Origin of the sequence: Microbacterium flavescens (assembly GCF_018588945.1) — a bacterium.
GTDB classification, from domain to species: domain Bacteria; phylum Actinomycetota; class Actinomycetes; order Actinomycetales; family Microbacteriaceae; genus Microbacterium; species Microbacterium flavescens.
In genome coordinates, this window is sequence record NZ_JAFIWA010000002.1 from 456,595 (window position 1) to 571,937 (window position 115,343).

Annotated in this window: 101 protein-coding genes and 1 tRNA gene (1 of these 102 running past the window's edge); 53 read left to right on the forward strand and 49 right to left on the reverse strand. The window is 71.3% G+C overall.

The window, feature by feature from the left end; genetic code table 11:
- Window positions 1-89 precede the first annotated feature (89 nt).
- The 4 genes from hemC to hemE form a co-directional block, all read right to left on the reverse strand.
- Window positions 90-1,007 carry a hydroxymethylbilane synthase gene (gene hemC / locus JX005_RS05830; protein WP_214466469.1) on the reverse strand — a complete coding sequence of 306 codons (918 nt, stop codon included), beginning with the start codon at window positions 1,005-1,007 and terminating at the stop codon, window positions 90-92.
- Window positions 1,004-1,693 carry a hydrogen peroxide-dependent heme synthase gene (gene hemQ / locus JX005_RS05835; RefSeq protein WP_214466470.1) on the reverse strand — a complete coding sequence of 230 codons (690 nt, stop codon included), beginning with the start codon at window positions 1,691-1,693 and terminating at the stop codon, window positions 1,004-1,006. The genes hemC and hemQ overlap by 4 nt, the downstream gene beginning before the upstream one ends.
- Before the next feature lie 217 nt (window positions 1,694-1,910).
- Entirely contained in the window at window positions 1,911-3,113 is a 1,203-nt protein-coding gene (locus tag JX005_RS05840; RefSeq protein WP_214466471.1) for a protoporphyrinogen/coproporphyrinogen oxidase, read from the reverse strand.
- Window positions 3,106-4,164, reverse strand: a complete 1,059-nt coding sequence (hemE, locus tag JX005_RS05845; protein WP_214466472.1) for a uroporphyrinogen decarboxylase — start codon at window positions 4,162-4,164, stop codon at window positions 3,106-3,108. The genes JX005_RS05840 and hemE overlap by 8 nt, the downstream gene beginning before the upstream one ends.
- An 81-nt stretch (window positions 4,165-4,245) precedes the next feature.
- On the opposite strand from hemE, the gene JX005_RS05850 reads away from it, so the two are divergent.
- Both JX005_RS05850 and JX005_RS05855 read left to right on the forward strand, forming a co-directional pair.
- Complete coding sequence (locus JX005_RS05850; RefSeq protein ID WP_214466473.1) at window positions 4,246-5,505, forward strand: glutamyl-tRNA reductase; 1,260 nt, start codon at window positions 4,246-4,248, stop codon at window positions 5,503-5,505.
- Between the two features lie 66 nt (window positions 5,506-5,571).
- On the forward strand, window positions 5,572-6,405 hold the full coding sequence (locus JX005_RS05855) for a MerR family transcriptional regulator (protein ID WP_307858507.1): 834 nt from the start codon (window positions 5,572-5,574) through the stop codon (window positions 6,403-6,405).
- Between the two features lie 323 nt (window positions 6,406-6,728).
- Here JX005_RS05855 and JX005_RS05860 read toward each other — a convergent pair whose 3' ends face one another.
- Together JX005_RS05860 and JX005_RS05865 are read right to left on the reverse strand one after the other, a co-directional pair.
- Window positions 6,729-7,490, reverse strand: a complete 762-nt coding sequence (locus tag JX005_RS05860) for a ZIP family metal transporter (protein WP_214466475.1) — start codon at window positions 7,488-7,490, stop codon at window positions 6,729-6,731.
- Window positions 7,491-7,615: 125 nt separating this feature from the next.
- Complete coding sequence (locus JX005_RS05865) at window positions 7,616-8,692, reverse strand: Glu/Leu/Phe/Val dehydrogenase family protein (protein ID WP_214466476.1); 1,077 nt, start codon at window positions 8,690-8,692, stop codon at window positions 7,616-7,618.
- A 212-nt stretch (window positions 8,693-8,904) separates the two neighbouring features.
- Here JX005_RS05865 and JX005_RS05870 point away from each other — a divergent pair, with 212 nt between their 5' ends.
- Window positions 8,905-9,387: a YbaK/EbsC family protein gene (locus JX005_RS05870; protein WP_214466477.1), complete on the forward strand. Its 483-nt coding sequence runs from the start codon at window positions 8,905-8,907 to the stop codon at window positions 9,385-9,387.
- A gap of 6 nt (window positions 9,388-9,393) precedes the next feature.
- On the opposite strand, the gene JX005_RS05875 is transcribed toward JX005_RS05870, so the two are convergent.
- From JX005_RS05875 to JX005_RS05890, 4 genes are read right to left on the reverse strand one after another with little or no spacing between them, the layout of a single operon-like run.
- The gene (locus JX005_RS05875; RefSeq protein ID WP_214466478.1) at window positions 9,394-11,313 is read right to left on the reverse strand and encodes a glycogen debranching N-terminal domain-containing protein; all 1,920 of its coding nucleotides are present in this window, start codon (window positions 11,311-11,313) and stop codon (window positions 9,394-9,396) included.
- Window positions 11,310-12,221 (reverse strand): carbohydrate ABC transporter permease, encoded by a 912-nt coding sequence (locus tag JX005_RS05880; protein WP_214466479.1) that lies wholly within the window; start codon window positions 12,219-12,221, stop codon window positions 11,310-11,312. Before JX005_RS05880 ends, JX005_RS05875 begins: the two co-directional genes overlap by 4 nt.
- Window positions 12,218-13,396 (reverse strand): carbohydrate ABC transporter permease, encoded by a 1,179-nt coding sequence (locus JX005_RS05885; protein WP_214466480.1) that lies wholly within the window; start codon window positions 13,394-13,396, stop codon window positions 12,218-12,220. Before JX005_RS05885 ends, JX005_RS05880 begins: the two co-directional genes overlap by 4 nt.
- Before the next feature lie 4 nt (window positions 13,397-13,400).
- Entirely contained in the window at window positions 13,401-14,675 is a 1,275-nt protein-coding gene (locus tag JX005_RS05890) for a sugar ABC transporter substrate-binding protein (protein ID WP_214466481.1), read from the reverse strand.
- A gap of 203 nt (window positions 14,676-14,878) precedes the next feature.
- On the opposite strand from JX005_RS05890, the gene JX005_RS05895 reads away from it, so the two are divergent.
- Window positions 14,879-15,889, forward strand: coding sequence for a LacI family DNA-binding transcriptional regulator (locus tag JX005_RS05895; protein WP_214466482.1), 1,011 nt, complete (start codon window positions 14,879-14,881; stop codon window positions 15,887-15,889).
- Window positions 15,890-15,898: 9 nt separating this feature from the next.
- On the opposite strand, the gene JX005_RS05900 is transcribed toward JX005_RS05895, so the two are convergent.
- Window positions 15,899-17,017: a baeRF11 domain-containing protein gene (locus JX005_RS05900; RefSeq protein ID WP_214466483.1), complete on the reverse strand. Its 1,119-nt coding sequence runs from the start codon at window positions 17,015-17,017 to the stop codon at window positions 15,899-15,901.
- A gap of 93 nt (window positions 17,018-17,110) precedes the next feature.
- Window positions 17,111-17,920 carry an IclR family transcriptional regulator gene (locus JX005_RS05905; RefSeq protein ID WP_246533564.1) on the reverse strand — a complete coding sequence of 270 codons (810 nt, stop codon included), beginning with the start codon at window positions 17,918-17,920 and terminating at the stop codon, window positions 17,111-17,113.
- A gap of 61 nt (window positions 17,921-17,981) precedes the next feature.
- On the opposite strand from JX005_RS05905, the gene hutH reads away from it, so the two are divergent.
- On the forward strand, window positions 17,982-19,544 hold the full coding sequence (gene hutH / locus JX005_RS05910; RefSeq protein ID WP_214466485.1) for a histidine ammonia-lyase: 1,563 nt from the start codon (window positions 17,982-17,984) through the stop codon (window positions 19,542-19,544).
- Window positions 19,545-19,568: 24 nt separating this feature from the next.
- Here the strand turns inward: hutH and JX005_RS05915 are convergent, their stop codons facing one another.
- On the reverse strand, window positions 19,569-20,210 hold the full coding sequence (locus JX005_RS05915) for an HD domain-containing protein (RefSeq protein WP_214466486.1): 642 nt from the start codon (window positions 20,208-20,210) through the stop codon (window positions 19,569-19,571).
- A gap of 119 nt (window positions 20,211-20,329) precedes the next feature.
- On the opposite strand from JX005_RS05915, the gene hutU reads away from it, so the two are divergent.
- Both hutU and hutI read left to right on the forward strand, forming a co-directional pair.
- Complete coding sequence (gene hutU, locus JX005_RS05920; protein WP_214466487.1) at window positions 20,330-22,018, forward strand: urocanate hydratase; 1,689 nt, start codon at window positions 20,330-20,332, stop codon at window positions 22,016-22,018.
- A gap of 98 nt (window positions 22,019-22,116) precedes the next feature.
- Window positions 22,117-23,502 carry an imidazolonepropionase gene (gene hutI / locus JX005_RS05925; protein WP_214466488.1) on the forward strand — a complete coding sequence of 462 codons (1,386 nt, stop codon included), beginning with the start codon at window positions 22,117-22,119 and terminating at the stop codon, window positions 23,500-23,502.
- A 10-nt stretch (window positions 23,503-23,512) separates the two neighbouring features.
- On the opposite strand, the gene JX005_RS05930 is transcribed toward hutI, so the two are convergent.
- From JX005_RS05930 to JX005_RS05945, 4 genes are read right to left on the reverse strand one after another with little or no spacing between them, the layout of a single operon-like run.
- Window positions 23,513-23,983: a SixA phosphatase family protein gene (locus JX005_RS05930; protein WP_214466489.1), complete on the reverse strand. Its 471-nt coding sequence runs from the start codon at window positions 23,981-23,983 to the stop codon at window positions 23,513-23,515.
- The gene (locus JX005_RS05935; RefSeq protein WP_214466490.1) at window positions 23,980-24,867 is read right to left on the reverse strand and encodes an agmatinase family protein; all 888 of its coding nucleotides are present in this window, start codon (window positions 24,865-24,867) and stop codon (window positions 23,980-23,982) included. Before JX005_RS05935 ends, JX005_RS05930 begins: the two co-directional genes overlap by 4 nt.
- A 27-nt stretch (window positions 24,868-24,894) precedes the next feature.
- Complete coding sequence (locus JX005_RS05940; RefSeq protein ID WP_214466491.1) at window positions 24,895-25,245, reverse strand: gamma-glutamylcyclotransferase family protein; 351 nt, start codon at window positions 25,243-25,245, stop codon at window positions 24,895-24,897.
- Between the two features lie 44 nt (window positions 25,246-25,289).
- The gene (locus tag JX005_RS05945; RefSeq protein WP_214466492.1) at window positions 25,290-26,561 is read right to left on the reverse strand and encodes a DUF445 domain-containing protein; all 1,272 of its coding nucleotides are present in this window, start codon (window positions 26,559-26,561) and stop codon (window positions 25,290-25,292) included.
- Window positions 26,562-26,692: 131 nt separating this feature from the next.
- On the opposite strand from JX005_RS05945, the gene JX005_RS16370 reads away from it, so the two are divergent.
- A complete protein-coding gene (locus JX005_RS16370) occupies window positions 26,693-27,640 on the forward strand; it encodes a helix-turn-helix transcriptional regulator (protein WP_214466493.1) in 948 nt (315 codons plus the stop codon).
- A 28-nt stretch (window positions 27,641-27,668) separates the two neighbouring features.
- Here the strand turns inward: JX005_RS16370 and JX005_RS05955 are convergent, their stop codons facing one another.
- Window positions 27,669-28,841: an acyl-CoA dehydrogenase family protein gene (locus JX005_RS05955; protein WP_214466494.1), complete on the reverse strand. Its 1,173-nt coding sequence runs from the start codon at window positions 28,839-28,841 to the stop codon at window positions 27,669-27,671.
- A gap of 75 nt (window positions 28,842-28,916) precedes the next feature.
- Between JX005_RS05955 and JX005_RS05960 the strand changes: the two genes are divergently transcribed.
- On the forward strand, window positions 28,917-29,915 hold the full coding sequence (locus JX005_RS05960; RefSeq protein ID WP_214466495.1) for a TIGR00341 family protein: 999 nt from the start codon (window positions 28,917-28,919) through the stop codon (window positions 29,913-29,915).
- Window positions 29,916-29,939: 24 nt separating this feature from the next.
- On the opposite strand, the gene JX005_RS05965 is transcribed toward JX005_RS05960, so the two are convergent.
- The gene (locus tag JX005_RS05965; RefSeq protein WP_214466496.1) at window positions 29,940-30,701 is read right to left on the reverse strand and encodes an alpha/beta fold hydrolase; all 762 of its coding nucleotides are present in this window, start codon (window positions 30,699-30,701) and stop codon (window positions 29,940-29,942) included.
- A 55-nt stretch (window positions 30,702-30,756) separates the two neighbouring features.
- On the opposite strand from JX005_RS05965, the gene JX005_RS05970 reads away from it, so the two are divergent.
- Window positions 30,757-31,161: a pilus assembly protein CpaE gene (locus JX005_RS05970; RefSeq protein ID WP_214466497.1), complete on the forward strand. Its 405-nt coding sequence runs from the start codon at window positions 30,757-30,759 to the stop codon at window positions 31,159-31,161.
- A 29-nt stretch (window positions 31,162-31,190) separates the two neighbouring features.
- Here JX005_RS05970 and JX005_RS05975 read toward each other — a convergent pair whose 3' ends face one another.
- Window positions 31,191-32,396, reverse strand: a complete 1,206-nt coding sequence (locus JX005_RS05975; protein WP_214466498.1) for an MFS transporter — start codon at window positions 32,394-32,396, stop codon at window positions 31,191-31,193.
- Between the two features lie 352 nt (window positions 32,397-32,748).
- Here JX005_RS05975 and nrdH point away from each other — a divergent pair, with 352 nt between their 5' ends.
- From nrdH to nrdF, 5 genes are read left to right on the forward strand one after another with little or no spacing between them, the layout of a single operon-like run.
- Window positions 32,749-32,982 carry a glutaredoxin-like protein NrdH gene (gene nrdH / locus JX005_RS05980; protein WP_019181042.1) on the forward strand — a complete coding sequence of 78 codons (234 nt, stop codon included), beginning with the start codon at window positions 32,749-32,751 and terminating at the stop codon, window positions 32,980-32,982.
- A 4-nt stretch (window positions 32,983-32,986) separates the two neighbouring features.
- Window positions 32,987-33,451, forward strand: coding sequence for a class Ib ribonucleoside-diphosphate reductase assembly flavoprotein NrdI (gene nrdI, locus JX005_RS05985; protein WP_214466499.1), 465 nt, complete (start codon window positions 32,987-32,989; stop codon window positions 33,449-33,451).
- Window positions 33,433-35,589: a class 1b ribonucleoside-diphosphate reductase subunit alpha gene (nrdE, locus tag JX005_RS05990; protein WP_214466500.1), complete on the forward strand. Its 2,157-nt coding sequence runs from the start codon at window positions 33,433-33,435 to the stop codon at window positions 35,587-35,589. The genes nrdI and nrdE overlap by 19 nt, the downstream gene beginning before the upstream one ends.
- A gap of 50 nt (window positions 35,590-35,639) precedes the next feature.
- Window positions 35,640-36,449 carry an NUMOD3 domain-containing DNA-binding protein gene (locus JX005_RS05995; protein ID WP_307858508.1) on the forward strand — a complete coding sequence of 270 codons (810 nt, stop codon included), beginning with the start codon at window positions 35,640-35,642 and terminating at the stop codon, window positions 36,447-36,449.
- Complete coding sequence (gene nrdF, locus JX005_RS06000) at window positions 36,442-37,416, forward strand: class 1b ribonucleoside-diphosphate reductase subunit beta (RefSeq protein ID WP_214466501.1); 975 nt, start codon at window positions 36,442-36,444, stop codon at window positions 37,414-37,416. Before JX005_RS05995 ends, nrdF begins: the two co-directional genes overlap by 8 nt.
- A 1-nt stretch (window position 37,417) precedes the next feature.
- Here nrdF and JX005_RS06005 read toward each other — a convergent pair whose 3' ends face one another.
- Together JX005_RS06005 and JX005_RS06010 are read right to left on the reverse strand one after the other, a co-directional pair.
- Window positions 37,418-37,588 carry a hypothetical protein gene (locus JX005_RS06005; RefSeq protein WP_214466502.1) on the reverse strand — a complete coding sequence of 57 codons (171 nt, stop codon included), beginning with the start codon at window positions 37,586-37,588 and terminating at the stop codon, window positions 37,418-37,420.
- Between the two features lie 300 nt (window positions 37,589-37,888).
- Window positions 37,889-38,434 (reverse strand): potassium channel family protein, encoded by a 546-nt coding sequence (locus tag JX005_RS06010; protein WP_307858509.1) that lies wholly within the window; start codon window positions 38,432-38,434, stop codon window positions 37,889-37,891.
- A gap of 468 nt (window positions 38,435-38,902) precedes the next feature.
- Between JX005_RS06010 and JX005_RS06015 the strand changes: the two genes are divergently transcribed.
- Complete coding sequence (locus tag JX005_RS06015; protein WP_214466503.1) at window positions 38,903-39,598, forward strand: hypothetical protein; 696 nt, start codon at window positions 38,903-38,905, stop codon at window positions 39,596-39,598.
- Between the two features lie 22 nt (window positions 39,599-39,620).
- On the opposite strand, the gene JX005_RS06020 is transcribed toward JX005_RS06015, so the two are convergent.
- Window positions 39,621-40,730: a class I SAM-dependent methyltransferase gene (locus tag JX005_RS06020; protein WP_214466504.1), complete on the reverse strand. Its 1,110-nt coding sequence runs from the start codon at window positions 40,728-40,730 to the stop codon at window positions 39,621-39,623.
- A gap of 87 nt (window positions 40,731-40,817) precedes the next feature.
- Between JX005_RS06020 and JX005_RS06025 the strand changes: the two genes are divergently transcribed.
- Window positions 40,818-41,282 (forward strand): DUF3817 domain-containing protein, encoded by a 465-nt coding sequence (locus tag JX005_RS06025; RefSeq protein WP_214466505.1) that lies wholly within the window; start codon window positions 40,818-40,820, stop codon window positions 41,280-41,282.
- Between the two features lie 37 nt (window positions 41,283-41,319).
- Here JX005_RS06025 and JX005_RS06030 read toward each other — a convergent pair whose 3' ends face one another.
- From JX005_RS06030 to JX005_RS06050, 5 genes are all read right to left on the reverse strand, one after another.
- Window positions 41,320-44,226 (reverse strand): aminotransferase, encoded by a 2,907-nt coding sequence (locus JX005_RS06030; RefSeq protein WP_214466506.1) that lies wholly within the window; start codon window positions 44,224-44,226, stop codon window positions 41,320-41,322.
- A 60-nt stretch (window positions 44,227-44,286) separates the two neighbouring features.
- Entirely contained in the window at window positions 44,287-44,658 is a 372-nt protein-coding gene (locus JX005_RS06035) for a VOC family protein (protein ID WP_214466507.1), read from the reverse strand.
- 102 nt (window positions 44,659-44,760) lie between these two features.
- Window positions 44,761-47,073, reverse strand: coding sequence for an ATP-binding protein (locus tag JX005_RS06040; RefSeq protein WP_214466508.1), 2,313 nt, complete (start codon window positions 47,071-47,073; stop codon window positions 44,761-44,763).
- 98 nt (window positions 47,074-47,171) lie between these two features.
- Entirely contained in the window at window positions 47,172-47,381 is a 210-nt protein-coding gene (locus tag JX005_RS06045; protein ID WP_214466509.1) for a hypothetical protein, read from the reverse strand.
- A 27-nt stretch (window positions 47,382-47,408) separates the two neighbouring features.
- Window positions 47,409-48,245, reverse strand: coding sequence for a class I SAM-dependent methyltransferase (locus JX005_RS06050; RefSeq protein WP_214466510.1), 837 nt, complete (start codon window positions 48,243-48,245; stop codon window positions 47,409-47,411).
- A gap of 210 nt (window positions 48,246-48,455) precedes the next feature.
- On the opposite strand from JX005_RS06050, the gene JX005_RS06055 reads away from it, so the two are divergent.
- From JX005_RS06055 to JX005_RS06065, 3 genes are all read left to right on the forward strand, one after another.
- On the forward strand, window positions 48,456-51,020 hold the full coding sequence (locus tag JX005_RS06055) for an ATP-dependent Clp protease ATP-binding subunit (protein WP_214466511.1): 2,565 nt from the start codon (window positions 48,456-48,458) through the stop codon (window positions 51,018-51,020).
- 105 nt (window positions 51,021-51,125) lie between these two features.
- Window positions 51,126-52,001 carry an LLM class flavin-dependent oxidoreductase gene (locus JX005_RS06060; protein ID WP_214466512.1) on the forward strand — a complete coding sequence of 292 codons (876 nt, stop codon included), beginning with the start codon at window positions 51,126-51,128 and terminating at the stop codon, window positions 51,999-52,001.
- Entirely contained in the window at window positions 51,998-52,792 is a 795-nt protein-coding gene (locus tag JX005_RS06065) for an LLM class flavin-dependent oxidoreductase (protein WP_214466513.1), read from the forward strand. Before JX005_RS06060 ends, JX005_RS06065 begins: the two co-directional genes overlap by 4 nt.
- Window positions 52,793-52,823: 31 nt before the next feature.
- Here the strand turns inward: JX005_RS06065 and JX005_RS06070 are convergent, their stop codons facing one another.
- Window positions 52,824-54,083, reverse strand: a complete 1,260-nt coding sequence (locus JX005_RS06070) for an endonuclease/exonuclease/phosphatase family protein (protein ID WP_214466514.1) — start codon at window positions 54,081-54,083, stop codon at window positions 52,824-52,826.
- Window positions 54,084-54,248: 165 nt separating this feature from the next.
- On the opposite strand from JX005_RS06070, the gene JX005_RS06075 reads away from it, so the two are divergent.
- From JX005_RS06075 to JX005_RS06115, 9 genes are all read left to right on the forward strand, one after another.
- Window positions 54,249-54,695 carry a DoxX family protein gene (locus JX005_RS06075; protein WP_214466515.1) on the forward strand — a complete coding sequence of 149 codons (447 nt, stop codon included), beginning with the start codon at window positions 54,249-54,251 and terminating at the stop codon, window positions 54,693-54,695.
- Window positions 54,692-55,714, forward strand: a complete 1,023-nt coding sequence (locus JX005_RS06080) for an epimerase (protein WP_214466516.1) — start codon at window positions 54,692-54,694, stop codon at window positions 55,712-55,714. Before JX005_RS06075 ends, JX005_RS06080 begins: the two co-directional genes overlap by 4 nt.
- 26 nt (window positions 55,715-55,740) lie before the next feature.
- Window positions 55,741-58,422 carry an FtsX-like permease family protein gene (locus JX005_RS06085; RefSeq protein ID WP_214466517.1) on the forward strand — a complete coding sequence of 894 codons (2,682 nt, stop codon included), beginning with the start codon at window positions 55,741-55,743 and terminating at the stop codon, window positions 58,420-58,422.
- Window positions 58,419-61,142 carry an FtsX-like permease family protein gene (locus tag JX005_RS06090; protein WP_214466518.1) on the forward strand — a complete coding sequence of 908 codons (2,724 nt, stop codon included), beginning with the start codon at window positions 58,419-58,421 and terminating at the stop codon, window positions 61,140-61,142. The genes JX005_RS06085 and JX005_RS06090 overlap by 4 nt, the downstream gene beginning before the upstream one ends.
- Window positions 61,142-62,098: an ABC transporter ATP-binding protein gene (locus JX005_RS06095; protein WP_214466519.1), complete on the forward strand. Its 957-nt coding sequence runs from the start codon at window positions 61,142-61,144 to the stop codon at window positions 62,096-62,098. The genes JX005_RS06090 and JX005_RS06095 overlap by 1 nt, the downstream gene beginning before the upstream one ends.
- Window positions 62,095-62,796 (forward strand): ABC transporter ATP-binding protein, encoded by a 702-nt coding sequence (locus tag JX005_RS06100; RefSeq protein ID WP_214466520.1) that lies wholly within the window; start codon window positions 62,095-62,097, stop codon window positions 62,794-62,796. Before JX005_RS06095 ends, JX005_RS06100 begins: the two co-directional genes overlap by 4 nt.
- Window positions 62,797-62,868: 72 nt before the next feature.
- On the forward strand, window positions 62,869-64,395 hold the full coding sequence (locus tag JX005_RS06105) for an ATP-dependent DNA ligase (protein ID WP_214466521.1): 1,527 nt from the start codon (window positions 62,869-62,871) through the stop codon (window positions 64,393-64,395).
- A gap of 135 nt (window positions 64,396-64,530) precedes the next feature.
- Entirely contained in the window at window positions 64,531-66,825 is a 2,295-nt protein-coding gene (locus tag JX005_RS06110) for an HYR domain-containing protein (protein ID WP_214466522.1), read from the forward strand.
- Window positions 66,826-66,904: 79 nt separating this feature from the next.
- The gene (locus tag JX005_RS06115) at window positions 66,905-67,606 is read left to right on the forward strand and encodes an NAD-dependent deacylase (RefSeq protein ID WP_214466523.1); all 702 of its coding nucleotides are present in this window, start codon (window positions 66,905-66,907) and stop codon (window positions 67,604-67,606) included.
- 82 nt (window positions 67,607-67,688) lie between these two features.
- Here JX005_RS06115 and JX005_RS06120 read toward each other — a convergent pair whose 3' ends face one another.
- From JX005_RS06120 to JX005_RS06160, 9 genes are all read right to left on the reverse strand, one after another.
- Window positions 67,689-68,960, reverse strand: coding sequence for a sugar ABC transporter permease (locus tag JX005_RS06120; protein WP_214466524.1), 1,272 nt, complete (start codon window positions 68,958-68,960; stop codon window positions 67,689-67,691).
- A complete protein-coding gene (locus JX005_RS06125; RefSeq protein WP_214466525.1) occupies window positions 68,957-69,766 on the reverse strand; it encodes an ATP-binding cassette domain-containing protein in 810 nt (269 codons plus the stop codon). Before JX005_RS06125 ends, JX005_RS06120 begins: the two co-directional genes overlap by 4 nt.
- A gap of 86 nt (window positions 69,767-69,852) precedes the next feature.
- Window positions 69,853-70,938 carry a sugar ABC transporter substrate-binding protein gene (locus JX005_RS06130; RefSeq protein WP_246533565.1) on the reverse strand — a complete coding sequence of 362 codons (1,086 nt, stop codon included), beginning with the start codon at window positions 70,936-70,938 and terminating at the stop codon, window positions 69,853-69,855.
- A 283-nt stretch (window positions 70,939-71,221) separates the two neighbouring features.
- Window positions 71,222-72,466: a sugar ABC transporter permease gene (locus JX005_RS06135; RefSeq protein ID WP_214466526.1), complete on the reverse strand. Its 1,245-nt coding sequence runs from the start codon at window positions 72,464-72,466 to the stop codon at window positions 71,222-71,224.
- Window positions 72,463-73,380, reverse strand: a complete 918-nt coding sequence (locus JX005_RS06140; RefSeq protein ID WP_372447321.1) for an ATP-binding cassette domain-containing protein — start codon at window positions 73,378-73,380, stop codon at window positions 72,463-72,465. Before JX005_RS06140 ends, JX005_RS06135 begins: the two co-directional genes overlap by 4 nt.
- A 38-nt stretch (window positions 73,381-73,418) precedes the next feature.
- Window positions 73,419-74,516 (reverse strand): sugar ABC transporter substrate-binding protein, encoded by a 1,098-nt coding sequence (locus JX005_RS06145; protein ID WP_214466527.1) that lies wholly within the window; start codon window positions 74,514-74,516, stop codon window positions 73,419-73,421.
- A gap of 9 nt (window positions 74,517-74,525) precedes the next feature.
- Window positions 74,526-75,713: an ROK family transcriptional regulator gene (locus JX005_RS06150; RefSeq protein ID WP_214466528.1), complete on the reverse strand. Its 1,188-nt coding sequence runs from the start codon at window positions 75,711-75,713 to the stop codon at window positions 74,526-74,528.
- 69 nt (window positions 75,714-75,782) lie between these two features.
- Window positions 75,783-76,658: an NYN domain-containing protein gene (locus JX005_RS06155; protein ID WP_214466529.1), complete on the reverse strand. Its 876-nt coding sequence runs from the start codon at window positions 76,656-76,658 to the stop codon at window positions 75,783-75,785.
- Window positions 76,659-76,660: 2 nt separating this feature from the next.
- Entirely contained in the window at window positions 76,661-77,665 is a 1,005-nt protein-coding gene (locus JX005_RS06160; protein WP_214466530.1) for a Gfo/Idh/MocA family protein, read from the reverse strand.
- 83 nt (window positions 77,666-77,748) lie between these two features.
- On the opposite strand from JX005_RS06160, the gene JX005_RS06165 reads away from it, so the two are divergent.
- Complete coding sequence (locus JX005_RS06165; RefSeq protein ID WP_214466531.1) at window positions 77,749-79,077, forward strand: M20/M25/M40 family metallo-hydrolase; 1,329 nt, start codon at window positions 77,749-77,751, stop codon at window positions 79,075-79,077.
- Here JX005_RS06165 and JX005_RS06170 read toward each other — a convergent pair.
- Window positions 79,050-80,417 carry an O-acetylhomoserine aminocarboxypropyltransferase/cysteine synthase family protein gene (locus tag JX005_RS06170; RefSeq protein WP_246533567.1) on the reverse strand — a complete coding sequence of 456 codons (1,368 nt, stop codon included), beginning with the start codon at window positions 80,415-80,417 and terminating at the stop codon, window positions 79,050-79,052. The genes JX005_RS06165 and JX005_RS06170 overlap by 28 nt on opposite strands.
- 75 nt (window positions 80,418-80,492) lie before the next feature.
- On the opposite strand from JX005_RS06170, the gene JX005_RS06175 reads away from it, so the two are divergent.
- Window positions 80,493-81,335 carry a sulfurtransferase gene (locus tag JX005_RS06175; RefSeq protein ID WP_214466533.1) on the forward strand — a complete coding sequence of 281 codons (843 nt, stop codon included), beginning with the start codon at window positions 80,493-80,495 and terminating at the stop codon, window positions 81,333-81,335.
- A 29-nt stretch (window positions 81,336-81,364) separates the two neighbouring features.
- Here JX005_RS06175 and JX005_RS06180 read toward each other — a convergent pair whose 3' ends face one another.
- Window positions 81,365-82,306, reverse strand: a complete 942-nt coding sequence (locus JX005_RS06180) for a quinone oxidoreductase family protein (protein WP_214466534.1) — start codon at window positions 82,304-82,306, stop codon at window positions 81,365-81,367.
- Window positions 82,307-82,335: 29 nt separating this feature from the next.
- Window positions 82,336-86,262 (reverse strand): ATP-dependent RNA helicase HrpA, encoded by a 3,927-nt coding sequence (gene hrpA, locus JX005_RS06185; protein WP_214466535.1) that lies wholly within the window; start codon window positions 86,260-86,262, stop codon window positions 82,336-82,338.
- A 104-nt stretch (window positions 86,263-86,366) separates the two neighbouring features.
- Here hrpA and JX005_RS06190 point away from each other — a divergent pair, with 104 nt between their 5' ends.
- Genes JX005_RS06190 through JX005_RS06220 form a run of 7 tightly spaced genes read left to right on the forward strand, consistent with a single transcriptional unit; the run spans window position 86,367 to window position 92,533 of the window.
- Entirely contained in the window at window positions 86,367-87,179 is an 813-nt protein-coding gene (locus tag JX005_RS06190; RefSeq protein WP_214466536.1) for a CPBP family intramembrane glutamic endopeptidase, read from the forward strand.
- Window positions 87,176-87,820, forward strand: coding sequence for a hypothetical protein (locus JX005_RS06195; protein WP_214466537.1), 645 nt, complete (start codon window positions 87,176-87,178; stop codon window positions 87,818-87,820). The genes JX005_RS06190 and JX005_RS06195 overlap by 4 nt, the downstream gene beginning before the upstream one ends.
- The gene (locus tag JX005_RS06200) at window positions 87,817-88,113 is read left to right on the forward strand and encodes a transcriptional regulator (protein WP_214466538.1); all 297 of its coding nucleotides are present in this window, start codon (window positions 87,817-87,819) and stop codon (window positions 88,111-88,113) included. The genes JX005_RS06195 and JX005_RS06200 overlap by 4 nt, the downstream gene beginning before the upstream one ends.
- Entirely contained in the window at window positions 88,110-89,006 is an 897-nt protein-coding gene (locus JX005_RS06205) for an ABC transporter ATP-binding protein (protein WP_214466539.1), read from the forward strand. Before JX005_RS06200 ends, JX005_RS06205 begins: the two co-directional genes overlap by 4 nt.
- Window positions 89,003-89,779, forward strand: coding sequence for an ABC transporter permease (locus tag JX005_RS06210; RefSeq protein ID WP_214466540.1), 777 nt, complete (start codon window positions 89,003-89,005; stop codon window positions 89,777-89,779). The genes JX005_RS06205 and JX005_RS06210 overlap by 4 nt, the downstream gene beginning before the upstream one ends.
- A 53-nt stretch (window positions 89,780-89,832) precedes the next feature.
- The gene (locus JX005_RS06215) at window positions 89,833-90,672 is read left to right on the forward strand and encodes an aldo/keto reductase (RefSeq protein WP_214466541.1); all 840 of its coding nucleotides are present in this window, start codon (window positions 89,833-89,835) and stop codon (window positions 90,670-90,672) included.
- A gap of 10 nt (window positions 90,673-90,682) precedes the next feature.
- Window positions 90,683-92,533, forward strand: a complete 1,851-nt coding sequence (locus tag JX005_RS06220; protein ID WP_214466542.1) for a thioredoxin domain-containing protein — start codon at window positions 90,683-90,685, stop codon at window positions 92,531-92,533.
- A 37-nt stretch (window positions 92,534-92,570) separates the two neighbouring features.
- On the opposite strand, the gene JX005_RS06225 is transcribed toward JX005_RS06220, so the two are convergent.
- Complete coding sequence (locus JX005_RS06225; RefSeq protein WP_307858510.1) at window positions 92,571-94,235, reverse strand: dolichyl-phosphate-mannose--protein mannosyltransferase; 1,665 nt, start codon at window positions 94,233-94,235, stop codon at window positions 92,571-92,573.
- 83 nt (window positions 94,236-94,318) lie between these two features.
- Here JX005_RS06225 and JX005_RS06230 point away from each other — a divergent pair, with 83 nt between their 5' ends.
- From JX005_RS06230 to JX005_RS06250, 5 genes are all read left to right on the forward strand, one after another.
- Window positions 94,319-94,834: a MarR family winged helix-turn-helix transcriptional regulator gene (locus tag JX005_RS06230; RefSeq protein ID WP_307858511.1), complete on the forward strand. Its 516-nt coding sequence runs from the start codon at window positions 94,319-94,321 to the stop codon at window positions 94,832-94,834.
- Between the two features lie 10 nt (window positions 94,835-94,844).
- Complete coding sequence (rsmI, locus tag JX005_RS06235) at window positions 94,845-95,663, forward strand: 16S rRNA (cytidine(1402)-2'-O)-methyltransferase (protein WP_214466544.1); 819 nt, start codon at window positions 94,845-94,847, stop codon at window positions 95,661-95,663.
- Window positions 95,664-95,883: 220 nt separating this feature from the next.
- Window positions 95,884-97,458, forward strand: coding sequence for a methionine--tRNA ligase (gene metG / locus JX005_RS06240; protein ID WP_214466545.1), 1,575 nt, complete (start codon window positions 95,884-95,886; stop codon window positions 97,456-97,458).
- A gap of 36 nt (window positions 97,459-97,494) precedes the next feature.
- A complete protein-coding gene (locus JX005_RS06245; protein ID WP_214466546.1) occupies window positions 97,495-98,373 on the forward strand; it encodes a TatD family hydrolase in 879 nt (292 codons plus the stop codon).
- A gap of 3 nt (window positions 98,374-98,376) precedes the next feature.
- Window positions 98,377-98,895 carry an NUDIX hydrolase gene (locus JX005_RS06250; RefSeq protein WP_214466547.1) on the forward strand — a complete coding sequence of 173 codons (519 nt, stop codon included), beginning with the start codon at window positions 98,377-98,379 and terminating at the stop codon, window positions 98,893-98,895.
- Window positions 98,896-98,929: 34 nt separating this feature from the next.
- On the opposite strand, the gene JX005_RS06255 is transcribed toward JX005_RS06250, so the two are convergent.
- Entirely contained in the window at window positions 98,930-99,100 is a 171-nt protein-coding gene (locus JX005_RS06255) for a hypothetical protein (RefSeq protein ID WP_214466548.1), read from the reverse strand.
- Between the two features lie 202 nt (window positions 99,101-99,302).
- On the opposite strand from JX005_RS06255, the gene JX005_RS06260 reads away from it, so the two are divergent.
- Window positions 99,303-100,592 (forward strand): RNA polymerase sigma factor, encoded by a 1,290-nt coding sequence (locus tag JX005_RS06260; protein WP_214466549.1) that lies wholly within the window; start codon window positions 99,303-99,305, stop codon window positions 100,590-100,592.
- A complete protein-coding gene (locus JX005_RS06265; RefSeq protein WP_214466550.1) occupies window positions 100,589-100,951 on the forward strand; it encodes a YciI family protein in 363 nt (120 codons plus the stop codon). Before JX005_RS06260 ends, JX005_RS06265 begins: the two co-directional genes overlap by 4 nt.
- Before the next feature lie 6 nt (window positions 100,952-100,957).
- On the opposite strand, the gene JX005_RS06270 is transcribed toward JX005_RS06265, so the two are convergent.
- The 4 genes from JX005_RS06270 to JX005_RS06285 form a co-directional block, all read right to left on the reverse strand.
- Window positions 100,958-101,518, reverse strand: a complete 561-nt coding sequence (locus JX005_RS06270; protein ID WP_214466551.1) for a GNAT family N-acetyltransferase — start codon at window positions 101,516-101,518, stop codon at window positions 100,958-100,960.
- Between the two features lie 93 nt (window positions 101,519-101,611).
- Entirely contained in the window at window positions 101,612-102,130 is a 519-nt protein-coding gene (locus JX005_RS06275) for an HNH endonuclease signature motif containing protein (protein WP_214466552.1), read from the reverse strand.
- A gap of 20 nt (window positions 102,131-102,150) precedes the next feature.
- Complete coding sequence (locus JX005_RS06280; protein ID WP_214466553.1) at window positions 102,151-103,455, reverse strand: MFS transporter; 1,305 nt, start codon at window positions 103,453-103,455, stop codon at window positions 102,151-102,153.
- Between the two features lie 103 nt (window positions 103,456-103,558).
- Complete coding sequence (locus JX005_RS06285; RefSeq protein WP_214466554.1) at window positions 103,559-104,995, reverse strand: sugar porter family MFS transporter; 1,437 nt, start codon at window positions 104,993-104,995, stop codon at window positions 103,559-103,561.
- Window positions 104,996-105,159: 164 nt separating this feature from the next.
- Between JX005_RS06285 and rsmA the strand changes: the two genes are divergently transcribed.
- Complete coding sequence (rsmA, locus tag JX005_RS06290) at window positions 105,160-106,008, forward strand: 16S rRNA (adenine(1518)-N(6)/adenine(1519)-N(6))-dimethyltransferase RsmA (protein ID WP_214466555.1); 849 nt, start codon at window positions 105,160-105,162, stop codon at window positions 106,006-106,008.
- 99 nt (window positions 106,009-106,107) lie between these two features.
- A complete protein-coding gene (locus tag JX005_RS06295) occupies window positions 106,108-107,025 on the forward strand; it encodes a phosphodiesterase (protein ID WP_214466556.1) in 918 nt (305 codons plus the stop codon).
- On the opposite strand, the gene JX005_RS06300 is transcribed toward JX005_RS06295, so the two are convergent.
- A complete protein-coding gene (locus JX005_RS06300) occupies window positions 106,973-108,559 on the reverse strand; it encodes a stealth family protein (protein WP_214466557.1) in 1,587 nt (528 codons plus the stop codon). The two genes, JX005_RS06295 and JX005_RS06300, sit on opposite strands and share 53 nt — an antisense overlap.
- Window positions 108,560-108,739: 180 nt before the next feature.
- On the opposite strand from JX005_RS06300, the gene JX005_RS06305 reads away from it, so the two are divergent.
- The 4 genes from JX005_RS06305 to JX005_RS06320 all read left to right on the forward strand — a co-directional run bounded on the left by JX005_RS06305 (window position 108,740) and on the right by JX005_RS06320 (window position 114,028).
- Window positions 108,740-109,807: an aldo/keto reductase gene (locus JX005_RS06305; RefSeq protein ID WP_214466558.1), complete on the forward strand. Its 1,068-nt coding sequence runs from the start codon at window positions 108,740-108,742 to the stop codon at window positions 109,805-109,807.
- Window positions 109,804-110,730, forward strand: coding sequence for a 4-(cytidine 5'-diphospho)-2-C-methyl-D-erythritol kinase (locus JX005_RS06310; protein ID WP_214466559.1), 927 nt, complete (start codon window positions 109,804-109,806; stop codon window positions 110,728-110,730). The genes JX005_RS06305 and JX005_RS06310 overlap by 4 nt, the downstream gene beginning before the upstream one ends.
- Window positions 110,731-110,770: 40 nt before the next feature.
- On the forward strand, window positions 110,771-112,132 hold the full coding sequence (locus JX005_RS06315) for a GNAT family N-acetyltransferase (protein ID WP_214466560.1): 1,362 nt from the start codon (window positions 110,771-110,773) through the stop codon (window positions 112,130-112,132).
- A gap of 69 nt (window positions 112,133-112,201) precedes the next feature.
- The gene (locus JX005_RS06320; RefSeq protein ID WP_214466561.1) at window positions 112,202-114,028 is read left to right on the forward strand and encodes an ABC-F family ATP-binding cassette domain-containing protein; all 1,827 of its coding nucleotides are present in this window, start codon (window positions 112,202-112,204) and stop codon (window positions 114,026-114,028) included.
- Between the two features lie 9 nt (window positions 114,029-114,037).
- Here JX005_RS06320 and JX005_RS06325 read toward each other — a convergent pair whose 3' ends face one another.
- The gene (locus tag JX005_RS06325; protein ID WP_214466562.1) at window positions 114,038-114,535 is read right to left on the reverse strand and encodes a MarR family winged helix-turn-helix transcriptional regulator; all 498 of its coding nucleotides are present in this window, start codon (window positions 114,533-114,535) and stop codon (window positions 114,038-114,040) included.
- Between the two features lie 116 nt (window positions 114,536-114,651).
- Between JX005_RS06325 and JX005_RS06330 the strand changes: the two genes are divergently transcribed.
- Both JX005_RS06330 and glmU read left to right on the forward strand, forming a co-directional pair.
- Window positions 114,652-114,723: transfer RNA gene (locus JX005_RS06330), tRNA-Gln, on the forward strand.
- Between the two features lies 1 nt (window position 114,724).
- Window positions 114,725-115,343: the start of a bifunctional UDP-N-acetylglucosamine diphosphorylase/glucosamine-1-phosphate N-acetyltransferase GlmU gene (gene glmU, locus JX005_RS06335; protein WP_214466563.1), read on the forward strand. The gene runs 854 nt beyond the window's last position; 619 of the gene's 1,473 nt are visible here — the first part of the coding sequence; it begins with the start codon at window positions 114,725-114,727; its stop codon lies beyond the right edge, outside the window.

The window sequence follows — 115,343 nt, forward strand, 5'->3', positions numbered from 1 at the left end:
CCTTCGCCGGCACCCTCGCTCGGCTGGTCGATGACAGCGCCGTTCAGGCCATGGTCATCGACGAGGCGCCCCCTCGGAAAAAGCACTGTTCACGGGCGTTCTCCCGTCAGGCCGGCGGCTCCGGCGTCGATCAGTTCACGGGCGACGGATGCCGCGACCTCGCGCGACGGATCGCCGTCGTCCTCGGGCCACGACGTCGCGTGGGACGAGGTCAGCGTGGTGGCGCCATCGATGCTGTAGACGCTCGCCGACAGCAGGAGCAGGCCGGCGTCGACGACGGCGCGGGCGCCGACGGGCGCCGAGCAGCCGGCCTCGAGCAGGGCGAGCACCTCGCGCTCGGCCTCGACCGCGGCGCGGGTCTCGCGGTGGTCGAGCGCTGCGACGAGGTGCTCCTCGCCGCGGCGGACCTCGACGGCGAGTGCGCCCTGGCCGGGCGCGGTGGGCCAGCGGTCGGCGTCGAGGAACTCGGTGACGACGTCGGTGCGGCCGATGCGGTTGAGGCCCGCGGCGGCCAGGATGACGGCATCCAATTCGCCGCTCGTGACCTTGCCGAGGCGCGTCTCGACGTTGCCGCGGATGTCGACCACTTCGATGTCGGGGCGCTTCGAGCGCAGCTGGGCCATGCGTCGCGGCGACCCGGTGCCGACGCGCGCGCCAGCGGGGAGATGCTCGAGGGTGAGGCCGTCGCGTGCGCACAGGGCGTCCCGCGGGTCTTCGCGGGCGGGGATCGCGGCGACGACGATGCGGTCGTGCGGCGCGGTGGGGAGGTCCTTGAGGGAGTGCACGATGACGTCGCACTCGTCGGCGAGCAGCGCGTCGCGCAGGGCGCCGGTGAAGAGCCCGGTGCCGCCGGCTCGCGAGAGCGGCTCGTTCGAGCGGTCGCCGTGCGTGGTGATGCGGACGATCTCCGTCTTCACGCCGGTCGCGTCGGCGAGGTCGTCGGCGACCATGCCGGTCTGCGTCAACGCGAGCGTGCTGGCCCGCGTGCCGATGCGCAGCGTGGTCACGCCAGCACCTCGGCGATCTCGTCGAGGCCGATGCGACGCCCGGTGAAGAACGGCACCTCCTCGCGCACGTGGCGGCGAGCCTCGGTCTGGCGGAGGTGCCGCATAAGGTCGACGAGATCGACGAGCTCGGGAGCCTCGAGCGCGAGGATCCACTCGTAGTCGCCCAGCGCGAACGACGCGACAGTGTTGGCCAGCACCTGGCGGTACTCGGCGCCCTTGCGACCGTGGTCGGCGAGCATCTGGCGGCGCTCGTCCTCGGGGAGGATGTACCAGTCGTACGACCGGACGAACGGATAGACGGTGAGCCAGGCCTCCGGATCCTTGCCACGCATGAACGCCGGCAGGTGGCTCGCGGTGAACTCCGCGTCGCGGTGCACGCCCATCGCGTTCCACACCGGCACGAGCGACGCGATCGGCTCGGCGCGGCGCAGCGTGCGCAGCGCGGCCTGGATCGTCTCGGGAGCCACGTTCGTGGCGTGCAGCCACACCATCAGGTCGGCGTCGGCACGCAGGCCCGAGACGTCGTAGAACCCGCGGACGGTGACTCCGGATGCCTCGACCTCGGCCACGGCGGGAGCCAGATCGCCGGCGGGGGCGGGGCGCTGCGGGTCGCGGCGGAACACGGCCCACAGGGTGTAGCCGAGCGTCTCGCTCTCGGACGGGGGGACAGCCGAGGAATCGCTCATGACCTCTATTCTTCCACCCGCTCGGTTGGACGCCGGTCGTTGAGCGTCTCGTCTCGCGGGGGTGGGGTTTCCGGGCCGTTGAGCGACCGAGACGAAACGCTTCTCGCGGGGTGGGCGTTTCGTCTCGCTTCGCTCGCTCAACGACCCGGGGTTGGGGCCCGGGGGTCGGGTCTCGGGTCGTTGAGCGAGGGAGCGGAGCGACCGAGGCGAAACGCGTTCAGCGGGCGAGCAGCTCGGCGGCGGTGCGCTCGGCGTGCGCGACGATGCCGGCGATGCCCGAACCCGCCACCGTCTCGCCGACGACGACGAGATCAGACCCCTCGGCTGCGGCGGGCCGGACCCACGTCACGACCGCCGCGTCGACGACGACCGGCAATTCGACGCCGAGGAGCACCTCGGCATCCCGCGTAGCCGTCTCGACCGGGTCGGCCGGTGTCGCGTCGTACGACAGGCGCAGCACATGGCGTCCGCCGGCGGCCTCGCGCAGCCACTCCCACTTCGCCGTCGCGTGCGTGAGCGCGCGGGCGCCGACGGGGGCTCCGGCGGCCACGAGCAGTCCGCTGCCGCGGGGCGCGGCATCCAATTCCCGCTGTTCGACCACCAGCGTGACAAGGTCGATCCGGCGGCCGACGCCGGCCGGCGCCGCGAGGCCGGGCGCCGCGATGACCACGGTCCCGTCGAGCGTCGCCGGGTCGTCGATCCGCGTTCCGAGGCGCACCTCTCCGCCGCTGCGCTCGACGTCCCCGGTGAGGGCCGGCACGATGCGGTTGACGCCCCCGCGAATGCCAGCGACGGCCGATCCCGGGGGAGCGGCCGCCCGCAGCCGCGCGACGGCGGCTCCGAGCGAACCCGCCGACGCGAGCGCGTCGGGCAGCCCCGGATGTGCGCGCGCGACCGGAAGCTCGTCCGGATGGATCGAGTGCACCCCGTGCACGACCGGCGCGACGATCCGGTCGAGGAGACCATCGCCGTAGCGCTCCCGCACGAGCGCGCCGAGCGAACTCGGCACTGCATCAAGAAGCGGAGCCGCGTCAAGCGAAGCGGCCTCCCGCGCAGCGGCGAATCCGACCACCCGCACCACGTCGTCCGCGAGCGGATCGGCCGGGATCCCGAGCAGCGCCGTCGCGGGCAGGGGCACCGCCGGTCCCGCCGCGGGCTGCAGCCAGGCCGGACCCGGCCGCGGTTCGACGATGTCGTCGGCGAGGCCGAGCTCGGTCAGCAGGTCGGCGACGACCCCTCCGCGCACGGCGAAGCTCTCGGCTCCGGCATCCAATCCGATTCCCGCCACTTCATGGCGCGCGACCGTGCCGCCCAGGCGATCGGATGCCTCGAACACGACCACGTCCGCACCGGCGAGCGCGAGCCGCCGGGCCACGACGAGCCCCGCGACGCCGCCGCCGACGACGGAGAAGTCAGCCATGCGCGTGGACGAACTCCACGACGCGGGTCAGCACCGTCGGGTCGGTCTCGGGCGGCACGCCGTGCCCGAGGTTCACGACGTGCGCGCGGGCGCTGCGACCGCGCTCGAGCACGTCGGCGATGTGCGCCTCGAGCACCGGCCACGGTGCCGCGAGCAGCGCCGGGTCGATGTTGCCCTGCAGGGGAACGCCGGGTCCGAGACGACGGGATGCCTCGTCCAGCGGGATCCGCCAGTCGACGCCCATCACGTCGACGCCGATGCCGTGCATCGCGGCGAGGAGTTCGCCGGTGCCCACGCCGAAGTGCACGAGCGGCACGCCGAGAGCCTTCGCACGCTCGAGCGCGCGCGCCGAGTGCGGCGCGACGTGCGTGGTGTAGTCGGCGAGGCTGAGCGATCCCGCCCACGAGTCGAACAGCTGCCCGGCCGACGCGCCGGCTTCGATCTCGGCTTCGAGGAACGCGCCGGTGATGTCGGCGCACCACGTGAGCAGCGCGGCCCACGTCTCGGGGTCGGAGTGCATGAGCGCGCGGGTGCGCAGCTGCTCCTTCGACGGGCCGCCCTCGACGAGGTACGAGGCGAGCGTGTACGGAGCACCCGCGAATCCGATGAGCGGCGTCGCGCCCAGCTCCGCGACGGTGAGCCGGACGGCCTCGCGGATCGGCTCGAGGGCCGCCGGATCGAGAGGGGGCAGCGACGCGACATCCGCGGCCGTCCTCACCGGCTGCTCGAGCACCGGCCCGCGACCGGGGACGATGCGCACGTCGACGCCGGCGAGCTTCACCGGGATGACGATGTCACTGAAGAAGATGCCGGCGTCCACGCCGTGACGGCGGACGGGCTGCAACGTGATCTCGCTCGCGAGCTCGGGATTGAGGCACGCGTCGAGCATGTCGGTGCCGACGCGCAGCTCGCGATACTCGGGAAGTGAGCGGCCCGCCTGCCGCATGAACCAGACCGGAGTCGTCTCGGGGCGGTCGCCGCGGTAGGCGCGGATGAGGGGCGGGACAGCATAGCTGTCGGCAAGTGTGGGGTGAGACGGTTCCAGCGGCACGCAGTCAACCTTAGGCTCCCGCTTCGCTGATCATGAGGCCGCGCTTCGCTTCGCATCAGCTGCGTGCCTTAACATGGTCGGGTGCTCCTCTGTCTGACCGCGAACCATCGGAACGCGAGTCTCGACGTCTTGGAGCGGCTGTCGCAGGGCGCTCCTGCGGCCACCCGGACCCTCGTGGACGACGAGCTCTTCGTCGCCGGGGCGGTCGTCCTCGCCACCTGCAACCGGTTCGAGGCCTACCTCGACATCGACGAGCCGCTCACCGGCGGCGAGGCCGTCGCGGCCGAATCGGTCGTCGAGGCGATGGCCGAGGCATCCGACATTCCCGTCGAAACCCTGCGCACCTCGGTGACCGTCCATTCCGGAGCGGATGCCGCAGCCCACCTCTTCGCGGTGACCAGCGGCCTCGAGTCCATGGTCGTCGGCGAGGACGAGATCTCGGGCCAGGTGCGCCGCGCACTCGACGCCGCGCGCCTCGAGGGCACGACGAGCGGAGAGCTCGAGCGCCTCTTCCAGAAGGCCACGCACACCAGCCGCGGCATCCGCAACAGCACCGGGCTGCGCGGCACCCACCGCTCGCTCGTGCGGTTCGCGCTCGAGCTCGCGTCCAGCCGCATCGCCGACTGGGCCGCGTCGCGCGTGGTGGTCGTCGGCACGGGCCGCTACGCCTCGCGCACCGTCGAGGCCGTGCGCGCCCGCGGTGCCGCCGACATCCAGGTCTTCTCGCCGTCGGGTCGCGCCGCCGCCTTCGCACTGAAGCACGGGCTGCAGCCGGTGGATGATTTCGCGGAGGCCGCAGCCGCCGCCGATGTCGTCATCACGTGCACCGCCGACGCGGTCGTGCACGCCGACGCCTTCGCGCCGGGGCACCGCGTGCTCGTGATCGACCTCGGGCTGCCGCGCAACGTCGATCCTGCGGTCGGCGACGTCGACGGGGTCGAGCTGCTCGACCTCGAGACCATCCGCCTGCACGCTCCGCTCGAGGAGTTCAGCGCCCACGCCGATGCGCGCATCATCGTCGGCGACGCGGCGGCCGAGTTCACGGCCGATCGCGCCGCGGCTCCCGCGATCACGGCGCTGCGCAGCGACGTGCTCGCGATCGTCGACGCCGAGATCGCCCGGGCGCGTGCCCGGGGCACCGGCGCCGAGACCGAGGCCGCGCTGCGTCACCTCGCGGGTGTGCTGCTGCACCGCCCGTCGGTGCGCATCCGCGAACTCGCCGTCGAGGGCCGCATCGACGAGGTCAACGCGGCCCTTCAGACGCTGCACGGGCTGTCGCTTGGGGCCGAGGCGGCTGGAGTGGCTGACGACATCGAAGACGGCTGGACCGCTTCGGCCTGAGCCGCGGTGCCGTTCGACCGGACTGCCGGACTTCCGCTTGACTCTCACGCTGTGTCAGGGTCGAACGTGGTCTCCACCATGTACACCATCGGAGAGTTCGCCGCCCTCGGGCGCGTGAGCGTGCGGATGCTGCGGCACTACGACGAGATCGGACTCCTGCAGCCCGCTCGCGTCGACCCGCGCACGGGATACCGCAGCTACGCCGACGCGCAGCTGGGGCCGCTCCTGCGGCTCGTCGAGCTGCGGGACCTCGGCTGCGGGCTGGACGAGATCCGCGTCGTGTTGTCGGCAGGCGACCAGTCCGCCGCGCTGCACGACGTGCTCGTCCGGCGTCGTCAGGCGCTCGAGGCGGCGATCGACGCCGACCGCGCGCGGCTCGATCGCATCGACGAACGTCTCCGCCGCCTGGAAGGAACCCACATCATGTCCGCTGTCGAATACCGCCCGCTCGAGCCCGTCACCGTCTACGCCGTCGAAGGGCGCGCGCCCGGGATGGGGCCCGAGAACGTCTCGCCCGTCATCGATCCGCTGCTCGGCCGGCTCATCGGCGCGATCGAGGCCGCCGGCCGTGAGCCGCAGGAGCCCGGGGTGTTCTGGTACGAGGCCGTGCCCGACTCCGAAGACCTCGCCGTGCATGTGTCGTTCACGGCGGATGCCGCGCCCCAGGCGGGGGAGGGCTACGACGTCGTCGAGCTGCCGGCCGTCGAGACCGCGGCGGTGTTGACGCACCGGGGTGACATGCCCTCGATCGGACGCTCGTGGATGACGCTGATGGAGCAGGTCGTCGACGACGGCTACCGCATCGTCGGCCCGACCCGCGAGGTCTATGTGCACGCGCCCGACGATCGCCCGCAGTCGGAGTGGGTGACGGAGCTGGTGGCGCCGGTCGAGCGGGTCTGAAGCTCTTCGCGGCGGGGGCGCGTTTCGTCTCGGTCGCTGCGCTCCCTCGCTCAACGACCCGGACCTGGCCCCGGGTCGTTGAGCGAGCGAAGCGAGACGAAACGTGGTCGGGCCCCCGCTGCGCTCCCTCGCTCAACGACCCGGATACGGCGCCTGCCCCGGGTCGTTGAGCGAGCGAAGCGAGACGAAACGTCCTTCGCGGGGGAGACGCGTTTCGTCTCGGTCGCTTCGCTCCCTCGCTCAACGACCCGGGTGCGGCGCCTGCCCCGGGTCGTTGAGCGAGCGAAGCGAGACGAAACGCGGTCGAGGGGCGCCGCCCCGCCTCAGCCCGCCAGCTCGTGGAGCAAGAACGCCGCCAGGAACCCGACCGTGGCGTACAGGCCGGTGAGCGCGCGCTGCTCGGCGAACGCCTCCGGGATCATCGTGTTGCACACCATCGCGAGCAGCCCGCCGGCGGCGATCGTCGTGATCACGGCGATGAGCCCCGGCGAAGCCGCCTGGAATGCGACGTATCCCAGCACCGACGCCACCACCGTCACCGCCGCGATCCCGCCCCACAGGAACGCGATCTTCCGCCCGCTCGAACCGCTGCTCTTCAGCGCCGCGGTCGAACCCAGGCCCTCCGGGAAGTTGCTGATCGCGATCGCCGCGACGATCGGAATGCTGATGCCGCCCTGCAGCACCGACAGGCCCATCACGATCGACTCCGGGATGCCGTCGATCAGCGCCCCGATCGCGATCGCCGCACCCGTTCCACCGGCGAGCTTCGCGCCCTGACGTCGCGCGACGATGTTCGCCGGCGTCGACGGGCGCTCCTCCTTCGGCCTCGACACCGCCCAGTCCGCGACGATGTAGATGATCGACCCCGCGAGAAACCCGAGCGTCGTCGGCACGAGCCCGCCGTCCTCGGCGGCCTCCTCCACGAGCTCGAACGCCAGCGTCGAGATCAGCACGCCCGCGCCGAGCGCCATGATGCCCGCCACGACCCGCTGCGGAATGTCGACGAACCACGCGAGGGCGGCACCGACGAGCAAGGTTCCGCCGCCGATGAGGCCGCTGATCGCGGCGAGCCACACGCCAGCCATGGCGACAACCTAGCGCCGCCTCCCCGCACGCGACGGCACATACACGGATGCTCGACCCGCGCACATGGCGCAGGTCGAGGCATCCGCTCCACGACTATGCCGGGGCGACCCCGCACGTCGTCCGCTCAGACGGCGAGGGCGTGACCGCGGTCGCCGGCGGCGAGACGCTCGGCCGCGAGACCCTCCGCTGCCTCGAGCGGCGTGACCCCGCGCGACTCGGCCTCGTCGAAGATGCGGCGCACGGTGTCGCCGATCTGCGCGACCCGCTCCATGACCTCGGCGCGGGTTCCGACCTTCTTCGCCTCGAGGTCGAGGTAGATGACTCCACCCGCGTTCACGACGAAGTCGGGCGCGTACAGGATGCCGCGTGCCGCGAGCCGATCGGCGCCGGAGTGCGCCGCGAGGGGGTTGTTCGCCGGACCGCACACGGCCTTCGCGTCGAGCGCGTCGATGACGTCATCGGTGAGGAGACCGCCGATGCCGGCCGGCACGAACACGTCCGCCGCAACCAGGTGCTCCTCGCCCGGGACGCTCCAGTGCGCCCCCAGTTCACGCGCCAGATCCCGCTTGGCCGGGTTCACGTCGGTCACGGTGAGCGCCGCACCCTCGGCGGCGAGGCGCACGGCGAGGCGGCTGCCGACCTGACCGAGTCCCGAGATCGTGATGCGACGACCCGCGAGGTCGCTCGATCCGGTCACACGCTCGAGGGTCGCCCGCAGCGACTCGTACACGCCCAGGCTCGTCGGGCCCGCGGGCTCACCCGAGCCGCCGACGGCGTCGGGCAGACCGACGACGTGCTCGGTGCGCTCGCTGACGACGAGCATGTCCTCGGTCGTCGAGCCCACGTCCTCCGCCGTGCGGTACAGACCGTGCAGCGACTCGACCGCGTCACCGAGGTCGAGGAAGGCCGCGCGACGACGCTCCTCGTCGAGGACCGTCCCCTCGGGAAGCGCGATGACCGACTTGCCGCCGCCGGCGTCCAGCCCGGCCGCCGCATTCTTGAGCGTCATGGCCGCCGACAGCCGCAGGGCGTCGCCGAGTGCGTCGCTCCAGTGCGGGTACGTCCACAGGCGCGCACCGCCGAGGGCGGAGCCGAGCACGGACGAGTGAAGCGCGACGGTGATGAACAGGCCGCTGCGTCGTCCGGTGATCACCTCCACGCGCTCGTGCGTGAAGTCGGGCAGGGGCAGGGTGTGCGTCATCGCGTTCTTCCTTCGGCGGGCCTTGTGGGCAGTGCGCTGCGGACGCCGCGGCTTTGCGGCATCCACCTCTATTGGACCACCACCTCGCGAAGTGTTCAACCGTCACCCGCGCCGCGGCGCAGATTGCGCCGTCTGAACGACCGACGGAGACGAACCTGCGTCACACTGCACAGCTGCAGCGAGCTCCGCCCGACGCCTCATAGGCTGGGCGGATGACTGCGCCGAACGAGCTGCCCGCCCGCAGCCGCCTCGTCCATGACTCGCTCCGCGCCGCCGGCATCACCGGCGAGATCGTCGTGCTCCCGGATGCCGCGCACACCGCCCCGCTCGCTGCCGCGGCCCTCGGCATCGAGGTCGGCGCGATCGCGAACAGCCTCGTGTTCTGGTCCGACGGCGAACCGCTCCTCGTCATGACGAGCGGAGCCCACAGGGTGGACACCGCCGCCCTGGCCGAACGTCTCGGACGTGAGCGCATCCAGCGCGCGACGCCCGAGCAGGTCCGGGATGCGACCGGCCAGGCGATCGGGGGAGTGGCGCCCACGGGGCATCCCGCGCCTCTCCTCACGATCATCGACGAAGACCTCGCCGCCTTCGACGAGATCTGGGCCGCGGGCGGCACGCCCCACACCGTCTTCCCGCTGACGTTCGACGAGCTCGTCCGCCTCACCGGCGGAACGGTGGCCGAGGTCGACTGACTGGCGTCAGTCCGCCAGGATCTCCAGGCACACGACCGCCGCCGCCGCCGACCACGCCTGCGGACGGCACGCCGCCGGATACGGCGTCGGAACCGACGTCTCGGTCGCCGGATCGCCCGCGTGCAGCTCGGGCACGCGGTAGCCGAAGCCCTCCGCCGCCGCGAGCAGACCCTCGGCGACCACCCGTGCGGCGTCGTCGAGCCCTGCGCGGTGAAGCCCCCGCGCGACGATCGCGGTGTCGTGCACCCACACGCTGCCACCGTGGTACGACAGCGGCCAGTAGCCGCGCGCCCCGGTCGACATGGTCCGGATGCCGAAGCCCGACGACATCGAGCCGCCCAGCAGCAGCTCGGCCACGGCCCGCTCCTCGTCGGCATCGAGGATGCCGGTGCCGAGCAGATGCCCGATGTTGCTCGTCAGCGTGTCCACCGGCTGCTTGTGCCGGTCGAGCGCGATGGCGGGGTAGCGACCCTCAGGCGTCTGCACCCAGTACGACTCCCGGAACCTCGTCCGCAGCTGCGACGCCCACTCGCGCAGCGCCGCCGGGGCGAGCGCTCCCTCGTCGGCGCCCCCGAACGTCTCGAGCAGCTCGGCCCCCGCGAGCGCGGCCTCGTACGCATAGCCCTGCACCTCGCACAGCGCGATCGGGCCTTCGGCGAGGCGCCCGTCACGCCACTGGATCGAATCGCCCGAGTCCTTCCAGCCCTGATTCGCCAGGCCCCGCCCGCTGCGATCGATGTAATCGAGGAACCCGTCGCCGTCGCTGTCGCCGAGCTCGATGATCCAGCGCAGCGCAGCCCGCAGCGCCGGCACGAGCGCGCGCACCTCGGTCTCGGGCATCCCGGCCCGCCACGCGTCGGCGAGCAGGCATACCCACAGCGGCGTCGAATCGACGCTGCCGTAGTACCGCGGCGGCAGCACGACCCCTTCGTTCGGCAGCTCGAGCGCCGACGCACGCAGCTCGTGCAGGATCTTGCCCGGTTCCTGCGCTGTCTCCGGATCGTCGCGCTCGCCCTGCAGCCCCGCAAGAACGCGGAGAGTGGATGCCGCGACCCCCGCGTCGAGCGGAAGCGCAAGCCGCGCCGCCCAGATCGAATCCCGTCCGAAGAGCGTGAAGAACCACGGCGCGCCCGCTGCGAAGAACTCATCGTCGCCGTCGCCCGCCAGCGTGAGCCGGAGTGCGTCGAGGTCGCCGAGGGCGACGTCGAGCCACCGGTCCAGCCGCGGATGCGCGGTCGCGCCGGGTCGTGCCGCGGCACCCGGCCACGGATCCGCGGCTCCGTGCACGACCAGCGTCGGGTCGCGCAGCTCGATCGTGAAGGAGACGACCGTGGCGCCGCCCGCCTCGACGTGGATGGGCCACTCGGCGGTGACGGCGCCGTCGCCGGCCGTGACCTCGGCTCCTTCGGCGACGAGCGTGAAGCCCTGGTCTGCCGCCCGGGCCGTTGCCGAGGCATCCGCTGTCGTGATCTCCGCCGGCTGCCGCGCCGCCGTCCCGGCCTTCACGTCGTGGAGCGAGGCGAAGTCGGGCTCGACGACGAGCGTGAGCACGGTGTCGATGGGCTCCGTGAGGCGCGAGAGCACCGTCCACGTCTCGGTCGCGGCGCCGTCGACGACCTCGCGCTCGCGCAGCAGCCGCACTTTCGGGTCGGGCGTCGCGTCGTCGAGTCCGCGCAGCAGGCCGCCGAAGACGACCCGCGACGGCCCGTGCGACGCCGTCGAGATCCACTCGACGTCGGAGTCGCTGCACGCGAGCCCGAGCGTGCGGACATGCCGCACATCGCCGTGGTAGACGCCGTCGATCTGGTGCGTGCCGAGCTCGCCGTCGCGACCCGACCACACCTGGGTGGGGGCGCGCAGCACGATGAGGGCGTCATTCAGCAGGGGCTGCAGGGGTTGCGAGGGTGCGTCGTCGCCGAGTGTCATCCCTTGACCGCTCCTTCCGAGGCGTTCATGATGTGCCGCTGGAAGATGAAGAACATCACGGCGACGGGGATCGTCATGATGGCGGCGGCGGCGAGCTTGATCGGATACTGCGACCCTTGGCTCAGCTGCCCCGAGGCGAGCGACGCCACACCTTTCGTCAGCGTCGTCAGCTCGGGCGACTGCGTCGAGACGATGAAGTGGCTCAGCTCGTTCCACGACCCCTGGAAGGACAGGATCACGATCGTGATGAGCGCCGGACGCGCCATCGGCAGCACGACCGACCAGAAGATGCGGAACGTCCCGGCCCCGTCGATCCGCGCCTGCTCCTCGACCGAGACCGGTATCGACTCGAAGAAGTTCTTCATGATGAACACGCCGGCCGCGTCGACCAGTAGAGGCACGATCATGCCCGCGTACGAGTCGTACATGCCCAGCTGATTGATCACGAGGAACTTCGGGATGAGGAGGACGACCGCCGGCACCGCCATGACCGCGACGACCGCGGCGAAGACGATCCCGCGCCCGCGGAAGTCGAGGCGGGCGAGCGCGTAGCCGGCGAGCGACACGAAGAACACGCGCCCGAGGGTCACGCACACCGTCACGATCGCCGAGTTCGCGAACCAGACCGGGTAGTCGCTGCGGCCGAAGAGCCGCTCGTACGCCGCGAATGTGATCGTCTCCGGAATCAGCGAGATCGGGTCGGCGGCGGCGTCGGCCTCGGTCTTGAACGACGTCGCCACCTGCACCAGGAACGGATAGATGTAGATGAGCGCGAGGATGATCAGCAGGACGTACAGCAGGATCTGCCAGACGATCCGGCGCGACAGGAGCCGCTGGCGCGTGGGCTTGTCGAAGGCCGGGCGCTCCTCGTTGAGCACCAGCGACTCGGACAGGGTCGTGCCGGTCATCGCTCGCCCTCCTCTCGTGTGTCTGCTGGATCGGGGACGGCGGGAACGCGAGCGGATGCCGCGACCGCAGGCGATGTCGTCGACGGACGGGTCGGCACCTGGTACTGGCGGGCGCGGCGCTTCGACACCGGCCGCTCGCGCAGCACCCAGCGCTGGAACGCGGTGAACGCGACGATGATGGCGAACAGGATGAACGCGATCGCGGCGCCGCGACCCCAGTCCTGGTCGAGGAATGCCGACGTGTATGACAGGTACGCGGGCGTCACCGTCGTCTTGGCGGGTGCGCCCTGCGTTCCCGTGTAGATCTGGTCGTAGACCTGCCAGCAGCCGATCAGCCCGAGCGTGATCACGGTGAACAGCGTCGGCCGCAACTGGGGGAGGGTGACGCGCCAGAACCGCTGCCAGCCGTTGGCGCCGTCCATCATCGCCGCCTCCTGGATCTCGCCGCCGATGTTCTGGAGCGCCGCGATGAACAGCAGCATGAACGTGCCGCTGGTCGTGAACACCGCCATGAAGATGAGCGCCGTCATCGCCACCGACGGCCCCGCGAGCCACTGCCACCACGACAGGCCGAGGAAGTGATTGCCGGTGAGCCAGGCCGGGCCATCGGTCACGCCGACGGCGGCCAGTCCGTTGTGCACGATCCCGGTCGGATCGAAGAACCAGTTCGGCCCGCTGATGCCGATCCAGGACAGCATTTCGTTGACCACGCCGGAGGCGGAGAAGAGGAACAGCCACAGCACGGTGATCGCCACGGTGCTGGTCACCGACGGGAAGTAGAACGCGGTGCGGAAGAGCCCGCGCCCGCGGAGGATCGCCCGGTTGACGAGCAGTGCGAGGAACAGCGACAGCGCGGTCTGAAGCGGCACGACCAGGAGCACGTACCAGGCGTTGTTGCGCAGTGCGATGCCGAAGTCGCGCGTGGCCAGACCGCCGTCGACCGTGATCGCGGCGTAGTTCTCGAGGCCGACGAAGTTGACCCGTCCGGAGAAGGGGCTGCCGCGCCCACCCCAGTCGGAGACGCTGACCCACAGTGCCATGAGGACGGGGATCAGGAGGAAGACGCCGAGGATGACGAGGACGGGCCCCGTGAACACCCAGCCGGCCAGCGTCTCGCCGCGCCGGAGGCCCCTGCGGCCTCCGGCGCGACGAGGCGCCACTGCGGTGGTGGTCATCGCCTCAGCCGACGATGGCTTCGAGGTTGGACTGCACCGTGTCGAGGATCTGCTGCGGGTCTCCGGCCTCGAGTCCTTCGAGCTGCGCGTTGAAGTCGGTGATCACCGCGGCCGAGCCGTCGGCCGTCGGTACCCCGACGGCGTAGTCGGCGCCCGCGAGGAAGGCGACGAGCTCCGGGTTGTCAGTCGACCACTGGTCAGCAGCGGACTGGATGGACGGCATCGGTCCGAACGCGTCCGAGAAGGCCAACTGCGACTCCGTGCTGGTCAGGTACTCGACGAGCTCGAGCGCGGCCTGCTGGTTCGGGCTGTCGGCGGCCATGCCCCAGCAGTTGGTGAACTGCATGGTGCCCTGACCCGCGGGGCCCGCCGGGAGCTCGGCGACGACATAGTCGACGTCGGGGTAGTCGTTCGTCATGGCGCCTGTGATCCAGTTGCCCTCGATCACCATCGCCGCCTTCTGCTGACCGAACGCCTCGCCGCCCCAGCCTGCGTCGACGTCGAACGAGTACGCGAACGTGCCGTCGGCGAGGTGGTCCTTGACGTAGGTGAGGGCCTCGACGTTCTCGGGGCTGTCGGCGACGGCCTCGGTGCCGTCGTCGTTGACGAGTCCGCCGCCGGCCTGCGCCATGAAGGTGCCGAGGCGCTGGTACTCCGCACCGAAGGCGAGGCCGACGACGCCGTCCTTCGTGAGCGTCTGCGCGACCGTGTCGAGCTCCTCCCACGTGGTCGGGATGTCGTCGTCGGTCAGTCCCGCGGCATCCCACATCGTCTTGTTGATGACGAGACCGAGCGTCGAGAAGTCCTTCGGGGCGCAGTAGAACTGGTCGTCCACGGTGAAGTTCTCGACGAGCGACGGGTAGAAGTCGTCGGCGTTCTCGAGCATGTCGCCGTAGGCGACGAGGGATCCGTTGCCGGCGTACCCCGCGATCGCCTCCGTCGCGAGGTAGAAGAGGTCGGGCGGCGAGCCGGCCGCGAAGCCCTGGGACAGCTGCTGGGGCAGGTCGTTGGCGACCTGGACGCTCGCCTCGACGCCGGACTCCTCCGACCACGCCGCGACGGCCGACTCGACAGCCTCGGTCTCGGCGTCGCCCGACGATCCGATGAGGACGGTCAGCGCGTCGTCGGATGACGTCAGCTCGGTCGCTCCGCCGTCGCCGTCGCCCGTGCCGCCGCCTCCGTCGTCGTCGAATCCGGATCCGCACGCGGTGAGCGCGAGGGCGCCCGTAATCAGGAGCGCGCCGGTGCCGAGCAGCGCGCGCGTGGTGTGCCGTGTCATTTCTCTTCTCCTTCGATGAGCTGTGACGGGTCACTCTCGACCCAGGGCGATCGCGATCGCGGGAAGCGATTTGAACGATCAAAGTTTCGTGCTGGAACACACGCTAGGAAGGGTGCGGTGCTGCTGTCAAGGGGCTCGACGCGCGCCTAAGATGGCGATTCGAACCATCGATCCGAACCATCGATCCGGCAAAGAGGTCTGCGATGCCCAAGGCACCCACCGTCGAGGACGTCGCCCTCGCGGCGGGTGTCTCGCGCCAGACCGTGTCGAACGTGATCAACACTCCGGGCATCGTCAAGGAGGCGACGCGCGAACGCGTGCAGCGCGCGATCGACGACCTCGGCTACCGGCCGCACATGGCCGCGCGACGATTGCGGACCCGCCGCAGCTCGACCATCGGCATCCATCTCGATCCGTATGCGGGCGGGATCTCGGGCGTCGTCCTCGACCGATTCGTCCATGCGCTCACCGAGCGGGCGGGCGACCGGGGCATGAGGATCCAGCTCTACGCCGCACGGAGTCCGGATGAGGAGATTGCACGCATGGGCGAGCTCACCGACGGCGGGGAAGTCGACGCCGTCGTCATCACGGGGACGTTCCACGGCGACCCCCGCACCCGCTGGCTCGCCGAGCGGAACGTCCCGTTCGTCGCCTTCGGGCGTCCGTGGGGAGCGGACGACGTCGAGTCTCCCGCGCACCTCTGGGTGGACGTCGACGGCGCCGCGGGGACGCGCGCCGCCACGCAGCACGTGCTGGAGATCGCGGGGCCGCGCGTCGCCTTCCTCGGCTGGCCGGCCGGATCGGGCACGGGCGACGACCGCGAGCGCGGCTGGCGCGAGGCGATGGCCGAAGCCGGCGCGACGGGGGAGCGGATCGCGTGCGAGGAGAGCGTCGGGCTGGCGCGCGCGGCGACCGCGGTCCTGCTGGCGAACGGCGGGGCCGTCGACGGGATCGTGTGCGTCAGCGACTCCCTCGCCATCGGCGCTCACCTCGCCGCGGCCGCCGCCGGGCGCCCCGATCTGCCCGTGGTCGGGTTCGACAACACCCCGGCCGCCGAGGCGATCGGTCTCAGCAGCGTCGAGCAGCTGCCCGAGCAGGTCGCTTCGGGCGTGCTCCAGCTGCTCATGGGCCCGTCGGGCAGCGTCGTCGAGCCGCGCCTCCTCGCCGCAGGCGAGGCGCACGTGCTCGTCGAGCCGCGACTCGTGGTGCGCTGAGGGTCTGCGCTACGACGTCGAGGGCACCGGGAACCGCAGCGTCGCCGCGACCGGAGAGCCGTCCATCAGATCCTTGGTGCGGACGGCGCGCACCGTCCCGCCGCTGTGCAGCACGCGTGACGCGATCTCGTCGACCAGCGACGGCGCCTCGCCCGGCTCGCCCCTCTCGATGCGACCGAACTCGTCGATGGTGCCGGCGGCATCGGCGTCCAGGTCGAACCGCAGTTCGTCGATCGCAGCCGCGGCCGCCGCTGCAGCCACCTCCACAAGGCGACTGGTGGCGAGGCCCTGCGCGCGGAGGGTTCCGAAGCGCTCCTTCCACTCCGACGTCTCGCGTTCGCGGCGCTCATCCAGCACCGTGCGGGCAAGGCGCTCGATCTTTTGATCGTCCAGCGACTCGGGGTGCGGCGCGATGCCGTCGTCGTGCAGGGCCGGGTGCGTGTTGACCGCGCGATACGCGGCCTCCAGCTCGGTGGTGGCCGAGAGGACCAGCGGCACGTCGTCCGGGACGATGCGGCTGACCTCCTCCTCCACCGCGCGGGAGTAGCGCTCGCGCTCGACGCGGTCGCCGTTCGCGCCCTGCGCACGCTGGCGGTCGAGGCGCCCGTCGTTCTCGGCGTGGGTCAGCATGAGGGCGTGATCCTCCGGCAGGGAGAGCGGATGCTCCACCACTCGCTCGCCCGCGGCGACCTCGGTCAGGCGCACCAGCCCCTCCGACAACTGGAGCACGAAGGCGCGCTCAGACCAGGAGACGGCCTGCAGCAGCGGTGCGATCTCGAACCGGTCGCCGACGACGACGAGATCCTTCGCATGATCGGCGAGCCGGAAAGCGTCGAGGCGTCCGGGAGCGGCGAACACCACGAGCGAGCGCGATTGGTGCTCCCAGAAGTCGTCGTCCGTGAGAAGCGAGCCGAGCGCATCGACCACCTCCTGCCCGGTGCCGTGCGGCAGCTCGAGCGTCGAGAGGCGTCGCTCGGCGTCGTCGATCGCATCGCGCAGCGCGATCTTCACGCGTTCATGGTCTGGGGGGAGTGGCGATGAGGCGACCGCGAGCGTCACGCTCGGCATCGCCCGCGCATCGATGAGTTCGAGAATCCGGTCATCGTCGGGAAGGTCTGCAGTGAGCATGTCGGCGACGTTAGGAGACCTTCAGGGGGTGGTTCCAGGGGGTTGCGGTCGTCTGGAGATCGGGTTAGTCCAGGATGCCGGTGGGGCGGGCGATCAGCCGGTCCGGCCGATCCGCCGTTCGAGCTCGGTCGCCGCGTCCGAGATCAGCGCGCCGAGAGTTTCCGCGTCGCGCCCGGCCTCGAGCGGCCAGGTGAGTGCGATCGCCGCGGCCGGCCAGCCCGCGTGGTCGCGCACGGCGACCCCCACCGACCGCAGGCCGAGCGTGACCTCGCCGTCCTCGATGGCGTACCCGCGCTCGCGCACCTCGCGCAGGACGTCGCGCAGCTCGCCCGGGCGAGCGGGACCCCGACCGGTGCGGTCGGCGAAGGCCGAGGCATCCGGATAGAGAGCGCGCACCTGCTCGCGCGGAAATGCGGCGAGCATGGCTCGGCCGGTCGCGGTCAGGTGCGCCGGCAGCCGCACGCCGACGTCGGTCACGAGCGCCGGACGCCGTGGGGCGCGCTCCTCGACGATGTACAGCACGTCACGGCCCGTCATCACCGCGAGGTGCGCGCTCTCGCCCGCCCGATCCGCGAGCGCCGCCACGAGCGGACGCCCGAGCCGGGTGAGGGGCTGCTGACGCGAGTAGCCGCCCGCGAGTTCGAACGCCGCCGTCCCGAGGCCCCAGCGGCGCTCGGCGGGCAGGTGGATCACGAACCCGTGCGCCTCGAGCGACGCGAGGAGGTGGTACACGCTCGAGCGCGGGATGCCCAGGGTCTTCGCCACCGTGCTCGCAGCGACCGGGCCGCGCTGCCGCGCGAGGAACGACAGGATCCGCAGCGTCTGGTCGGCAGCGGGCACCTGCGGGCGCGGCGGGCTCGCGTTGGGCGAGCTGATCGGGCGGGACGGTTCCGTGTCTGGCATGACAGACACAGGATGACACCCTGCCCTGTCGCGCGCCACCCCACCGGTGTGGAATCGACGCATGAGCACCGTCACCGACCTCCGCCCGAGCGTCGTCACCGTCGGCGACGCACCCCTGCGCCCGGAAGACGTCGTCGCCGTCGCGCGCCACGGCGCCGCCGTCGAGATCTCTCCCGAGGCGCTCACCCGCGTCGCCGCGACCCGCGCGCTCGTCGAAGGTCTCGCCGACGACCCCGACCCGCACTACGGCATATCGACCGGCTTCGGCGCCCTCGCGACGACCTTCATCGCCCCCGAGCGCCGGCTGCAGCTGCAAGCGAGCCTGATCCGCTCGCACGCGGCGGGGACCGGCCCCGAGGTCGAGCGCGAGGTCGTGCGCGCGCTGCAGCTGCTCCGCCTCCAGACCCTCGCGACCGGCCATACCGGCGTCCGCCCGGTCGTCGTCGAGACCTACGCCGGCATGCTGAACGCCGGCATCACCCCGATCGTCCGCGAGTACGGCTCGCTCGGCTGCTCGGGCGACCTCGCACCTCTCTCGCACGTCGCGCTCGCCGCCATGGGCGAGGGGCCCGTGCGCAACGCCGGCGGAGCCGAGGTCGACGCCGCAGAAGCGCTGGCCGAGGCATCCCTCACCCCTCTCGTCCTGCGCGAGAAGGAGGGACTCGCCCTCATCAACGGAACCGACGGCATGCTCGGGATGCTGCTGCTCGCGCTCCATGATCTGTCCGTGCTGCTCGACACGGCCGATGTCGCCGCCGCCATGTCGGTGGAGTCGCAGCTCGGCACCGATGCCGTGTTCGCCGCCGACCTGCAGGCGCTGCGGCCGCAGGTGGGACAGACCGTCTCGGCGGCGAACCTCCGAACGGTGCTCGCCGGGTCGCCCATCGTCGCCTCGCACAAGGACCCGGCCGTGTGCACCCGGGTGCAGGACGCGTACTCGCTGCGGTGCTCCCCGCAGGTCCACGGCGCCGCGCGCGACACCGTCGAACATGCCCGCACGATCGCCGCGCGCGAGCTGGCGGCTGCGGTCGACAACCCCGTGATCACCGATGACGGGCGCGTCGAGTCCAACGGGAACTTCCACGGCGCTCCCGTGGCGTACGTGCTCGACTTCCTCGCGATCGCCGTGGCCGACGTCGCCTCGATCTCGGAGCGCCGCACCGACCGCGCACTCGACCCCGCCCGCAGCAACGGGCTGCCTCCGTTCCTGGCCGACGAGGTCGGCGTGGACTCCGGCCTCATGATCGCGCAGTACGCAGCGGCCGGTATCGTCTCGGAGCTCAAGCGCCTCGCCGTGCCGGCCTCGGTCGACTCGATCCCCTCGTCGGCGATGCAGGAGGACCACGTCTCGATGGGCTGGGCCGCCGCGCGCAAGCTCCGCCGCGCGATCGACGGCCTCGGGCGCGTCCTCGCGATCGAGGTGCTGACCGCAGCGCGCGCCCTCGACCTGCGCGCCCCGCTCGAGCCCGGCGCGGCGACCGGTGCCGTGCGCGACCTGGTCCGCGGGGCCGGTGTCGGCGGCCCCGGTCCTGACCGCTTCCTGTCGCCCGACATGGAGGCCGTGACCGGGCTCGTCGCCTCCGGCGCCGTCGCCGCTGCCGCGCTGCCTTCCGCACCGGCCTGACCCGCTTCGCCTGCTCGACCCGACTCAGCCTCCGCCCGGGAGGCGGCCGGCGACCCGGAGCCACGGGATCGACGCGTCCGGACGCGCGGCTGAACCGCGTGCGTCGCCGTCGCAGCGGACGACGACGGCCCAGTCCTCGAGCGACGTCCCGGCAGAGCGCAGGCGGTCTCGCAGCCGCCGGACCGCCTTGTCGGACGGCACCCCGGGCACCGACACGTGCGCCATATGGGTGGCGATGATGGCGGATGCAGCGCGCACGAGCGGATCCGGCAGCCCGAGGCGCCGTCCGAGCGCGACCGCGATCTCGGCGCCGCGCTCCGCGTGCCCGTACGAGGTGATCCGGCCGTTCCGCGGCCGGGTGGTCGCGGGCTTGCCGATGTCGTGCCACAGTGCCGCGAGCACGAGCAGCTCGCGCGCGTCGGCCGAGGCATCCGCTCGATCGGCATGCTGCGCGGCCAGGTCGGCCGCCCACAGCGAATGGACGAGCACGTCGCCCTCGGGGTGCCACGACGGGTCCTGAGGAGTGCGGGCCAGGGCCGCGTGCTCGGGGATCTCGTCGATCAGCTGCTCGTCGCGGAGCCGCTGCGACGGCACGCCCGGACCGCGGAGCACGTCGCGCAGCCGCTCACCGCGCTCGCGGTCGGTGCGCGGTGCTTCGCGGGTCATCCGTCCATTGCACCAGGTGGCGGCGCCGGCGACAACGGCCGTCCGCTTGTCTGGTCCGCCAGACACCGCGCCCGACGGGAGCATTGTCGGAGCGTCGTGCGCGGTGTGGAATCGAGAGCATGACCGACACCCTCCCGTCCCCGGCCGGATCGCGCACCGTCCGCGCCGCGCGCGGAAGCGAGCGCACCGCGAAGAGCTGGGGCGCCGAAGCCGCCAAGCGCATGCTCATGAACAACCTCGACCCCGAGGTGGCCGAGCACCCCGAAGACCTCGTCGTCTACGGCGGCACCGGCAAGGCTGCGCGCAGCTGGGAGGCGTTCGACGCGATCGTGCGCACGCTCGACGAGCTCGAGCCCGACGAGACGCTGCTCGTGCAGTCCGGCAAGCCGGTGGGGGTCTTCCGCACCCACGAGTGGGCGCCGCGCGTGCTCATCGCCAACTCGAACCTTGTCGGCGACTGGGCGACGTGGCCCGAGTTCCGCAAGCTCGAGGAGCTGGGCCTCACGATGTACGGCCAGATGACGGCCGGCTCGTGGATCTACATCGGCACGCAGGGCATCCTCCAGGGCACCTACGAGACGTTCGCGGCGGTGGCTCGGACGCTCGGCCGTGACGACCTCGCCGGCACCTTCACCCTCACGGGCGGCGCCGGCGGCATGGGCGGCGCGCAGCCCCTCGCCGTCACGCTCAACGGCGGTGCGGTGCTCGTCGTCGACGTCGACGAATCCCGGCTCGCCCGCCGCGTCGAGCACGGCTACCTCGACGAGTACACGACCGACCTCGACGCCGCCCTCGCGCGCGTCGTCGCCTCCAAGGATGCGGGCGAGGCGCTGAGCGTCGGCGTCGTCGGGAACGCGGCCGAGGTGTTCGGCGACGTCCTGCTGCGCCACCGCGCCGGCGACCTCACGGTCGACATCGTCACCGACCAGACGAGCGCCCACGACCCGCTCGCCTACCTGCCGGTGGGCATCGCGTTCGAAGACTGGAAGGCCGAGGCATCCCGCGATCCCGAAGGGTTCACCGCCCGCGCGCGCGGCAGCATGGCGAAGCATGTGGCCGCGATGGTGGGATTCCAGGATGCCGGAGCCGAGGTGTTCGACTACGGCAACTCGATCCGCGCCGAGGCGCAGCTGGGCGGGTTCGACCGGGCGTTCGAGTTCCCCGGGTTCGTGCCCGCGTACATCCGCCCGCAGTTCGCCGAGGGCCGCGGGCCGTTCCGGTGGGTCGCGCTCTCGGGCGATCCCGCGGACATCCGCAAGACCGACGAAGCGGTGAAGGCGCTCTTCCCCGACAACGCCGGGCTGGTGCGCTGGCTCGAGAAGGCCGGCGACGCCGTGCACTTCGAGGGCCTGCCCGCCCGCATCTGCTGGCTCGGGTACCAGGAGCGCCACCTTGCCGGACTGAAGTTCAACGAGATGGTGGCATCGGGTGAGCTGAAGGCGCCCATCGTCATCGGCCGCGACCACCTCGATGCCGGCTCCGTCGCCTCGCCGTACCGCGAGACCGAGGCGATGGCCGACGGCTCCGACGCGATCGCCGACTGGCCGCTGCTCAACGCCCTGCTGAACACCGCGTCGGGCGCTGCCTGGGTGTCGATCCACCACGGCGGAGGCGTCGGCATCGGCCGCAGCATCCATGCCGGTCAGGTGACCGTCGCCGACGGCACGGCGCTCGCCGCGGAGAAGCTCGCGCGCGTGCTCACCAACGACCCCGGCACCGGCGTCATGCGGCACGTCGACGCGGGCTACGACCGCGCCAAGGAGGTCGCGCGCGAGCGGGGCCTCCAGGTGCCGATGCTGGACGCCTGACCGTTTCGCCACCTGGGTTCAGTGTCCACAGACGCCGGGTCGCTGGCATCGCCGGACCCGCACCCGTGGACACTGAACGACAGAGAGGGAGGGATGCTGTGACCGCGACGCTCATCACGAACATCGGGGAGCTGACCACCAACGTCGAGCGCGGCGGCGACCCCACCGGGGTGCTGCGCGACGCCGCCGTGCTCATCGAGGGCTCCCGCATCGTGTGGGTGGGCGCGTCCGCGGACGCCGAGACCCATCTTCTGCGACGAGACGCCGCGCCGCAGACGCCGTCTCGTGAGGGATCCGATGTCTCGCGCAGCGGCAGCGACGTGCACCGCGTCGACGCCGGCGTGAACCCCAGCACCCCCGGCGGGAACCCCACCCCCGGCGAGACCGCATCCGTGCACCGAGACAGCGGCTACCGGCCGCACTCTCGGGGCACCGATGCGGTCTCGCGGGAGAAGGGCGGCGCGGGAACGGACGTCATCGACGCGGGCGGGAGGGCCGTGGTGCCGGGGTTCGTCGACAGCCACACGCATCTCGTGTTCGGCGGCGACCGGGCGGACGAGTTCGAGGCGCGCATGACCGGGACGCCCTATGCCGCCGGCGGCATACGGCGCACCGTTGCGGCGACGCGAGCGGCGAGCGACGAGGAGCTGCGGGCGCGGCTCGCGGGCTTCGTCGCCGAACTCCACGGCCAGGGCACGACGACGTTCGAGGTCAAGACGGGCTACGGGCTGTCCGTGCACGACGAGGCGCGGCTCGCACGGCTCGCCGCCGAGGTGACGCCCGAGGTCACGTTCCTCGGGGCGCATGTCGTGCCGGCCGAGTACTCGGAGCGGCGCGACGAGTACGTCGACCTGGTGGTGGGCGACATGCTGCGCGCGTGCGCGCCGCACAGCCGGTGGGTCGACGTCTTCTGCGAGCGCGGGGCCTTCACCGCCGACGAGAGCCGGCGCATCCTCGCCGCCGGAGTCGCGCACGGCCTGCTGCCGCGCGTGCACGGCAACCAGCTCGGGCCGGGCGACGGCGTGCGTCTCGCGGTGGCGGCGGGCGCGGCATCCGTCGATCACTGCACCTACCTCGACGACGACGACGTCGCGGCCCTCGCCGGGTCGGACACCGTCGCGACCCTCCTGCCGGGCGTCGAGTTCTCGACACGGCAGCCGTACCCGGACGCACGGAGGCTCATCGACGCCGGTGTCACCGTCGCCCTCGCGAGCGACTGCAATCCGGGGTCGAGCTTCACCTCGTCGATGCCGCTCATGATCGCCCTCGCCGTGCGCGAGATGGGGATGACGCCGTCCGAGGCCGTGTGGGCCGCGACCGCCGGGGGAGCACGCGCGCTGCGCCGCGACGACGTCGGCGTCATCGCGCCGGGCCGCCGCGCTGACCTGGTGCTGCTCGACGCCCCGACGCGCGTGCACCTGGCCTACCGCCCGGGCGTCCCGCTCATCGACCGCGTGTTCAAGGACGGCGTCGCGCTGGTCTGATCCACGGCCCTCAGCGGGGCGTGTCGATCGTCCACTCGTCGGGATCGATCGAGGTCGCCACGTCCCAGTCGTCGGTCGACCACGTGAAGGTCGCGACCGCGCACGTGGGCATGTGCGCGATGCCGCCGCCCGACAGGCGCTCGGCGAGGGTGGTCATGCCCGGGTCATGAGCGACGACCATGACCCACGATGCCCGCGACTCGACGGCGGCTCGCAGGATCCGAGACGCCGGCGCGCCGTACAGCTCCTCCTGCTGCTCCACCGCGACCTTGGTGCGCTCGCTGAAGAACCGGGCCGTCGTGCGCGCCCGCAGGGCGGTGCTCGACAGGATGACCGCCGGCCGCCAGCCCCCCGCGGCGAAGCGCTCGGCCATGCGCGGCGCGTCGCGCAGCCCGCGCTCGTTCAGCGGCCGGTCGTGGTCGTCGATCGATGCGTCGCCCCAGTCGGACTTGGCGTGGCGCACCAGTGCGAGCCGGATCATGCCGCGACCGCCTTTCCGGCGAGGAGCTCGAGCACGCACAGCGCCGCGAGGCGCACCGTGCGACCGTCAGGGGCGTCGGCCGTGGCGTCGACCTCCACGATGTCGGCGCTGCGAAGGCGAGGATCGGATGCCGCGGCCCGCACGAGCGCGCGCAACTCCCAGGCCGCGAGACCACCGGGCACCGAGGCCGGGCACCCCGGCGCGACCGAACGGTCGCACACGTCGACGTCGATGTCGAGATGCACCGTGCCGCCATCGGCGCCGGCGATCTCGAGCGCCTCTGCCATGACCCCCGGACCCCGCCGGCGCAGCTCGTCGAGCGTGACGACGGTGATGCCGAGGTCGATCGCGCGCTGCGCGTACGCCGTCGAGTTGGCGAAGTCGGCGATGCCGAGCTGCACGATGCGCCGCGGGTCGAGTCCTGCCTCGACGAGCCGGCGCACGGGCGAGCCGTTCGAGACGCCGTCGCGGAGGTCGTAGTGCGCGTCGATCGTGATCAGCCCGGTCGCTCCGGCGCCCTGGGCGACGGCGTACGTCGCGGAGTTGTCGCCACCGAGCGCGATCACGAGCCCGGTGTCGGCGATCAGCTCGCGGACGGCGGCGCGGACGGATGCCTCGCCCTCCGGTCCGTCGGGCGACGCGATGTCGCCCGCGTCGGCGATCCGCAGCGTCTCCGACAGGTCGACCGGCGGCGGCCCGATCAGCGTCGGGCTGTACCGGCGCAGCGCCTCGCGCACCGCGGCGGGCGTGGCGTGGGCGCCGGTCGGCGAGAGCGACGTACGCCACGCGGGAACGCCGAGGATGGCGGCATCCCACCCCTGCGCTTGATCGGGAGAAGGCCAGCCGCCGGCACGCGGCCACAGCGGATCGTGCGAGAGCGTCACGGGATCGACGCTACTCCGAACCGCGCCTCACGCCGAGACGTACACCCAGGCGCGTCGCCCGCTGGCGAGCACGACCGAGACCCGGCGGTACAGCACGACCTCGTACTCGTCGGCGGCCTCGAGTTCCTCGGGCGTGAGACGCACGGTCGTGCCGACGACCTTGTCGAGCGGGCTGCCGGTCTCGCGCACGATCGGATGCGCCGACTGCTGTGAGAGGTCGACCACCCGCTGATCCTCGATCTCGACGTAGTCCACCGTGTACCCGGGGAGGACGTCGTCCTCGGTGTCGAGGAGGCGCCCGAACGTGTCGAGCTGCACCTCCGGATGCTGGAGGGTCCCGTAGCTGAAGAGGAGCTCGGACGGCTGGGTGCTGGCCACGGCACCAGGCTAGCCCGCCCCCGCGCGTCAGGAGACCGGGCCGCTCACCCGAGCAGGGCGTGCGCGATCGAAAAGATCAGCAGCCCCGCGAGGGCGCCGACGATCGTGCCGTTGAGGCGGATGTACTGCAGGTCGCGGCCGACCATGAGCTCGATCTTCTCCGTGGTCTCGGCGGGATCCCAGTGCTCGACGGTGTCGGTGATGATCGAGGCGATGTCGTGGCGGTATCGGTCGACGAGGAACACGGCGGCGTCGGTGACCCACCCGTCCACGCGGCGCTGGAGCGCGGCATCCGTCGTCAGCCTCACGCCGATCTCGGCGAGCGCCGACGCCGCCCGGACGCGCAGACCGCTCTGCGGGTCGGCGAGCGACGTGAGGAGCCCTGCTTTGGCGGTGTTCCACGCCTCCGCCGCGAGTTCGCGCACGCGCGGGCTGTCGAACACGGTCGACTTCGCGTCTTCGAGCCGGCCGATCGTGCCCGGATCGTGCTGGAGGTTGTCGGCGAGCCGGTCGAGATAGCCGTCGATCGCGCGACGGGCGGGATGCTGCGGATCCGCGCGGATGGCGCCGACCAGCTTGACCGCCTCGTTGTACACCGTGTCGTCGACGAGCCGGTGGGCGACCCCCGGCAGCCACGAGGGGAGACGGCGCGACACGAGTCCGGTGAAGGCGGCTTTGTTGGCTTCGAGCCAGGCCGCCACCGTCTCGAACGCGAGGTCGACGGCGCCGTGGTGGGCGCCCGACTCGACGATGCGGCCGAGCCACCCGCCGAGCGGGGGTCCCCACTCGGGGGCGATGAGGTGCTCGCGTGCGAGGTCTTCGATCACGCTCTGGACGTCGTCGTCGCTGAGCGCCTGCAGCACGCTGGACGCGATGATGGATGCCTCGGCCGCCACGCGCTCGGCATGCTTCGGCTCGGCCAGCCATTCGCCCAGGCGCGCGGCGATCGCCGTCGCCTCGAGCTTCGTGCGCACGACGTCGCCGCGCAGGAACTCGGTCTCGACGAACTCACCGAGATTCTGGCCGATCTCGTCCTTGCGGTTCGGGATGATCGCGGTGTGCGGGATCGGGATGCCGAGCGGATGCCGGAACAGCGCCGTCACGGCGAACCAGTCGGCGAGCGCCCCGACCATGCCGCCTTCGGCGAACGCGCGCACGTACGCGAGCGCGGGGATCTGCTGCTGGAACGCGAAGGCGAACGCGAAGAGCACCGCCATGAACACGAGCGCACCGAGGGCGACGCCCTTCATGAGCCGCAGCCCCCGACGGCGCTCCTGGTCCGCCGGACTGAGCAGGGCCGTCGGCGTCGGAGACATGCGCTCATCCTCGCACGGGGCCTGGACGCGGGCGGGGGCTTGACGCGGCGGGCGCGGCTCGCCCGCCGCTCGCTTACTATCTACGTCTGAAGGGGTACGGCGGCCGGGGGGTCGCCGCGGGGAGGTGTGTGGTGGTCGAAGTGCTGACCCTGCGCTCCACCGGTTTCGACGCGGTGGACCAGACCTGGCGCGAGTTCGTGCCGTCCGCGCGGCTGCGCGATCCGGCTCCCGACGGCACGGCCGACCTGACGTGGCACTCTGCTGCGGTCGACGGGCTCTCGGTGGTCGCGTATCAGCTGTCGGGCAGCGTGCAGTCGTCGATCGAGCCGCACGGCCAGCTGCTGGCCTGCCGCGTCGCCACCGACACCGGATGGGTGGGCGCTCCGCGGCGAGAGCTCAACTCACGGCTGCCCTGGGCGTCATCGGGCGCGGCCGCCGAAGCAGGATGGGTGGGCTGTGCGACGGTGCGCGCCCTCATCTTCGACCTGGAGAGCGCGCAGGAGACGGCGCGGCGGATGTCGGGTGACGACGGTCTCGTCCTCGAGGTGCTCGACCCCGCCCCGCGCACCGCAGCGGCCGGTGCGCACTGGGAGCGAGCGCACTCCTATGTCCTGTCCGCGCTGGTCGCCGCATCGCGGTCGGACGCGCCGGAACCTCTGCTCGAGGCGGAGCTGAGCCGTCACGCGCTTCACTCGACGCTCACCGCCTTCTCCACCACTTTCGCCGACGCGCTGGAGCGCGCCGGTCAGACCGGGCCGGCGCCGCGGTCGATCCGCCGCGCGATCTCGTTCATGGAGTCCCACGTCTCCGACCCCATCACGGTCGACGATGTGGCCGTCGCGGCGGGCATGTCGTCGCGCGGGCTGCAGGCGGCGTTCCGCCGAAGCCTCGACATGACGCCGACGGAGTACCTGCGCGGCCTCCGCCTGGCCGGCGCGCACGCGCAGCTGCAGGCGGGCGGGCGCCACACGGTCGCCGAGGTGGCGCGCACGTGGGGGTTCGCGCACCCCTCGAGATTCGCCGCGTTCTACCGCGAGCGCTACGGCCGCAGTCCGAGCGACACCGCCCGGCGGGGCTGACGCACCGCCGCCGCGCCCGTGCCGCGTCTCAGTCCTCGAGCGGACCGAGCCACGCCGTCGCGACGGTCGAGTGCGCCGACTCGGGATCGCTCGGGTGGAACAGCCCCGCCAGCACGTCGCGATACAGCCGGCCGAGCTCGTTCGACGCGAAGTACGAGGACCCGCCGGCCACCAGGACCGCCTCGTCGACGATGCTCTTCGCCGCGGTGACGGCACGGTGCTTCACGCCGGCGAGCAGCGAGAACCAGCGCTGCCCGTGATCCGCGAGGGAGTCCACATCCCGCGCGAGCGTCTCGAGCTGCGGCGGCAGCGCGTCGTAGGCGAGGGCCATCGAGGCGATCCGCCAGCGGATGTCGGGGTCCTGGCTGTAGGGCTTGCCGGTGCGCTTCGACGTGCGCTTCGCCGCGGCCGCCACCGCGAGGTCGAGCGCCCGCCGCGCGATCCCGGTGTACACCGACGCGAGCAGCAGCTCGAAGACGCTGAAGATGCCGAAGACCAGCGGGTCGGGGTTGGGGCCGGGATCGATCCGGCGCGCCACGCGCTCCGCCGGGGCGACGGCCCCGTGGAGCTCCGTGGTGCGGGACTGCGTGCCCCGCATGCCGAGGGTGTCCCAGTCGTCGCGCGTCACCACCCGCCCGGCTGCTTCCTCCGACCGGGGGACGAACGCGTAGACCATCTTCGGCCCGTCGGCAGACGACGTGTCGAGGCCGTGGAGACCCAGCTGCGTCCACACCGGGGCGAGCGAGGTGAAGATCTTCGTGCCGGTGAACGCGTAGCCGCCGTCGTCGTGGGGCGAGGCATCCGTCCCACTCCCGAACAGCACCAGGTCGTTGCCCGCCTCGCTGATGCCGAATGCGAAGACCTCGCCCGCCACGGCCCCCTCCTGCACGAACCGCAGCGCGTCGATGCCGCGATCGGACAGCACCTTGGCGACCCCCGTCCACACCAGGTGCATGTTCACGGCGAGGGCGGTGGCCGGAGCGGCGCCCGCGAGCCGCTGCTGCAGAGCGGATGCCTCGGCCAACCCGAGACCGCCGCCGCCGAGCTCTGCCGGCACGAGGATCGCGAGGTATCCGGCATCCCGGAGCTCCTCGAGGTCGGCCTCGGGGAACGTGTTCTCACGATCGTGGCGCGCGGCGCGCTCGCGGATGCGCTCGAGCAGGTCGTCGGGCAGGTGGGTGGCCGGGTCGAAGTCGCTCACGGAATCATTCTCCTCGGGTCATGCGGCTCGCGGACCGTGCGTGCCACGATGATCGCAGAACAGCGAGGAGTCGACATGTCGCGATTCAGCCAGACCCTCATCCCGCCCGCTCAACGGCAGTCGGCCGAGGACCTCACCGACGCCCTCGATCTCAGCCATGGCGACGCCGGCGCCAAGCGCAGCGGCTTCCTCATCATGCTGACACTGGCGGGGCTCATCGCGATCGCCGGCGTCCTGACCGACTCGACGGCCACGGTGATCGGCGCGATGATCATCGCACCGCTCGGCACGCCGATCCTCGGCATCGGGCTCGGGATCGTGACCGGACACCTCAGCCTCGTCATCCGCTCCATCCTGTGGGTGCTCGTGGGGCTCGTCATCGTCGTGGCGCTCGGTCTCGTCTTCGCGCTGTTCGTCGCGACGCCGGAGAGCCTCGCCTCGAACTCCCAGGTGGAGGGGCGCACGTCGCCGAGTCTCATGGATCTCGTCGCTGCGCTCGCCACCGGATTCGCCGGCGGCTTCGCGATGTGCCGCAAGGACCTCAGCGCGGTGCTTCCGGGCGTGGCGATCGCGATCTCGCTCGTGCCCCCGCTCGGCGTGGTCGGCGTGTGCGCGGGTCAGGGACTGTGGGGAGACGCGCTCGGCGCGCTCGTGCTGTTCCTCTCGAACGTGCTCGCGCTGGTGATCGCCGGGACGATCGTGTTCACGCTGGGCGGCTATGCGCGCGACCCCGGATCGTCGACCACCGCCAACCGGCGCCGGGCGTACATCGTCGTCACGGTGCTCACCGTCGTCATCACGGTCCCCCTCGCGGTGAACTCGATCGTCGCGGTGGCGCTCACCCGCTGGACCGCCGCGATCCAGGCCATTACGACCGACTGGCTCGCGGACGAGCCCGGAGCGCGCGTGTACGACGTGACGTGGAGCGGGGCGAACGCCACGGTGGACGTGACGACCGACGACGGCGAGGTGCCCTCGATCAGCGACCTGCAGAGCTCACTCTCGACCGCGATCCCGGGCTGGGTGGGCGTCGTGGTGGACGTCGGGCAGGGGAACGAGTTCGTCGTGCAGTGAACCCGTCGGCCGGGCTTCCGGCCGTCAGTCCGCGAGCGCCTCGAGGAGCTGGGCGATCGTGGCCTCGGGCTTGTCGCGGTGCGGCGAGTGCCCTGCGCCGGCGACCACCGACATCGTGAAGCGCGGGTTCGCTGCGACGACCGACTCGGCCGGCTTCCCGCGGAAGATGCTGTAGACGTGCGGGTCGGACGCGATGACGTGTGTCGGCACGGCGACGGCGGTCGCGGCATCCGTCACGTCCCATACCGTGTTCTGCGCGCTCGTCTGCTCCACCGCCCACCTGCTCGCCTGCTGCGCGGAGAGCGCCTTCAGCTCGATGTCCTGCTCGTGCCAGTGCGGGTGGCCCTCGCGCACCGCGCGCGGCGACGGATCGGCGAACGACTCCTCCTGACTCGCGCGCACGATCTCGCGATCGCGATCGGTCAGCGCGATCGCGGGATCGATCAGCACCAGCCGGTGCGTCCAGGAGGAATCGGATGCCGCGGCCACGGTCGCCGCCGCACCGCCGAGCGAGTGACCGACCACGAGATCCCAGGCGCCGCCGTCCGCTGGGCGGGTCTCGGCGAGGTCGGCGGCGTACGCGACGATCGTGTAGTCGAGCGTGCGCGGCGCGGTGCCGTGGCCGCGCAGGTCGACGGCGTCGGCGCGCCAGCCGGCGTCGGCGAGGGCGACGCCGTACCGCCACATCAGCGGTCCGTTCGAGCCGAGGCCGTGGACCAGCAGGGCACGGCGCTCTGCACCGGGCGCACCCCACGACAGTCGGGGCAGGACGACGGGAGAGGGCATGCCCTACAGCCTAGGAGCGGCCCGGGGGGCGCCGCGCCGCGGGAGGATGGTGGACATGATCTCGACGGAACTCGCAGAGGCCCTCCGCGACGCCGGATTGGAGTGGCACCCGCGGTCGGGTGACCGCTTCCAGCTGCACGAGCCGGAGTTCGAGGCCGACGTCTTCACCGTCAGCGAGATGACGATCGAGCCGCGCGAGTATCCGACCGGGCGCATCCTCGCCTTCAACGGCACGACGGAGTGGGCGCTGGACTCGGTCGCGCTGGAAGACGCCCTGTGGCTGCCGCACGAGAGCCAGCTGCGCGAGATGCTCGGCGGGGCGTTCCGGGCGCTGCGGCGGCTGCCCGACACGTACGAGGTCGAGACCGTGCTCGCGGGGGAGCGGCGCGTGTTCGAGTTCCCCGAGCCCGCCGACGCCTACGCGCTCGCGCTGCTGGAGCTGCTGCGCCGGATCTCCTGAGGAGGCGTCGTGCGGGGTTCCGGCCCTGGTCAGGTGATGGTGGGCACCGGCTCGGTGTCGGGGATGGGGCTGGCGTCGCGATTGCGGAGGTCGGGGAAGCCCTTCACGAACACGACGGCGACGAGGAACCCGACCGCGCAGAACGCCGTCGCGGCGATGTAGGCGCCGGTCGGGCCGATGTCGTCGATGAGGAATCCGGCGATGGCGGAGCCCGCGGCAGCCCCGATCAGCTGACCGGTGCCGACCCATCCGAACGCCTCGGCGGTGTCGCTGAACTTGACGCTCGCCGAGGTCATCGCGAACAGCACCGCCAGCGCGGGCGCGACGCCGATGCCCGCGAGGACGAGCGTTCCGCCGAGCCAGAACACGTTGAGCGAGACGATGGTCAGGGCGAGGCCGACGGTGACGATCGCGAGGCGGCGCGCCATGGCCCACGGGCCGATCGGGATATGGCCGAGCGCGAGGCCGCCCACGAGGCTGCCCACCGAGAACAGCGCGAGCACGATGCCGGCCTCGAGCCCGCCGTGATCGAACGTCGCCACGACGCCCGCCTCGACGGCGGCCAGGCCGCCGACGAGCAGGAAGCCGACGACGGTCGCCAGCAGCACCGGAGTCTTCGTGAGGACCTTGCCGATGCTGCGGCGGCTGCGGGGGATGCGCACGCGGCCGACCTCGGGGGAGAGGATGAACCACGCTCCGCCCCCGACGAGGATGACGACGATCAGCAGCAGCGCCGGAACGGTGCCGATCTGCGTCGCGACGAGCGTGATGACCACGGGCGCGACGATCCAGATGATCTCCTGAAGCGACGCGTCGAGCGAGAACAGCGGCGTCAGCTGCCGCGCCGTGACCATCTTGGGGTAGATCGTGCGCACCGCCGACTGCACGGGGGGAGTCGACAGGCCAGCGATGAGCCCGAGCACCATGTAGAGGGGCAGCGGGAGTTCGATGAGCGCGATGACGGCGATCGATGTCGCGCTGACGAGGAGGGTCGTGGTCAGCACGCGGCGCATCCCCCAGCGACCCATCCAGCGGCTCGTGATGGGGCCGGCGATGGCCTGACCGACCGAGATCGCCGCGAGCACGAGGCCTGCCGCGCCGTACGAGCCGGTGATGTACTCGATGTGCAGCAGGATCGCCAGGCTCGTCATGCCGTTGGGGAAGCGCGCGGTGAGCTGGGCCGCCATGATGCGCCCGACTCCGGGGGTGCGAAGAAGATCCCGGTAGCCCGCCACGGACCAACGTTAGCGCGGCGTCCGCGACACGCCGCGACACGCCGAAGCGTCTCTCCACAGGCGAATCCGATGTCGGAGGGCCGATTTAGCCTCTGCCCTGTGGAGAGCCGCGGCCGGGGCATCCGAAACGCCCGTGATCCAGGCGTTTTCCAGGTTCGGAATCAGGGGTCGTCCTGTGGATGAAACGGTGGACAACCTGTGTTGTATATGGGGAGAGCGGTGGAAAATCACACGGATGTAACTACTAGCCCTTGTGGTGCTATCGAATGTCGGTACCCATATGTAGTATTGGTCTCCCGGCGGGGGGCCTGCCGGAGACATGAGCGGATTTGAGGGGAAAGACACGATCAATATGGCGATCACCGTCTACACGAAGCCCGCGTGCGTGCAGTGCACCGCGACCTATCGAGCACTGGACTCGAAGGGTATCGAATACGAGATCCACGACCTCTCGGAGGACCCTTCGGCCCTCGAGCAGGTCAAGGCGCTGGGGTACCTCCAGGCGCCCGTCGTCATCACCGATGAAGACCACTGGTCGGGGTTCCGGCCGGACAAGATCGACGAGCTCGCCTCGCGGCTCGCCTGACGCCATGGCAACCGCGGTCGCACAGCGAGACGCGGTTGCCGGGCGGGCGACCGCGACACCGCTCCTCGTCTACTTCTCCAGCGTTTCGGGCAACACCGCGCGCTTCATCGAGAAGCTCGGCGCGAGGGCGGTGCGGATTCCGCTGCATCACACGGATCCCGCCCTCGTAGTCGACGAACCCTACATCCTCGTCACCCCCACTTACGGCGGAGGCCAGGGCAGGGGTGAGGAGAAGGGCGCCGTTCCCAAACAGGTGATCCGGTTTCTCAACGACGAGCGCAATCGGCGCCTGATCCGCGGAGTGATCTCCACGGGCAACACCAACTTCGGCGAGCACTTCTGCATCGCCGGCGACATCATCAGCCGCAAGTGTCATGTGCCGCACTTGTACCGGCTAGAGGTTTTCGGCACGCCTGAAGACGTGGAACGCGTGAGCGAGGGATTGGAACGATGGCAGACGCTGCAGTGACTGAGAAGGACTTGAAGACAGAGGTGCGCTTCGAGGGCATGGACTACCACGCCCTCAACGCGATGCTGAACCTCTACGACGCCGACGGCAAGATCCAGTTCGAGGCCGACAAGCGCGCGGCGCGGGAGTACTTCCTGCAGCACGTGAACCAGAACACGGTGTTCTTCCACTCGCTGAAGGAGCGCCTCGACTACCTCGTCGAGAAGGAGTACTACGAGCCGGAGGTGCTCGCGAAGTACCCGTTCGAGTTCGTCCAGCAGCTCAACGACTTCGCCTACGGCAAGAAGTTCCGCTTCGAGACCTTCCTCGGGGCCTTCAAGTACTACACGAGCTACACGCTCAAGACCTTCGACGGCAAGCGGTACCTCGAGCGCTTCGAGGACCGCGTGGTCATGACGGCGCTGGCGCTCGCCGACGGCGACCAGGACCTCGCGACCTCCCTCGTCGACGAGATCATCAGCGGCCGGTTCCAACCGGCGACGCCGACGTTCCTCAACGCCGGCAAGGCGCAGCGCGGCGAGCTCGTGTCGTGCTTCCTGCTCCGCATCGAGGACAACATGGAGTCGATCGCGCGCGGCATCAACTCCGCCCTGCAGCTCTCCAAGCGCGGCGGCGGCGTCGCGCTCCTCCTGTCGAACGTGCGCGAGTCGGGTGCGCCGATCAAGCAGATCGAGAACCAGTCGTCGGGCATCATCCCCGTGATGAAGCTCCTCGAAGACAGCTTCAGCTACGCCAACCAGCTCGGTGCGCGTCAGGGCGCCGGTGCGGTGTACCTCAGCGCGCACCACCCCGACATCATGCGCTTCCTCGACACCAAGCGCGAGAACGCAGACGAGAAGATCCGCATCAAGACGCTGTCGCTCGGCGTCGTGGTGCCCGACATCACGTTCGAGCTCGCCAAGAACGACGAAGACATGTACCTCTTCTCGCCGTACGACGTCGAGCGCGTCTACGGCGTGCCGTTCGGCGACATCTCGGTGACCGAGAAGTACCGCGAGATGGTCGACGACCCGCGCATCAAGAAGACGAAGATCAACGCGCGCGAGTTCTTCCAGACGCTGGCCGAGATCCAGTTCGAGTCGGGCTACCCGTACATCATGTTCGAGGACACGGTGAACAAGGCCAACCCGATCAAGGGCCGGATCAACATGTCCAACCTGTGCTCGGAGATCCTGCAGGTCAACACGCCGACCACGTACAACGAGGACCTCTCGTACGCGCAGATCGGCAAGGACATCTCGTGCAACCTGGGCTCGCTGAACATCGCGCTCGCGATGGACGGCGGAAACCTGGCGAAGACGGTGGAGACGAGCATCCGTGCGCTCACCGCCGTCAGCCAGCAGAGCCACATCGCCTCGGTGCGCTCGATCGAGGACGGCAACGACCGCTCGCACGCGATCGGCCTCGGCCAGATGAACCTGCACGGCTACCTCGCTCGTGAGCACGTGTTCTACGGCTCGGAAGAGGGCGTCGACTTCACCAACATCTACTTCTACTCGGTGCTGTTCCACGCGCTGCGCGCGTCGAACAAGATCGCGATCGAGCGGGGCGAGACCTTCGACGGGTTCGAGGACTCGACCTACGCGTCGGGCACGTTCTTCGACAAGTACATCGACCAGGAGTGGGCCCCCGCGACCGACAAGGTCAAGGAGATGTTCGCCGGCCACCACATCCCGACGCAGGATGACTGGCGCGAGCTCAAGGCGTCGATCCAGCAGTACGGCATCTACAACCAGAACCTGCAGGCGGTGCCCCCGACCGGCTCGATCTCGTACATCAACAACTCCACGTCGTCGATCCACCCGATCGCGGCGAAGGTCGAGATCCGCAAGGAAGGCAAGCTCGGCCGCGTCTACTACCCGGCGGCGTTCATGACGAACGACAACCTGGAGTACTACCAGGACGCGTACGAGATCGGCTACGAGAAGGTCATCGACACCTACGCGGCCGCGACCCAGCACGTCGACCAGGGCCTGTCGCTCACGCTGTTCTTCAAGGACACCGCGACCACCCGCGACATCAACAAGGCCCAGATCTACGCCTGGCGCAAGGGCATCAAGACGATCTACTACATCCGCCTGCGGCAGATGGCGCTGGAGGGCACGTCGATGGACATGTGCGTCTCCTGCACGCTGTGATCAGCGGTCGATAAGCGAACACGAAGCGACGAGAGCCCGGAATCACACCAGTGCCTGACACGTCCCGAGGATGGTCGCCGTTCGTAGGCGTGGTCTACGGCGTGCGCGAGATGGGGTCGACCGAGTACCGATACGTCGGACTGACGACCAAGACCGTTTCCCGGCGCAAGTCCGAGCACTTCGCCGCCGCCCACCGAGGGCGGAAGTCGCCTTTCGGGGATTGGCTGCGCGCGCACCCCGACCGCGAGGCGGCGTACTTCCACTCACTGGAGCTCGTGTTGAGCGAGGAGCTCTCGGATCTCGGCGCGGCGGAGTCGCGTTGGATTGCGAAGCTCCGCGAGGAGGGGAATCGACTGCTCAATCTCAATGAGGGCGGTCTGGGAAACCACGGGTACACCTGGACGGAAGAGCAGAGGGCGGCGGCGTCGATTCGGCACACCGGACGTAGACGGCTGAACGTCCCTACCGGGCCCGATCATCCCTCGTGGGGCACCAGGCGGTCGGATGAGACGCGTGCTCGGATGTCTGAGCAGCGCAAGGGCATGAACTCCGGAAGAGCGAACCCGAACTTCGGGAGGTTCGGGGCCGAGCATCCCTCATTCGGGCGGAGGCTTTCGCCGGAGATTCGACAGCGGCTGTCGGAGCAGAAGCGCGGTGAGCGGAATCCGAATTTCGGGAAGGTCATGAGCGAAGAGGGTCGCAACAAGCGCTCGGACGCTCTGAAGGGCCGCCCGATGCCGTCGAGCGTCCGCAGCGCCCACACCAGACACCACACGAACAAGGGTGTGTTCAAGGACACCTGCAAGCACTGCCTGGACGATCAGCGTTCCCAGGCGAACGAAGGAAACGGGAATGACTGAGAAGCTCAAGCTCCTGAACGAGGTTCAGGCGATCAACTGGAACCGCATCGACGACGACAAGGACCTCGAGGTGTGGAACCGCCTCGTGAACAACTTCTGGCTGCCCGAGAAGGTGCCGCTGTCGAACGACATCCAGTCGTGGAACACGCTCACCCCCGACGAGCAGACCCTGACGATGCGCGTGTTCACGGGCCTGACGCTGCTCGACACGATCCAGGGCACCGTGGGCGCGGTGTCGCTCATCCCCGATGCGCTCACCCCGCACGAGGAGGCCGTGTACACGAACATCGCGTTCATGGAGTCGGTGCACGCGAAGTCCTACTCGTCGATCTTCTCGACGCTGTGCTCGACGAAGGAGATCGACGAGGCGTTCCGCTGGTCGGTCGAGAACCCGAACCTTCAGAAGAAGGCTCAGATCGTCATGGAGTACTACCGCGGCGACGAGCCCCTCAAGCGCAAGGTCGCCTCCACCCTGCTCGAGAGCTTCCTCTTCTACTCGGGGTTCTACCTTCCGATGCACTGGTCGAGCCGCGCCAAGCTCACGAACACGGCCGACCTGATCCGCCTGATCATCCGGGACGAGGCCGTGCACGGGTACTACATCGGCTACAAGTTCCAGAAGGGACTCGAGAAGGTCGACGAGGCCACCCGCAACGACATCAAGGACTACACCTTCTCGCTGATGTACGAGCTCTACGACAACGAGGTGCAGTACACGCAGGACCTCTACGACGGCGTCGGGCTGACCGAGGACGTCAAGAAGTTCCTGCACTACAACGCCAACAAGGCCCTCATGAACCTCGGCTACGAGGCCATGTTCCCGGCGTCGGTCACCGACGTGAACCCGGCCATCCTGTCGGCGCTCTCGCCCAACGCCGACGAGAACCACGACTTCTTCTCGGGGTCGGGCTCGTCGTACGTCATCGGCAAGGCCGAGGCGACGGAGGACGAGGACTGGGACTTCTGAGCTAGAGCCGGCGAACGTAGATCGTCACGCCGTCGACGTCTTCGACGTCGAGTTCGAACTCTTCCCCTCGGTACCAGCAGTGTGACGGGGTCGCGCCGTCCGTGTCGCGGTCGCGCTGCTCGGTGCCGAGGGTGGTTCTCCGCCCCGATCGGTCGAGTTCATCGAACTGCACGGTGAAACTCTCAGACCGGCGTACTCCCATGGGAGCGAGCGTACGCGCTGCCAGACCGCACGCAATGGACTGTCGAGTGTCTTCTGCTCCCGACGGCCGGTGGGCGTTATTGTCGGGATTGCGGATGTCCCCAGCATCCGCTGGACGACTGGGTATCCCCATACCCGCGTCCTACATCGCGGGGGCTCGTGGCCTTGGGGGCACGATCCGAATCTCGCGATGGCCGGGCTTCGGGCGTCCCCAGCGCCCGGAGCCCGGTTGTGTTTCTGGGCGGTCGGCGCATGCGCCCTTCTGGAACCCTCAGCGGTCGCGATCGCGGCCGAGTGCCTGTGCGAGCATGCCGCGCATGTCCTCTAGCTGTGTCTCGAGGGCGCGGATGTGGTCCACCGCCGCAGACTCCATCTCGGCATCCCGCTCGGCCACACGCTCGACGATCCACGACGCGAGGGTCGCCGCGACGATGCCGAGCAAGGCGATGCCACCGATCATCAGGCCGACAGCGATAAGCCGGCCGACCGCTGTCACAGGCGTGTAGTCGCCGTAGCCGACAGTGGTCACCGTGACAAACGACCACCACAGCGCATCTCCGAACGTCTCGATGCTTGCTCCGGCGTGGCCGCGCTCGCTGTCGAGGACAGCGAGCGCCGCAACGAAGATGAGGAGCGCGGACGCCGTCCCGACGTAGATAGCGATGCGCCCCCGGATCGCGGTTCCGGCGGTGCGCTGCAGGACAGACAACATGGTGACCAACCGCAGGATCCGAAGCGGACGCAACATGGGCAGGACGACGACGCAGAGGTCGAACCAATGTGTAGAACCAACGCCTCGTAGGCGCCGACTGAACACGAGTCACATCCGCGAATCCAACCTGCGCACGAGTCGCACAAGATGCGCGTCGAGGCTCGCGCGGTTGGCCACGAGTGTGACACCTGGATCCGGCGCGTCACAGATAACGCGGGTGGCAGCCACGACAACCGGCGGGTTGTGAGACAAGCATCCTTGGATACGGCACCTACTGGAAGATTTCCCCGCATCTCGCGTAATAGACGGGGGAGCGGGCCGTCTCATGGATAGACGACCCCAACCGTCTAAGAGTCGCGACCCTCGGGTCCGGCTCTTGCCGCCTCCTGACCCCTCCCCGATCGGGTCAGGAGGCGGTATTGATCGGGCGCCGGTCTCTGCGGTCAGCCCGCGCCGCGCGGATCATCCTTCCGGGGTGAGGCCCGCCGCGCTGATGCATCTCTACAGTGAGCACCAACCGCTCTGCGCCGCCCCCACCGGCGCACTTGGGGAGTGGCGAATGGAGACGCGCTCATGGGCAGCGACAGCACCCCTCCGATCACCAAGCCGCCTGCCGTCGCGCCGGCCGGACCGCAATCAGACGACGGCGTGAGCCGCCAGACGCTGATGTGGTTCGGGCTCGCGATCGTCGTCCTGGCGTTCTTCGCCGCTTTCCTCGGCTCGTGGATGGCGCGATCCGTCGACACGGCCCAGCAGGTGCCGGCCGCGGCATCCACTCCCGACCCGGCAGCCACACCCACCGAGACGCCGAGTGTCGAGGATTACGAAGCGGCGCTCGAAGAGATCCTGCCGGCCGGATCCGCCGTGCGCGCGGGATCGGGCGTCCCCGAATCGGGTAAAGGAAGCGCCGGAGACGTCTACATCGACATCGCCACGGCCGACGTCTACCTGTTCGAGGACGACTGGACGCTCGTGGGCAACATCCGCGAGTCCGCGGCCGAGAACCTGACCGGTGCCACGGGCGCCGCCGGCGCGACAGGTGGACAGGGCGCGACCGGCGCGCAGGGTGAGACAGGCGCGCGGGGTGAGACCGGAGCCCCGGGCGAGCCGGGTGCGCCGGGCACCCAGGTGACCCTCGGCGCCGGCGAGCCCACGGAGCCGACGTGCGAGGGCGACGACATCTTCATCGACACGACGACCCCGATGTTCTACCAGTGCAGCGACGGCGCCTGGGTGGCGTTCGCGCCGCCGTCCGCCCCCGAGGAGTGAGGTCCGCGCGAGGCCGCGAGGGTCAGCGCCGTGTCGACGCGGTCACCGTGAACTTCGCGTTCCGCGCGATCTGACGCGTCGGCCCGACGATCCGCTCGAGCGCCGGACGGTACTCGAGGGCGGAGTTCCATACGGTCCACAGCTCGCCCCCGGACTGAAGGACCCGGGCAGTGTCGGCGAACATGCGCGGCGCGACGCCCTCGTGCACCGCCGCTCCGACATGGAACGGCGGGTTGAGCGCGATGAACGAGGCGCTCCCGTCGCCGCGCGAGCGCAGCATGTCGTCACGCACCACCTCGACGCGCTCGCCGACGCCGTTCGCATCTGCGGTGGCTCGTGCAGACGCGACGGCGATCGCCGACTGATCGCAGGCGATGACGTTGAGCTCGGGATGCCGCAGCGCGATGCTCGTCGCCACGACACCGGTTCCGCACGCGAGGTCGATCACGGTCCCGGCCGGACGATCGAGCTCGGGAAGGTGCTCGAGGAGCAGGCGCGTGCCGATGTCGATCGACGTGCCGGCGAAGGCGCCGCCGAACGCGCACACGACGAGGCCGTCGTGGCTCTCGCGACGCGGCACGGGATCGCGGCCGTCGTACGGACCGCGGGCAATGAGCACCCGTGACTTCTGCCGTGCGTGGGTGACGTCGACGCGCTCGAAGTCCTCGCGCAGCACGTCGTTCATCGCGGGCGTCATGTGCTTGATCCGGCCGCCGGCGAACACGACCACGTCGGACGCGGCGTGTGCGGCGACCAGCCCGGCGAGGTCGCGGAGCGCGTCGAGCGATCGGGGAAGTCGCAGGAGCACGACGTCCGCACCCGCGATGAGTTCGGCCGCCAGAGGATGCGACGCGTACGCATCGCCGAGACCGAACCGCTCCGCATTCGCCGCGAGCGCCTGTTCGCCGGTGAGCGCGTCTTGATGCACACGGATGCCGCGTCCGCCGTCCGCGGCAGCGCCCAGCGTCAGCCCCCCATACCCGTCGCCGATCACCACGACCGACCCATCGTCGGCAGCACGCCGCGCCTCGGCTGACTCGTCGAGGATCAGCCGGTCCGCGGCGTCCGACGCCGGCAGGTCGGGGCCTTCGACGTCGGGCCAGCGTCGCAGCTCGGCGGGGGAGAACTCCACCGTCCCACGGTAGTCCGTCGTCGCCCGCGAGACGGTCGGGGGCGGAACCGAACGTAGGGTGGAGGCATCCCCACCCGAAGGAGACCTGTGTTCCGCACGCCCTTGAACCTCTTCCGATTCCTGGCCGTCGCGGAGGCGATCTCGTGGACGCTGCTGATCGCCGCCCTCATCATTCGGGCCACCACGGACCTCGCCATCGCCGTGACGGTGGGCGGCGCGATCCACGGCTTCGTGTTCCTGTCGTACGGCGCGACGGCTGTCCTCGTCGCGATGAACCAGCGCTGGGGCGTGTGGCCTACGGTCGTCGCGGTCGTCAGTGCCGTCATCCCGTACGCCACGATCCCCACCGAGCTGTGGCTGCACCGCACCGGGCGGCTCGCGGGCGCGTGGCGGCTGACGCCGACGGATGATCCGAGGGATGCCGCGTGGCACGACCGTCTGATGCGATGGTTCCTCAACCGGGCGTGGCTGCTGGCGCTGCTCATCGCTCTCGCGGTCGTCGCGCTGTACGCGGCGCTGCTGGTCGTCGGCCCTCCGGGCGGACGCCACTGACCGCCCTGACGGCCGCTGACGGCGCGACCGCCACGGCTCACCAGCCCGTCGTGAGCACCCGATCCAGAGCCGCGACCAGTGCGTCGGCGCTCTCGCGCGAGAAGCACATCGGCGGCTTGATCTTGAGGATGTTCTGGTGGTCTCCCGTCGGCTGGGCGATCACGCCGAGCGCGCGCAGTCGTGTGCAGATCGCGGCGGTCTCGGCAGTCGCAGGCCGGGAGGTGGCGCGGTCGCGCACGAACTCCGGGCCGAGGTAGAGGCCCGACCCGTGGACGGCGGCGAGGAGCGGATGCCGCTGCCCGAGCTGCTCGAGCCGTTCCTTCAGATAGCCGCCGACCTCGCGTGCGTTCTCCTGCAGCCGCTCGTCGCGGATGATGTCGAGCACGGCGAGCCCGACCGCGCTCGAGACCGGACTCCCGCCGGCGGACGAGAAGAAGTACCCGCCCTCGCGGTAGCGCTCGGCGATCTCACGCGTCGTGATGACCGCGCCGAGCGGATGCCCGCTGCCCATCGCCTTGGCGACGGTCACGATGTCGGGCACCACTCCCTGCTGCTCGAAGCCCCAGAACCAGTCGCCGAGCCGGCCGTAGCCGACCTGCACCTCGTCGGCGATCGCCAGCCCGCCATGCGCGCGCACGGCGCGGTAGACGGCGTCGAGATAGCCGTCGGGGAGTGCAACGCCGCCGGCATTGCCGAAGACCGGCTCGGCGATGAATGCCCCCGCGGGCGTGCCTTCGGCCGCCAGGCGCTCGATCTCGGCCACCGCGCCCTCGGCGTACTGGGCCGGCGACGCGCCGCGATCGCCGTACGGGGCGGGCACGGTGTGCACCCATTCCGGCCGCGTCTCGAGCGCGGCGGGATTGTCGGCGACCGACGTCGACACCGCATCCGACAGGTACGTCCAGCCGTGATACGCCTCGCGCACCGCGAGGACATCGCGTCGTCCGCACCACGCCTGTCCCAGGCGCAGGGCGAGATCGACCGCCTCGGACCCGCTGTTGACGAGGAACACGGTGTCGAGCGGGGCGGGCAGCAGCGCCGCCAGCCGCTCGGAGAACTCGATCACGGCCGGGTAGTGGAAGCGCGAGTTGGTGTTGAGGAGCTGCCACTGTTCCGCGACGGCCGCCACGAGCCGCGGATGCGCGTGACCCACCGACGTGACGTTGTTGAGCGTGTCGAGGTAGACGCGTCCGTCGGCGTCGACGAGGTGCTCTCGCCATCCGCGCACCATCACGGGCGGGTCGTCGAAGTAGTGCTCCTGCACATCGGCGAACACCGCATCGCGGCGAGTGAGCAGCGCTGACGCATCGGCCGTCTCACCGGCGAAGCCCGCAGGCAGCCCCGGCACGAGCGGACTCGGATCCGCGACGACCGCCATCCAAGCCGTGGCGAGACTGCGGGACGCGAAGCGGGGTGCATCCACGCCGGCACGCACCGCCTGGACCCACAGCGCCGCGTCGGCCTCGCCGAGCAGGTCGCCGGCCTCGACCGGGCTGGCGTCGGCGAGTGCCGTGCGCACCCCCTCCAGCCGCAGGCTCCAGTCGCCGCTGCCGAGGAGCACGCCGCCGGGCGTCACCTCGACGACTCCCGCCCAGGGCGCCGCGACCGGCTGCCGCTCGGCGAACCGCAGCTCCACGCCGAGTGCGACGTTGTGCGGCTCGTCCGGGTCAAGCGGCCGCGACCGGGTGAGCCTGGGTTCGCCGAACCTCGCCACGGCGGCGCGGGCGGGGCCGAGGCATCCGCTCAGCACGTCTTCTTCGGCGGATGCCGCGAGCCAGCGACCCTCGTGCAGGTGGGGACTCGTCGGCGACAGGTCGGCCATGACCACGTCTTCGGCGGTCAGCCACGGCAGAAGCGCCTGCCCGGCAGGGAGTTCCGGCGTTGCTGCGGAGCGCCCGACCGCCCGGGCGACGAGGGCGTTCGCGACCTGGAGCGGCACCGCCGTCGCCGCCTCGAAGATCGCGCGCTCGTGGGTGAGGTTGCCGGCGGCGTAGTCGTTGCCGGGGTCGGTGGCGAGCACGTGGTGGGCGCTCGCGACGAGCGTGGCCGCGCGCACCACGACGAGAGGCCACAGCGCGCGGAGTTCCGCCGTCTCGAGCGGCCGCACGCGGTGATACGCCGACACGGCTCGCATCGCGGCCGGCAGGTCGACGCCATCGTGGTGGAGCAGCGACGAGACCGTGATGGCGAGCTCGCCGATGGCCCAGGTGCGGTTCAGGTCACCCAGGTCGATCACGCCGTCGGGGACACGCGTGATGGGGTCGGCGGTGACGACGTTGTCGTCGGTGAGATCGCCGTGGATGAACTGCGTCGGCAGCGCCGCTGCGACGGCATGGACGTCAGCCCATGCGGCATCGGATGCCTGCGCCAGGCGCTCACGGAGCGCGCGGTCGCCGACGAAGGGCAGCAGCTCGGCGAGGACCGCCGGCGCGTAGCGGAGGTCCCATTGGTGGCTGCGCTCGGCGTCCGGCGCGTCGAGGTCTTCCAGGGCGACGGCGATGCGCGCGGCCAGGTCGCCCAGCGCCTCGACGACCGCGCGCGACAGGTGACCGGTGAGGGTCGTGCCCTCGAGGAACTCCAGCACGCGCGCCTGCATCTCGACGCCGTCGACGATCACCGGCCGCACGGTGGCGCCGTCCGTGACGAGCGCGCGCGGGGCGCGGCATCCCACCCGCTCGGCGATGAGTGCCGCGGCCGCGGACTGCGCCTCGAGCTCGGCCGCCGTCACGCTCGGGTTCGCGATCTTGAGCAGCAGTGGCGGCGCGTCCTCGCGTTCGAGGAGGAAGTTGCGGTCCTGGTGGCTGCCCAGCGTCCGCGCCGAGGCGTCGATGCCCCAGATGTCGCCGGCCAGGCGCGCCGCCAGGGCGTCGGAGACATCGGGCGGGGCGGGCTGGGTCAAGGCGCCCGTGCTCGCGTCAGGGCTCGCGCTCGGGTCGGCGCTCATCTCGTGCTCCTCGCTGGGATCTGGCACGAGGCTACCGGTGGAGCGCGAGCCCGCCGCGGATCAGGAGGGGTTCGGCAGCTGCTGCAGCGTCCAGGCGTTGCCGTCGGGGTCGGCGAAGGTGACGAATCGGCCCCACGCCTGCTCATCCACGCCCTGTGCGTCGACCCCGCGTTCGCGCAGGTGTGCGAGCGCCTGATCGGCATCGGGGACGACGACCTGGATCGTGTCTTGCTGGCCCGGCTGGAGCGTACCGCCGAGGCCGGTGCCGAACGCGATGGAGCACGCCGAGCCCGGCGGTGTGAGCTGCACGAACCGCAGCCCCTCGAAGGGCGTCTGGTCGTGATCGAGGTGGAATCCGATGCCGACGTAGAAGTCGCGAGCCCGGTCGACATCGGAGACCGGCACGTGGATGAGTTCGATCTTCCAGTCCATGCGGGATCCTCTCTCTCTCCGCCGGAAGGCGCGGTGCCAGCCGACGAGCACACGCTACGCCCGGGTCCCGACACTCCGGTCGCCCCTGTCGACCGCTCGGAGTCAGGCGGGAGCCGTCTCGCCCAGGAACGTGCCGAGCTGGTCGGGAGGGCACGCCGCGAGCGCGGCGCTGTGCCCTGCCAGCTCGGAGAGCGTGTCGAGGGCGGCGAGCACACCCGCGTGATCGCCGGCGTCGCGCTGGGCGGCGACCAGCCGCTCGACGGCCGCGATCTGCCGCGCGCGATCGCCCGCGGCGGTCGCGATCGCCGACGCCTCGCGAAGGGCCGCCACGCGGCTGCGGGGGTCGGCCGCGCGGTCGGCGCGCAGCATCAGGACCCGGTGCACGCACCGCAGGTCGCCGAGATGGCGAAACGAGGCCAGCAGCTCGTCGATCTCGCCGCTCTCGTCCAGCCCCAGCGTCGCCTGGACGAGGCGACCGTGCGCGAGCTCGTGCTCATTGGCGGTCGCCTCGGAGTACGCGACGCATTCCGCGGCCCAGCGCGCAGCGCGCTCCGAGTCGTAGCCGGACTCGGCTGCCGTCAGCGCCATCATGAAGCGCACGTTGTTCACGTGCGTCTCGTCGCCTGCGCGCGCGTAGCCGCGCATGGCCGCCTCGAACGCCTCGACGGCATCGGCGACGTCGCTGCGACGACCCTCCTGCACGGCGATGCTGCGCAGGGCGACACCGCGGAACTGGCGCGCGGCCGCGGCATCCCACGGATCGTCCTGCTCGACGGCGAGACGCTCGGCGATCTCGAGATGCGGCAGTGCCGCGGCGGGCTGGGAGCCGTACGCGGCCGCGAGACCGGCGAGCTGGTGGGCCGCGCGCTGCTGCTGAGGATCGACGGGATCGGCGACGGCGAGGGCCCGGCCGGCCAGCCGGCCCACCACCTCGATGTCGAAGAAGGCGAGGGCGTTGCCGAGTGCGAGCAGCTGCGACGGCGTCGCACGCTCGAGCAGCCACTCGTCGTGCGCGCCCATCGCCAGGGCCTCGACGCTGTCGGCATCCGAGCCGTACTGCTCGACGCCCACGGCCAGCAGCGCGGACAGCCGGACGGCGACCGGATCGCGCTCGGCGAGAGACCAGCGCAGGGCGGCGTTGACCTCGGGGCACAGCATCACCGAGAGCCCCATCGCCTCCTTGCTGGCATCGGTGCGCGCCCGCGCGATGAAGCGCTCGGACACGACGGTCACCCAGTCGGCGTGGCGCCGCAGCACCTCGCGCACCACCTGCGGGTCGGTCCTCGCGAGCACGAACTCGCGCATCACGGCGAGCAGGCGCCAGCGGCCGCCGTCGCCGAAGGCCGGAACGAGGAGCGACCGGTCGAGCAGTCGCAGGACGATCCCGTCGGCGCCCTCGCGGGTGACCGCCGTCGCGAGGTCGATGTCGAAGGTGCGGGGGAGCGCCGCCAGCCGCTGCAGGACGTCGCGCTCCTCTTCGCCGAGAAGATGCCAGGTCCATTCGAAGGCCGTCTCCAGGCTTCGATGGCGCCCTTCCGGAGTCGCGCGGTCGAGGGTGGCGAAGTCGCGGTCGAGGCGTGCCGACAGCTCGGCGAGGGGAAGGTGGCGGGCCGCGGAAGCGGCGAGCTCGAGCGCGAGCGGCAGCCCGTCGAGGCGCGCCGCGATGTGGTCGACGATCGACTCGTCCGCGGGGGACGGCGCGTGGCCGTGCGCCGACAGCCGGTCGCGCAGGAGAGCGCCGGCCGGAGCGTCCACGCCGTCGGCGGCCAGCGGGGGAACCAGGTGCACGTGCTCGCCGTCGTCGCCCAGCGGTGTGCGCGACGTGACCACGACCTTGAGCCCGGGGGCGAGAGGGCGCAGCCGCGCGAGCATCGAACGCGTCGCCGGGCCGACGTGGTCGGCGTTGTCGAGCACGAGCAGGTAGGGCTGGGCGGTCAGGGCGACGCCGACCGAGGCCAGGAGATCCTCGTGCGGGGAGGCCTCGAGCCCGAGCACGCGCGTGATGCGGTTGACGACATCACTCGAGGTGGCGTGTTCGAACTCGACGATCACGGGGGTGCGGTCGGCCTGCGCCTTGGCGAACTCGAGCGCGAGGCGGGTCTTGCCGACTCCGCCCGGGCCGACGAGGGTGAGCAGGTCGCCCGCGCGCACGGCTGCCTCGAGCTCGGAGAGATCGCGCCCGCGGCCGCGCAGCGGATTCGCCGGCACTCGCACCGCCGCGTCGCGCACCTCGCGCGCGGCGGCGACGAGATCGGCGCGGCTCTCTGCTCCGAGCTTGCGTCGCAGGCTCGCGATGTGGCTCTCGACGGTGCGCACGGAGATGAACAACTCCGAGGCGATCTCGGGGTTGGTGAGCCGTCGCTCCACGGCGGCGAGGACCGCGCGTTCACGCGGCGTCAGGGGCGGCCCCAGCACGGGGCCCAGTGTACTCACGGCCGGCACGGGCGGCACCGGTGTCGCTGCGCGGACCGCCGGCAGCGCGCCGATGCGCGCCGCCGGCGGAGCCAGGGTGCTCACGCGCGCCGCGGGAGGAGGCGGAGCAGTGCGCCGTCCGGCGACCCCGCTGCCCGCTCGGGATGGGCCGGAGACTCCGTCGCATGCCGCTCGGTCCCACGGCGCTCGGTCCCACGGCGTTCGTGGGCGCGGCGCCGCAGCTCGAGGTCGCGGATCAGGGTCTGGTGGGCGATCCCGTGCAGGGCATAGGCGTCGTGGATGGTGACCACAGCCGCCTCCTCTCGGTCGTGCGGCGGTCAGCGGACCGTCGCGGTGAACAGCAGGAACTCGGAGTCGATGACCCCATCGCGCTCGATGGCGCGGTCGCCGAGGCCGCGCAGGGCCTCGTCGATGGCCGCCACAGCGGCCGCGTCGTCGGCATTGCGGTTGTAGACGGCGATCGTCGGTCCGTAGTGCGACGCGAAGTAAGCCCGGAACTCCTCGCCGGTCGTGAAGCGGTCGAGCCGCACGCTCTCGCGGACCGCGCGGACATCGGTGACCCGATCGCCGAACAGCTCGCGCACGTGCGTCTCGTCTCCCCACAGTGGCGCCGGCTGGGCGCCCGCCGGCAGCGGCGCGTTGAACGGCTTGAGCGCGGCGAAGAGCTGGCCGATGAAGCCCTGCGGCGTCCAGCTGATGAGCCCGATGCGGCCGCCGGGGCGGACCACGCGGACGATCTCGCCGGCGCTGCGCTCGTGGTGCGGCGCGAACATGACGCCGACCGTCGAGATCGCGACGTCGAACTCGTCGTCGGCGAACGGAAGCGCCTCGGCATCGGCCGGTCGCCACTCGAGCTCCGCGCCCGCGTCCTGCGCGCGGCGGTGTCCGTCGCCGAACAGCTCGGGCGTGAGATCGGTCGCGACGACGTCTGCTCCGCGGAGCGCGGCGGGGATCGCAGCATTGCCGCTTCCGGTCGCGATGTCGATCACGCGCTCTCCGGCGCGGACGTCGACGGCCTCGACCACGCGCGGACCCAGCGACCAGATGAGGTCGTGGGCGAGCGTGGGGTAGTCGCCCGACGCCCACATCGCACGGTGCTTGGCCTTGAGCGCCTGATCGGCCTCGTCGATCGCAATGGTGTGCAGATCGGTCATGGGTCCTTCTCCTTCTGGTTCGGTGGACGGTTCCCAGCGTTCTCGCGATGCGCTGCGGGGACATCCGTGCCGTGCACGGAAATCGCGCACCGGGAGGAAAGAGCACTCCGCGACGCGGGGAATACACCCGCACGAGGACCGTTAACTTGATACGGATGTACTCAAGTTCGTAAACTTGACAGTCCTTCACTCAACTTTCAGGGAGATGGGATGCCCGAAGACTTCACCCCCTTCACCGGCGGCGACGACAGCGGCAGCTCGTTCGACGAGTTCCTTGCTCGGTACCTCGCGGGTGAGCGCGCCCGCGCCGAGCGGTCGATCGACCTCAGCCGCTTCCTCGGCGCGCGGACGCAGGAGATGCTCCAGCGCGCCGGCAGGTTCGCCCTCGAGCGCGGCCAGCGCGAGCTGGATGCGCTGCACGTGCTGCGCGTCCTCGTCGACGATGCGCCGGCGCGTGACGCCGTCCAGCACATCGGCGCCGACCCGCGCGCGATCGCCCGCGCCACCGAGGAGCGCCTCCCCGCCGCATCCGCGCCCGCCGACGTCGACGGCGCCGTCATCACGCCGTCGGTGCAGCGCGCGCTCTTCCACGCCTTCCAGGTCGCGCGCTCGTCGGGTTCGACGTACGTCGACCCTGAGCACCTCTTCTTCGCCCTCGTCCTCTCGCAGGACACGCCCGCGGGCCAGGTGCTCGCGCGTGCCGGCGTCACCGCGGAGGCCCTCACCCAGGGGCTCCGCGAGACCGTGACGACGGGCGGGGCGCCGCACGCGGACGAAGAGGCGGATGCCGCGGCATCCGACACCCCCCTGCTCGACACGTACGGCACCGACCTCACCGCGCAGGCGTCCGCGGGAGAGCTCGACCCCGTGATCGGACGCTCGGACGAGATCGAGCAGACCATCGAGATCCTGAGCCGTCGCACCAAGAACAACCCGGTGCTCGTCGGCGAGGCCGGCGTCGGCAAGACCGCCATCGTCGAGGGACTCGCGCAGGCGATCGTCGACGGCGGCGTGCCCGAGCAGCTGCTCGGCAAGCGCGTCATCGCGCTCGACCTGCCGGCGATGCTGGCCGGCACGCGCTACCGCGGCGACTTCGAGGAGCGCCTGACCAAGACGATGGACGAGATCGCCGCGCACAAGGGCGAGCTCATCGTGTTCATCGACGAGGTCCACACGGTCGTCGGAGCCGGCGGCGCCGGTGACGGCGGCATGGACGCGGGCAACATCCTGAAGCCGCGCCTCGCGCGCGGCGAGCTGCACCTCGTGGGTGCGACGACACTCAAGGAATACCGGGTCGTCGAGAAGGACCCTGCCCTGGAACGCCGGTTCCAGCCGGTCAAGGTGGGGGAGCCGTCCGTCGAGGACGCCGTGCTCATCCTGCGCGGCCTGCAGTCCGCCTACGAGGAGCACCACGGCATCGCGTACACCGACGAGGCGATCCGCGCCGCCGTCGAGCTGAGCGATCGGTACCTCACCGAGCGCGTGCTGCCCGACAAGGCGATCGACCTGATCGACCAGGCCGGCGCGCGGCTGCGGCTGCGACTCGGCGCGAAGGTCGACGTCAGAGCGATGATCGCCGACCTGGCGGCCCTCGAGGCCGACAAGAACTCCGCGGTCTCGGCCGAGCACTATGAAGAGGCGTCGCGCATCCGCGACCGGATCTCCGCGCTGCAGGCCAGGCTCGACGAGGTCACGGCGGCCGGCGCGGCTGCGCGCGGTGAAGCCGTGGTCGGCGAGCCCGAGATCGCCGCCGTGATCAGCCGGGCCACCGGCATCCCGGTCAACCGCCTCACCGAGACCGAGCGCGAGCGCCTCGCCGTGCTCGAGGACGAGCTGCACGATCGGGTGATCGGCCAGGACGACGCGGTCGCCGCCGTCGCGAAGGCGGTGCGTCGCAACCGCACCGGCATGGGCGACGCGCACCGGCCCGTCGGCTCCTTCCTCTTCCTCGGCCCCACCGGCGTCGGAAAGACCGAGCTGGCGAAGGCCCTCGCGGGCTCGCTCTTCGACGACGACACCGCGGTGATCCGCTTCGACATGAGCGAATTCGGCGAGCGCCATACGGTCTCGCGGCTCGTCGGCGCCCCTCCCGGCTACGTCGGGTACGACGAGGCGGGCCAGCTCACCGAGCGCGTGCGGCGCAACCCGTACGCGATCGTGCTGTTCGACGAGATCGAGAAGGCGCACCCCGACGTGTTCAACCTGCTGCTGCAGGTGCTCGACGACGGACGCCTGACCGACGGCCAGGGCCGCACGGTCGACTTCCGCAACACGGTGGTCGTGATGACCTCGAACCTCGGCTCGGAGTTCCTCGCGTCGCGCGGCGGCGCGATCGGCTTCATCGCCGACGGCGGGGGCTCGACGGGCTACGGCTCGGAGAAGGACCTGCGCGACCGCGTCATGGCCAAGCTGCGCGAGGCGATGCGGCCGGAGTTCCTCAACCGCATCGACGAGATCGTTCTCTTCCGCAAGCTCGATCAGCCGCAGCTGCGTCAGATCGTCGGTCTCCTGCTGGGCGCGTCGGAGGCGCGGCTCGCCAAGCGTGAAGTGGGTCTGGTCGTGACGGATGCCGCGACCGACTGGCTCGCCGAGCACGGCTACGAGCCGGAGTACGGCGCCCGCCCCCTGCGGCGCCTCATCCAGCGCGAGGTCGACGACCGCATCGCCGACCTGTTCGTCACGGGTGCGCTCGTCGACGGCGGTTCGGTGACGGTGGATGCCTCGGCCGGCGAGCTGACGGTGCGCTCGGAGGCGCCCGTCGCCGTCGCCGCCTGATCGGCACGTGACACGGAGGGCGCCGCGGGGATTCCCGCGGCGCCCTCCGTCGTGTCCGGCGAGCGTCTCGGCCGCGCCGTCGGCGACCCATGCCAGGGTGGAGCAATGGCACGCATCGGCGCGATCTTCAACCCGTACACGCACACGCCCGACGAGTTCCGCGACGCGGTGCTAGTCGCCGAGCGCGAAGGACTCCCCGAACTGTGGATCTGGGAGGACTGCTTCCGCACGTCGGCGTTCGCGACCGCCGCCGCAGCGCTGGCTTGGACCGAGCGGCTGCGCGTCGGCATCGGGATCGCGCCCATGCCCCTGCGGAACGTGGCCGCCACCGCGATGGAGATCGCGACCATCGAGCGGCTCTTCCCTGGGCGCCTGCTGCCCGGCGTCGGGCACGGCATCCTGCCGTGGATGGGACAGGTGGGCGCACGCGTCGCCTCGCCGCTGACGCTCATGGGCGAGTACGTGCCCGCCCTGCGGTCGCTGCTGGCGGGGGAGCGGGTCGACACCGCAGGACGCTACGTGACGCTCGACGGCGTCGCGCTCGACGCGCCGCCCTCGACCGCGCCCCGCGTGTTCGCGGCGGCCGAGGGGCCGAAGACGCTGCGCCTCAGCGGCGAGGTCGCCGACGGGACCGTGCTCGACAGCAACCACACGGCCGCGGAATTGCGCGCGTCCGTCGAGGCGGTGCGCGATGCGCGCGCCGCCGCCGATCGTGCCGGTGACCATGACTTCGTCGCCTATGTCATCACCGCGTTCGGCCCGGATGCCGAGTCCCGCGCGCTCGCCGACGTCGGCGACAAGCCCGATCCGCAGGACCGCGCCGTCTGGGGCGACCCCGCCGAGGTCGCGACGGCGCTCGGTGCGTTCTTCGACACCGGCGTCGACGACGTGGTGCTGCTTCCCGCCTCGCGCGTCGACCTCGCCGACTTCTACGCCTCCGCCGCCGAGGTGTCGCGGCTCGTGACGGAGCGTGCGGCATGACCGGTGCGGACTCGACCGGTGCCGACTCGACCGGCGCGCTCTCGATCGGCGTCGCGGCCGCCGTCGGCGCCGATGTCGCGGCCCGGCTCGCGCCCGCGGTCGAGGCCGCCGGGTTCCACGCGCTGTGGGTGAACGACACCCCGGGCAACGATGCCCTCGCCGTCCTCGCGGCAGCCGCGCGCGAGACCGACGCGCTCGTCCTCGCGACCGGCGTGCTTCCCGTCGACCGCCGGCCGCCCGCCGAGATCCTCGACCGTGTGTCGTCGCTCGGCCTGCCGGAGGACCGCCTCGTACTCGGCATCGGCTCGGGCGGGCGGGGCGAAGGTGCGCTGGCGCGGGTGACGGATGCCGCGGCCGCGCTCCGGTCCGCGACGGCGGCGCGCGTCGTGGTCGGCGCACTCGGCCCGAAGATGCGGCGGCTCGGGGCCGAGGCATCCGATGGCCTTCTGCTCAGCTGGCTGACGCCGGAGATCGCCGCGCGGCAGGCGGAGGAGGGCCACGCCCTCGCTCCGGCGGTCCACGTCGCGGTGTACGTGCGGTCGGCGCTCGACCCGGCGGCGCTCCCGCGACTCGACCGCGAGACCGCGGCCTACGCGTCGTACCCCGCGTACGCGGCGAACTTCGAACGCCTGGGGATCGCCGCAGCCGACACGACCGTCGGTCCGGGTCAGCGCGAGCGGCTGTCGGCGTACCGGGCAGCGGCCGACGAGGTCGTGCTGCGTGCGATCACCGCCGGCGAGCAGGCCGAGGACTACCTGCGCTTCATCGAGGCGGTCGCCGCGGCCGGATGACTGCCGCGACCGCCTCGGTGGGCGGGCCGGGTCAGCGGCCGATCCGCGGCACCTTCACGTCGACCCACACCAGCCGGTGGTCGCTGCTGGGGAACGGGAAGACCCCGGTCAGCCGCGACAGCGGGTCGGCGGCCACCGGCCAGAAGACGCCGGCCGCCACGGGCAGGAGCGTCCGCGAGGGCAGCACGTAGTCCGCACGCAGGTTGCCCGGCGCGGTGTCTGCGAAATCGGCGGTGTCGTATCTCGGGTCGCCGCGATGCGTCGTGTTCGCCCCGCCCTGGAGCGCCGAGGCCTCGACGGCACCCGCCGACGCCGGCTTCGCGTCGCGGATCCAGTGGCTGTCGAGCAGCTGGTCGATCGCGGCGTCGACGGAGTCGCCGTCGAGCGGGTCGGCGTTCTGATCGCCGACGATCACGAACGACGATGCCGGGCGGAGCCCGCCGCGCACGCCCTCGTCGTCGTAGATGTAGCGTCCCTTGCCGGGCGCGACGTAGTCGGCCCAGAAGCGGATCTCGTCGTGGTTACGCCGTCCGTTGCGGTCTTCGGTGCCGTCGAACGTCGGCGGAGTCGGGTGCGACGCGAGGATGTGCACGGTGTGCGTGCCGACCTTCACGGGCACGTCCCAATGGGACTTGCTCGACAGGCGGAACACCTCGAGCTCCTCGGGCGAGTACCAGTCGGCGGGGAGCACGGTGGCCGGGTCGTCCGGCAGGAGGGCGCCGGGCATGTCCTTCCACAGGAACTTCTGGAACGTGCGCACGTCGTCGGTCACAATCGGGTGCTTCGACAGCACGACCATGCCGTACTGGCCCTCGAAGGCGCCGAACCCGAAGGCGTCGTCGCCGCCGCCGACCGTGCCGTCGTTGTTGAGGTCGAAGCCGCTCGGGATGCCGGTGTTCGACGGCGCGACGAACGCGTACGGGTACTCGACCGCGCCGGCGCCGTTCTGGCTCACCTCGAGGTAGTTGTCGCGGAAGAGGTCGACCGCGACCCCGCCCGCGACGTAGTCGAACTCGTTCAGCAGCACGACGTCGGGATCGGCGCGCTGGATCACCTCGGCGACCGTGCGCGCCTGCGCGTTGTCGCCGGTCGACAGGTCGGCCACGAGCTGGCCGGCAGCGCCGCGGTTGAGCGAGAGGTTGTACGTGGCTACGCGCAGCGGCTCCTTCTGGTAGCGCACGTCGGGGCCGGCGGGTGCGGGCGGTGCTGCGATGGCCGGAGCGGCCGTGCCGGCGCCGATGAGGGCGGCAGCGGTGAGGGCGGCGAGTGCGCCGCGGATGCGGGGGGACATCGTTCTCCTTCGAGGTCGACGCCGTCTCGTGGGCGGCGCGGGGGATGGGCAGCGCCTCACCCGCGTGATCGGCGACGTCGGCGACTGCGCTTCCACGGTAGGCGCCGAGCGCGACGAGCGGAAGAACGGCCGGTGTCCGGTCCGCGGGATGTCAGACTGGGCGCGATGACCGCTCGATCCGCGCCGCGCCCCGACTCCGTTCTCAAAGCCGCCTCCCGCGTCCTGCTGGCGACGCTGCTGCTCGTGGCCGGGATCTCGCACCTCACCTGGGGGCGCCGCGGTTACCGCATCGTCGTACCCGACTGGGCGACCGAACTGCTGCGCACCGACAAGGACGCCATCGTGGTCGCGTCCGGGGCGGTCGAGCTCATGCTGGGCGGTGCGCTCCTGGCACTGCCGCGCGAGCGCCGGCGCATCGGCTGGATCGTCGCCGGGTTCTTCGTTGCCGTCTTCCCCGGGAATGTGCACCAGTGGCGAACCGGTCGCGACGCTCCGCTCATGCGGACCGACCGGGCGCGATTCATACGCCTGCTGCTGCAGCCCCTCCTCGTCGCGTGGGCGCTGTGGAGCACGTGGCCCGAGCGCGCGCCCGGCTCGAAGGTCCAGCGATGACCCGCCCCGTCGCGGTCATCGCGGGAGCGTCGGGCTTCGTCGGCGGCGCGCTGCGGTCGGCGCTCGCCGAAGACGGGTTCGTGGTCCGCCTCATCGGCCGCAACGGCCCCGACGGGCGGTGGACGGATCCGGACAGTCTGCGCCGCAGCGTCGACGGCGCCGACTTGGTGATCAACCTCGCGGGCAAGTCGGTGAACTGCCGCTACACCGACGCCAACCGCGACGAGATCCTGCGGTCCCGTGTCGAGACGACCCGGCTCCTCCGTGAGGCGGTGACGGATGCCGCGGCCCCGCCCGCGCTCTGGCTCAACGCCAGCACCGCCACGATCTACCGCTACGCGCTCGACCGGCCGCAGACGGAGGCGGATGGCGAACTCGGCTCCGGCTTCTCGGTCGACGTCGCCCGCACCTGGGAGGACGAGTTCTTCACGGGCGACCTGCCCGGGACGCGACGGGTGTCGCTGCGCATGGCGATCGTCCTCGGCGACGGACCGGCGACACGGCTGCTGGTGCGACTCGCGCGCCTCGGCCTGGGCGGCCCGCAGTACGACGGACGCTGGTTCCCGCATCGGCGCTATCGCGGCATCGGACCGCACCCGACCGGCGACGGCAGACCGCCGTGGCATCGCTCGCGCGGCCGGCAGCGCTTCAGCTGGATCCACATCGACGATGTCGTCGGCGCGGTGCGCTTCATCCGCGACCATCCCGAGATCGACGGACCCGTCAACCTCGCAGCCCCTGATCCGATCGACAACGCGACGCTCATGGAGACGCTTCGCCGCCTCGTCGGGGCGCGCGTCGGCCTGCCCGCGTGGCGGTTCATGCTGGAGCCGGCGATGTGGGCGCTGCGCACCGAGCCGGAGCTCGTGCTGAAGAGCCGCTGGGTGCTGCCGGGGGTGCTCACGGATGCCGGCTACCGGTTCGCGCACGCCGAGGCCGGGCTCGCTCTGGCCGACGTCGTCGCGCGCCTCTCCCCAGGGCGCAAGCGCCGGCCGGGGGCCGCCACCCGCCTCGGCTAGAGTGCCAGAATGCAAAGGCCGGCCGCGTGATCGGAGGAGTCCCCTTCGCCCTGGCCAGGGCGCGCGCTGCAGCCACGCCGCTCATCACCCTCGCGGTCGTCTCCGCGCTCGCCGCACTGCTCGTCGTCGCCGTCTCCGCCCTCATCGGCTCCGTCGAGACGCGTGAGGTTCGCTCGGCACTCGCCGCCGCAACCGGCGATCGCAGCCGCATCGTCTTGACGATCGACGCGGAAGCGTCGGCCGACGACGTGGCCGCCGCCGCTTCCGCCGCAGTGGCCGATGCCGGCGCCGCCGGTGCCCTCGAGGTCGCCGTCGAGGACGGCGATGTCGTGCTCGCCCCCGACCTCGATGCGATCACCGGAGCTCAGGCGGTCGGCCTCGTCGACGCCCTTGCCGGGCTGCGCGACGCCGTGGAGGAGGCGACCGGTGACCGCCCGCAGGAGTCCGGCGGCCTGCGCAACACCCTCGCCGGCATCAGCGACGGAATCGAGTCCCGCCGCGGGCCGACGGCGGTCGCCCTCGGCCTGCTCGGAGTCCTCACGGCCGTGGTCGTCGGCGCCGTCGCGCTCGAATCGGTTCGCGCGCGCGAATCCGAGTCCCGGCTGCTGCGCGCACGCGGCGCGCGCCGGCGCGACCTCGTCTCGCTCGCCGCACTCGAGTCGGCGATCGTCGCGGTGCTGGGCGGCCTGGTGGGCGCCGGCGCAGGCGTCCTCGTGGCGGCGCTCTGGTCGGCCGCGGTGCCCGGCATCCTGCTGCCCGCGATCGTCGCCGCCGGGATCGGCGGAGTCGTGGCGCTGGTCGTCGCGGTGGCCACCGCAAGATCCGCCGATCGCGGCTCGTCGCGGGCCCGCGCCGTCGCCGACATCGGGCTCATCGTCCTGCTGGGCGTCGTCACGGCGCTGGCCGTGTGGCAGTTCGTGCAGTCCGGAACTCCCATCGTGGTGCGGGGCGACGGGCGCCGCACCCTCGATCCCCTCGTCGCCATCGCCCCGGCGCTGGCGCTCGGACTCGCCGCGTTGATCGCGGTCGCGCTGGCCACGCCGATCGCCCGGGCGATCGGCGCCGCCTTCGCGCCGACGCGGGGCATCTCACCGGCGACACCGCTGCGCCTCGCCTCGCGCCGCCCGGCACGCCACGCCCTGTCGATCACGGTCGTCGCGTTCGCCATCGGCACCATCACGGTCGCGGGCGCCTACCAGGCCAGCCTCACGGCGCTCGGTGACGCCCCCGAGGCGCTGCGGGTCGGCGCCGACCTCAAGGTCGGGACGATCCCGGAGGACCTGTCGGCGGCGGACGTCGCGGCCACCGGCTCACCCGATGCGGCGATGCTCGCGCGCCCCATGAGCGCGCAGGCCGCGGATGGGCGCATCCCGATCCTCGCCGTGCAGGCGCCGCAGCTCGGCGCGGTCATGCTCGACGCGGACGGCACCATCGATCCGGCCGCTCTCGGCGCCGAGCTCACGATCCCCGAGACGAGCGCGGTGCTCGAGGGCGACACCTTCTCGCTCACCCTCGTGGCACCCGAAGCCGAGCCGGTCGAGTTCGACGGAGAGCTCATCCCGCAGGGCTCGCCGGCGCTCAACGGCCGCGCGACGGTGGTCTCGTCGGCGGGAGCCGTCGCGACGTTCGGCTTCAGCAACGCCGATCTCTCGGTGATCGAGGACGATAGCGGCAACACGTTCACCAACGTGGACGTGCGCGGCACGGAGGCGTTCACGTTCGAGCTGCCGTCCGACGACCAGTGGTCGCTCGCGGCGCTCGCCCTCGCCTACCACCCGATGGGCCACGTGCCCGGTGGGGGCGAGATCACCGAGGTGACAAGCGGCGGGGCGGCCGTCGACCTTGCCGGTTTCCGTCCGGCGGCCGGCACCCCGGGCTCCGTCGAGGTCACCGACGACGGATTGGCGTTCGCGCCGGAGGCGAGCGAGGGGCAGCCGTACAGCCAGGCCGTGGCCGCCGGCATCCCGAGTGCCGTGCCCGCCGTCGTCACGGCGGAGCTGGCCGCCTCGCTCAGCCTCGAGGTCGGCGACTCGATCGCCCTCGAGGTGATCAAGCCGGAGTTCGAGGCGGACTTCGAGATCGTCGACGTGATCCCCGTGCTCCCCGGCTCGACGACCGGCGAAGGGATGCTCGTCGACCTCGGGACGCTGTCCACGGCCAGTCCCTTCGAGATCGTGCCGACGCAGGCATGGCTCTCGACCGGCGACCCCGGGGCCGTGGCGGCCGCGGTCGCCGAGGAGTTCCCGCAGACCGTGACGATCGTCGCCGACCCCCGCTCGGCCCAGAACGCCGCCGGCACCGCTGCCGCGTTCATGCTCGCGGCAGCCGGCGCGGTCGTCCTCGCCGTCGTCGTGCTCGTGCTCCGTCGCACCCGAAGCCGCGCCGACTCCCGTGAGCTCGCGCTGTTCGCCGTCATGGGCCTGGGCCGCCGGCGTGCGTCGCGCCTGCGCGCGCAGGAGGACCTGTTCGCCGTCGCGATGGGCGCCGTCGGCGGTGTCGCCGCCGGCGCGGTGACGGCGTGGCTCATCGTCGCACCTCTCGTGCGCGTCGCGTACGGAAGCGTGCCGGATGCCTACCCGATCGTGCTGCGGGCCGACCCGCCGGCGCTCATCGTCGCGATCCTTGCGGCGGTCGCCGTCTTCGCTGTCATCGTCGCCACCGTGCGCGCGCCCGCCCGGCTCGCCCCGCTCATGAGGGAGGACGAGTGAACAGATCGCCCGGGCTCTCCGCCCTCACCCGACGCAGGTTCGCGACGCCCCGCAGCGCCGCGCTCGTCATCATCGCCCTCACGGCCTTCGCGGCCTTCGTGATCGCCGCGGCCCCGCGCGCGCTGGTCGGCGTGGTGCGCGCCGAAGTCGCCCATCAGGTGTCGGACATGCCGGCGATCTCGCGCGATCTGGCGGCGAGCCTCATCGGCTCGCCCGCGTTCGGTCCCGTCGCCGACTCCGAGGTCGCGGACGGATGGGACGAGGGCGCCGGCGACGTGTTCGGCACTGTCGGCCAGCTGCTCGCCGACAACCGGGAGTCGCTCGAGCCTGCGCTGGCGCCGCTCGTCGGCGAGGCGGAGTTCGCCGCGTACTCGCAGGACATCCAGATCGACCCGGAGGATCTCGATCCGCAGGCGCCCATCTCGATCATGCAGCTGTTCGCCGAGCCGGCGATGCAGTCGAACGTGGAGCTGGTCGACGGCACATGGCCCGAGCCCTGGACGGGCACAGGGCCGGTCGAGATCGTGCTCAGCGAGGCCGCTGCCGAGACGATGCTCTGGCCGATCGGCGAGGTGCGGAGCGCGCCGCCGTCGACCGGCGTGACATCCGTCGACGACTGGTTCGAGGGCCACGCCGAGGTCGAGCTGGTGGGCACCGTCTCCGCGCTCGACCCCGGGGCCGACCGCTGGACGCACCTGCCCACCGCGCTCACGGCGACCGTGTACGACGACGGCAACCGGCGGCCCACTGCGACGTCGGTGGCGTGGGTGCACCCGGACTCGTGGGCGCAGCTCGCGCCCGCGCTGCGCGCGGAGCTTCAGGCGTGGTATCCCGTGGACGGCCGAGCGGCCCTCGGCGCCGAACCCGGCGAGCTCCTGTCCGCCCTCCGCGCCGCGACGTCGGCGAGCGTCCCCGTCGACGAGACCGGGCAGCTGCGCGTCCGCTTCCAGAGCGGGATCGTCGACGTGCTGTCGACGGCGCTCTCCCGCGCCAACTCCGCGAGCGCCATCCTCGCCGTCGCGGCGGTCGGCCCGCTCGCGGTCAGTGTCGCGCTCGTCGTGCTCGCCGCCGCCCTCATGATCCGTCGGCGTCGCACCGACCTCTCGCTGATGTCGGCCCGCGGCGCGCCGCTCGCGCGGCTGCGGAGACTCCTGTTCGGCGAGGGGCTCATCCTCGGCGTCCCGGTCGCGATCGCGGCGGCCGCCGTGGCCCTCGTCGTCACCCCCCACGACGCCGGGCTCGCTCCGACGCTGCTGGCGGTCGCCGTGGGGGTCGTGCCGGGCGTCGCGCTGGCCTTCACGCTGCGGCCCGCGCTGCTCGAACGAGGCCGCGCCGACCTCGATGCGCCCGTGCGCAGCAAGGCGGTGCGCATCGTCGAGGCGGTGGTGCTCCTCCTCGCCGTCGTGGCGGTCGTGCAGCTCTTCCTCCGCGGGATCGGCACGGCGACCGAGGACATCGATCCGCTCGTCGTCGCGGCGCCCCTGCTGGCCACCGTGGCCGTCGCGCTCATCGTGGTGCGGCTGCACCCGCTTCCCATCGCCGCAGCGCTGCGGGTGGCGCGCCGCGGCCGGGGCGTGGTCGCCCTAGTCGGTGCGGCTCGCAATCTGCGCGACTCGGCGGCAGGCACGACGGCGGTCCTGGCCATGCTCGTCGCCGTGGCCATCGCGGTCTTCTCCTCGCTCGTGCTCGCCACCGTGGACCGCGGTGCCGTGGTGGCCGCGCAGCGCGACGTCGGTGGCGACATCCGACTCGCCGGTCCCTACTTCGACGACGACATCATCGAGTCGATGCGCGTGATCGAGGGCGTCGACGACGCGGTCGGCGTGCTGCGGGGCGACTACGTCACCGTGTCGGGAAGCGGCGGCCGCGAAAGCGTGCAGGTCACCGTCACCGACGTCGACCGCCTCGCGGCTGTGCAGCGCGGCATGGTCGGCGCCCTGCCCGCGGGCCTCATCACGCCCGGGTCGGATCCGGTGCAGGTCGTGGAGTCGACCGCGCTCGTCGAGGACCTCGGGGAGGGGCAGCCGACGGTCGTCGCGACTCCGGTCGACGTCGTCGGAACGCTCGAGCGGGTGCTCGGCATGACCGGCTCCGAGAAGTTCGTGCTGATGGATCGGGCCGACTACGCAGCCCTCACCGGCTTCGGGTTCTTCCCGCGCACCGTGATGATCGACATCTCGCCAGGAGCGGATGCCGCGGCCATTGCCGACCGGCTGAGTGACCTCGTCGGCTCAGCGCACTCGGTGCGCATCCTCGAGGAGTCGACGGCCGAGATCCAGGCATCCCCGGCGGTCTCCGCGCTGCGGTTCGTGCTGCTGGCCGCGCTCGCCGTCGCCGTCGCCCTGTCCGTCGTCGCCCTGCTGCTCGTCGCCGGCGTCTCGCGCGACGCCCGGTCCCGCGTGATCGCGCTGCTGCGCAGCATGGGTCTCGATCGCGGCCGTTCCCGCGGCGTGGTGGCGTGGGAGTTCGCGCCGCTCGGCGTGACCGCACTGGTGGGTGGTGTCATCCTGGGCGCCCTCCTGCCGCTGCTCGTGGTGACGTCCATCGACCTCCGGCCGTTCACCGGCGGCGGAGGACAGCCCAGCATCGCCGTCGACCCCGTCCTGAGCGGCACCCTCATCGCCGTCGTGGTGGTGGCCCTCGCCCTCGCCGTCGTCGGCGGCGTGGCGAGCGCCCGCACCACGTCGATGGCGACCGTGCTCCGAACCGAGGAGGACTGATGACCGAACCCGACATCGTGTGCGAAGGACTGGTGAGGATCTTCGCCGTCGCCGACATCGAAGTGCAGGCGCTGCAGGGCCTCGACCTCCTGGTCGACCGCGGCGAGCTCGTCGCCCTCGTCGGCGCGTCCGGCTCGGGCAAGTCGACGCTGCTGTCGATCCTGTCCGCGCTCGACGCCCCCACCGCCGGCTCCGCGCGCGTCGCCGGCCGCGATCTGCCGTCGCTGTCGGCTCGCGACCGCGTGACCTACCGACGCGAGGTGGTCGGCTTCGTGTGGCAGCAGACCGCGCGCAACCTGCTGCCGTACCTGTCCGCCCGCGAGAACGTCCAGCTCGCGCGGGCGATCGGCGGCGACCGCAAGCACCCCGAGCGAACGATCGAGCTGCTCGACCTCGCCGGCGTGGCCGACGTCGCCGACCGGCGCCCCGCCGAGCTGTCCGGCGGTCAGCAGCAGCGCGTGGCGATCGCCGTCGCGCTCGCGAACGGCCCGCGGGTGCTCCTGGCCGACGAGCCGACCGGCGACCTCGACGAGCACGCGTCGGCGGAGGTGCTGGCGACGTTCGAGACCGTCAACCGCGAACTCGGCACGACGGCGCTCATCGTCACGCACGATCCCGCGGTGTCGGAGCACGTGCAGCGCACCGTGCAGATCCGCGACGGGCGCACCTCGACCGAGGTGCTGCGCTGGACGCACACCGACGACGAAGGTCGCGAGCACGACATGGCCGAGGAGTTCGTCGTGCTCGACAAGGTCGGCCGGCTGCAGCTGCCGACCGAGTACATGCACCAGCTGTCGCTCCGTGAGCGCGTACGGCTCAAGCTCAACCCCGATCACGTCGGCGTCTGGCCGGGCGACGGGCGGCAGACGCCGCCCGCCCCGCCCGCTGCAGCGGGCGACGCCCCCGAGACCCGACGCAGCCGGCGCGAGGGAACACACGAGGAGGAGGGCTCATGAGCGAACCCGTGCTCGAGGCATCCGATCTGTCTGTCGTGCACCGCACGCCCGCGGGCGACGTGCACGCGCTGTCCGACGCCTCGCTCGAACTGCACCCCGGCGAGCTCGTCGTGCTCGTCGGCCCGTCGGGCGCGGGCAAGACGACCCTGCTGCACGTGCTCGGGGGGATCCAGCCGCCGACGACCGGCCGCGTGCGGGTCGGGGACATCGTGATCACCGAGGCGCCGGAGAAGCAGGTCGACGCCGTGCGCCGCGACGACATCGGCTACGTCTTCCAGTCCTTCGGCCTCATCGGCGCGCTGTCGGCCGAGGAGAACGTCGAGCTGCCGATGCGCATCCGCGGAACCGATCCCGCCGAGCGCAGCGCGCGCGTGTCGCGGCTGCTCGAGCGGGTCGGTCTCGCCGATCACGCGAAGCAGCGCCCCGGCGAGCTGTCGGGCGGTCAGCAGCAGCGCGTCGGCATCGCGCGCGCCCTCGCCGGGTCGCCGCGCATCGTGCTCGCCGACGAGCCCACCGGCCAGCTCGACTCGCACACGGCCGCGACCATGATCGACCTCATCGCCTCGATCGCCCACGAGGACGGCGTGGCGGTGCTCCTGTCGACGCACGACCCGTCGATCGTGCTGCGAGCCGACCGGGTGCTCGAGCTGCACGACGGCGTGCTGCGCGCGGGTGTGCTTCCCGCCCCGGTGGCCTAGGTCGCCAGGCCGCGACTCTCGGCGGGCGATGCGCTCGGCCCGGGTGTCGTGGCCGGGTGCGAGAATTCCCCCATGCTGCTGAACGAGGTCGTGGCCGCGACCGAAGCCGTCGGCGCGACGCCCTCGCGCCTCGCGAAGATCGCCGCGCTCGCCGCCCTGCTCCGTGGCCTCGACCCCGGCGAGGTGAGACCGGCGATCGGCTTCCTCACCGCCAGTCCCCGCCAGGGCCGGCTCGGCGTCGGCTGGCGCAGCCTCTCGGCGCTCGAAACGCCTCACGCCGCAGGGCCGTCGCTCACGATCCTCGACGTCGACGCCGCCCTCGATCGCCTGGCGGCCGCGGATGGCCAGGGGTCGGTCGCCGCACGCCGGGGCGAGCTGACCCTGCTCAGCGAACGGGCGACGTCCGCCGAGTGGGACTTCGTCGCGCGCGTCATGCTGGGCGAGCTGCGCACGGGCGCCCTCGAGGGCGTGCTGCTGGATGCGATCGCGAAAGCGGCGGAGCGGGATGCCTCGGCCGTGCGCCGCGCGGCGATGCTGTCCGGCGACCTGGGCGCCACCGCTGAACTCGCGTTGACCGGGTCTGCCGACGAACTGGAGGCCGTCGGCCTGGTGGTGGGGCGCCCCGTGATGCCGATGCTCGCCTCGACGGCGGGTTCGGCGACCGAGGCGGTCCAGGCGCTCGGAGGAACGGCATCCGTCGAATACAAGCTGGACGGCGCGCGCATCCAGGTGCACCGCGACGGCGACGACGTGCGGGTCTACACGCGCAGTCTCGCCGACATCACGCACCGCGTGCCCGAGATCGTCGAGGCCGTGCGCGAGCTGCCCGCCGAGCGCGTGATCCTCGACGGCGAGACGCTGTCGCTCGACGAGGACGGCGGTCCCCGTCCCTTCCAGGACACGATGGCGCGTTTCGGATCGGAGAGCGGCGCCGCCGTGGTGCTCCGCCCGTGGTTCTTCGACATCCTCCACCTCGACGGGCGCGACCTCCTCGATGAGCCGCTGTCGACGCGCCTCGAGGTGCTCGAGCGGGTGGCCGGGGCATCCCGCATGCCGGGCATCGTCACCGACGACGCCGACCGCGCCGAGGAGTTCTCACGGGAGGCGCTCGCCGCGGGTCACGAGGGCGTCATGGTGAAGGGCGTCGAGTCCGCCTACGCCGCCGGGCGGCGCGGCAAGAGCTGGCTCAAGGTCAAGCCCGTGCTCACCTTCGACCTCGTCGTGCTCGCCGTGGAGTGGGGCTCCGGCCGGCGCACCGGCCAGCTGTCCAACCTGCATCTCGGTGCCCGCGACCCCGAGGGCGCCTACGGCGAGCCCGGCGGCTTCGTCATGGTGGGCAAGACGTTCAAGGGGCTCACCGACGCGCTGCTGCGGTGGCAGACCGAGCACTTCCCGACGATCGAGACCCATCGCTCGTCCTCCGCGGTGCACGTGCGTCCCGAGACCGTCGTCGAGATCGCGATCGACGGCGTGCAGCGGTCGACGAGGTATCCCGGGGGAGTGGCGCTGCGCTTCGCACGCGTGAAGGGCTACCGGCCCGACAAGAGTCCGGGCGATGCCGACACCATCGGGTCGCTGCGCACGCTCCTCCGCGGCTGAGCCGACCCTGAGCCGACCTTGAGCGCACGCTGAGGAACCCGGGCTGGTTGCGCTCCCACGCCGCATGACACGATGAGCGCTGGGACCGAGCAGCGGCGACGACGTCGCGGCCGGTGGGGAGAATGGGGATTCACCATGACGCGTACTCGTGCGCTCAAAAACATGGTCGCGTTCGGCGTGGCCTGTCTGCTGGTAGCCGGAGGAGGATCCGCGGCATTCGCGGACCAGCTCGCAATCGACGGGGACGGGGTGACGCCGGTCGAAGCGGGAGCCGCATCCGTCGCGGCCTGCACCGACGGACCCGTGGAGTTCACGGTGCTGATCGCCGCGCGGCGAAACGGCAATCCGAACACCAACACGAACAACGGCGTCTTCGCGAACGGGTCGGAGGTCACGGTCGGCTTCTCGTCGGCCACGGCCGGGATGACCGCTGCGCTGGCGGACACGACCATCCAGCTGAACTCGACCTGGCAGGCAGCCGGGACGCAGAACAACCTGAGCAGCGAAACCCTCGCGGCCGTCGTCACGCTGCCGGCCAAGGCCGCAGGCGGATCGGGAACCGTGACCTTCTCGTACACGGGAGTCAACGCCGGCGGCGGGTCGGTCAGCGGCACCAACGCCGTCCCGGTCACCTGGACGACGTCGCCGTGCATCACGGACGCGACCGCGCCTGAGCTGCACCTCCCCGCCACCATCACGGCGGAGGCGATCAGCGCTGCGGGCGCCGTCGTGACGTACGAGGCCACGGCCACCGATGGGACGGCTCCGGCCGCTCCCGCGGTGACCTGCCTCCCGGCATCCGGATCGGTCTTCCCGCTCGGCACGACCACCGTGGCATGCACTGCGACCGATGATGCGGGCAACACCGGCACGGGATCGTTCGAGGTGCAGGTGGAGGACACCACGGCTCCGGCGGTCGGCTCGATGACCGACATCGGGTTCGAGGCATCCGGCCCGCAGACGATCGTGACGTGGACCGACCCGGTCGCGACCGACGCGGTGTCGGGATCGCCCGTCGTCAGCTGCACGCCCCCGTCGGGCACGGGCTTCGTCGTGGGAGAGACCGCCGTCACCTGCAGCGCGACCGACGCCGCGGGCAACACGGGCTCGAGCTCGTTCACCGTGACGATCTCCGACACGGGCGCGCCGACTCTGGTCGTTCCCGACGACATCACCGTCGAGGCGACGGGCCCGTCGGGTGCGGCCGTCGCGTTCGCCACGTCGGCCTTCGACCTCGTCGACGGCGACGTCGCCGTGGAGTGCACCCACCAGTCGGGTGACGTCTTCCCGCTGGGTGACTCGACGGTGGAGTGCTCGGCGTCCGACAGCCGCTCGAACACCGCGAACGAGTCGTTCGTCGTCACCGTCGAGGACACCACGGCGCCGGACGTGACCGTGCCGGCCTCGTTCGTCGTCGAGGCGACCGGTCCGGCCGGTGCGTCTGCCGAGTTCGCTGCCACCGCCCACGACCTCGTCGACGGCGACCTCGCCGCGACGTGCGTGCCGGCATCCGGCTCGACGTTCGCGCTCGGAGCGAGCATCGTCACGTGCAGCGCGACCGATGCCGCCGGCAACGAGGGCTCGAGCGGGTTCACGGTGACGGTGGTCGACACCACGCCGCCGACGGTCGAGGTCCCGGCGAGCATCACGGCCGAGGCCACCAGCTCCGCGGGCGCCGCGGTGTCGTATGCGGCCACGGCGACCGACCTGGTCGACGGGCCCGTCGACGTCACGTGCGTTCCCGCCTCCGGCTCGACGTTCGCGCTCGGAAGCCACCAGGTCGACTGCACCGCGACCGACGCGGCGGGCAACGAGGGCGCGGAGTCCTTCGTCGTCTCCGTCGTCGACACGACCGCCCCCGCGATCACGTGGGTCGGCGGGCCGGCAGCCGGTGGCAGCTACGTGTTCGGGTCTGTTCCCGCTGCGGCGACCTGCACCGCAGTCGACATCGTCTCGGGCGTCGTCCCGTGCGACGTGACCGGCTACGGCACGACCGTCGGCTCGCACTCGCTCATGGCGACCGCCGTGGACGCGGCGGGCAACACGGCGACCGACAGCCGGTCCTACTCGGTCTCGGCGTGGACGCTGCGCGGCTTCTACCAGCCGGTCGACATGAACGGCGTGTGGAACAGCGTGAAGGGCGGCTCGACCGTGCCGCTGAAGTTCGAGGTCTTCGCCGGGTCGACCGAGCTCACCGGCACGTCGGCGGTCCTCTCGTTCACCCAGAAGGAGGTGTCCTGCCAGAGCGGCTCGACCGTGACCGATGTGATCGAGGTCACCTCGACCGGCGGCACGACGCTCCGCTACGACGCCACGGGCGGGCAGTTCATCCAGAACTGGCAGACCCCGAAGAAGGCCGGCGCGTGCTACGTGGTCACGATGACTACGCAGGACGGCTCGAAGCTCAGCGCTTCGTTCAAGCTCAAGTAACCCGCGAGCTGTGACGGCGGAGGCCCGGACCGACCATCGGTCCGGGCCTCCGTCGTGTGCGGCGGGGCACACTGGTCTCATGCGCATCGTCGTGCTGACCGGAGCCGGGATCTCGGCCGAGAGCGGCGTGCCCACCTTCCGCGACGCCGACGGGCTGTGGGAGGGGCACCTCATCGAAGACGTAGCGACGCCGGAGGCCTTCGATCGCGACCCCGACACCGTGCAGGCGTTCTACGACGCGCGGCGGCGGGCCGTGGCATCCGTCCACCCGAACGCCGCCCACTTCGCGCTCGCCCGCCTGGAGGACGCCCTGGGGGAGGACCTGCTGGTCGTCACGCAGAACGTCGACGACCTCCACGAGCGGGCGGGCTCGCGCCGGCTGGTCCACATGCACGGCGAGCTGCGGCGGGCGCTGTGCCTGGCCTGCGGTGCGCGGCCGGTGTGGGACGCCGATCTCGCGTCGCGTCCGCCGTGCCCCGCGTGCGGAGAGCGGATGCTGCGCCCCGACGTCGTCTGGTTCGGCGAGATGCCGTACGAGCTCGACCGCATCGAGCAGGCTGTCGTGGCGTGCGACGTGTTCGCCTCGATCGGCACCTCGGGCGCGGTCTATCCGGCCGCGGGATACGTCGCGCTGGCGTCTGCGTTCGGAGCGCGCACGGTCGAGCTGAACCTCGTGCCCAGCGACTCGATCGTGCCCTTCGAAGACGCCCGCGCCGGTCGTGCCGGCGACCTCGTACCGGCGTGGGTGGACGAGGTCATCGCGGAGGACCGGGCGTCCTGACGGATGCGGCGGGACGCGCCGAACGACAAGAGGCGCCGGAGCAGCGGATGCCGCGCCCAGCGCCTCTCGACGGGATGACCCGCTAGGTTCTCGCGCCGTTGCCGCGCAGACGCGACACCGCGTCGACGGCGGCCGCGAGGATGAGCACGCCGCCGGTGACGAGCAGGCTGACACCCGCCGGCAGACGCAGCAGACCCAGGCCGTTGGTGATCACGGAGATCACCAGGGCGCCGATCGCCGCGTGCATGAGCCGGCCGCGTCCGCCGAAGAGGCTGACGCCGCCGACGACGGCCGCTGCCACGCCCGACAGGACGATGTCGCGCCCGACCGTGGCATCGACCGAGCCGACCCGCGAGACGCTGAGCAGAGCCGCGAAGACGGCCAGGCTCGAGCAGATGACGAAGGCCCACCACTTGATCCAGCGCACCTTCACGCCGGAACGGCGTGCGGCCTCGGCGTTGCCGCCGATCGCGTAGATGTAGCGGCCGAACTTCGTCCTGTCGAGCACGAACGTGCCGATCCAGAGGATCAGCAGCACGACGGGCACGACGTTGGGAACGCCCTGGACTGCATTGACGCCCTGGCCGCGATCCTGATTCAGGATGAACACGACGATGCCGCCGAGCACGGCGATCGCGAGCAGTTTGATGTACACGAGCGAGATCGTGCGGTTGGGCACCCCCGCCCGCGTGCGACGGGCGCGATCCCAGAACGACGTGCCGGCGGACACGAGCAGCATGATCGCGAGCAGCGCCCACCCGGCCCATACCGGAAGGTTGCCGTTCTGGAGGGCGATGAGCTCGGGCACCTCGAGACGGAAGAGGCCGCCGGGTCCGATGATCACGAGCGCGAGTCCTTGGAAGCCGAGGAACAGGCCGAGGGTGACCACGAACGAGGGTATGCCGACCCTCGCGACGAAGAAGCCGATGAACGCACCCGTGAGGAACCCGAACCCGAATCCGATCAGGAGCGCGAGCGGCCACGGGATGCCGAACTGCGCGTGCAGCACGACGAACAGGGCCATGCCCACGCCACCGGTCACGCCCGCCGACAGGTCGATCTCGCCGAGCAGGAGCACGAAGACGAGAGCCATGCCGAGTACCACGAGGCCGGCGGCCTGGTTCAGCAGATTCGCGAAGTTGCGCTCCGTGAGGAAGAACGGGCTCAGCGCGGAGAAGAGCAGACCCAGCACGACCAGCCCGCCGATCGCGGGCAGGGCGCCCATGTCGCCGCTGCGCACGCGCTGCCACCAGGCCAGCGCCTGCTCGCGCAGGCCTCCTTCGACACCGCTGCCGATGAGGTCGCTCGCAAGGGGATCGGGTGCCGCTTCGGTCCGCGTGGCGTTGCTGCTCATTCGGCGCCTCCTTCGGTCGAAAGCGTGGACGTGTCGAGGATGGTCACGTCGCCGAGCGTCTTGGTTCCGGTGATGTACCCCACGACGTCGTCGCGGGTCGTCTCGGCCACGGTGACCTGCGCCACGAGCTGCCCGAGGTAGAGCACGGCGATGTCGTCGGCGACCTCGAAGACGTCGGCCAGGTTGTGGCTGATGAGGATGACGGCGACGCCCTGCTCCTTGAGCCGCTGGACCAGGTTCAGCACCTGCTCGGTCTGCGCCACGCCCAGTGCCGCGGTCGGCTCGTCGAGGATGACCACGCGGGCCTTCTTCAGCACGGCGCGCGCGATGGCGACCGTCTGCCGCTGCCCGCCCGACAGCGACGACACCTTCTGGCGCACCGACTTCACGGTGCGCACCGAGAGCGAGCGCAGCGTGTCGGAGGCATCCTTCTCCATGCGTCCCTCGTCGAACGTCCCGACGGTCAGCTCCTCGCGACCGAGGAACATGTTCTGGACGATGTCGAGGTTGTCGCACAGGGCGAGGTCCTGATACACGACCTCGATGCCGAGCCCCGAGGCGTCGCGCGGCGCGTGCAGGTCTCGATGCACGCCGTCGATGAGGACTTCGCCCTCGTCGTACGGCTGCACTCCGGCGAGGCCCTTGATGAGCGTGGACTTGCCGGCGCCGTTGTCGCCCACGAGGGCGGTCACCTTGCCGGGGTACACCTTGAGGTCGACGCCCTTGAGGACGCTGACCGGACCGAACGATTTCCTGACGCCGACCAACTGGATGATCGGCTCTGTGGCTGTGATCGTCTCTGACATACTCGCTTCCTTGCGATGTGTCGGTACAGGCATGCGCAGGGGCGCCGCGCTCGCTGGCGCGACGCCCCCGCGGCCTGACCGATACGTTACTCGGCGGTGACTCCGAACTCCTCGCACGCAGCCATGACATCCGGCGTGCACACGTCGTCGTAGGACGCGTCACCGGCGGCGATGACGTCCTTGACCTCCTCGGGTCCGACGAGGACCGGAGTGACCTGGATGTACGGCGTGCCGTCCTCCAGCTCCGAGTCGGCTTCCGGGGTCTCGCCGTTGAGCAGCGCGATCGCCGTCTCGACGGCGGCCGTGGCCTCATCTGCGACCGGCTTGTAGACCGTGGCGGTCTGCCAGCCGAGCAGGATGTTCTGCAGGCCCGCGACGTTCGCGTCCTGACCCGACACCGCGACGCCCTCCAGGTTGTTGTCCTGCAGGACCTTGATCACGCCGGCGGCGTTCGTGTCGTTCGCGGCCCACACGCCGTCGACCTGACCGCTGAGCGACGTCAGTGCCTGCTCGAAGTTGGTCTGCGACTTGGCCTGGTCCCAGGCTCCCGGCGGCTCGGCGGCCGGGGTGATTCCCGCGCCCTCCATCACCTCGACGGCGCCGTCGTGGAACATGGCGGCGTTGCCGTCGGTGGGGTCTCCGCCGATGTAGACGACGGTGGCCTCAGTGGGGTCGACGCCCGCGGCCTCGAGGCCGTTGAGCACCGTCTGCCCCTGCAGGCGACCGACCTCGACGTTGTCGAACGACACGTAGTAGTCCGCGCCCGCGAAGGGACGGTCGTAGGCGATCACCGGGATGCCCTCGGCCTTGGCCTTGGCGGCCACGGTCTCTGCCGCGCCCTGGTAGTCCACCAGCAGCATGACGCCACAGCCCTGCGTGAGCTGCTGATCGGCGATCGTCGAGTACTCGTTGACGTCGCCCTGCGCGTTCTGGATGTCGACCTCGAAGCCCGCGCCCTCCAGACCCTCCTGGAGGTACTTGCGGTCGAAGTTCTCCCAGCGGGGCGACGACGCCGCGTCGGGAAGGATCACACACGCGCGGCCGGCCTCGGCTTCGCCGCCGCCGCCCTCGCTCGGGGTACCGCCGCCGGCGTTGCCGGCACAGCCCGCGAGCACCACCGCGGCCGCGCCCGTGAGGGCGGCCACGGCGAGGAGTGAAGACTTCTTCATCATTCGCCTTTCGTCGTTGAAGTGCGCGAGCCCCAGGTTCGTCCCTGACGCACTTCGCGCTTGAAGCGATCCTTTATGCGGAGGCTTCATGGCGTCAAGTCTTGAACGTAACGCTTTGACAACGCCGTGGGTTCGAGCCCAGCGGCAAGCGCTCGCCCATTCCCCCCTCGAAAACTTTCGAGCACAATGCGGGCAGAACGGCGCAGTCGGAGTCATTTCGCGCAATGCCGCGACCCGCGCCATCGAAACGATACGACGGCGACTTTGCCCTGTGAATCCAGCGCCGTCAGGCGCGACCGGTGGCCGCACGCGTTCGACGCGAGATCGCATCGACGATGACGGCGAGCACCAGCACGACGCCGGTGATCATGAAGCGCACGGACGCGTCGAGGCTGAGCAGCGTGAGCCCCGACGAGATCGACTGGATGACGATGATGCCGAGGAGTGCCGCGAAGGCGGTGCCGCGACCGCCGAAGAGGCTGGTCCCGCCGATGACGGCGGCAGCGATCGCGTTGAGATTCGTGTCGCCGGCGCCGGAGCTCTGGTTCGCCGCGCCCAGTCGCGCGGCCGCGAGGATTCCACCGAGCGCCGCGAGCGCGGAGCACATCATGAACACCGACATGTAGATCCGGTCGACCCGGATGCCCGCACGTCGGGCCGCCTCGACCGACCCGCCGACGGCGTAGACCGCCCGGCCCCAGCGCGTCCGCGTCAGGACCGCGTTCATCACGACGACGAGCACGATGAAGAACAGGAACATGACGCCCACGCCGCGCGCGAGATTCAGATACCACGCGGCCAGGACCAGCAGCGCGAGGAGCGCACCCGAGCGGATGCCGATCTCGAGGTAGCTCTGACTCACGAGGCTCGCCGCCGCCCGGCGCCGCGCCCGCCGTACGAGCACCCAGCCGTATGCGGCGACCGACAGCGCGACGACGACGTACGACGCCCATGCGGGGAGGAACATCTGCTGCGCGAACTGGACGATCCACGAGTCGAACGGGATGCCGATGCTCCCCGTGTCGCCCAGCACCCACAGCTGCAGTCCCAGGAAGCCGAGCAGTCCCGCGAGGGTGATCACGAAGCTCGGCAGGCCGAACCGGGTGTACAGGAAGCCGTACAGCAGGCCCACGAGGCATCCGATCCCCACTGCGGCGAGGATCGCGAACACAAGCGGCCACTGAAGCTGCACGAACCCGACCGCCAGCACGGCCGCCGCCAGCCCCGAGACCGACCCCACCGACAGATCGATCTCGCCCAGCAGCAGCACGAGGACGATTCCGAGGGCGATCGTGCCGATGGCGGCGCACTGCATCGCGAGCAGTTCCAGGTTGCCCGGCGAGAGGAATTTCGGGTTCAGAAGCTGGAACACGAGCCAGATCACGGCCACGCCGACGATGACCGGCGCCACTCCCAGGTCGCCGCCGCGGATGCGCGCCACGAGCCCGCCGACGGCGGAACGGACACCGCTCACGCTGAGGAGCCGCTCGTCGTCGCCCGGGACCGCCATTGTGCGGTCGTCCAGGCTCATCGCCGGCCTCCCGGTTCGGGCGTGCGTCCGGGGCGCTTGCGCGACGGCCGCATCCGGATGATCTCCGCATCGGGCGCATCGGGATCGTCCTCGCGGTCGACGACGGGCGGATCCGCGAGCGCGGGCGAGGCCTGCTCGGTGGCACGCCGGCTGACCGCGTTGTCTGCCGCGCCGGTGATCGCGGCGATCAGCGTCGCGCTGGTCACCTCGGCGACGTTGTAGATGCCGTTGTTTCGCCCGAGGCGCAGGACGACGACACGGTCGGCGACCGCCATGACGTCGGCCATGTTGTGGCTGATCAGGATCACGCCGTGCCCGCGCTCGCGCAGGCGCTCGATGAGATTCAGCACCTCGGCGGTCTGCGCGACGCCGAGCGCGGCGGTCGGCTCGTCGAGGATGACGACGCGGGGATCGCCGATGAGCGAACGCGCGATGGCGACGGTCTGCCGCTGGCCGCCCGACAGGGAGGCGACCGGGATGCGCACGGACGGGATCTTGGCCGAGAGCTCGCGCAGCAGGGTCCAGGTGCGCTGCTCCATGTCGACCTCGTCGAGCGTCGCACCGTCGATCAGCTCGCGCCCCAGCCAGAGGTTCGCCACCACGTCGAGGTTGTCGCACAGCGCGAGATCCTGGAAGACCGTGGCGATGCCGAGCTCCTGCGCGTCGGCCGGGCTGTGGATGTCGACGAGCTCGCCGTCGAACTCGATCGTGCCGGCGTCGGGCGCGTGCACCCCGGCGAGGACCTTCACGAGCGTCGACTTGCCGGCGCCGTTGTCGCCGACGAGCGCGACCACCTCGCCCTCGTTGACCCAGAAGTCGACCTCGGTGAGCGCCTTGACCGCACCGAAGTGCTTGCCGATCCCGCGCATGGTGAGGACGCGCTCGCGCGGGCGTCCTGCCCGCGGCTGTGTCATCGACATCCCGTCATGCCCTCCTCGCCAAGGTGGAGACCCTACCGGATGCCGGCGGCTTCGCACGCATCGGCCAGCGCCGGGGTGCAGATGTCGTCGATCGTCCAGAAGCCGTCGGCGACGACTGTGTCGAGCAGGTTGTCGAGGGTGACGGCCACGGGCTCGAGCAGCGTGGTCGGAACGCCGCCGATGTCCATCGGCGCCGTCACCTCCTCGCCGTGGAGGAGGGCCACCGCCACCTCGGCGGCGAGCTCGGCCTGCGGCTTGATCGCCTTATACACCGTCATGTGCTGATCGCCGGCCACGATGCGCTGAAGCGCCGCGAGCTCGGCATCCTGGCCGGTGACGATCGGGAACGGGTCGGCATTCGCCGCCTTGAGCGCAGCGACCGCGCCGCCCGCCGTCCCGTCGTTCGCCGCGTAGATGCCCGCGATGTCGTCGTCGTACTGCGCGATCTGCCCGGCCACCCAGTCCTGGGCCTTGTCCGGGCTCCAGTCGGGGGTGTCGTACTCGGCGAGAACGCGCAGGCCGCTGTCGTCGATGACGCTGTGCGCACCGCGCCGGAACAACGCCGCGTTGCTGTCGGTCGGCGAGCCGTTCACCATCAGGATCGCGTCGCCCTCGCCGGCCTCGCGCACGGCGTCGACGAACGCGGTCGCCTGCAGGACGCCCACCTTCTCGTTGTCGAACGAGATGTAGTAGTCGAGCTTCCCGCCGGCGATCAGCCGGTCGTACGAGATCACGGGCACGCCGCGCACGTTGGCCGAGTTGACGATGCTCACGGCGGCGTTGGCGTCGACGGGATCGAGGACCAGCACGTCGGCTCCCGCCGTGAGGGCCGACTCCGCCTGCTGCTGCTGCTTCGCGGCATCCTGGTCGGCGTTGCCGTACAGCACCTCGTAGTCGCCGAGCTCGCTGATGCGCGCCTCGAAGAGCGGGCGGTCGAACGTCTCGTAGCGGGCGGTCTTCGATTCGGGGAGCAGCAGGGCGATGGTGCCGCCGCCCTCGTCCGTCGACTCCGGCGGAGATCCGGGCCCGGTCGCGCAGCCCGGCGCGAGCGCCACGACCGCCGCGATCGTCGTGATCCCCGCCAGGCGCCCGGCCGACTTCCTCAGAACCTCGCGTCCTGATCCGGTCATCGCCACGATCTACGCCGAATGGGGGAGGGCTTGGGCGTCCACCGTCACATGGTCGAGTGCGATGGCGATGGCTCCGCGGGTCTCGGCCCATTCGCCGAACGAGGCGCCGACGATCTCCGGCAGCCCCCCGGCGGACGGCAGAGCCGTGCGCTCGAGCGAGTGCCGCATGGGAGCCATCAGGATCTCGCCCGCCTGGGAGAGCTCGCCCCCCATGACGATGAGCTCGGGGTCGAAGAGGTTGCAGAGACTCGCGGCGGCGATGCCGATGTGGCGTCCGGCGTCGGCGATCACCCGCCTCGAGCTGCCGTCGCCGGCCTCGGCGGCCTGCAGCAGGTCGCCGAGACGCTGCATCCCTTCGGCGGCAGGGAACAGGGACAGCAGCGCCGGCCCGCCGGCGTAGGTCTCGAGGCAGCCGCGATTGCTGCAGCGGCAGATGGGTCCGTTCTCGTCGATCGTGACGTGCCCGATCTGGCCGGCCTTGCCGTTGACGCCCCGGAAGAGATCGCCGCCCACGATGAGCCCGGCGCTGATGGTGTGGCCGACGCGGATGAACACCGACGACGAGGCCTCGCGGCCGCTGCCCTCGCGCGCCTCGGCGAGCCCGCCGAGATTCGCCTCGCTGTCGACGTAGACCGGGCGGCCGATGCGTTCGGACAGGCTCGCCGCCACGTCGACGCCCTCCCAGCCGCGCAGGAGTCCGGGCGTCGAGACCATGCCCGTGCGGGGGTCGATCGGCGCGGGAAGCGCCAGCCCCACGGCGAGCAGGTCGGACAGCGAGCCGCCGAGCGACTCCATCATGTCGCCGAGGAGCAGGCCGAGCCGATCGAGTTCGGCGTCGTGACGGTGGTCGAGCGCGAGCGGAAGAGAGGACTGCGTCACGATCGCGCGCGCCGTGTCGGCGATGGCGATGTGCAGCTGGCGCGAGCTGAAGTGCACGCCGGCGACCAGTCCGAGCTGGCGCGCGAGCGACACCAGGGTCGCCCGGCGGCCGCTGCGCGACGTGAAAGACGTGTGCAGCAGGCCGGAGGCGGTGAGCTCCTTGACGATGTTCGACACCGTCGCGGGGGACAGGCCCGTCGACCCGGCGAGCTCGACCTGGGTGAGGCGGCCGTGACGCTTCAGGGACTCGACCAGGCGCGCGCGATTGGCCTCGCGGAGCGAGGTCTGCGAGCCCGGAGGAGGGTTGCGGCGTGCCACGAACGACACTGTACCCGACGCGTGATTTCCCAGATCAGAGGGTGGCTCGCGCGGGCGCGACCCGCTTTCCTACCCGCGCTCGGCGGCGAGACGGATGAGCACGATGTTGCCCGACTCGTCCACCTCGGCGACCGACGGGTGCGCGCGCACGAACTCCGTGAAGCTCTTGTGCCCGAGCGCCTTCTCGCTGAACGACGGATCCAGCCGCTTGACGAGGCTCTTCACCGCCGAGGCGTGCTGCCACTCGACGTCCTCCTTGTCGCTCTCGAGCCGCAGTGCGCGCTCGAGGAGCGCCTCGACGGGATCGGGGGCGGCGGGCTTGCGCGACCGCCGGCGGGAGGGCGTGGAGTCATCCTTCTCCGGCTTGGCCGGCTCGGGAGCCGCGACGCCCGGCAGCGCGTCGTAGGAGTCGAACTGGTCGCACGCCGCGGCGAGGGACTTGGCCGTCGAGCCCGCGACGCCGACGCCGACGACGAACCGGCCCAGCCGCTTGCACCGCTGCGCGAGCGGCACGTAGTCGGAGTCGCCGGCGACGATCACGACGTGCGTGAGGTCGGGGAGGCGGAACATGTCTTCCACGGCGTCGACGGCGAGCCGGATGTCGGCGCCGTTCTTCGCATACGCAGCAGCGGGGAACAGCTGCACGAGGTCGACCGCGCGGGCGACCAGCTGCGACCGGTAGACGGCGTTCACCGGCGACGACCAGTCGGCGTAGGCGCGAGTCAGCACGAGCGTGCCGAACGACGTCGCATAGTCGATGATCGCGCCGACATCGATGGTGGCGGCGACCAGGCGCTCCGCGATCGCCGGGTCGGCGGCATCCGTCATGATCTTCTGTCGGTCGCGCGAGTAGGAGTTCTTGCCGTGGACGCGGTCGTACCAGCTCATGACGATGTTGTCGAAGTCGAGATAGACGGCGACGCGGGCGTTCTGCAGGTCGGCCATGATCACTCCTCACCGGGGTAGCGGACGCCGACGAGCTCGCGGATCTCGTCGAGCGTCGCCATGATGGCCACAGTCTCGTCGATCGGCAGGACGTCGCTGTCGGTGAGCCCGGCCGCGATGAGACGCTCGGCGGCGAGCGCCTGGTACTGCATGCCGCGCCCCTCGAAGTCGGACACGTAATCCTCGAGGACCGTGCCGTCCGGTGCGATGACGCGGAACGACGTCGCGGTGTACCAGACGCGGTCGATGTCGAGGCGTGCCTCGGTGCCGATGATGGACGCGGTGTTCGGGCCGGCCGACCGCGAGCCGGAGATCGACGTGGACAGGGCTCCGGACACGTGGGACATGATCGTCGCCACCTCCGTGTCGGCGCCGGTCTCGCTCAGACGCGCCGAGGCGGTGAGGGTCAGGGGCTCGCCCAGGATGTCCCAAGCGAACGAGACGGGGTAGATGCCGAGGTCGAGAAACGCGCCGCCGCCGAGCTCGAGCGCGTTCAGACGGTGGGACGGGTCGCTCGAGATCTTCTGCGTGTGGTCGGCCATCACGATCCGGATCTCGCCCAGCGCGCCCGACGCGACGATCTCCCGGATGCGCGCCATGTGCGGCAGGTAGCGCGTCCACATCGCCTCCATGGCGAGCAGTCCGCGCTCGGCCGCGACGGCCTGGACTGCGGCCGCCTCGGCGGCGTTGAGCGTGAAGGGCTTCTCGACGAGCACGTGCTTGCCGTGCTCGAGTGCGAGGATCGCCTGCTCGGCGTGGAACGGGTGCGGTGTCGCGATGTAGACGATGTCGACGTCGGGGTCGGAGACCAGGGCCTCGTACGAGCCGTGCACGCGGGCGACATCGAAGTCGGCGGCGAACGCGGCGGCGGTGTCGGTGCTGCGCGAGCCGACGGCGGCGAGGTCGAGCCCGGCGACGCGCAGGTCTGAGGCGAAGGCGCGGGCGATGCCGCCCGGTCCGAGGATGCCCCAGCGCAGGCGGGGCGAGGGGGAGGAAGGCGACGTCATGTTCCCGAGCGTACCGACCGTGCGGCGGGCCCGGGGCGCTCGCCCGCCGGGGCGCGGCGCGTCGGTCGGATTAGGCTCGGGGCGTGGCATCCCCCGTCGACCGCTTCCGCGAGCTCCTGCGCATTCCGACCGTGTCGCACGCCGACGAGTCCGAGATCGACTGGGCGGCATTCGACGCCTTCCAGGCAGCCCTGGAGCGCCTCTATCCGGGGGTCCACACGGCGCTGGACCGCGAGGTCGTCGACGGGCACTCGCTGCTGTTCCACTGGCGGGGAGCGGATGCCGCGGCCCCGCTCGTGCTCATGGCGCATATCGACGTCGTGCCCGTCGTCGAGTCCGAGTGGGACACCACCCCGTTCGGCGCCGAGATCGTGGGAGAGGGGGCGGATGCCGCGATCCACGCGCGCGGCGCGATCGACGACAAGGGAGCCCTGGTCGCGGTGCTCGAGGCCGTCGAACAGCTCGTGGCCGAGGGGTTCGCTCCCGATCGCGACGTGTACCTCGCCTTCGGCCACAACGAGGAGACGGCCGGCGGAGGGGCACGCGCGATCGTCGAGGAGCTGCGCGCACGCGGCATCCGACCCGGTCTCGTGCTCGACGAGGGCGGCGCCGTCGTCGAGGGGGTGATCCCCGGCGTCACCGTGCCGACCGCGATGGTCGGGGTCGCGGAGCGCGGGGTCATGACGGTGCTGCTCACCGCGCGCGAGGGCGGCGGACACGCGTCGACCCCGCCCGCCGTGCCGGCCACGGCGCGCCTCGCCCGCGCGATCGACCGGCTCCACCGGCATCCGTTCCCGACCCGTCTCGCGCCGCCGGTGCGCGCGATGCTCTCGACGCTCGCCCCGCACGCGCCGCAGCCGTTGCGGGCCCTCTTCCGCAGTCTCGCCGTCACCGGGCCGCTGGTGGCGTCCGTCTTCTCGCGGCTGGGTCCCGAGATGAACGCGATCGTGCGCACGACCGCCGTCGCGACCGAGCTCAGCGGCGCACCCGGCGAGAACGTGCTCGCGACCACGGCCAAGGCGTCGATCAACATCCGCCTGCTCACGGGCGACACCGTCGACGGCGCCGCAGAGCGTGTCCGCCGGGTGATCGCCGACCCCGGGGTCGAGATCGAGGTGCGTCACGGCTCCGATCCATCGCCGGTGTCGCCGTGGCAGGGCGAGGCGTGGCGGCGGCTCGCGACCGCGGTGTCGTCGTCGCTCGGCGAGGAGATCGTGACGACGCCCTATCTGCAGCTGGGCGCGAGCGACAGCCGGTGGTTCACGGCGATCTCCGGCAACGTGTACCGCTTCACGCCGTTCCACCTCACGCGCGTCGAACGCGACGCGCTGCACTCGCACGACGAGCGCATCCGCGTCGACGTGTGGCTGCGCGGGATCGGGTTCTACCGGGCGCTGCTCGCCGCCAGCTGAGGGGCGGCGACTGAGGGCGCGGCGGCGGCGGGCGCGCCCGCGAGGGCCTGCGCGAGGTCGGCCACGAGGTCGGCCGGATCCTCGAGCCCGATCGACAGGCGGATCGTCGTCGGCGAGATGCCGGCCTCGGCGAGCTGCGCCGGCGACAGGTGGCTGTGGGTCATCGACGACGGATGGGCGACGAGGCTGCGGGCGTCGCCGATGTTGGCGACCAGTTTCACCAGGTGCAGACGGGCGATGAACGCCTCGACCGCGGCGAAGTCCGCGTCCGCGTCTCCGGTGCCCGGCAGGTCGAAGGCGAACACCGAGCTCGCGCCGCGCGGCAGGTACTCACGTGCGAGGTCGTGCCACGGGCTCGACTCCAGCCCCGGGTGGTGCACCCGCGCGACGGCGTCGTGTCCGTCGAGGAATCGCGCGACCTCCAGCGCGCTCGCGGAGTGACGCGCGATGCGCAGGTCGAGCGTCTCGAGGCCCTGCAGCAGCTGGAAGGCGTTGAACGCGGACAGCGAGGGGCCGAGGTCGTGCACGTACTTCGTCTTCACCAGCGCGATGTAGGGCGACCCCGTCGCGCCGAAGCGCTCGATCAGGCTGCCGCTGGGCACACGCGCGTACGTCTGCGTCAGCTGGGGCCAGCGCCCCGGCTCGGCCGTGAAGTCGAAGGTGCCGAGGTCGACGACGAGGCCGCCGAGCGACGTGCCGTGCCCGCCCAGGAACTTCGTGGCGGAGTGCACGGTGATGTCGGCGCCGAGGTCCCTGGCCTTCTGCAGGTAGGGTGTCGCCACGGTGGCGTCGATCACGAGCGGCACGCCGGCGCGGTGGGCGATGTCGGCGACGGCGCGGACGTCGAGCACCTGCGCGATCGGATTCGTGATCGACTCCGCGAAGAACGCGCGGGTGACGGGGCGGACGGCCGCGACCCAGGCATCCGTGTCGTCCTGATCGACGAAGGTGACCTCGATGCCCCAGTCGGCGAAGGTGTCCTGCAGCAGGTCGACTGTGCCGCCGTACAGCTGGCGCGCCGCGACGATGTGCTCACCCTGCTTGGCGAGCGCGAGCAGTGCGACGGCCACCGCCGCCTGGCCCGACGCGACGCCCGCCGCGGCGATGCCGCCCTCCAGCTCCGCGACGCGCTTCTCGAGCACGAGGACGGTGGGATTCGCGGCGCGGCTGTAGATGTTGCCGTCGCGGCGGAGTGCGAACAGGTCGCGCGCCTCGCTCAGCGACCCGAACTCGAACGCGTTCGACTGGTGGATCGACGGCACGGCGGTGTGCTCGGCGACGCCGGCGTCGTAACCCGCCTGCACCTGCGCCGTCGCGAACGAGCGAGGGGACTGTGGCATGCGAACCATTGTCGGGGCGCGAGGCGCCGGGCATTCCCCTGTGTCGAACTGTTGCGCCTGGGAGAGGATGGAGAGGTGGCCCAGCTCATCACTCCCGCAGAACTCGACCACCTTCTCGCCGGACGTGCCGACGTGCGCGTGCTGGACGTGCGGTATCGCCTGGACCAGCCCGACGGGCGTCCCGAGTACCTCGCCGGGCACGTGCCCGGGGCCGTGTACGTCGACCTCGAGTCCGAGCTGTCCCGCCACGGACGCCCCGAGGATGGGCGGCACCCGCTCCCCGCCCTCGACGACCTGCAGACGGCCGCCCGCCGCTGGGGCCTGCGCTCGGGCGACACCGTGGTCGTCTACGACGATGCCCGCTCGCTCGGCGCGTCGCGCGCGTGGTGGCTGCTCACGCGCAGCGGTGTGACCGACGTGCGCGTCCTCGACGGCGGGCTCGGTGCCTGGAAGGCTGCGGGTCTCGCCCTGGATACCGGCGAGGTGGTGCCCGAGCCGGGCGACGTGGTGCTCGAACCCCTGTCCGAGCCCGTGCTGTCGATCGACGACGCAGCGGCGCTGCCCGCGACGGGCGTGCTGCTCGACGTGCGTGCCGCCGAGCGATATCGCGGCGAGATCGAACCGGTCGACCCCGTGGCAGGGCACATCCCGGGCGCCGTGAATCTGCCGACGACCGCCTACGTGGTGGACGATCGATTCCGGGATGCCGCGGCCCTCCGCGCGCTGTTCGCCGAGGCCGGCGTCGTGCCCGGCGTCACGGCGGCGGCGTACTGCGGATCGGGAGTCACCGCGGCGCAGGCCGCGTTCGCCGCCGAGCTGGCCGGACTCGACCTGCGCATCTACCCGGGCTCGTGGAGCCAGTGGTCCAACACACCGGGACGCCCGGTCGCGACCGGAGCCGCGCCGGGCGGCGTCTGAACCCGCGGTCGAAGCGCCGCTCGGGTCCGCTATGGGACGAGCGTGATCTTGCCGTCCACCCCGGCCTCGACGGCACGGTGAGCCTCCGCCGCGTCCGCGAGCGGGAACGACGGGCCGAGTTCGACGCTGAAGCGGCGGGCGGCCAGCAGCGCGAGCGCGACAGGCACCGCCTCGCCTCGCCAGGCCTGCTGCTGCGCGGTCAGGGGCCAGGGGGCGCCGCCGGAGAACGCGCGGATCCCGAGGCCCGCGGCATCCCGTCCCCTCACCAGCGTCGCGATGCGGCTCTTGTCGGCGACCAGCTCGATCGAGGTCTGCAGCGCCTCATCCGTGCCGGCGGCGTCGATCGCGACGGTGATGCCCTTCGGTGCGAGCTCGCGCACGCGGTCGGCGAGGCCGTCGCCGTAGGGCACGGGCGTGGCGCCCAGCGCCCGCACGCCGTCGGCGCGGCGGGGCGACGAGGTCGCGATGACGGTCGCACCCCACAGCACCGCGAACTGGATCGCGGCCTGGCCGACCGAACCCGAGCCGGCGTGCAGGAGCAGCGTGTCGCCGGGTCCGACGGACAGCGAGCGCAGCGTCTGGTACGCCGTGCCCACGGGGATCCCGAGCGCCGCCCCGGTCGCGGCGTCCACCTGCGGCGGCCGGAAGCTCACGCGGTCGGCCGGGACGACGAGGTCGGTGGCGTAGGCGCCCGACGCGCCGGAGAACACGACCGCATCGCCGGGCGTGAAGCCGTCGACGTCGTGGCCGACCGCCGTCACCACGCCGGCCCCGTCGTTGCCCACGCGGCGCGGCTCGACGATGTCGGCTGAGGCGCGTGCGCGGGAGCGGAGCTTGGCGTCGATGGGATTGACCCCGGCCGCTTCGACGCGGATCGCGACCTCGCCCGCACCGGGGACGGGCGCGGGGATCTCGATGGCGTGGAGGACCTCGGGTCCGCCGAATTCGGTGTACACGATCGCAGTGGCCATGGCAGGGGCAACCTCCTCGTTCTCGGACGCTATTCCCGCAGCGCCTTCTGGATGCGCTGCAGCGACACCGGCTCGGCCGTGCCGAGCTGCTGCGCGAACAGACTGACGCGATACTCCTCCAGAAGCCAGCGCGCATGCGTCAGCGCGGGGGTCTGGCTCACCGGCACCGGGATCACACCGCCGGCCTCGGCGAAGGCAGCGGCCGCCCGTTCGAACTCCGTCATGCGCTGGCGGTCGCGGCCGGGGTTGTCGCCGAGCGCCTTCACTCGGTCGAGCGCCCCGCGGAGATACCGCGGGAGGTGGGCGAGCCGTGCGGTGCCGGTCCGCGAGACGAACCCAGGGAAAACGAGCCCGGCGACCTGGCTCTTCACGTCGTTCAGCGCGCCGAGCAGCGTCAGCGAGTTCTGGTCGCGCACGGCGCGCTCCACGTCACGCGACGCCGTGAGGATCCGAGCCGTCAGCGACACCGTCTGGAAGAGCTCATCGACGACGACCGATGACAGCGCGTCGCGCACGGCGTCGAACCCCGCGCGGGTGCGCACGACACCGTGCGGTGCGGTGCGTGCGATGACGGCATCCGCCACCGCGACGCGGGCGTCCTCGACGAGTGCCTTCGCGGACGGATAGGGCGACGCCGCGAGCGCGAGCTTCTCGGCGGAGGTCAGGTGGTCGAGAACGTAGGCGGAGGGCGAGGGCACGGCGAGGAGGAGCAGCCGGCGCGCACCCGCCTGCGTCGCCGTCGCGGCGGCCTCGGGTGTGGCCTCGATCCGCAGGGCGACCGACCCGCCCTCATCCACGATCGCGGGGTAGCCCCGCACGACGCCGCCGGCGACCCGCGTGTCGACCACCTCGGGCAGGTCGCCGAAGGACCACTCGGTGAGACCGGTCCGCTCGGCGAACGACGATGGCGCGGGTGCGGGTCGCGGCTGGGGACCGGCGGTCGCGGCGGGGCCGCGGCGCCTCGTCTCGCGGGGCTCGCTCAGCGACCGCGACACGGCCGAGCGGGCTCGGTCGGCGAGACGGTCCTGGAGCGCCGAGAGGTCGCGGTCGGAGCCGACCGTCCTGCCCCGCTCGTCGACCGCGCGGAATGACACCTGGAGGTGGCCCGGCACGCGATCGAGCTCGAAGTCGTCGGCCGACACCGGCTGGTTCGCGACGCGCTGGATGCGGGCCGCGAGCGCTTCGCGGAGCCCCGTCGGTGGGAGACCCGCGTGCGACTCCGGTCCTTGTCCGGCCAGCTCCGCCCCGAGGGTCGCCGCCCAGTCCGCGGCCGGCACGACGTGGCGCCGGATCGACTTGGGGAGCGCGCGCAGCAGGGAGGTGATGAGCTCGTCGCGCATCCCCGGCACCTGCCAGTCGAAGCCGTCGGGGCGCAGCTGGGCGAGGAGCGCCAGGGGCACCACCGCGGTCACGCCGTCGTCGGGTGCGCCCGGCTCGAACCGGTACGCGAGCGAGAGCACCTGGTCGCCCTGCTGCCAGCGTGCGGGGAAGTCGCGCTCGTCGCCGCGCGACGCCTCGTCGACGAGGTCGGCCTCGGTCATGTCGAGCAGGCGCGGAGTGCGCTGCGACGCGTCACGCCACCACGCCTCGAACGAGCGCACGTCGAAGACGTCGCGCGGGATGCGGGCGTCGTAGAACCGGTACACCGCCTCGTCGCCGACGAGGATGTCGCGGCGCCGCTCGCGCTCCTCGATCTTCTCGAGGCGCCTCCGCAGCTCGAGGTTGCGGCGCTCGAACGCGGTCAGTCGCTTGTCGAGGGCCGAGGCATCCCACTCGCCCTCGACGAGGGCATGCCGCAGGAACAGCTCCCGCGCGAAGGGGCGGTCGAACCGGGCCAGCTGCACCCGTCGCTTCGGCACGATGTCGACGCCGAAGAGCGTCACCTTCTCATAGGCGGATGCCGCGCCCGCGGCCTTGGACCAGTGAGGCTCGCTCAGCCGGCGCTTGGCGAGATCGCCCGCGAGCGGCTCGGCCCACTCCGGGTCGATGGCGGCGACCGTCCGCGCGAACAGGCGGGAGGTCTCGACCACCTCGGCCGCCATGACCGCCGTGGGTCGCTGCTTCCGAAGGCCGGAGCCGGGGAAGATCGCGAAGCGCGTGCCGCGGGCGCCGAGGTATTCGGCGGAGCGCCGCTCGGGGCGCTCGCCGCCGGACCGGCCGCTGCCGCGCGGTGGGGTCTTGGCGGGCGCGCGATCATCGAGGATGCCGATCTGCGACAGCAGGCCGGAGAGGATCGCGCGGTGGATGTCGGCGGGATCGGCCGTCTGGCCCGACGAGCCGGCCGACGCCTTGCGCGACAGGCCGAGGATGGCGCTGAGCTGGCGATGCACGTCGGCCCACTCGCGCACCCGGACGTAGTTGAGGTGCTCCTGACGGCATAGACGACGGAAGGCGCTCGAGCCCAGCTCGGTCTGCTTCTCCTGCAGGTGGTTCCACAGGTTCAGGAGGCTCAGGAAGTCGCTCGTCGGGTCGGTGAACCGCGCGTGGAAGCGGTCGGCCTCCTCGCGGCGCTCCTCGGGGCGCTCCCGCACGTCCTGGATCGACATGCCTGCCACGATCGCGAGCACATCGCGCAGCACGTTCGTCCGCCGCGCCTCGAGGAGCATGCGCGCGAAGCGGGGATCGATGGGCAGGCGCGCGATCTCGCGACCCAGGTCGGTCAGAACGGGGGAGCGGTCGCCGTCTCGCCCTGCACGCACCGCGCCGAGCTCGACGAGGAGGTCGAACGCCGCCTTCACGCCCCGTGAGTCGGGCGGCATGAGGAACGGGAAGGACGAGATGTCGCCGAAGCCGAGCGAGAGCATCTGGAGGATGACGGAGGCCAGGCTCGTGCGGAGGATCTCGGGCTCGGTGAACTCGTCGCGCGCGGTGAAGTCGTCCTCGGCGTAGAGCCGGATCGCGACACCGGGGCTCGTGCGCCCGGCACGACCCGAGCGCTGCTGCGCCGATGCCTGCGAGATCGGCTCGATGGGCAGCCTCTGGATCTTGCTGCGGTTGCTGTATCGCGAGATGCGGGCGGTGCCGGTGTCGACGACGTAGCGGATGCCGGGCACGGTGAGGCTGGTCTCGGCGACGTTGGTGGCGAGGATGACCCGTCGGCGCACGCCCGCGACGGCCGAGCGCTCGAACACGCGGTGCTGCTCGGCCGAACTGAGCCGCCCGTACAGCGGCAGCACCTCGGTCGGCGCGGCATCCTTCGCGTACATGCCGCGTACGGCATCCATCGCGTCGCGGATCTCCGCCTCGCCCGGCAGGAACACCAGCACGTCGCCGGCGGGCTCGCGATCGAGCTCGCGCAGCGCGGCGGTGATGCCGTCGACGTCGTCGGCCTCGTCCTTCGCAGAGGGGGCGGGCGGGCGATAGCGCACTTCGACGGGGTAGGTGCGGCCGGAGACCTCGACGATCGGCGCGGGGGTTCCGTCGGCTGCCGCGAAGTGCTGCGCGAAGCTCTCGGGATCGATCGTCGCGCTCGTGATGATGACTTTGAGGTCGGGCCGGCGGGGGAGGACCCGCTTGAGATATCCGATGAGAAAGTCGACGTTGAGCGAACGCTCGTGCGCCTCGTCGACGATGATCGTGTCGTACCGCTTCAGCAGGCGGTCGCGGTGGATCTCGTTGAGCAGGATGCCGTCGGTCATCAGCGCGATGCGCGTGTCGTCGGAGACCTTGTCGGTGAAGCGCACCTTGTAGCCGACGGTGGTGCCGAGCGGGACCTGCAGCTCTTCCGCGACGCGCTCCGCGATCGTCCGCGCGGCGATGCGGCGCGGCTGCGTGTGGGCGATGCGGGTCCTGCCCAGTTCGAGGCAGATCTTCGGCAGCTGGGTCGTCTTGCCCGAGCCGGTCGCGCCGGCAACGATCACGACCTGGTGGTCGCGGATCGCACGCGAGATCTCCGCGCGCGCGGCGCTGACGGGCAGCTCCGGCGGGTAGGAGATCACGGGTTCGGGCGCAGACATAGCCCTCCATCGTATGACGGACCGGCTGCGGCGGCGTCCGGCGGTGCCGATGGCTGCCACGTCGGGGCATTGACCCGCAAACAACTTTGCAGTACAAAGTTCACATGACCTCGATGATTGCCGGCTCGACGGGTGCCCCTGCCACCCGCTCCGGCACGCCCTCGCTCGGCTGGGGACTCGGCATGCCCGCGCTGCGGGTGGCGCTCGTCGCGCTGGCGTGCGCGCTGGCCTGGGTGGTGGTGGGTGTCACCGCAGGCTGGACCGCCTTCCCACCGTCGCCGCTTGTGGCCACGGTCGCGATGGTGCCGGTGAATGTCTTCTGCCTGTGGCTCGTCGTGCGTCGCCTCCGCCGGGAGGGTGCCGGCGCCCGCGAGCTCATCGGCGCCCGCACCGGCGCCCTCGGCCGCGACATCCTGTGGGGGATGCTGTGGCTCCTCGTCCTCTCGGTGCCCTTCGTGCTCACCATCACGGGCATGATGTGGCTGCTCTACGGCTCGGAGGCGTTCTCGCAATTCGAGCTCGTGTTCGTCGGGGCGGATCCCGCGCCGGAGTTCTCGCCCGCGGTGACTCTCGTGCTCGGCATCATCGCCGTGCTGACCTTCGCCCCGCTGAACGCTCCGACGGAAGAGCTCGTCTACCGAGGCCACGCCCAGCGCGCGATCGCTTCGCGGTGGGCGGTGGCCCTCGCAATCCTGATCCCGTCCGCCCTGTTCGGGCTGCAGCACGCGTGGTTCGCACCCACCAGCACCGCCGTGCTCATCTACGTCAGCGCGTTCTTCGTCTGGGGTCTGGGCGCGGGCGTGATCGCCTGGCGGCAGCGACGGCTGCTGCCGCTCATCATCGCGCACGGCACGATCAACCTCTTCACCACGATCCCTGCGCTCATCGTCCCCTTCCTCCCGATCGGAGCCCCATGAACCGCGACCGCGACCTCGACGAGGACTCGAACGGCGACCCCGCCGACATGCTCGCGCTGCTGGAGCGGCAGCAGGACAGCATGACCCGGCAGCTGGCGGCGTTCGTCCCGTGGATCCTCCTGGCGTGGGGGATCGCCTGGTTCGTCGGCTTCGGCCTGCTGTGGCTCATCGACGGCGCCAAGCCGGGCTACTCGGTGCCCCTGCCGGTGGCCGTCGTGGTGTTCATTGCGCTCATGGCCGGCGCGCTCGTCGCCTCGGGCGTGCTCGGCGCCCGCAGCCAGCGCGGCATCCGCTCCACTCCGCAGGCCGGATTCACGGGGTCCGTGTTCGGCGTGACGTGGGTGGTCGGCTTCGTCTCACTGATGGTCTTCGGCAGCGCCCTCATCGCTAACGGCATGCCGAGAGAGCTCGCGAACATCTTCTATCCGACGGGATCGGTGCTGTTCGTCGGGATCATGTACATGATCGCGGGGGCGATCTGGCAGGCGCGACCGGCGCTCTGGATGGGCGGGTGGATCGTCGTCGTGGCGCTCGTCGCCCCGTACTTCGGCTACCCGACGCACTACCTCGTGTTCGCGCTCGCGGGCGGCGGCGTGTTCCTCGTCGGAGCACTCGTGGTGGGGCTGTGGGTGCGCCGATGACCGAACTCGATCCCGTCATCCACGCCGCGGCGCGGCTGCGGATCACGGCGGCTCTTGCGACCCTCGACCCCGGAGAGAGCATCGCGTTCCCCCGGCTGCAGGAGCTCCTCGACATGACCGCCGGCAACCTGTCGACGCATCTGCGCAAGCTCGAGGATGCCGGCTACGTCGCCGTCGACAAGACCCACCGCGGCCGCACACCGGTCACGTACCTCGCTCTGACCAAGCGAGGCAGGCGAGCGTTCGAGGACTACACCGACACCCTTCGAGCTGTTCTGGGAGAACGACCATGACACTGGCGGCCTTCGATCACGTCACCCGCACCTTCGGCGACGTCGTCGCCGTAGACGACATCTCGCTCACCATCGAGGCGGGCACCCTCGTCGGCCTGCTCGGGCCGAACGGCGCCGGCAAGACCACGCTGCTCACCCTGCTCCAGGGCCTGCGCAGGCCGACCGCCGGCACGGTGACCCTCTTCGGCGGGAACCCGCTCGACGCGCGGCGCCGACGACGCCTCGGCACCACGCCGCAGGAGACCGCGCTGCCTGAGACGCTGCGGGTCGGTGAGGTCGTCGACTACGTCGGCGGCCACTTCCCCGATCGCGTTCCCACGGGCGAGCTCGCCGAGGAGTTCGGCCTGGGCGAGCTGCTCCGGCGCCAGTGCGGTGCGCTGTCCGGCGGCCAGAAGCGCCGCCTGGCCGTCGCGCTCGCCTTCGTCGGGCGGCCGAGTCTCGTGCTGCTCGACGAGCCGACCACGGGGCTCGACGTGGACGCCCGCCGGACGCTGTGGGAGGCGATCCGGCGGCAGCACCGCGCCGGCGCCACCGTCGTCGTGACCAGCCACTACCTCGAGGAGATCGAGGCGCTCGCGCAGCGCGTGATCGTCGTGGGAGAGGGCCGGCTGCTCGCCGACGACACGGTGGCGTCGGTGCTGGCGCGGGTGGGTGTCAGCCGCGTAGCCCTCGCGACCGACGATCCCGTTCGCGTCGGGTTGCTGCCGAGCGTCGTCCGCCGCGAGAGCTCCGACGGACGCGAGGAGCTCACCGTCGCCGATGCCGACGCCTTCGTGCGTGAGCTCGTCGGGTCCGGCCTCGACTTCCGCGACCTCACCGTGCGCGGCGCGACCCTCGAGGAGGCCTTCCTCGCCCTGACCGATACCGGTGCCGCCCTGAAGGAGTCCGCATGACCTCCGTGACCGAGCGCGGACGCTCCACCGCCCGCCTCACCGCACTCCACGCCAAGTACGGCCTGATCGAGACGCTGCGCGTGCCCGTGGCCGTGATCGGCACGCTCGTCTTCCCCGCGCTCGCCCTGCTGTTCTTCGTGGTGCCGCAGCGGACTGTCGCCGAGAACCCCGTCTACGCCACCGCGGCCGTCATCTCCCTCGCCGTGTTCGCCGTCATGTCCAACGCGCTGTTCTCGTTCGGACTGACGATCTCGGAGAATCGCGAGAAGCCCTGGGATCCCTATCTGCGCACGCTCCCCGCCCCAGGGGTGGCCCGCGTGCTCGCGCAGCTCGTGTCGACGGGCGCGCTCGGCCTGCTCGCGATCATCCCGGTCATCGTCGTCGGCGGATTGCTCACCGCTGCGGAGGCTCCGCCGCTGCGGATCCTCGCGGGCGTCTTGGCCCTGTGCGTGTCGGCGCTGCCGTTCATGTTCATCGGCAGCGCGATCGGCTACGCCCTTCCGTTCAAGGCGGCGATCGCGGTGGTGCAGATCGTCATGTTCTCTCTCGCGTTCATCGGCGGTCTGTTCCTGCCGCCCGTCCTCTTCGCGAACTGGCTGGACGCGATCTCGAAGTTCACGCCGTCGCGCCAGGCGCGGGAGTTCGTCATCTGGGCGGTCGAGGGCGGTCCGCTCGAGTGGTGGGTGTGGGTGGGGCTGCTCGCCTGGACCATCGGATCGTTCGCGCTCGCGCTCGTCCTGTACCGCCGCGACCAGGGTCGACGCTTCCGCTGAGCGCGAGCGCAAGGGGGGTCTCGGCAGGTCGCGGCGCTCGTAGGCTGGATGGTATGGCACAGACTCCCACCGTGAAGCTCAACGACGGCTACGACATCCCCCAGCTCGGCTACGGCGTGTTCAAGGTGCCGCCGGCCGAGACAGAGCGGGCGGTGTCCGAGGCTCTCGAGGTCGGCTACCGGCACATCGACACGGCGGCCATCTACGGCAACGAGGAGGGCGTCGGCGCGGCCATCGCGGCGAGCGGACTCGGCCGCGACGAGCTGTTCATCACGACGAAGCTGTGGAACGACCGCCACGACGGCGACGAGCCGCGTGCGGCGATCGCGGAGAGCCTCGAGAAGCTCCGGCTCGACCGGGTCGACCTCTACCTCGTGCACTGGCCGACTCCGGCCCGCGACAACTACGTGCACGCATGGGAGAAGCTCGTCGAGCTCCGCGAGGCCGGACTGGCCCGCAGCATCGGCGTCTCCAACCACCTGGTTCCTCACCTCGAGAAGATCGTGGCGGCTACGGGCGTCGTGCCCGCCGTCAACCAGATCGAGCTGCACCCTGCGTACCAGCAGCGCGAGATCACCGACTGGGCGGCCGCGAACGGCGTGAAGATCGAGTCGTGGGGCCCGCTCGGCCAGGGCAAGTACGACCTCTTCGGCGCCGAGCCCGTCGCGGCGGCCGCCGCGGCGCACGGCAAGACCCCTGCGCAGGCCGTGCTGCGGTGGCACCTGCAGAAGGGGTTCATCGTCTTCCCGAAGTCGGTGCGCCGCGAACGGCTCCAGGAGAACCTCGACGTGTTCGACTTCGAGCTCACCGACACCGAGGTCGCCGCGATCGACGCGATGGACCAGCCGGGCGGCGCCGGCCGGGTGAGCTCGCACCCCGATGAGGTCAACTGATCGGCATGCCATGAACCCCCGTCTCGCGGAAGCCACCAGCCCCTACCTGCGCGCCCACGCGGGCAACCCGGTCTCGTGGTTCCCGTGGGGCGAGGAGGCGTTCGCCGAGGCGCGCGCCCGCGACGTGCCGGTGCTGGTGTCGATCGGCTACTCCACCTGCCACTGGTGCCACGTCATGGCGAGGGAGTCGTTCGACGATCCCACGACGGCCGCGGAGCTCGACGCCGGGTTCGTGTCCATCAAGGTCGACCGCGAGGAGCATCCCGAGGTGGATGCCGCCTACATGGCGGCTGCCGGCGCCTTCACGGCGAACCTCGGCTGGCCGCTGACGGTCTTCGCGACGCCCGAGGGACGCCCGTTCTTCGCCGGGACGTACTTCCCGCCGCAGCCGCGGGGCGGCTTGCCCGCGTTCCGGCAGGTGCTCGCCGCCGTGCGCGAGGCGTGGGAGGAGCGCCGCGACCAGGTCGACGGCACCGCCGAGGCGGTGGTGTCGGCGCTCGCCGAGGTTCGGGAAGGCGTTGGGGACGAGGCATCCGCTCTGCCCTCCATCGAGCAGCTCGCCGAAGCCGCTCGGGCACTCGCGTCGCGCGAGGATCCGGAGTTCGGCGGCTTCGGCGGCGGCGATCCGGCCGCGCCGAAGTTCCCGGTGGCCACCGCCCTGCGCTTCCTGCAGGCGCGAGCAGTGCGGGAGGCAGCGCCCGAGGCCTCCGCTGTCGCACACCGTGCCCTCGCCGCGATGGCCGCCTCGCCGCTGCGCGATGCCGTCGAGGGCGGGTTCTTCCGCTACGCGACCCGCCGCGACTGGACGGTGCCGCACTACGAGCGGATGCTGACCGACAACGCGCAGCTGCTCGAGGTGGCGATCGACGCCGGCGATCACGAGACGGCGCGCGGCGTGGCGGGATTCCTGCTCGACGTGCTGCAGCAGCCCAGCGGAGGCTTCGGCGCCGCCCAGGATTCCGAGTCGTGGATCGACGGCGCCCGCAGCGAGGGCGGCTACTACGCGCGGGATGCCGCGGCCCGGACGGCCCTCGAACCGCCGGCGGTCGACGGCAAGGTCGTCACCGGGTGGAATGGGCTGGCGATCGGCGCACTCGCGCGAGCCGGGCTGCGCCTCGGCGAGCCGCGGTGGATCGAAGCGGCGCGATGGGCCGCTGAGGCCGTGCTCGAGACCAACACCGCCGACGATGGCCGGCTCGTGCGGGCGTCGCTCGACGAGATCCCCTCGCGCGCGTCGGCGACGCCGGCCGACTACGGTCAGCTGGCGGGCGGACTCGTCCGGCTGTCCGTGGCCACGGGCGACGTGGCCTACGCCGTGCGGGCTCGCGAGCTCGTGACGGCGTGCATCGGCCCGGACGGTGCTGTCGTCGTGCCGGGCGGGGGAGACCCCGTGCTGGCTGCGCAGGGAGTGGGAGCACCGAATGCCGCCTCCGACGGTGATGAACCGTCAGGGGCCGCTGCACTCGCCGACGCCGCCGTCGCCCTGTGGATGCTCGGGGCGGACGAGCTGCGGGAGGCGGCCGAGCGGATCGTCGGCGCGCACGCGTCCGCCGCGCTGGCGCAGCCCCTCGCGTACGGCGCGCTGCTGCGGACGGCCGCTCTGCTCGCCGCACCGCCGCATCAGGTCGTGGTCGTGACCGACGACGCGTCGGATGCTCTGGCGACCGCGGCCCGCGGCATCCCGGCCGATGTCATCGCCGTGGTCGCACCCGCGCAGGCCGACGCGTTCGCCGCCGAGGGATTCGGGCTCTTCGAGGGCAAGGTGGCGACGGGCGGCGTCGCGACCGCCTACGACTGCCGCGACTTCGCGTGCCGGCTTCCGGTGACGGACGCGGCCGACCTCACCGGTCTCCCCGACTGACGGCGGATCCCGGCTGACCCGGCTGCCGCCGGACCGGTCAGACCCAGGACGGCAGCCAGTTGTGCAGCCGCCAGAAGTCGTACGGCACCGGCATGGCCGAGATCACCGGATACCAGAACGCCGAGAGCGCGAGGGCGACGGCCAGGAAGACGATGACGAGTCGCTGCCCGGTGTGGCGTCGATACGCGTCGGCGTGCTGCGGCCCCGCGATGTCGCGCAGCGCGAACGTGAGCGCGAGCAGCATGAACGGCAGCACGAGCACCGTGTAGAACTGGAAGATCGTGCGCTCGGGGTAGAAGAGCCAGGGCACGTACGTGACCCCGATGCCGGTGAGCACGAGCGCGTGCCGCCAGTCGCGGGCGACGACGAACCGGTACGCCAGATAGAGGACGGCGGCCACGCCGGCGTACCAGACGAGCGGGTTCGGGATGCTGGCGACGACCTCCGAGCAGCCGTTCGAGGCGGCGCAGCCGTCGACCCCCACCGCGTCGTGGTGGTAGTACATGCCGGTCGGCCGCAGCAGCAGCGGCCACTGCCAGGCCGGGCTCGCGTACGAATGCCCGGACGTGATCCCCGAGGCGGAGGTGAACATGGCCACGTGGTCGAGCCACAGGTTCTGCAGCGGCAGGGGCACCCACGCCCACACTCCGGTGGCCGGGTTCGCGTCCGCGGCGTGGCGGCCGTAGCCGCCGTCGGTCAGGAGCCAGCCCGACCACGACGCGACGTACACCGCAACGGCGACCGGGACCAGCAGCACGAACGTGGCGACGCCCTGCCGGATCGCGTCGGTCGGCCAGAACAGCACGCCCGCCCGTCGTCGTGCGAGCGCGTCGGTGACGACGAGGTAGACGCCGAGTCCGGCGAGCACCCACACCCCCGACCATTTGACAGCGGATGCCGCGCCCAGCGCCGCACCCGCGGCGAGGATCCACGGCCGGTTCCACAGCAGCGGCCCCCATGCCGGCGGCTCGTCGCCGTTGTAGCGGGCTGCGACCGTCTGCGCGATGCGCGTCATCGTGCGCTCCCGGTCGAGGAGCACGAACAGGAAGCCGAGCAGCACGAAGAAGAGGAGCGGCGTGTCGAGGAGCGCCACGCGGCTCATGGAGATCGCGAGGCCGTCGACGGCCATGAGCAGGCCCGCGACGACGGCGAAGGTCGTCGAGCGGGTCAGCATCTTCGCGATGAGCATGAGGAGGAGGACGGCCGCCGTGCCCAGGAGCGCGGTCGTGATGCGCCAGCCCCATCCGTTCGCGGGCCCGAGCACCATCATCCCGAGAGCGATGATCCACTTGCCGAGCGGCGGATGGATGACGAAGGCCGGGTCGGTGGTGAAGACGTTCACGTCGCCGGCGAGGAAGCGGCTGTTCGCCTCGGACGGCCAGGCCGCCTCGTAGCCGAGCTGCGACAGGGTCCAGGCGTCCTTGACGTAGTACGTCTCGTCGAACTGGTTCATCAGGTCGTGGGCGGCCGCGAGGTTCCACAAGCGCAGGGCGGCGGCGAGGAGCACGACGATCGCGGGGCCCAGCCAGGCGTACAGGCGCTGCGCGCGCACGTCGCCCGCGAGGCGCGACGCGAAGCGGTCGTACAGGCTCGGCCGGACCGGCGGGAGCAGCGGCTCGGCGGGCTCGGCGGACTCGGCCGGCTCGGCGGACTCGGCCGGCTCGGCGGGCGGGTCGGCGTCCAGCCGGGCGGCGTGCGTCACCCGCACATTCTAGGTGGGCCCGACCTGGGCCTTTCGTGCACGGGGCGCCGCTGGTGGGAAGTGCCGCTCGTATGATTCCTGACGTGGAGCACAACAGCGGGTACTGGTACGGCGAGGGCGCCGACGACCGTCGCGCTCGCGCGATCGAGCTGCTGCAGGCGTTCCGCACGTACCGGGCGTCCGAGGTGGCGATGCGACGCCGTACGCGCGACTCGATGTCGATGGGGGAGAACGACCTGCTCACCCTCCGGTACCTGCTCAAGGCCGAGCGCGAGAGCCGCGTGGTCTCGCCCGGAGAGCTGGCGCGCTACCTCGGGGTGTCGACCGCGTCGATGACCGCGATCATCGACCGGCTCGAGAAGTCGGGTCACGTACGACGCGGGCCGCATCAGAGCGACCAGCGGCGGATCGTGGTGACACCCACCGTCGATACGGACGAGGAGGTGCGGCGCACGCTCGGCGCGATGCACACCCGCATGCTCGACGCCGTCATCGGCATGACGCCCGAGGAGACCCGCATCGTCATCGACGCGCTCAGTCGCCTGCAGAACGCCGTGGACCAGATCGAGCCCGTGTCCGAGGCGGCGCCCGCGCCGTAGGCTGAAGGGCGTGATCATCCTCGCGGCCACGCCGATCGGAAATCTCGGGGATGCCTCTCGGCGCCTCGTCGAGGCCCTCCAGACCGCGACCGTGATCGCCGCCGAGGACACGCGGACCACCCAGCGCCTTCTCGCAGCGCTCGGCGTCGAGAACCGTCCGCGCCTCATCGCGCTGCACGACCACAACGAGAAGGACCGGGCGCCCGAGCTCGTCGAGCTGGCCCGCGACCGCGACGTTCTCGTGCTGAGCGATGCGGGCATGCCGACGGTGAGCGACCCGGGCTACGGTCTCGTGGCGGCGGCCGCCGCAGCGGGGGTGGCCGTCACCGCCCTCCCTGGGCCGAGCGCCGTGCTCACCGCGCTCGCCATCTCGGGCCTCCCCACCGACCGGTTCACGTTCGAGGGCTTTGTGCCCCGCAAGCCGGGCGAGCGCGCGGGCGCACTGCGAGGGCTCGCCAACGAGCCCCGCACGATGGTGTTCTTCGACGCACCCACCCGCGTCGCCTCGACGCTCGCCGATATGGCCACGGCGTTCGGCGGCGACCGGCGCGCGGCGGTCTGCCGGGAGCTGACGAAGCTGTACGAGGAGGTGGCGCGCGGCACGCTCGACGAGCTCGTCGACTGGGCGGCGAAGGGCGTCCGCGGGGAGCTGGTCGTCGTCGTCGCAGGCGCCGCCCCGCGCGAGGTCGCGTTTCCCGACGCGGTGACGCAGGTGCTGGAGCTGGTGCGCGGCGGCACGCGGCTGAAGGATGCCTCGGGCGAGGTGGCCGCGCACACCGGCCACTCCTCGCGCGAGCTGTATCAGGCCGCGCTCGCCGTCCGCGGCTGACGAACCGCGGGTCGTTGAGCGAGCGCACCCCTCCCGCGGGTCGTTGAGCGAGCGCACCCCTCCCTCGGGTCGTTGAGCGAGCGCACCCCTCCCTCGGGTCGTTGAGCGAGCGAAGCGAGACGAAACGCGTCACATGACGATCGTCCCTCACCCGACCTCCCGCAGAGGCCCCAACGTCACGTCGGCCGGTGGCAGGCGCGGGCGCGACTAGAATCCTCGGGTGACTTCCGGCCGCCAGTCCTTCTACATCACGACGCCGATCTACTACCCGAGCGACGTGCCCCACATCGGTCACGGCTACACCACCGTGGCGGTCGACACGCTCGCGCGCTGGCACCGCCAGGCGGGCGACGACACCTGGATGCTCACGGGCACCGACGAGCACGGCCAGAAGATGCTCCGCGCGGCGACCGCCAACGGCGTCACGCCCCAGCAGTGGGTCGACCGGCTCGTGGGGGAGTCGTGGTTCCCGCTGCTCAAGACGCTCGACATCGCAAACGACGACTTCATCCGCACGACGCAGGAGCGCCACGAGCGCAACGTGCAGGTGTTCTTCCAGGCGCTGTACGACCGCGGGTACATCTACGCGGGCGAGTACGAGGCGCTGTACTGCGTGGGCTGCGAGGAGTTCAAGCCCGAGGCCGAGATCGTCGACGGCACGGGTCCGTTCGAGGGTCTGAAGGTCTGTGCGATCCACTCCAAGCCGCTCGAGCTCCTGCACGAGAAGAACTACTTCTTCAAATTGAGCGAGTTCCAGGACCGCCTGCTCGAGCTCTACAAGACCGACTTCATCCAGCCGGAGTCCGCCCGCAACGAGGTCGTCTCGTTCGTCAAGCAGGGCCTCAAGGACCTCTCGGTGTCGCGTTCGACGTTCGACTGGGGCATCAAGGTGCCCTGGGACGAGTCGCACGTCATCTACGTGTGGATCGATGCGCTGCTCAACTACGCCACGGCGGTCGGCTACGGAACCGATCCCGAGCAGTTCGCGCGCCGCTGGCCGGCGTACCACGTGGTGGGCAAGGACATCCTGCGCTTCCACGCGGTGATCTGGCCGGCGATGCTGATGGCCGCCGGCGTCGATGTGCCGCGCGGCGTGTTCGCGCACGGCTGGCTTCTGGTCGGCGGCGAGAAGATGTCGAAGTCGAAGCTCACCGGCATCGCTCCGACCGAGATCACCGACGTGTTCGGCTCGGACGCGTACCGCTTCTACTTCCTCTCGGCGATCGCGTTCGGCCAGGACGGCTCGTTCTCGTGGGAAGACCTCTCGGCCCGCTACCAGGCCGAGCTCGCGAACGGCTTCGGCAACCTGGCCTCGCGCACGACGGCGATGATCGAGCGGTACTTCGAGGGCGTGCTGCCCCCGGCGGCCGAGTACTCCGAGGCTGATCTGCGGGTGCAGAAGACGGTGGCGGATGCCGCGGCCAACGCGGATGCGGCGATCGAGCGCTTCCGCATCGACGAGGCGATCTCCTCGATCTGGACGATCGTCGACGCGCTGAACCTCTACATCACCGAGAACGAGCCGTGGGTGCTGGCGAAGGACGACGCGCAGCATGCGCGTCTGGGCACCGTGCTGTACACGGCGGCCGAAGGGCTTCGTGCGCTGGCGGTGCTGCTGTCGCCCGTGATGCCCGCGTCGACCGAGAAGCTCTGGATCGCCCTGGGCGCGGCAGAGTCGCTCGGACGCCTGCAGGACCAGCCGATCCGCGAAGCGGGCGGCTGGGGTGTGCTGAAGCCCGGCACGTCGGTCAACGGGCTCGCCCCGCTGTTCCCGCGGGTGGAGCAGTCGGTCTGATGGCCTGGCGGTCGCCGGTCGACGACCGGGAGAGCGATGACTGATCCCAGCACCTACGTCCGTTCGCGGGAGAAGGGGTCACGCGACGTCACCTATCCCGACGCGCCCGAGCCGCTGGCGGTGCCGGTCTACGACAACCATGCGCACCTCGAGATCGAGGACGGCGTCGGGCTGTCGCTCGACGAGCAGCTCGCCCGTGCAGGCGAGGTCGGCGTCGTCGGCGTCGTGCAGGCCGGTGGCGATATCGACTCGAGCCGGTGGTCGGCGTGGGCCGCGGCATCCCACCCCCGTGTGCTGGCTGCGGTGGCGATCCACCCGAACGAGGCCCCGGCGTACGAGGCGGCTGGAGGGCTGGACGAAGCGATCGCCGTGATCGACGAGCTGGCGGCCCACCCGCGCGTGCGTGCGATCGGCGAGACCGGCCTCGACTTCTTCCGCACCGACGAGGAGGGTCTTCCGGCGCAGTTCCGCTCGTTCGAGGCTCATATCGCGCTCGCCAAGAAGCACGGCATCGCCATGCAGATCCACGACCGCGACGCGCATGAGGCCGTGCTCTCGACGCTCGAGCGCGTGGGTGCGCCGGAGCGCACGGTGTTCCACTGCTTCTCCGGAGACGAGGCGATGGCGCACATCGCTGCCGAGCGTGGGTACTACCTGTCGTTCGCGGGCAATGTCACGTTCAAGAACGCGCAGAATCTGCGGGATGCGCTCGCGGTCATTCCGCGCGATCGGATCCTGGTCGAGACGGATGCCCCGTTCCTCACGCCGGTGCCGCATCGTGGTCGTCCGAATGCGCCGTATCTGATTCCGGTGACGATGCGGTTCATGGCGGACGAGCTCGGCGTGGATCTCGATGAGCTGTGCGCGCAGGTCGCGTCGAACACGCTCGAGGTCTACGGCCCGTTCGAGGACTGATCCGTGGACGGCGAGCTGTGGGATCTGACGGATGCCTCGGGCGCGCCCACTGGTGCGACTTTTCGCCGCGGTGGTCTTGACTTTCCCGAGGGTCTGTTCCACATCGTGGCGTCGGTGTGCGTCATGCGCGGCGACGGTCTCGTGCTCATGACGCGGCGGGCTGCGGTGAAGGACTGGCCGCTGTACTGGGAGTTCCCCGCCGGAAGTGCGCTCGCGGGCGAGTCGAGCGCCGAGGGTGCGGTGCGCGAGCTCGAGGAGGAGGCCGGCGTGCGCGTCGGCGTCGACGAGCTGGAGTTGGTCGGTCGAGTGGTCGAGCGGCAGGCGCTGTTCGACCTGTACTTCGCGCGTGTGTCGGGCGACCCTGTGCTGCAACTCGATCCGGAAGAGGTGTGCGAGAGCGCGTGGGTTCCGTTCGCCGAGACGCTCCGGCGATGCGATGCCGGTGACATGGCTGGTCCGTGGGTGCCGAGACTCGAGCAGCTCGGCGCGCGGCTCGCCCAGCTCATCGACGCGCGCGGGTGATCTGACTCGCGTGCCGGAAGGGCCGCCGCGATCGTCAGCCCCCGATGCGAATGCCGATTCCGGCGGGGATCGACAGCAGGAACTCGCTCAGGTCGGACCAGAATGCATGCCGACGCGCTCGGCGGGTGCGGAGGCGCTGCAGTCGCGCCTCGCGGATACGGTCGGCGTACTCGCGCTCGTCGTCGGCGGTCATTGTGCTGTACATGGCGTCGCAACCTCTCGTGATGTGGCCGATCCGGTGATCCGCCTCACCCTTGCCACGAACGGCGACGGTGCGATTCGACACGGAGCGCCGGATCGCGAAGCTCTTGAACTTTTCTTCTGCCGCGGTGTCGAATCGGACGAGAGCCGTTCGTCGATCTGGTGAAGGGTCGCGATTCTGCGATCACCGAGTGAAGGGGTGGGGCATGGTCCGAAGCGAGGCTGCCGACGTCGCAGCCGCGATCGCGTCCACCCACCGACGCGAATGGACGCGGGTGGTCGCCGGCCTCGCACGTCGATTGGGAGACCTCGACATCGCCGAGGAGACGGCAGCCGAGGCCTTCGCGGTCGCGGTCGAGCGCTGGCCCGTCGACGGGGTCCCGCCCAACCCCGGCGCGTGGATCACCACCACCGCATACCGCAAGGCCATCGACCGGCTCCGGCGTGAGGCGCGGCGAGACGATCTGCACCGGGAGGCGCTCATGCTCGCGGACGACTCGGAGACCGAAGACGTCGGCGCGATCGAGGACGACCGCTTACGACTGGTGTACGTGTGCTGTCATCCCGTGCTGCCGATGGAGGCGCGCGTCGCGCTGACCCTGCGCATCGTGGGCGGCCTCACCGTCGCCGAGATCGCCCGCGCATTCCTTGTTCGCGAGACCACCATGGGGCAGCGGCTGAGCCGCGCCAAGGCCCGGATCCGTGCGACGCGTGTGCCGTTCGCGATGCCCGAACCGGACGATGTGGCCGAGCGTACCGACAGCGTGCTGACGGTGCTCTACCTGATCTTCAACGAGGGGTATCTGGCCACCGATCCTGACTCCGGCCCGCTTCGGCCGGACCTCACGGGCGAGGCGATCCGGCTCACGAGGCTCGTGCGCGACCTGCTCCCGCCGGACTCGGATGAGCGCGCCGAGGCGACGGGCCTGCTGGCGCTCATGCTGCTGACCGAGGCCCGCTCCGCCGCCCGCGTTTCGGCGGACGGCGCGCTGGTCCGTCTCGACGAGCAGGACCGCGGAGCGTGGGACCGTGCGCTGATCGACGAGGGCCTCGCGCTCGTGCGCGAGCGCGTCGAGGCCGAAACCCGCGGGAGTGGCCGGATGCACCGCTACCAGCTGCTGTCGGCGATCAACGCCGTGCACGCGTCGACCGCGCACGCTCGCGACACCGACTGGGCGCGCATCGTGACGCTCTACGACGCGCTGGAGCGCGTCGATCCGACCCCGGTCGTGACGCTCAACAAGGCGATCGCCGTCTCGGAATACGACTCGCCGGAGGTGGCCCTCGCCATGGTCGACCGCCTGGGCGGCGCTTTGGACGGCCACCACGGCTTCCACACCACCCGAGCGGAACTGCTGGTCCGCATAGGCCGCTCGGACGACGCGCTCGTCGCCTACGACCGCGCGATCGACCTCGCAGCGAACTCCGCCGAGGTCGCGCATCTGATCCGCCGCCGCAGCGATCTGCGGCACCGCACCCCAGGAGAGACACCATGACCACTCAGCAATACCTCGTGCTCCACCTCACCGACGCAGACGGCTCGCCCCTCGCCGAGGGCGACGACCGTCGCATGCTCGAGTCCTGGGCAGACGAGGGAGACGGGGCCGGGACCCTCGGGCTCGGGAGTTCGGTTGCCGGACGGGACCGCGCCAAGTCGGTCGTCGTCCGCGACGGGCGCACGATCGTGACCGATGGGCCGTTCCCGGAGTTCAAGGAGTGGTTCGCCGGCTACGACATCCTCGAGGCGGAGTCGATCGAGCAGGCGGCGGCGTACATGGCGAAGCATCCGACCGCCGTCGCGGGCCGCGTCCTCATCCTGCCCACCGTCAGCCTCCCCTGGGAAACGGACGACTGAGCGGACTCAGATGCTCGGCGGCGGTGCGAGCAGCGAGAGGGGCGTGACGTCGGGGGACGGGTCGGTCGCGAGGCGGGCGTGGAGTTCGACGTCGAATCGCTGGTCACCGTAGCGGAGCTTCTGGCGTTCGATGCCTTCGACCGAGAAGCCTGCGCGCGTCGCGACCCGGCATGAGGCCGGGTTGTTGACGCGGTGCCCGAGTTCGAGTCGGAAGATCCCGTCGGCGAATGCATGCGCGCTGGCGGCCACGACCGCTGCTGTCGCGAGTCCGTTTCCTCGGGCGCTGTCGGCGAGCCAATAGGACACCCACGCCGTGCCGTGTCGGCGCTCGATGGCGGAGAGTCCCACGTTGCCGACGGCCCTGCCCGCATGGACGATGGCCCAGTGGCGCGCCCCTTCGCGCGGACGAAGTCGAGTCTTGATGAACTCGAGCGCGCCGGCGATTGTGCTGAGGTCGGCGCCGCCGAGCTGCGTGTCCAGGTCGGGCGTCGACTCGGATGCTTCTCGCAGCGCTGGAGCGTCACTCGCGCGCCAAAGACGCAGATGAATCGACGGGAGATCGGGCACCGTTCGACTCTCCCACGTGCGGCGCCGCACGTCTCCCCATCTGCGGTCGCTCACGTTCTTCCGCGGAACGCTCCACCCTGACGGTCCCCGACCTCACGCCGCCGGGCGGAAGCGTGGGGGCGGAGGGTCGAGGTCGGCCCAGAGACGACGGAGGGTGAGGCGAGGCGGCAGTATGACCGGGTCGCCCCGACCGGGTGGCGGATGGAGCACGAAGTCGGCGCGCCCGTCGCGGGTGATGCGCCAGCCGCCGTGATGCAGCTCCATGTGATGGAAGCGGCACAGCAGGATGCCGCGATCGACGTCGGTGCGGCCGCCCGTCGCGTAGGGGTCGATGTGATGCGCTTCGCAGTAGGAGGCGGGACGGTCGCACCCGCGCCACCGGCAGCCGCCGTCGCGCCCTGCGAGCGCGATGCGCTGCCTCGGCGTGAAGAGGCGGGCCTCGCGTCCGAGATCGAGCGGATTGCCGGCGCCGTCGAAAGTACAGGTCACGGTGCCGCTCTCGCACGTCTGTTGAGCGACAAGCCACGCCGGCAGCGCAGTCTGGCCGTCTTCGGTGAGGCCCACGGCTGGTGCTCCGGCGGCACCCGCCTCGAATGCGGCGTCGCTGATCACGACTCGCAAGCGCCACCCGGTCAGTCCGGCAGTGGCATCCCGCCCGCGCCCGGTTCGCCCGCCCGTTCGACGTCTTCGGCGGACTTCTCGTCGAGCACCGGCTTGGCCGCGGCGATATGCGAGATGGAGCGCCACACCAGAGCGAGGGTCACGGCCGATCCCGCGAACGCGAACCACCAGGGAGCGGTGGGGCCGAAGAGCTGAGCCAGCAGACCGCCGATGAACTGCCCGATCACCAGCCCGCCGAACACGCCGACCATGTTGACCGACGCGATGCGTCCCTGGAGTTCCATCGGCACGAGCCGCTGCCGCACGGTGGTGGAGATCGTGCCCCACACGAACGCGTAGAGCCCGAATCCGAACATGATGATGAAGGCCACGACCGGCGATGTGGTCAGAGCGAAGCCGAGGTGCATGAGCACCTCGAGCGACAGGCAGACCCGCATGAGGGTGGAGAACGAGACGTGCTTCTCGAGCCAGCCGAAGCTGAAGATCGCGATGAAGCCCCCGAGCGCCGAGGCGGTCGCCAGAGCTCCGTAGCCCACAGGCCCCATGCCGAGGTACTCCGTCGCGTAGAGCACGAGCACGCCCCACGGCGCCGCCCACGTCACGTTGAACACCAGGATGATGATGACGAGCGTGCGGACCGGCGCATTGTGGCCCAACCACCTCAGGCCTTCGCGGATCGCATGCACCTTGGTGCCCGGCGCCGCCTCGTCGTGCTCGGGGATCGGCGTGCGCGCGATGCGTGAGATGAGCAGCACGGCCAGCGCGACGCAGAGCACCTGCAGCACGAACGGCCAGAACGAGCCGACTGCGAACAGGAAGGCACCGAGCGGTGGCCCCGCGAGCTGGTTCGCCACGAGGAAGCCGGCCTGCATGCGCGCGTTGCCGATGCCGAGGTCGGCCGGCTTGACGAGCATCGGCAGGAGCGTGCTGCCGGCCGAGTCGGCGAAGACCTCCGCAGTGCCGTAGAGGAACGCGGTGGCGAGCACGATCCAGACGTTCGCGTATCCCGTGACGAGGAAGGCGACGAGTCCGGCCACGATCACGGCCCGTGAGGCGTTCGCGATCATGACCAGGAGACGACGATCGTGGTGGTCGGCGACCGCGCCGGCGAGCAGCCCGAAGAGCAGCCAGGGCAGGAACTGCATCATGGCGCCCGCGGCGACGAGGATGGGCGACGAGGTGAGCGAGGCGATCAGCAGCGGGGCGGCGGCGAGCGCGATGCCGTCGCCGAGGTTGCTGGTCCAGGAGGACGCGAGCAGCCAGCGGAAATCGCGGCCCATGCGGCGGGGTGCGATCAGGTCGCCGAGCGAAGGCATCCCCTGATCCTACGAGCGGTTCGCGACACGCGACGACGAGGAGTGTGGGATGCCGCGGGGCACAGGCCCGCGGCATCCCACAACTTCCTCGACTTCGCTGACCTCAGGTCAGGACTTCGGTGCGACCGTCGTCCGACATCGACTCGAGCGTGCGTCCCTTGGTCTCGCGCACGAAGCGGATGACGAAGAAGATCGCCACGAACGCGAAGAAGGTGTAGACGCCGTAGGCGAGGCCGAGTCCGACGGCGGCCAGCGCCGGGAACGTGGTCGAGATGACGAAGTTCGCCGCCCATTGCGCGGCGGCGGCGACCGACAGCGCGACCGCCCGGATCCGGTTGCTGAACATCTCGCCGAGCAGCACCCAGACCACGGGTCCCCACGAAGCCCCGAAGAAGACGACGTAGAGGTTCGCCGCCAGCAGTGCGGTGGTGCCCGCAGCCCCCTCGAGGACCGGTTCGCCATTCACGATGGGCGCCGTGGCGAACACGACGGTGAGCACCGCCAGGCATACGAACTGGCCCATCGCTCCGATCAGCAGCAGCGGTCTGCGGCCGACCTTGTCGATGAGCAGGATCGCCACGATCGTGGTGAGGATGTTCGTCACAGACGTGATTACCGTGATGGTGAGGGAGTCCTGCTCGGTGAAGCCGACGGCCTGCCACAGGGTCGAGGAGTAGTAGAAGATCACGTTGATGCCGGTGAACTGCTGCAGCACCGAGAGCCCGATTCCGATCCAGACGATCGGCAGCAGCCCGAACTTCGAGCCGCGCAGGATGGCGAAGCGCGGGCGATCCGGCTTGCCCTCGACGGTCTTCAGGATGTCGGTCGACGTCTTCTCGACGTTCCCGCCGACGTACCGGGTGAGCACCTCCTTCGCCTTCTTCATCTCACCGCGCGCGATGAGGTAGCGAGGCGACTCGGGGATCGTGAGGGCGAGGAGCCCGTAGATGACGGCGGGGACGAGCTCGGACAGGAACATCCATCGCCACGCTTCGAGCCCCAGCAGCCACGGAGCCGTTGCGCTCCCGGCCGCCGCGACGATCGCGGCGTCGGTGAGCAGCGCGACGAAGATGCCCGTGACGATCGCCATCTGCTGAAGTGATCCGAGGCGCCCGCGATGCTCGGGCGGCGACACCTCGGCGATGTAGGCCGGGGCGATCACGGACGCGGCGCCGACGCCGAGCCCGCCCACGATGCGCCAGAAGGACAGGTCCCAGATGCCGAACGCGAATCCGCATCCGATCGCGCTGATGACGAAGAGAGCGGCCGCGAGAAGCATCACGCGCACGCGCCCGAACCGGTCGGCGATGCGACCGGCGAACCAGGCTCCGATCGCGCAGCCGATCAGGGCCGAGGCGACCGAGAATCCGAGCAGGAAGGGTCCGGCGGAGAACTGCTCGCCGATGGCGCTCACCGCGCCGTTGATGACCGCCGTATCGAAGCCGAAGAGGAAGCCGCCGAGCGCCGCCGTCGCCGCCACGAGGACGACACGCGCGATCGGTACGGAGATGTCGGAACCGGATGCCGGGGCTGAGCTCATGTCGAACCTCCTCGTTCGAGCGACCCGAGAGGGTGAGCCGCCCGTGTCCGCCCACACTGGCCCGTCCCGCGCGGGCCTGTCAAGGATGCGACCCCGCACGGCGCCGCCCGCCGCGCGCACCGACCCCGCACGCCGCGCGCCCCGGCGCGGCTACAGTGAAACGCATGCCCGTGACCCTGCTCGGAGCCGCCGAGATCCGCGCGCTCGCCGCCGACCTCGACGTGACCCCGACCAAGAAGCTGGGGCAGAACTTCGTGGTCGACGCCAACACGGTGCGCAAGATCGTCCATGTCGCCGAGGTCTCGCCGGGCGACCGCGTGGTCGAGGTGGGCCCGGGACTCGGATCCCTCACCCTCGCCATCCTCGAGGCGGGGGCCGCGGTGACCGCGGTCGAGATCGACCACCGCCTCGCCGAGCGCCTCCCCGCCACCGCCGCCGCGCACGGTGTGACCGACGGGGCGCTGACGGTCGTCGACGCCGATGCGCTGCGCATCACGGCGCTGCCGGGCGATCCGACGGTGCTCGTCGCCAACCTTCCCTACAACGTGAGCGTCCCGGTGCTGCTGCACTTCCTCGAGACGTTCCCCGGTCTGGAGCGCGGTGTGGTGATGGTGCAGGCCGAGGTGGGGGAGCGCCTGGCCGCTCCTCCCGGCTCGAAGGTCTACGGCGCCCCGAGCGTGAAGGCGGCCTGGTACGGTGCGTGGCGGCTCGCCGGCACGGTGTCGCGTCAGGTCTTCTGGCCGGTTCCCAACGTCGACAGCGTCCTCGTCGGGTTCCGCCGCGACCCGCAGCCGCGCGGCGATGAGGACGAACGCCGTCGCACGTTCTCGATCGTCGACGCCGCGTTCCAGCAGCGCCGCAAGATGCTGCGGCAGGCGCTGGCCGCCGTTCTCGGGGGCAGCGCGGCCGAGGCATCCGCTGTTCTGGAATCCGCCGGGGTGGCGCCCACCGCGCGCGGCGAGGAGCTGTCGATCGACGACTTCGTGCGCATCGCGCGGGTCCCGCGACCTTAGATTTCCCTCAACGTTCACCGCGCCTTCCCTGACCCTTCGAAACACGCCGGTAACATTCCGGGCAGTCCTGACAAGACCGCAGGGCGGGGAGAAGACCCGATGCGCACCGCCGAGTACCCGGCGCCCGAGCGGATCCTGCTACATCTCAGCGACACGCACCTGCGTGCCGGAGGATCCCAGCTGTTCGACCTCGTCGACGCCGCCGACCGCCTCTCTCGCACGCTCACCGCCATCGAATCGACCGACGTGCGTCCCGACGCCATCGTCTTCACGGGCGATCTCGCCGATCTGGGGGAGCGGGATGCCTATGCCGACCTCCGCGGACTCGTCGAGCCGTTCGCCGAGCGGCTGGACGCACGCGTGATCTGGGTGATGGGCAACCACGACGATCGCGCGACGTTCCGCGAGGCGCTGTGGGACGAGCTCGGCGCGGACGAACCCGTCGACCGCGTCGACGAGCTGGACGGGCTGCGCATCGTCACCCTCGACTCCACGGTTCCCGCCCACCACCACGGCGAGATCACCGACGAGCAGCTCGCGTGGCTGGCGGACGTGCTGAAGACCCCCGCGCCGCTCGGCACGATCCTCGCGATGCACCACCCACCCGTTCCCAGCGTGCTGCCCCTCGCGGCCAGCGTCGAGCTGCACGATCAGTCGCGATTGAAGGCCGTGCTGCGCGGCACCGACGTCCGCGCCATCATCGCGGGCCACCTGCACTATTCGACGTTCGCCACGTTCGCCGGCATCCCGGTGTCGGTCGCGTCGTCGACCTGCTACGCCCAGGACCTCACCGTGCCGACCGGCGGCACCCGCCCGCAGGACGGCGCGCAGGCGTTCAACCTCGTGCACCTCTACGACGACACGGTGGTCCACTCGGTCGTTCCGGTGGATGCGCCGCGCACGCTCGAGCACATCGACGCCGACGAGGCGCAGCGACGCCTGCTGCTCGCCGGCGTCGATCCGTTCAGCGACGCCCGGAGGGGTGCGCCGACCGAGCCGATCGCTCTGCCTCGCTGATCTCCTCGCGCTCCCACGGCGCGCGCACCGGGAACATGCGGTCGAGCGACGCCCGCACGACACGCGTGCGCAGCTGCTCGGGAACCTCGGTCTCGCCGCCGTCGTTGAGGCAGAACATATCGAGATCCGTGCGGTTCGCCAGGCGCTCCATGCGGCGCAGCGACGCCGTCAGCGTGGTCTGCACATAGCGCACGCGCGGCTGACGGGTGGCCACCGCACGCCCGGTCATCAGGGCGTAGTAGTGGTACAGGCTGTTGGTCACCGAGATATCGGTCGACGAGCGGAACCGGGATGCCGCGGTCCGCGCGAGATCGTCGGGGAAGGCCTCTTCGAGCTCGGCCATCACGCTGCGGCGCAGCGGCGTGGCGCAGTGCTCCAGGTCGCGCACGATGGTGCGGCCGAACCGCTCCTGGAGGAGCGCCCGGTTCACGCGGAGCCCGTTGTCGTGGCCGCTGCGGTGCGACGCGGGGTCGCCTGCGCCGATCCGCACCTCGCACTCGACGAACTTGGACACGCCCGCCGGGGTGAAGAACAGCTCGGGCTCGACGAGCCGACCGAAGAACATGTCGTCGTTGGAGTAGAGGAAGTGCTCGGCCAGGCCGGGGATGCGGTGCAGCTGGGCCTCGACGGCGTGCGAGTTGTGCGTGGGCAGCACCGAACGATCGGCGAAGAACTCCTCGCTGCGGACGACCGTGACCTTCGGATGGTCGAGGAGCCACGCGGGAGTGGGCGAGTCGGTCGCGATGAAGATCCGCCGCACCCACGGGGCGTACATGTGCACGCTGCGCAGCGCGTACCGCAGCTCGTCGATGTGGCGGTAGCGGGCCGGCCCCTCGTCGCCTTCGCCGACGACGTATTCGGCCATGCGCGCGGCGCGCTGGCGCTGGAAGTCGCTGGACGAGCCGTCGACCCAGGAGAACACCATGTCGACGTCGTAGGCGAACTCGTGCGGCTGAAGGTCGAACATGCCCGAGATCGTGCGCCACGAGCGCCCGAGCCGCTCCACCGTCGTGAACGAGAGGTCGTCGGCCGACGTCAGCCGGCGGGTGTACGCGTTGTCGTTCGGAGCTTCGACGAGCTCCGCGCCGAAGCGCCAGAACTCGAGCCGCGCACCGAGGGCGGAGCCGTAGCGCAGGCCGCCGGACCGCGCGATGCGGGGTCGGTAGACGCGCAGGGCGACGGGCCCGCTGCCGGGCACGCGCACCTCGGTCGCGCGCTGGACGGTGCGGCCCTTCTGCTTGACGTAGACGGGCTCGTGCTCACCGAGTCCGGCGAGCGCCTCCAGCGCCGCATCGCGCGCGGCCAGGTCGACGACGAGCGCGGGCACCGAACGACCATGCCGGATGAGCATCACGCCGATCCCAGCGGCTTCGAGCGTCTCCGCGACCAGGAGGAGGTCCGCCGTGCGGGCCTCCACGGGTGTGACGTCGTCATGGACGACGTGCAGGATGCCGTCGTCGAGCGCGATGTCGGCGCGATCGAGCAGTGTCGACCACGTGTCCTGGGGTGCGGGTACGACCGAGAGCTGGTGCAAAGAATCCTCCTTTGAGGGGACCGCGCAGAACAGTCCCCAGGCTCACACTAGGCACAGTCCGTTACGACCACGTTTCGTGGCATGCCCCTTGACACAGTGGCTCTCGGTGTGCCTGGGCCCGGCGCCTGCGGTGGCGGCATCCACCCTGCGGTCGCGGCGATGCGCCGATAGCCTGGACCGGTGACCGAAGAGCAGCGCTACCGTGCCAACGGAGGAGACCTCCATCGCCCTTACACCGCCGCCGACGACCGCTACGACGCAGCCGACTACCGCCGCGTCGGAACCTCCGGACTGACGCTTCCCCCGATCTCGCTGGGCCTGTGGTGGAACTTCGGCGACAACATCCCGTTCGACAACCAGCGCGGCCTGCTGCGCCACGCGTTCGACCGCGGGATCACCCACTTCGACCTCGCGAACAACTACGGCCCGCCCTACGGCTCGGCCGAGACGAACTTCGGCCGCATGATGCGCGAGGACTTCGCGCCCTACCGCGACGAGCTCATCATCTCGTCCAAGGCCGGCTACGACATGTGGCACGGGCCTTACGGCAACGGCGGTTCGCGCAAGTACATCCTCGCCAGCGCCGAGCAGTCCCTCCGCCGGATGAGCGTCGACTACGTCGACATCTTCTACTCGCACCGCGTCGACCCCGACGTCCCGATCGAGGAGACGGTCGGCGCCCTCGACACGCTGGTCCGCCAGGGCAAGGCGCTCTACGTCGGCATCTCGTCCTACAGCGCCGAGCGCACCGCGGTCGCGGCATCCGTCGCCCGCTCTCTGGGCACGCCCCTCGTGATCCACCAGCCGGCGTACTCGATCCTCAATCGCTGGGTCGAGGACGGGCTGACGGGCGTGCTGACGCAGGAGGGCATGGGCGCGATCGCCTTCACGCCGCTGGCGCAGGGGCTGCTCACGGACAAGTACCTCGCCGGTGGGACGGCGCAGCGCGCGCAGCAGCGCTCGTCCATGCCGGACCGCTCGCTGTCGGAGAACGGCCTCGCCAAGCTGCGCGGACTCGATGTGATCGCGAAGGAGCGCGGTCAGTCGCTCGCGCAGATGGCGATCCAGTGGGTGCTGCGCGATCCGGTCGTCGCGTCGGCGCTGATCGGGGCCTCGCGTCCCGCGCAGCTCGACGAGAACCTCGCCGCGCTCAACGGCCCCGGCTTCACGACGGAGGAGCTGGAGCAGATCGACGCGCTCTCCGACGGCATCGACGTCGACCTCTGGGCGGAGTCGGCGACCTCGTGACCCAGGCCGCCGTCACCGACCGCGTCCACGTGCGCGCACCCGGCAAGCTGAACCTCTTCTTCGAGGTGGGCGGCGTGCAGGACGACGGTTACCACGATGTGGCGTCGGCGTACCAGGCCGTCTCGCTGTACGAGAACGTCTGGGCGTCGCACTCCGACGAGTTCACGGTGACGGTCTCGGGCACGGTCGACGTCGAGGGCGTCCCCGCCGACGACCGCAACCTCGCCGTGCGCGCCGCGCGTCTCGTGGCGCAGGCCATCGACTACCGCGGCGGCGTGCACCTCGACATCGTCAAGAACGTTCCGGTCGCGGGCGGCATGGGCGGAGGGTCGGCGGATGCCGCGGCCGCGCTCGTCGCGTGCGACGCGCTGTGGGGAGCCGACCTCGGCACCGCCGAGCTGCACAAGCTGGCGGCCCGGCTCGGTGCGGACGTGCCGTTCGCGCTGATGGGCGGGACGGCGATCGGCACGGGCCGTGGCGACCAGCTGAGCCCGGCGCTCGCGAAGGGACGGTTCGACTGGGTCGTCGTGCCCGCGGCCGAGGGTCTGTCGACCCCCGACGTGTACTCGCACCTCGACACGCTGCGCGCGCAGAACGACATCGGCGTGAGCAGCCGTGCACCCGATGTCGACACGGGCGTCCTGCACGCGCTGCGGGCGGGCGACCCTCTCGCGCTCGCCGAGCAGATCCGCAACGACCTGCAGGCGGCCGCGCTGTCGCTGCGCCCGGAGCTGCGGGCCGCGCTCGAGCTCGGCGAGCGATCGGGGGCACTTGCGGGCCTCGTGTCGGGGTCCGGTCCTACGCTGGCATTCCTGACAGGCGATCCCGAGTCGGCCCTCGAGCTGCAGGTGACCCTGTCGGCGGCCGGCCTCGAGGCCCTCCATGTGCACGGCCCCGTCGCCGGCGCCCGGGTCATCGGCTGACACGGCCCGCCCACACCAGAACCGCACGGAAGGAACGACGATGACGATCGACACCGAGACCCGGCATGATGCCGACGGCCGGGCGGTGGATGCCGCGGCCTATCTCGTCGCACCGGTCGACGAGCGCTCGCGCGCCCGTCTTGCCGAGAACGGGCTCGACTACCGCGTGGTCCCGGTGGCCGGCGACGACTACCCGCAGTGGCTGCAGGTCGTCGCGCGCGGGTTCCAGGACGGCGAGCGCACGGACGAGCAGGTCGCCTCGAGCCGCGAGCGCAGCGCCTACCGGCGCGTCACCGGCGTGTACGACCCCGCGGTGCCCATCGCCGGCGCGCCGGTCGGGACGATCGCCTCGTGGATCGGGCAGCTGACCGTGCCGGGGGGCGCCGCGCTGCCGTCGTGCGCGATCTCGGCCGTCACCGTCGCACCCACGCACCGCCGCCGCGGCATCGCCCGCGCGATGCTCGAGGGCGAACTGGGCGCCGCCGTCGCCGCAGGTGCTCCGCTCGCGATGCTCACCGTGAGCGAGTCGACGCTCTACGGGCGCTACGGCTTCGCCCCGGCGGCGGCCAGCGCATCGTGGCGCATCGAGACCAAGCGCGCCGCGTGGATCGGTCCGCGCCCCGACGGACGCGTCGACTTCATCACGCGGGAGCGCCTGCGCGAGCTCGTCGCGCCGATGCACGAGCGCGTGCGCCTGCGCGTCGCGGGTGAGATCGATGTGCCGGGCGGCTTCTGGGACGGCTTCGCGGGCACGAACCCCACCGCCGAGAAGCCCGGTGAGAAGCGCGCGGTGCAGTACGCCGACGCCGACGGCGAGGTGCGCGGCCTCGCGATCTACTCGGTCAAGGAGAACCACGACGACTTCACCAAGGCGAGCGTGAACGTCGCCTACCTGCTGGCCGAGACCGACGACGCGTATGCGGCGCTCTGGCGCTTCCTGCTCGAGCTCGACCTCGTGGCGGAGGTGAACGCCGGCGAGCTGTCGGTCGACGAGCCGCTGCGCTGGATGATCGCCGACCAGCGGGCGGCGACCGTCACTCTCCGCGACCACCAGTACGTGCGCATCCTCGACGTGCCGACGGCGCTCGAAGCGCGCCGGTACGGCGCTCCGGGCACCCTCGCGCTCGACGTGAGCGACGCGCTGGGGCACGCGGGAGGCCGTTTCGTCCTGACGGTCGACGGTGACGGGCACGGCACCGTGAGCTCCTGGGACGACGGCGCCGCGGCGCCCGACGGATCGGTCGAGGTCGCTCTCGGCATCGAGGAGCTCTCGGCGGCATACCTCGGCGGAGTGTCGCTCGCGACGCTGGCGGCCGCGGGCCGGGTGCGGTCGACGGATGCCTCCCCTGCCGCGCGCGTGTTCGCCTGGCATACCGCCCCCCGCCTCAGCATCTGGTACTGACCCCTCGGCACGGCGGCGGCGGCACCCGCGGACGCACGGGTGCCGCCGCTCGCCTAGCCTTGAGGGGACATGGCACATCTTCTGGGGGCCGAGGCCCTGCACCTGGAGTTCCCGACCAAGGTCGTCTTCGACGGCGTCTCACTCGGGGTCGACGAGGGCGACCGCATCGGCATCGTCGGCCGCAACGGCGACGGCAAGTCGAGTCTGCTCGCGATGCTCGCAGGTCGGCTGCAGCCCGACGCGGGCCGGGTGACGGTCCGCAGCGGGGTGCGGGTCGGCGTGCTCGACCAGGCCGACACGCTCGACGATTCGCTGACCATCGCGCAGTCGGTGGTGGGCGACCGCGTCGAGCACGAGTGGGCCGGCGACGCGCGCACGCGCGACGTCATCGCGGGGCTCCTGCACGGGCTCGACTGGGACGGCCCGGTCACCGGGCTGTCGGGCGGTCAGCGCCGGCGTGTGGCCCTTGCCGCCCTCCTCGCCGGCGACCACGACGTCATCTTCCTCGACGAGCCCACCAACCACCTGGACGTCGAGGCGATCGCGTGGCTCGCCGAGCACCTCAAGCGCCGCTGGTCCGCGAACCAGGGCGGCCTGCTCGTGGTGACGCACGACCGCTGGTTCCTCGACGAGGTCTGCACCCGCACGTGGGAGGTGCACGACCGCATCGTCGAGCCCTTCGACGGCGGCTACGCAGCCTACATCCTGCAGCGGGTAGAGCGCGACCGGCAGTCGGCGGTCATCGAGGCGCGCCGGCAGAACCTCGCGCGCAAGGAGCTCGCGTGGCTGCGACGGGGCGCCCCCGCCCGCACGTCGAAGCCGAAGTTCCGCATCGACGCCGCGAACGAGCTCATCGCCGACGTGCCGGAGATCCGCGACAAGACCGAGCTGCAGTCGCTCGCGGTCTCTCGGCTCGGGAAGGACGTGGTCGACCTCCTCGACGCGTCGGTCACGTACCCCTCGCCCGGCGGCGGTCCCGATCGCGAAGTGCTCCACCCGGTCGAGTGGCGCATCGCGCCCGGCGAGCGCACCGGCATCCTCGGCGTCAACGGGGCCGGCAAGTCGACGCTCCTGGGCCTCGTCTCAGGCGACGTCCAACCCACCTCCGGACGCGTCAAGCGCGGCAAGACCGTGCAGGTGGCCACGCTGACCCAGCGACTGGACGAGCTCGAGGAGCACCTCGACGACCCGGTGCGCGTCGTCATCGCCCGGTTGCGCACGTCGTACAGCTTCGGCAGCGGCTCCAAGGCGCAGGACCTCACCCCCGGTCAGCTCCTCGAGCGGATGGGGTTCGCCAGCGCCCAGCTCTCGACGCCGGTCAAGGACCTCTCCGGAGGCCAGAAGCGCCGCCTGCAGCTGCTGCTGATCCTGCTCGAGCAGCCCAACGTGCTGATCCTCGACGAGCCCACGAACGACCTCGACACCGACATGCTCGCCGCCATGGAGGACCTCCTCGACACGTGGCCCGGAACCCTCCTCGTCGTCTCGCACGACCGGTACTTCATCGAACGCGTCACCGATCAGCAGTACGCGATCCTCGGCGGTCACCTGCGCCACCTGCCGGGCGGTGTGGACGAGTACCTGCGGCTGCGCGAGCGCGAGCGGTCAGCCGCGGACGGCAAGGGGAGCAGGACGGATGCCGCGCCCGCCGCCGCCTCGTCATCGCCGGCGCTGAGCGGGGCCGACCTGCGCGCGGCGCAGAAGGAGATCACCGCGTTGGAGCGCCGGCTCGAGAAGCTCGAGGCGCAGATCACCGCGGCCCGCACGGCCCTGGCCGAGCACGATCAGTCGGACTACGTCGGCCTGGGCGCCGAGATGACGAGGATCGGCGAACTCGAGTCCGAGCGCGACGAGGTGGAGCTGCGCTGGTTCGAGCTCACCGAGCAGCTGGACTGAGCGCCGTCCTCAGACGTCGAAGCCCAGGCTCAGCTTGCGCAGCAGGCCGGCCAGGCGCTCACGGTCGCCACGTGACAGCGTCGCGAGGAGGACCGCTTCGGCGTCGACGAGCCGCGTGATCGCGGCATCCACCCGCGTCTTCCCTTCGCCGGTCAGGGTGACCAGAATGCTGCGTCCGTCGTCGGGGTCGGCTTCGCGGTGCACGAGCCGGCGGCCGACCAGCCGGTCGATGCGGTTGGTCATGGTCCCGCTCGAGACGAGCGTCTGCTGCAGGAGCTGCTTCGGGCTGAGCTGGAAGGGCTCGCCGGCGCGGCGCAGCGCCGACAGCACGTCCCACTCCCACGGTTCGAGCTCGCTGCGGCGGAACGCGTCGCGTCTCGCCCGGTCGAGGTGGCGCGAGAGGCGGTCGACGCGCGAGAGCACCTCGAGCGGCGAGAAGTCCAGGTCGGGTCGCTGCGCGATCCACGCCTGGACGATGCGATCGACCTCGTCGGTCTCCTTGGCCATCCCCCCATTATCGAGGTCGTCCGGCGCGCCCCCGGCGCGACCCCCGGAGTCTCGCGGAGGGCGCGGAGGCCCGGGGGCGGTCTGGCAGACTTGACGGCGGCCGCATGACGCGGTGATCCGCCGTGGTGTAACGGCAGCACGACAGCCTTTGGAGCTGTTAGGTCCAGGTTCGAATCCTGGCGGCGGAGCATGACCCAGAACAACGATGACCGCAGTCTCGCCGTGATCGTGCTGGCCGCGGGCCAGGGCACGCGCATGAAGTCCCGCACGCCCAAAGTGCTGCACCGGATCGGCGGACGCCCGCTCGTCGGTCACGTGATCGACACGGCGCTCGCGCTCGGGCCCGACCGGGTCGTCGTGGTCGTGCGCCACGAGCGCGATCTCGTCGCCGGCGCCGTCGTCGACGCGGCTCCGGGCGTCGTCGTCGTCGACCAGGACGAGGTGCCGGGCACCGGCCGCGCCGTCGAGCTCGCGCTGGACGCGCTCGACGACTTCGCGGGCGACGTGCTGGTGCTCAGCGGCGACGTGCCGCTCCTCGAGGCCGACACGCTCGCCGCCCTGGTGACCGCGCATCGCGACGGCGCCGCCGCCGCCACCGTGCTGAGCGCCGTGCTCGACGACGCCACGGGCTACGGCCGGATCATCCGCGACGCGGACGGCGTGGTGACGCGGATCGTCGAGCAGAAGGACGCGACCGAGGACGAGGCATCCGTCCACGAGATCAACGCGGGGGTCTACGTCTTCGAAGCGCAGGCGCTGCGCGCCCACCTGTCCATGGTCGGCACCGCCAACGCGCAGGGCGAGAAGT

Bases quoted from the DNA above. Each gene is read 5' to 3' on its own strand.
- hemQ (WP_214466470.1), bottom strand. From the start codon at position 1,693: ATGAGCGATTCCTCGGCTGTCCCCCCGTCCGAGAGCGAGACGCTCGGC.
- JX005_RS05840 (WP_214466471.1), bottom strand. From the start codon at position 3,113: ATGGCTGACTTCTCCGTCGTCGGCGGCGGCGTCGCGGGGCTCGTCGTG.
- JX005_RS05860 (WP_214466475.1), bottom strand. From the start codon at position 7,490: ATGGCTGGCGTGTGGCTCGCCGCGATCAGCGGCCTCATCGGCGGCGGA.
- JX005_RS05865 (WP_214466476.1), bottom strand. From the start codon at position 8,692: ATGACGCACACCCTGCCCCTGCCCGACTTCACGCACGAGCGCGTGGAG.
- JX005_RS05870 (WP_214466477.1), top strand. From the start codon at position 8,905: ATGACTGCGCCGAACGAGCTGCCCGCCCGCAGCCGCCTCGTCCATGAC.
- JX005_RS05875 (WP_214466478.1), bottom strand. From the start codon at position 11,313: ATGACACTCGGCGACGACGCACCCTCGCAACCCCTGCAGCCCCTGCTG.
- JX005_RS05880 (WP_214466479.1), bottom strand. From the start codon at position 12,221: ATGACCGGCACGACCCTGTCCGAGTCGCTGGTGCTCAACGAGGAGCGC.
- JX005_RS05885 (WP_214466480.1), bottom strand. From the start codon at position 13,396: ATGACCACCACCGCAGTGGCGCCTCGTCGCGCCGGAGGCCGCAGGGGC.
- JX005_RS05890 (WP_214466481.1), bottom strand. From the start codon at position 14,675: ATGACACGGCACACCACGCGCGCGCTGCTCGGCACCGGCGCGCTCCTG.
- JX005_RS05895 (WP_214466482.1), top strand. From the start codon at position 14,879: ATGCCCAAGGCACCCACCGTCGAGGACGTCGCCCTCGCGGCGGGTGTC.
- JX005_RS05900 (WP_214466483.1), bottom strand. From the start codon at position 17,017: ATGCTCACTGCAGACCTTCCCGACGATGACCGGATTCTCGAACTCATC.
- JX005_RS05905 (WP_246533564.1), bottom strand. From the start codon at position 17,920: ATGCCAGACACGGAACCGTCCCGCCCGATCAGCTCGCCCAACGCGAGC.
- hutH (WP_214466485.1), top strand. From the start codon at position 17,982: ATGAGCACCGTCACCGACCTCCGCCCGAGCGTCGTCACCGTCGGCGAC.
- JX005_RS05915 (WP_214466486.1), bottom strand. From the start codon at position 20,210: ATGACCCGCGAAGCACCGCGCACCGACCGCGAGCGCGGTGAGCGGCTG.
- hutU (WP_214466487.1), top strand. From the start codon at position 20,330: ATGACCGACACCCTCCCGTCCCCGGCCGGATCGCGCACCGTCCGCGCC.
- JX005_RS05930 (WP_214466489.1), bottom strand. From the start codon at position 23,983: ATGATCCGGCTCGCACTGGTGCGCCACGCCAAGTCCGACTGGGGCGAC.
- JX005_RS05945 (WP_214466492.1), bottom strand. From the start codon at position 26,561: ATGTCTCCGACGCCGACGGCCCTGCTCAGTCCGGCGGACCAGGAGCGC.
- JX005_RS05960 (WP_214466495.1), top strand. From the start codon at position 28,917: ATGTCGCGATTCAGCCAGACCCTCATCCCGCCCGCTCAACGGCAGTCG.
- JX005_RS05965 (WP_214466496.1), bottom strand. From the start codon at position 30,701: ATGCCCTCTCCCGTCGTCCTGCCCCGACTGTCGTGGGGTGCGCCCGGT.
- JX005_RS05970 (WP_214466497.1), top strand. From the start codon at position 30,757: ATGATCTCGACGGAACTCGCAGAGGCCCTCCGCGACGCCGGATTGGAG.
- nrdH (WP_019181042.1), top strand. From the start codon at position 32,749: ATGGCGATCACCGTCTACACGAAGCCCGCGTGCGTGCAGTGCACCGCG.
- nrdI (WP_214466499.1), top strand. From the start codon at position 32,987: ATGGCAACCGCGGTCGCACAGCGAGACGCGGTTGCCGGGCGGGCGACC.
- nrdE (WP_214466500.1), top strand. From the start codon at position 33,433: ATGGCAGACGCTGCAGTGACTGAGAAGGACTTGAAGACAGAGGTGCGC.
- nrdF (WP_214466501.1), top strand. From the start codon at position 36,442: ATGACTGAGAAGCTCAAGCTCCTGAACGAGGTTCAGGCGATCAACTGG.
- JX005_RS06015 (WP_214466503.1), top strand. From the start codon at position 38,903: ATGGGCAGCGACAGCACCCCTCCGATCACCAAGCCGCCTGCCGTCGCG.
- JX005_RS06030 (WP_214466506.1), bottom strand. From the start codon at position 44,226: ATGAGCGCCGACCCGAGCGCGAGCCCTGACGCGAGCACGGGCGCCTTG.
- JX005_RS06035 (WP_214466507.1), bottom strand. From the start codon at position 44,658: ATGGACTGGAAGATCGAACTCATCCACGTGCCGGTCTCCGATGTCGAC.
- JX005_RS06050 (WP_214466510.1), bottom strand. From the start codon at position 48,245: ATGACCGATCTGCACACCATTGCGATCGACGAGGCCGATCAGGCGCTC.
- JX005_RS06055 (WP_214466511.1), top strand. From the start codon at position 48,456: ATGCCCGAAGACTTCACCCCCTTCACCGGCGGCGACGACAGCGGCAGC.
- JX005_RS06060 (WP_214466512.1), top strand. From the start codon at position 51,126: ATGGCACGCATCGGCGCGATCTTCAACCCGTACACGCACACGCCCGAC.
- JX005_RS06065 (WP_214466513.1), top strand. From the start codon at position 51,998: ATGACCGGTGCGGACTCGACCGGTGCCGACTCGACCGGCGCGCTCTCG.
- JX005_RS06070 (WP_214466514.1), bottom strand. From the start codon at position 54,083: ATGTCCCCCCGCATCCGCGGCGCACTCGCCGCCCTCACCGCTGCCGCC.
- JX005_RS06075 (WP_214466515.1), top strand. From the start codon at position 54,249: ATGACCGCTCGATCCGCGCCGCGCCCCGACTCCGTTCTCAAAGCCGCC.
- JX005_RS06080 (WP_214466516.1), top strand. From the start codon at position 54,692: ATGACCCGCCCCGTCGCGGTCATCGCGGGAGCGTCGGGCTTCGTCGGC.
- JX005_RS06095 (WP_214466519.1), top strand. From the start codon at position 61,142: ATGACCGAACCCGACATCGTGTGCGAAGGACTGGTGAGGATCTTCGCC.
- JX005_RS06100 (WP_214466520.1), top strand. From the start codon at position 62,095: ATGAGCGAACCCGTGCTCGAGGCATCCGATCTGTCTGTCGTGCACCGC.
- JX005_RS06105 (WP_214466521.1), top strand. From the start codon at position 62,869: ATGCTGCTGAACGAGGTCGTGGCCGCGACCGAAGCCGTCGGCGCGACG.
- JX005_RS06110 (WP_214466522.1), top strand. From the start codon at position 64,531: ATGACGCGTACTCGTGCGCTCAAAAACATGGTCGCGTTCGGCGTGGCC.
- JX005_RS06115 (WP_214466523.1), top strand. From the start codon at position 66,905: ATGCGCATCGTCGTGCTGACCGGAGCCGGGATCTCGGCCGAGAGCGGC.
- JX005_RS06120 (WP_214466524.1), bottom strand. From the start codon at position 68,960: ATGAGCAGCAACGCCACGCGGACCGAAGCGGCACCCGATCCCCTTGCG.
- JX005_RS06125 (WP_214466525.1), bottom strand. From the start codon at position 69,766: ATGTCAGAGACGATCACAGCCACAGAGCCGATCATCCAGTTGGTCGGC.
- JX005_RS06130 (WP_246533565.1), bottom strand. From the start codon at position 70,938: ATGATGAAGAAGTCTTCACTCCTCGCCGTGGCCGCCCTCACGGGCGCG.
- JX005_RS06135 (WP_214466526.1), bottom strand. From the start codon at position 72,466: ATGAGCCTGGACGACCGCACAATGGCGGTCCCGGGCGACGACGAGCGG.
- JX005_RS06140 (WP_372447321.1), bottom strand. From the start codon at position 73,380: ATGACACAGCCGCGGGCAGGACGCCCGCGCGAGCGCGTCCTCACCATG.
- JX005_RS06145 (WP_214466527.1), bottom strand. From the start codon at position 74,516: ATGACCGGATCAGGACGCGAGGTTCTGAGGAAGTCGGCCGGGCGCCTG.
- JX005_RS06155 (WP_214466529.1), bottom strand. From the start codon at position 76,658: ATGGCCGACCTGCAGAACGCCCGCGTCGCCGTCTATCTCGACTTCGAC.
- JX005_RS06160 (WP_214466530.1), bottom strand. From the start codon at position 77,665: ATGACGTCGCCTTCCTCCCCCTCGCCCCGCCTGCGCTGGGGCATCCTC.
- JX005_RS06170 (WP_246533567.1), bottom strand. From the start codon at position 80,417: ATGCCACAGTCCCCTCGCTCGTTCGCGACGGCGCAGGTGCAGGCGGGT.
- JX005_RS06180 (WP_214466534.1), bottom strand. From the start codon at position 82,306: ATGGCCACTGCGATCGTGTACACCGAATTCGGCGGACCCGAGGTCCTC.
- hrpA (WP_214466535.1), bottom strand. From the start codon at position 86,262: ATGTCTGCGCCCGAACCCGTGATCTCCTACCCGCCGGAGCTGCCCGTC.
- JX005_RS06190 (WP_214466536.1), top strand. From the start codon at position 86,367: ATGACCTCGATGATTGCCGGCTCGACGGGTGCCCCTGCCACCCGCTCC.
- JX005_RS06195 (WP_214466537.1), top strand. From the start codon at position 87,176: ATGAACCGCGACCGCGACCTCGACGAGGACTCGAACGGCGACCCCGCC.
- JX005_RS06200 (WP_214466538.1), top strand. From the start codon at position 87,817: ATGACCGAACTCGATCCCGTCATCCACGCCGCGGCGCGGCTGCGGATC.
- JX005_RS06205 (WP_214466539.1), top strand. From the start codon at position 88,110: ATGACACTGGCGGCCTTCGATCACGTCACCCGCACCTTCGGCGACGTC.
- JX005_RS06210 (WP_214466540.1), top strand. From the start codon at position 89,003: ATGACCTCCGTGACCGAGCGCGGACGCTCCACCGCCCGCCTCACCGCA.
- JX005_RS06215 (WP_214466541.1), top strand. From the start codon at position 89,833: ATGGCACAGACTCCCACCGTGAAGCTCAACGACGGCTACGACATCCCC.
- JX005_RS06220 (WP_214466542.1), top strand. From the start codon at position 90,683: ATGAACCCCCGTCTCGCGGAAGCCACCAGCCCCTACCTGCGCGCCCAC.
- JX005_RS06245 (WP_214466546.1), top strand. From the start codon at position 97,495: ATGACTGATCCCAGCACCTACGTCCGTTCGCGGGAGAAGGGGTCACGC.
- JX005_RS06255 (WP_214466548.1), bottom strand. From the start codon at position 99,100: ATGTACAGCACAATGACCGCCGACGACGAGCGCGAGTACGCCGACCGT.
- JX005_RS06260 (WP_214466549.1), top strand. From the start codon at position 99,303: ATGGTCCGAAGCGAGGCTGCCGACGTCGCAGCCGCGATCGCGTCCACC.
- JX005_RS06265 (WP_214466550.1), top strand. From the start codon at position 100,589: ATGACCACTCAGCAATACCTCGTGCTCCACCTCACCGACGCAGACGGC.
- JX005_RS06280 (WP_214466553.1), bottom strand. From the start codon at position 103,455: ATGCCTTCGCTCGGCGACCTGATCGCACCCCGCCGCATGGGCCGCGAT.
- JX005_RS06285 (WP_214466554.1), bottom strand. From the start codon at position 104,995: ATGAGCTCAGCCCCGGCATCCGGTTCCGACATCTCCGTACCGATCGCG.
- rsmA (WP_214466555.1), top strand. From the start codon at position 105,160: ATGCCCGTGACCCTGCTCGGAGCCGCCGAGATCCGCGCGCTCGCCGCC.
- JX005_RS06295 (WP_214466556.1), top strand. From the start codon at position 106,108: ATGCGCACCGCCGAGTACCCGGCGCCCGAGCGGATCCTGCTACATCTC.
- JX005_RS06315 (WP_214466560.1), top strand. From the start codon at position 110,771: ATGACGATCGACACCGAGACCCGGCATGATGCCGACGGCCGGGCGGTG.
- JX005_RS06320 (WP_214466561.1), top strand. From the start codon at position 112,202: ATGGCACATCTTCTGGGGGCCGAGGCCCTGCACCTGGAGTTCCCGACC.
- JX005_RS06325 (WP_214466562.1), bottom strand. From the start codon at position 114,535: ATGGCCAAGGAGACCGACGAGGTCGATCGCATCGTCCAGGCGTGGATC.